The 110150-nt window shown below is 64.8% G+C and carries 110 protein-coding genes, 2 tRNA genes and 1 riboswitch (2 of these 113 cut by a window edge); of the genes, 63 read left to right on the plus strand and 49 right to left on the minus strand.

Annotation, left to right across the window (positions count from 1 at the left end):
* The 4 genes in view from KUW17_RS18185 to KUW17_RS18200 are tightly spaced (at most 6 nt apart) and all read right to left on the minus strand, a layout consistent with a single transcriptional unit that may run on beyond the window.
* On the minus strand, positions 1-271 hold the 5' portion of the coding sequence (locus tag KUW17_RS18185; RefSeq protein WP_222481722.1) for a GNAT family N-acetyltransferase. 242 nt of this gene lie to the left of the window's left edge; the window shows 271 of its 513 coding nt (coding positions 1-271); it begins with the start codon at positions 269-271; its stop codon lies beyond the left edge, outside the window.
* Between the two features lie 3 nt (positions 272-274).
* Positions 275-751, minus strand: a complete 477-nt coding sequence (locus tag KUW17_RS18190) for a DUF2948 family protein (RefSeq protein WP_222481723.1) — start codon at positions 749-751, stop codon at positions 275-277.
* A complete protein-coding gene (gene murA / locus KUW17_RS18195; RefSeq protein ID WP_222481724.1) occupies positions 748-2019 on the minus strand; it encodes a UDP-N-acetylglucosamine 1-carboxyvinyltransferase in 1272 nt (423 codons plus the stop codon). The genes KUW17_RS18190 and murA overlap by 4 nt, the downstream gene beginning before the upstream one ends.
* Before the next feature lie 6 nt (positions 2020-2025).
* Positions 2026-2181: a hypothetical protein gene (locus KUW17_RS18200; RefSeq protein ID WP_019295060.1), complete on the minus strand. Its 156-nt coding sequence runs from the start codon at positions 2179-2181 to the stop codon at positions 2026-2028.
* A gap of 85 nt (positions 2182-2266) precedes the next feature.
* Here KUW17_RS18200 and KUW17_RS18205 point away from each other — a divergent pair.
* A tRNA-Thr gene (locus tag KUW17_RS18205) sits at positions 2267-2341 on the plus strand.
* Positions 2342-2676: 335 nt separating this feature from the next.
* Here the strand turns inward: KUW17_RS18205 and KUW17_RS18210 are convergent.
* On the minus strand, positions 2677-3546 hold the full coding sequence (locus tag KUW17_RS18210) for a hypothetical protein (RefSeq protein ID WP_222481725.1): 870 nt from the start codon (positions 3544-3546) through the stop codon (positions 2677-2679).
* A gap of 127 nt (positions 3547-3673) precedes the next feature.
* Between KUW17_RS18210 and miaB the strand changes: the two genes are divergently transcribed.
* From miaB to KUW17_RS18270, 12 genes are all read left to right on the plus strand, one after another.
* Positions 3674-4996 carry a tRNA (N6-isopentenyl adenosine(37)-C2)-methylthiotransferase MiaB gene (gene miaB / locus KUW17_RS18215; RefSeq protein WP_222481726.1) on the plus strand — a complete coding sequence of 441 codons (1323 nt, stop codon included), beginning with the start codon at positions 3674-3676 and terminating at the stop codon, positions 4994-4996.
* A gap of 259 nt (positions 4997-5255) precedes the next feature.
* On the plus strand, positions 5256-5840 hold the full coding sequence (locus KUW17_RS18220) for an OmpA family protein (protein ID WP_222481872.1): 585 nt from the start codon (positions 5256-5258) through the stop codon (positions 5838-5840).
* Positions 5841-5849: 9 nt separating this feature from the next.
* On the plus strand, positions 5850-6158 hold the full coding sequence (locus tag KUW17_RS18225; protein ID WP_222481727.1) for a hypothetical protein: 309 nt from the start codon (positions 5850-5852) through the stop codon (positions 6156-6158).
* A gap of 140 nt (positions 6159-6298) precedes the next feature.
* Entirely contained in the window at positions 6299-7309 is a 1011-nt protein-coding gene (locus KUW17_RS18230; RefSeq protein WP_222481728.1) for a PhoH family protein, read from the plus strand.
* A 79-nt stretch (positions 7310-7388) separates the two neighbouring features.
* Complete coding sequence (gene ybeY, locus KUW17_RS18235; RefSeq protein WP_222481729.1) at positions 7389-7901, plus strand: rRNA maturation RNase YbeY; 513 nt, start codon at positions 7389-7391, stop codon at positions 7899-7901.
* Positions 7902-7923: 22 nt separating this feature from the next.
* Entirely contained in the window at positions 7924-8823 is a 900-nt protein-coding gene (locus KUW17_RS18240; protein WP_222481730.1) for a hemolysin family protein, read from the plus strand.
* On the plus strand, positions 8820-10319 hold the full coding sequence (gene lnt, locus KUW17_RS18245; protein ID WP_222481731.1) for an apolipoprotein N-acyltransferase: 1500 nt from the start codon (positions 8820-8822) through the stop codon (positions 10317-10319). The genes KUW17_RS18240 and lnt overlap by 4 nt, the downstream gene beginning before the upstream one ends.
* 61 nt (positions 10320-10380) lie before the next feature.
* Positions 10381-10429: riboswitch (SAM-SAH riboswitch) on the plus strand.
* A 6-nt stretch (positions 10430-10435) separates the two neighbouring features.
* On the plus strand, positions 10436-11617 hold the full coding sequence (gene metK / locus KUW17_RS18250) for a methionine adenosyltransferase (RefSeq protein ID WP_222481732.1): 1182 nt from the start codon (positions 10436-10438) through the stop codon (positions 11615-11617).
* A gap of 173 nt (positions 11618-11790) precedes the next feature.
* Positions 11791-12447, plus strand: a complete 657-nt coding sequence (locus KUW17_RS18255) for a hypothetical protein (protein WP_222481733.1) — start codon at positions 11791-11793, stop codon at positions 12445-12447.
* A gap of 88 nt (positions 12448-12535) precedes the next feature.
* Positions 12536-13312, plus strand: coding sequence for a tRNA (guanine(46)-N(7))-methyltransferase TrmB (locus tag KUW17_RS18260; protein ID WP_222481734.1), 777 nt, complete (start codon positions 12536-12538; stop codon positions 13310-13312).
* Between the two features lie 86 nt (positions 13313-13398).
* Positions 13399-14745, plus strand: a complete 1347-nt coding sequence (aroA, locus tag KUW17_RS18265) for a 3-phosphoshikimate 1-carboxyvinyltransferase (RefSeq protein ID WP_222481735.1) — start codon at positions 13399-13401, stop codon at positions 14743-14745.
* Positions 14742-15374, plus strand: a complete 633-nt coding sequence (locus KUW17_RS18270) for a (d)CMP kinase (protein ID WP_222481736.1) — start codon at positions 14742-14744, stop codon at positions 15372-15374. The genes aroA and KUW17_RS18270 overlap by 4 nt, the downstream gene beginning before the upstream one ends.
* 98 nt (positions 15375-15472) lie before the next feature.
* Here KUW17_RS18270 and KUW17_RS18275 read toward each other — a convergent pair whose 3' ends face one another.
* A complete protein-coding gene (locus KUW17_RS18275; RefSeq protein ID WP_222481737.1) occupies positions 15473-15952 on the minus strand; it encodes a YHS domain-containing (seleno)protein in 480 nt (159 codons plus the stop codon).
* 222 nt (positions 15953-16174) lie between these two features.
* Between KUW17_RS18275 and KUW17_RS18280 the strand changes: the two genes are divergently transcribed.
* The 10 genes from KUW17_RS18280 to KUW17_RS18325 all read left to right on the plus strand — a co-directional run bounded on the left by KUW17_RS18280 (position 16175) and on the right by KUW17_RS18325 (position 26660).
* A complete protein-coding gene (locus KUW17_RS18280) occupies positions 16175-16708 on the plus strand; it encodes a hypothetical protein (RefSeq protein ID WP_222481738.1) in 534 nt (177 codons plus the stop codon).
* Between the two features lie 141 nt (positions 16709-16849).
* Positions 16850-17995 (plus strand): amidohydrolase, encoded by a 1146-nt coding sequence (locus tag KUW17_RS18285; RefSeq protein WP_222481739.1) that lies wholly within the window; start codon positions 16850-16852, stop codon positions 17993-17995.
* A 2-nt stretch (positions 17996-17997) separates the two neighbouring features.
* The gene (locus KUW17_RS18290) at positions 17998-19188 is read left to right on the plus strand and encodes a diaminopropionate ammonia-lyase (RefSeq protein WP_222481740.1); all 1191 of its coding nucleotides are present in this window, start codon (positions 17998-18000) and stop codon (positions 19186-19188) included.
* Complete coding sequence (locus tag KUW17_RS18295) at positions 19181-20347, plus strand: M24 family metallopeptidase (RefSeq protein WP_222481741.1); 1167 nt, start codon at positions 19181-19183, stop codon at positions 20345-20347. The genes KUW17_RS18290 and KUW17_RS18295 overlap by 8 nt, the downstream gene beginning before the upstream one ends.
* A 15-nt stretch (positions 20348-20362) precedes the next feature.
* The gene (locus KUW17_RS18300; protein WP_222481742.1) at positions 20363-21118 is read left to right on the plus strand and encodes an aspartate/glutamate racemase family protein; all 756 of its coding nucleotides are present in this window, start codon (positions 20363-20365) and stop codon (positions 21116-21118) included.
* A 143-nt stretch (positions 21119-21261) separates the two neighbouring features.
* Positions 21262-22812 carry an alkaline phosphatase family protein gene (locus KUW17_RS18305; protein WP_222481743.1) on the plus strand — a complete coding sequence of 517 codons (1551 nt, stop codon included), beginning with the start codon at positions 21262-21264 and terminating at the stop codon, positions 22810-22812.
* A 190-nt stretch (positions 22813-23002) separates the two neighbouring features.
* Positions 23003-23905: a metal ABC transporter substrate-binding protein gene (locus KUW17_RS18310; protein WP_222481744.1), complete on the plus strand. Its 903-nt coding sequence runs from the start codon at positions 23003-23005 to the stop codon at positions 23903-23905.
* 99 nt (positions 23906-24004) lie between these two features.
* The gene (locus KUW17_RS18315) at positions 24005-24922 is read left to right on the plus strand and encodes a manganese/iron ABC transporter ATP-binding protein (protein ID WP_315899409.1); all 918 of its coding nucleotides are present in this window, start codon (positions 24005-24007) and stop codon (positions 24920-24922) included.
* Complete coding sequence (locus KUW17_RS18320) at positions 24922-25800, plus strand: metal ABC transporter permease (RefSeq protein ID WP_222481874.1); 879 nt, start codon at positions 24922-24924, stop codon at positions 25798-25800. The genes KUW17_RS18315 and KUW17_RS18320 overlap by 1 nt, the downstream gene beginning before the upstream one ends.
* The gene (locus KUW17_RS18325; RefSeq protein ID WP_222481875.1) at positions 25800-26660 is read left to right on the plus strand and encodes a metal ABC transporter permease; all 861 of its coding nucleotides are present in this window, start codon (positions 25800-25802) and stop codon (positions 26658-26660) included. Before KUW17_RS18320 ends, KUW17_RS18325 begins: the two co-directional genes overlap by 1 nt.
* 1 nt (position 26661) lies before the next feature.
* Here KUW17_RS18325 and KUW17_RS18330 read toward each other — a convergent pair whose 3' ends face one another.
* Positions 26662-27576, minus strand: a complete 915-nt coding sequence (locus KUW17_RS18330) for a LysR substrate-binding domain-containing protein (protein ID WP_222481745.1) — start codon at positions 27574-27576, stop codon at positions 26662-26664.
* Positions 27577-27670: 94 nt separating this feature from the next.
* Between KUW17_RS18330 and KUW17_RS18335 the strand changes: the two genes are divergently transcribed.
* The 3 genes from KUW17_RS18335 (at position 27671) to KUW17_RS18345 (ending at position 32825) form a co-directional block, all read left to right on the plus strand.
* Entirely contained in the window at positions 27671-29191 is a 1521-nt protein-coding gene (locus KUW17_RS18335; protein WP_222481746.1) for a trimethylamine methyltransferase family protein, read from the plus strand.
* A gap of 152 nt (positions 29192-29343) precedes the next feature.
* Entirely contained in the window at positions 29344-31818 is a 2475-nt protein-coding gene (locus tag KUW17_RS18340; protein ID WP_222481747.1) for an FAD-dependent oxidoreductase, read from the plus strand.
* Between the two features lie 23 nt (positions 31819-31841).
* The gene (locus KUW17_RS18345; RefSeq protein ID WP_222481748.1) at positions 31842-32825 is read left to right on the plus strand and encodes a GlxA family transcriptional regulator; all 984 of its coding nucleotides are present in this window, start codon (positions 31842-31844) and stop codon (positions 32823-32825) included.
* A gap of 138 nt (positions 32826-32963) precedes the next feature.
* On the opposite strand, the gene KUW17_RS18350 is transcribed toward KUW17_RS18345, so the two are convergent.
* The 3 genes from KUW17_RS18350 to paaZ all read right to left on the minus strand — a co-directional run bounded on the left by KUW17_RS18350 (position 32964) and on the right by paaZ (position 36148).
* Positions 32964-33040: transfer RNA gene (locus KUW17_RS18350), tRNA-Met, on the minus strand.
* A gap of 193 nt (positions 33041-33233) precedes the next feature.
* Positions 33234-34034 (minus strand): PaaX family transcriptional regulator C-terminal domain-containing protein, encoded by an 801-nt coding sequence (locus tag KUW17_RS18355; RefSeq protein ID WP_222481749.1) that lies wholly within the window; start codon positions 34032-34034, stop codon positions 33234-33236.
* Positions 34035-34117: 83 nt separating this feature from the next.
* Entirely contained in the window at positions 34118-36148 is a 2031-nt protein-coding gene (paaZ, locus tag KUW17_RS18360) for a phenylacetic acid degradation bifunctional protein PaaZ (RefSeq protein WP_222481750.1), read from the minus strand.
* A 127-nt stretch (positions 36149-36275) separates the two neighbouring features.
* Here paaZ and paaG point away from each other — a divergent pair, with 127 nt between their 5' ends.
* The 5 genes from paaG (at position 36276) to KUW17_RS18385 (ending at position 39700) form a co-directional block, all read left to right on the plus strand.
* Positions 36276-37061, plus strand: a complete 786-nt coding sequence (paaG, locus tag KUW17_RS18365) for a 2-(1,2-epoxy-1,2-dihydrophenyl)acetyl-CoA isomerase PaaG (RefSeq protein WP_222481751.1) — start codon at positions 36276-36278, stop codon at positions 37059-37061.
* Between the two features lie 2 nt (positions 37062-37063).
* Complete coding sequence (gene paaI, locus KUW17_RS18370) at positions 37064-37489, plus strand: hydroxyphenylacetyl-CoA thioesterase PaaI (protein ID WP_222481876.1); 426 nt, start codon at positions 37064-37066, stop codon at positions 37487-37489.
* Positions 37490-37504: 15 nt separating this feature from the next.
* Complete coding sequence (paaK, locus tag KUW17_RS18375) at positions 37505-38815, plus strand: phenylacetate--CoA ligase PaaK (protein WP_222481752.1); 1311 nt, start codon at positions 37505-37507, stop codon at positions 38813-38815.
* 16 nt (positions 38816-38831) lie between these two features.
* A complete protein-coding gene (locus KUW17_RS18380; protein WP_222481753.1) occupies positions 38832-39428 on the plus strand; it encodes a TetR/AcrR family transcriptional regulator in 597 nt (198 codons plus the stop codon).
* Between the two features lie 62 nt (positions 39429-39490).
* Positions 39491-39700 carry a hypothetical protein gene (locus KUW17_RS18385; RefSeq protein WP_222481754.1) on the plus strand — a complete coding sequence of 70 codons (210 nt, stop codon included), beginning with the start codon at positions 39491-39493 and terminating at the stop codon, positions 39698-39700.
* 69 nt (positions 39701-39769) lie between these two features.
* On the opposite strand, the gene KUW17_RS18390 is transcribed toward KUW17_RS18385, so the two are convergent.
* Positions 39770-41794, minus strand: coding sequence for an OmpA family protein (locus KUW17_RS18390; RefSeq protein ID WP_222481755.1), 2025 nt, complete (start codon positions 41792-41794; stop codon positions 39770-39772).
* A gap of 153 nt (positions 41795-41947) precedes the next feature.
* Positions 41948-42976, minus strand: coding sequence for a tryptophan--tRNA ligase (gene trpS, locus KUW17_RS18395; protein WP_222481756.1), 1029 nt, complete (start codon positions 42974-42976; stop codon positions 41948-41950).
* Between the two features lie 99 nt (positions 42977-43075).
* Here trpS and KUW17_RS18400 point away from each other — a divergent pair, with 99 nt between their 5' ends.
* The gene (locus KUW17_RS18400) at positions 43076-43762 is read left to right on the plus strand and encodes a rhomboid family intramembrane serine protease (RefSeq protein ID WP_222481757.1); all 687 of its coding nucleotides are present in this window, start codon (positions 43076-43078) and stop codon (positions 43760-43762) included.
* 229 nt (positions 43763-43991) lie between these two features.
* On the opposite strand, the gene KUW17_RS18405 is transcribed toward KUW17_RS18400, so the two are convergent.
* The 5 genes from KUW17_RS18405 to KUW17_RS18425 form a co-directional block, all read right to left on the minus strand.
* Positions 43992-44189 (minus strand): DUF2892 domain-containing protein, encoded by a 198-nt coding sequence (locus KUW17_RS18405; RefSeq protein WP_222481758.1) that lies wholly within the window; start codon positions 44187-44189, stop codon positions 43992-43994.
* Positions 44190-44282: 93 nt separating this feature from the next.
* Positions 44283-44864, minus strand: a complete 582-nt coding sequence (locus tag KUW17_RS18410) for a Crp/Fnr family transcriptional regulator (protein ID WP_222481759.1) — start codon at positions 44862-44864, stop codon at positions 44283-44285.
* Positions 44861-46411, minus strand: a complete 1551-nt coding sequence (murJ, locus tag KUW17_RS18415) for a murein biosynthesis integral membrane protein MurJ (RefSeq protein WP_222481760.1) — start codon at positions 46409-46411, stop codon at positions 44861-44863. The genes KUW17_RS18410 and murJ overlap by 4 nt, the downstream gene beginning before the upstream one ends.
* Positions 46408-49248 (minus strand): [protein-PII] uridylyltransferase, encoded by a 2841-nt coding sequence (locus KUW17_RS18420; protein ID WP_222481761.1) that lies wholly within the window; start codon positions 49246-49248, stop codon positions 46408-46410. The genes murJ and KUW17_RS18420 overlap by 4 nt, the downstream gene beginning before the upstream one ends.
* On the minus strand, positions 49208-50374 hold the full coding sequence (locus KUW17_RS18425) for a penicillin-binding protein activator (RefSeq protein WP_222481762.1): 1167 nt from the start codon (positions 50372-50374) through the stop codon (positions 49208-49210). Before KUW17_RS18425 ends, KUW17_RS18420 begins: the two co-directional genes overlap by 41 nt.
* Positions 50375-50461: 87 nt before the next feature.
* On the opposite strand from KUW17_RS18425, the gene rsmI reads away from it, so the two are divergent.
* The 4 genes from rsmI to KUW17_RS18445 all read left to right on the plus strand — a co-directional run bounded on the left by rsmI (position 50462) and on the right by KUW17_RS18445 (position 53609).
* Positions 50462-51319, plus strand: a complete 858-nt coding sequence (gene rsmI / locus KUW17_RS18430; RefSeq protein WP_222481763.1) for a 16S rRNA (cytidine(1402)-2'-O)-methyltransferase — start codon at positions 50462-50464, stop codon at positions 51317-51319.
* A 3-nt stretch (positions 51320-51322) separates the two neighbouring features.
* Positions 51323-51697: a YraN family protein gene (locus tag KUW17_RS18435; RefSeq protein ID WP_222481764.1), complete on the plus strand. Its 375-nt coding sequence runs from the start codon at positions 51323-51325 to the stop codon at positions 51695-51697.
* Positions 51698-51768: 71 nt separating this feature from the next.
* Positions 51769-52704 carry a glutathione synthase gene (gshB, locus tag KUW17_RS18440; RefSeq protein WP_222481765.1) on the plus strand — a complete coding sequence of 312 codons (936 nt, stop codon included), beginning with the start codon at positions 51769-51771 and terminating at the stop codon, positions 52702-52704.
* On the plus strand, positions 52704-53609 hold the full coding sequence (locus KUW17_RS18445; protein WP_222481766.1) for an alpha/beta hydrolase fold domain-containing protein: 906 nt from the start codon (positions 52704-52706) through the stop codon (positions 53607-53609). The genes gshB and KUW17_RS18445 overlap by 1 nt, the downstream gene beginning before the upstream one ends.
* Here KUW17_RS18445 and KUW17_RS18450 read toward each other — a convergent pair.
* The 4 genes from KUW17_RS18450 to cobU all read right to left on the minus strand — a co-directional run bounded on the left by KUW17_RS18450 (position 53601) and on the right by cobU (position 57063).
* Positions 53601-55109 (minus strand): YifB family Mg chelatase-like AAA ATPase, encoded by a 1509-nt coding sequence (locus tag KUW17_RS18450; RefSeq protein WP_222481767.1) that lies wholly within the window; start codon positions 55107-55109, stop codon positions 53601-53603. The genes KUW17_RS18445 and KUW17_RS18450 overlap by 9 nt on opposite strands.
* Before the next feature lie 115 nt (positions 55110-55224).
* Positions 55225-55908, minus strand: a complete 684-nt coding sequence (locus tag KUW17_RS18455) for a glutathione S-transferase (RefSeq protein ID WP_222481768.1) — start codon at positions 55906-55908, stop codon at positions 55225-55227.
* Between the two features lie 58 nt (positions 55909-55966).
* Complete coding sequence (locus KUW17_RS18460) at positions 55967-56548, minus strand: histidine phosphatase family protein (protein WP_222481769.1); 582 nt, start codon at positions 56546-56548, stop codon at positions 55967-55969.
* Positions 56545-57063 (minus strand): bifunctional adenosylcobinamide kinase/adenosylcobinamide-phosphate guanylyltransferase, encoded by a 519-nt coding sequence (gene cobU, locus KUW17_RS18465; protein WP_222481770.1) that lies wholly within the window; start codon positions 57061-57063, stop codon positions 56545-56547. The genes KUW17_RS18460 and cobU overlap by 4 nt, the downstream gene beginning before the upstream one ends.
* A gap of 274 nt (positions 57064-57337) precedes the next feature.
* On the opposite strand from cobU, the gene KUW17_RS18470 reads away from it, so the two are divergent.
* The 7 genes from KUW17_RS18470 (at position 57338) to KUW17_RS18500 (ending at position 64307) form a co-directional block, all read left to right on the plus strand.
* On the plus strand, positions 57338-58216 hold the full coding sequence (locus tag KUW17_RS18470) for an RNA polymerase factor sigma-32 (RefSeq protein ID WP_222481771.1): 879 nt from the start codon (positions 57338-57340) through the stop codon (positions 58214-58216).
* Between the two features lie 23 nt (positions 58217-58239).
* On the plus strand, positions 58240-59049 hold the full coding sequence (locus KUW17_RS18475) for a ChaN family lipoprotein (RefSeq protein WP_261397278.1): 810 nt from the start codon (positions 58240-58242) through the stop codon (positions 59047-59049).
* Between the two features lie 60 nt (positions 59050-59109).
* Positions 59110-60306 (plus strand): bifunctional phosphopantothenoylcysteine decarboxylase/phosphopantothenate--cysteine ligase CoaBC, encoded by a 1197-nt coding sequence (coaBC, locus tag KUW17_RS18480; RefSeq protein ID WP_222481773.1) that lies wholly within the window; start codon positions 59110-59112, stop codon positions 60304-60306.
* Positions 60307-60345: 39 nt separating this feature from the next.
* A complete protein-coding gene (gene dut / locus KUW17_RS18485) occupies positions 60346-60801 on the plus strand; it encodes a dUTP diphosphatase (RefSeq protein ID WP_222481774.1) in 456 nt (151 codons plus the stop codon).
* Entirely contained in the window at positions 60801-61850 is a 1050-nt protein-coding gene (locus KUW17_RS18490) for a HesA/MoeB/ThiF family protein (RefSeq protein ID WP_222481775.1), read from the plus strand. The genes dut and KUW17_RS18490 overlap by 1 nt, the downstream gene beginning before the upstream one ends.
* 9 nt (positions 61851-61859) lie before the next feature.
* Positions 61860-62210 (plus strand): hypothetical protein, encoded by a 351-nt coding sequence (locus tag KUW17_RS18495; protein WP_222481776.1) that lies wholly within the window; start codon positions 61860-61862, stop codon positions 62208-62210.
* Positions 62211-62291: 81 nt separating this feature from the next.
* Positions 62292-64307: a M3 family metallopeptidase gene (locus KUW17_RS18500; RefSeq protein ID WP_222481777.1), complete on the plus strand. Its 2016-nt coding sequence runs from the start codon at positions 62292-62294 to the stop codon at positions 64305-64307.
* 85 nt (positions 64308-64392) lie between these two features.
* Here the strand turns inward: KUW17_RS18500 and KUW17_RS18505 are convergent, their stop codons facing one another.
* The 7 genes from KUW17_RS18505 to KUW17_RS18535 form a co-directional block, all read right to left on the minus strand.
* Positions 64393-65325 (minus strand): 2-hydroxyacid dehydrogenase, encoded by a 933-nt coding sequence (locus KUW17_RS18505; RefSeq protein ID WP_222481778.1) that lies wholly within the window; start codon positions 65323-65325, stop codon positions 64393-64395.
* A gap of 17 nt (positions 65326-65342) precedes the next feature.
* A complete protein-coding gene (gene rodA / locus KUW17_RS18510; protein ID WP_222481779.1) occupies positions 65343-66494 on the minus strand; it encodes a rod shape-determining protein RodA in 1152 nt (383 codons plus the stop codon).
* On the minus strand, positions 66491-68437 hold the full coding sequence (gene mrdA / locus KUW17_RS18515) for a penicillin-binding protein 2 (RefSeq protein WP_222481780.1): 1947 nt from the start codon (positions 68435-68437) through the stop codon (positions 66491-66493). The genes rodA and mrdA overlap by 4 nt, the downstream gene beginning before the upstream one ends.
* Positions 68434-68973, minus strand: a complete 540-nt coding sequence (locus tag KUW17_RS18520; protein ID WP_222481781.1) for a rod shape-determining protein MreD — start codon at positions 68971-68973, stop codon at positions 68434-68436. The genes mrdA and KUW17_RS18520 overlap by 4 nt, the downstream gene beginning before the upstream one ends.
* Positions 68966-69907 carry a rod shape-determining protein MreC gene (gene mreC, locus KUW17_RS18525; protein ID WP_222481782.1) on the minus strand — a complete coding sequence of 314 codons (942 nt, stop codon included), beginning with the start codon at positions 69905-69907 and terminating at the stop codon, positions 68966-68968. Before mreC ends, KUW17_RS18520 begins: the two co-directional genes overlap by 8 nt.
* 65 nt (positions 69908-69972) lie before the next feature.
* Entirely contained in the window at positions 69973-71019 is a 1047-nt protein-coding gene (locus KUW17_RS18530; RefSeq protein ID WP_008554722.1) for a rod shape-determining protein, read from the minus strand.
* Positions 71020-71249: 230 nt separating this feature from the next.
* The gene (locus KUW17_RS18535; RefSeq protein WP_261397279.1) at positions 71250-72005 is read right to left on the minus strand and encodes a hypothetical protein; all 756 of its coding nucleotides are present in this window, start codon (positions 72003-72005) and stop codon (positions 71250-71252) included.
* Between the two features lie 153 nt (positions 72006-72158).
* Between KUW17_RS18535 and KUW17_RS18540 the strand changes: the two genes are divergently transcribed.
* Positions 72159-72953: a 23S rRNA (adenine(2030)-N(6))-methyltransferase RlmJ gene (locus KUW17_RS18540; protein ID WP_222481784.1), complete on the plus strand. Its 795-nt coding sequence runs from the start codon at positions 72159-72161 to the stop codon at positions 72951-72953.
* On the opposite strand, the gene KUW17_RS18545 is transcribed toward KUW17_RS18540, so the two are convergent.
* Positions 72890-73522, minus strand: coding sequence for a TetR/AcrR family transcriptional regulator (locus KUW17_RS18545; RefSeq protein ID WP_222481785.1), 633 nt, complete (start codon positions 73520-73522; stop codon positions 72890-72892). The genes KUW17_RS18540 and KUW17_RS18545 overlap by 64 nt on opposite strands.
* A gap of 91 nt (positions 73523-73613) precedes the next feature.
* Here KUW17_RS18545 and KUW17_RS18550 point away from each other — a divergent pair, with 91 nt between their 5' ends.
* From KUW17_RS18550 to KUW17_RS18560, 3 genes are all read left to right on the plus strand, one after another.
* Entirely contained in the window at positions 73614-73937 is a 324-nt protein-coding gene (locus KUW17_RS18550; RefSeq protein ID WP_222481786.1) for a darcynin family protein, read from the plus strand.
* Entirely contained in the window at positions 73927-74646 is a 720-nt protein-coding gene (locus KUW17_RS18555) for an SDR family NAD(P)-dependent oxidoreductase (RefSeq protein WP_222481787.1), read from the plus strand. The genes KUW17_RS18550 and KUW17_RS18555 overlap by 11 nt, the downstream gene beginning before the upstream one ends.
* Positions 74647-74711: 65 nt before the next feature.
* Complete coding sequence (locus tag KUW17_RS18560; protein ID WP_222481788.1) at positions 74712-76457, plus strand: adenylate/guanylate cyclase domain-containing protein; 1746 nt, start codon at positions 74712-74714, stop codon at positions 76455-76457.
* 66 nt (positions 76458-76523) lie between these two features.
* Here KUW17_RS18560 and KUW17_RS18565 read toward each other — a convergent pair whose 3' ends face one another.
* The gene (locus KUW17_RS18565; protein ID WP_222481789.1) at positions 76524-78110 is read right to left on the minus strand and encodes a 2-isopropylmalate synthase; all 1587 of its coding nucleotides are present in this window, start codon (positions 78108-78110) and stop codon (positions 76524-76526) included.
* Between the two features lie 486 nt (positions 78111-78596).
* Between KUW17_RS18565 and KUW17_RS18570 the strand changes: the two genes are divergently transcribed.
* Positions 78597-79031: a universal stress protein gene (locus KUW17_RS18570; protein WP_222481790.1), complete on the plus strand. Its 435-nt coding sequence runs from the start codon at positions 78597-78599 to the stop codon at positions 79029-79031.
* A gap of 21 nt (positions 79032-79052) precedes the next feature.
* Positions 79053-80597: an alanine/glycine:cation symporter family protein gene (locus KUW17_RS18575; RefSeq protein WP_222481791.1), complete on the plus strand. Its 1545-nt coding sequence runs from the start codon at positions 79053-79055 to the stop codon at positions 80595-80597.
* Positions 80598-80677: 80 nt separating this feature from the next.
* On the opposite strand, the gene KUW17_RS18580 is transcribed toward KUW17_RS18575, so the two are convergent.
* Positions 80678-82060 carry a PLP-dependent aminotransferase family protein gene (locus KUW17_RS18580; RefSeq protein ID WP_222481792.1) on the minus strand — a complete coding sequence of 461 codons (1383 nt, stop codon included), beginning with the start codon at positions 82058-82060 and terminating at the stop codon, positions 80678-80680.
* A gap of 95 nt (positions 82061-82155) precedes the next feature.
* Between KUW17_RS18580 and KUW17_RS18585 the strand changes: the two genes are divergently transcribed.
* The gene (locus tag KUW17_RS18585; RefSeq protein WP_222481793.1) at positions 82156-82821 is read left to right on the plus strand and encodes a pyridoxamine 5'-phosphate oxidase family protein; all 666 of its coding nucleotides are present in this window, start codon (positions 82156-82158) and stop codon (positions 82819-82821) included.
* A gap of 47 nt (positions 82822-82868) precedes the next feature.
* Here the strand turns inward: KUW17_RS18585 and KUW17_RS18590 are convergent, their stop codons facing one another.
* Positions 82869-84290, minus strand: a complete 1422-nt coding sequence (locus KUW17_RS18590) for an MORN repeat-containing protein (protein WP_222481794.1) — start codon at positions 84288-84290, stop codon at positions 82869-82871.
* Between the two features lie 182 nt (positions 84291-84472).
* On the opposite strand from KUW17_RS18590, the gene KUW17_RS18595 reads away from it, so the two are divergent.
* From KUW17_RS18595 to gltX, 4 genes are all read left to right on the plus strand, one after another.
* Positions 84473-86131: an NAD+ synthase gene (locus tag KUW17_RS18595; RefSeq protein WP_222481795.1), complete on the plus strand. Its 1659-nt coding sequence runs from the start codon at positions 84473-84475 to the stop codon at positions 86129-86131.
* 179 nt (positions 86132-86310) lie between these two features.
* Entirely contained in the window at positions 86311-87642 is a 1332-nt protein-coding gene (locus KUW17_RS18600) for an NAD(P)/FAD-dependent oxidoreductase (protein ID WP_222481796.1), read from the plus strand.
* Positions 87643-87796: 154 nt separating this feature from the next.
* Positions 87797-88225 (plus strand): DUF1801 domain-containing protein, encoded by a 429-nt coding sequence (locus tag KUW17_RS18605; RefSeq protein WP_222481797.1) that lies wholly within the window; start codon positions 87797-87799, stop codon positions 88223-88225.
* Between the two features lie 121 nt (positions 88226-88346).
* A complete protein-coding gene (gene gltX / locus KUW17_RS18610) occupies positions 88347-89672 on the plus strand; it encodes a glutamate--tRNA ligase (RefSeq protein ID WP_222481798.1) in 1326 nt (441 codons plus the stop codon).
* An 82-nt stretch (positions 89673-89754) separates the two neighbouring features.
* On the opposite strand, the gene KUW17_RS18615 is transcribed toward gltX, so the two are convergent.
* Complete coding sequence (locus KUW17_RS18615) at positions 89755-90948, minus strand: DUF2254 domain-containing protein (RefSeq protein ID WP_222481799.1); 1194 nt, start codon at positions 90946-90948, stop codon at positions 89755-89757.
* Positions 90945-91517: a gamma-glutamylcyclotransferase family protein gene (locus KUW17_RS18620; RefSeq protein WP_222481800.1), complete on the minus strand. Its 573-nt coding sequence runs from the start codon at positions 91515-91517 to the stop codon at positions 90945-90947. The genes KUW17_RS18615 and KUW17_RS18620 overlap by 4 nt, the downstream gene beginning before the upstream one ends.
* A 101-nt stretch (positions 91518-91618) precedes the next feature.
* Between KUW17_RS18620 and KUW17_RS18625 the strand changes: the two genes are divergently transcribed.
* Positions 91619-92068 carry an RrF2 family transcriptional regulator gene (locus KUW17_RS18625; RefSeq protein WP_222481801.1) on the plus strand — a complete coding sequence of 150 codons (450 nt, stop codon included), beginning with the start codon at positions 91619-91621 and terminating at the stop codon, positions 92066-92068.
* 19 nt (positions 92069-92087) lie between these two features.
* Here KUW17_RS18625 and KUW17_RS18630 read toward each other — a convergent pair whose 3' ends face one another.
* The gene (locus tag KUW17_RS18630; protein WP_222481802.1) at positions 92088-94613 is read right to left on the minus strand and encodes an ABC transporter permease; all 2526 of its coding nucleotides are present in this window, start codon (positions 94611-94613) and stop codon (positions 92088-92090) included.
* On the minus strand, positions 94610-95314 hold the full coding sequence (locus tag KUW17_RS18635) for an ABC transporter ATP-binding protein (protein WP_222481803.1): 705 nt from the start codon (positions 95312-95314) through the stop codon (positions 94610-94612). Before KUW17_RS18635 ends, KUW17_RS18630 begins: the two co-directional genes overlap by 4 nt.
* Positions 95315-95362: 48 nt before the next feature.
* Between KUW17_RS18635 and KUW17_RS18640 the strand changes: the two genes are divergently transcribed.
* Complete coding sequence (locus tag KUW17_RS18640) at positions 95363-96004, plus strand: arylesterase (RefSeq protein WP_222481804.1); 642 nt, start codon at positions 95363-95365, stop codon at positions 96002-96004.
* A gap of 52 nt (positions 96005-96056) precedes the next feature.
* On the opposite strand, the gene KUW17_RS18645 is transcribed toward KUW17_RS18640, so the two are convergent.
* Both KUW17_RS18645 and KUW17_RS18650 read right to left on the minus strand, forming a co-directional pair.
* On the minus strand, positions 96057-96266 hold the full coding sequence (locus KUW17_RS18645) for a cold-shock protein (RefSeq protein ID WP_222481805.1): 210 nt from the start codon (positions 96264-96266) through the stop codon (positions 96057-96059).
* 230 nt (positions 96267-96496) lie between these two features.
* Positions 96497-97069, minus strand: coding sequence for a L,D-transpeptidase (locus KUW17_RS18650; protein WP_222481806.1), 573 nt, complete (start codon positions 97067-97069; stop codon positions 96497-96499).
* Between the two features lie 168 nt (positions 97070-97237).
* On the opposite strand from KUW17_RS18650, the gene trxC reads away from it, so the two are divergent.
* Complete coding sequence (gene trxC / locus KUW17_RS18655) at positions 97238-97663, plus strand: thioredoxin TrxC (protein WP_222481807.1); 426 nt, start codon at positions 97238-97240, stop codon at positions 97661-97663.
* Positions 97664-97735: 72 nt separating this feature from the next.
* On the opposite strand, the gene KUW17_RS18660 is transcribed toward trxC, so the two are convergent.
* The 5 genes from KUW17_RS18660 to ettA form a co-directional block, all read right to left on the minus strand.
* Positions 97736-97954 carry a hypothetical protein gene (locus tag KUW17_RS18660; protein ID WP_222481808.1) on the minus strand — a complete coding sequence of 73 codons (219 nt, stop codon included), beginning with the start codon at positions 97952-97954 and terminating at the stop codon, positions 97736-97738.
* 162 nt (positions 97955-98116) lie between these two features.
* Positions 98117-98347, minus strand: a complete 231-nt coding sequence (locus KUW17_RS18665) for a hypothetical protein (protein ID WP_222481809.1) — start codon at positions 98345-98347, stop codon at positions 98117-98119.
* 134 nt (positions 98348-98481) lie between these two features.
* Positions 98482-98856 (minus strand): DUF4157 domain-containing protein, encoded by a 375-nt coding sequence (locus tag KUW17_RS18670; protein WP_222481810.1) that lies wholly within the window; start codon positions 98854-98856, stop codon positions 98482-98484.
* 261 nt (positions 98857-99117) lie between these two features.
* Entirely contained in the window at positions 99118-99498 is a 381-nt protein-coding gene (locus KUW17_RS18675; RefSeq protein ID WP_222481811.1) for a hypothetical protein, read from the minus strand.
* A gap of 32 nt (positions 99499-99530) precedes the next feature.
* Positions 99531-101186, minus strand: a complete 1656-nt coding sequence (ettA, locus tag KUW17_RS18680) for an energy-dependent translational throttle protein EttA (RefSeq protein WP_222481812.1) — start codon at positions 101184-101186, stop codon at positions 99531-99533.
* Between the two features lie 367 nt (positions 101187-101553).
* Here ettA and KUW17_RS18685 point away from each other — a divergent pair, with 367 nt between their 5' ends.
* A complete protein-coding gene (locus KUW17_RS18685) occupies positions 101554-101895 on the plus strand; it encodes a hypothetical protein (RefSeq protein WP_222481813.1) in 342 nt (113 codons plus the stop codon).
* A gap of 55 nt (positions 101896-101950) precedes the next feature.
* Positions 101951-102481, plus strand: coding sequence for a YcnI family protein (locus KUW17_RS18690; RefSeq protein WP_261397280.1), 531 nt, complete (start codon positions 101951-101953; stop codon positions 102479-102481).
* Positions 102482-102539: 58 nt separating this feature from the next.
* Here the strand turns inward: KUW17_RS18690 and KUW17_RS18695 are convergent, their stop codons facing one another.
* Positions 102540-103601 (minus strand): peptidoglycan-binding domain-containing protein, encoded by a 1062-nt coding sequence (locus tag KUW17_RS18695; RefSeq protein ID WP_222481814.1) that lies wholly within the window; start codon positions 103599-103601, stop codon positions 102540-102542.
* 139 nt (positions 103602-103740) lie between these two features.
* Between KUW17_RS18695 and KUW17_RS18700 the strand changes: the two genes are divergently transcribed.
* Positions 103741-104373, plus strand: coding sequence for a nicotinate-nucleotide adenylyltransferase (locus tag KUW17_RS18700; RefSeq protein ID WP_222481815.1), 633 nt, complete (start codon positions 103741-103743; stop codon positions 104371-104373).
* Here the strand turns inward: KUW17_RS18700 and KUW17_RS18705 are convergent.
* Positions 104353-105180 (minus strand): DMT family transporter, encoded by an 828-nt coding sequence (locus KUW17_RS18705; protein ID WP_222481816.1) that lies wholly within the window; start codon positions 105178-105180, stop codon positions 104353-104355. The two genes, KUW17_RS18700 and KUW17_RS18705, sit on opposite strands and share 21 nt — an antisense overlap.
* 111 nt (positions 105181-105291) lie before the next feature.
* Here KUW17_RS18705 and dacB point away from each other — a divergent pair, with 111 nt between their 5' ends.
* Positions 105292-106779 (plus strand): D-alanyl-D-alanine carboxypeptidase/D-alanyl-D-alanine-endopeptidase, encoded by a 1488-nt coding sequence (gene dacB / locus KUW17_RS18710; protein ID WP_222481878.1) that lies wholly within the window; start codon positions 105292-105294, stop codon positions 106777-106779.
* A gap of 110 nt (positions 106780-106889) precedes the next feature.
* Positions 106890-107609 (plus strand): GNAT family N-acetyltransferase, encoded by a 720-nt coding sequence (locus KUW17_RS18715; RefSeq protein ID WP_222481817.1) that lies wholly within the window; start codon positions 106890-106892, stop codon positions 107607-107609.
* Here KUW17_RS18715 and KUW17_RS18720 read toward each other — a convergent pair.
* Positions 107587-107976: a winged helix-turn-helix transcriptional regulator gene (locus KUW17_RS18720; RefSeq protein WP_222481818.1), complete on the minus strand. Its 390-nt coding sequence runs from the start codon at positions 107974-107976 to the stop codon at positions 107587-107589. The two genes, KUW17_RS18715 and KUW17_RS18720, sit on opposite strands and share 23 nt — an antisense overlap.
* A gap of 117 nt (positions 107977-108093) precedes the next feature.
* Between KUW17_RS18720 and KUW17_RS18725 the strand changes: the two genes are divergently transcribed.
* The gene (locus KUW17_RS18725; RefSeq protein ID WP_222481819.1) at positions 108094-109005 is read left to right on the plus strand and encodes a PLP-dependent cysteine synthase family protein; all 912 of its coding nucleotides are present in this window, start codon (positions 108094-108096) and stop codon (positions 109003-109005) included.
* Positions 109006-109076: 71 nt separating this feature from the next.
* Here KUW17_RS18725 and KUW17_RS18730 read toward each other — a convergent pair whose 3' ends face one another.
* The 3 genes from KUW17_RS18730 to KUW17_RS18740 form a co-directional block, all read right to left on the minus strand.
* Positions 109077-109484, minus strand: coding sequence for a DUF2513 domain-containing protein (locus tag KUW17_RS18730; protein WP_222481820.1), 408 nt, complete (start codon positions 109482-109484; stop codon positions 109077-109079).
* Between the two features lie 109 nt (positions 109485-109593).
* Entirely contained in the window at positions 109594-110016 is a 423-nt protein-coding gene (locus tag KUW17_RS18735) for a tellurite resistance TerB family protein (protein WP_222481821.1), read from the minus strand.
* Positions 110017-110120: 104 nt separating this feature from the next.
* On the minus strand, positions 110121-110150 hold the 3' end of the coding sequence (locus KUW17_RS18740; protein ID WP_222481822.1) for a cupin domain-containing protein. Its footprint extends 429 nt past the window's final position; 30 of the gene's 459 nt are visible here — the last part of the coding sequence; its start codon lies beyond the right edge, outside the window — the gene reads right to left on this strand; its stop codon occupies positions 110121-110123.

The following is a 110150-nucleotide window of genomic DNA, read 5'->3' on the forward strand; positions in this document are numbered from 1 at the left end:
GCCCGCCCACGGCAGCAGCCTCTCCACCCCGTTCCGCCAGCCAGTAGCGGCCGGGGCCTCCGATCCATTTGCGGATCTGGTCCGGCGTCTTGCCGGCGGTCCATTCGGCGATCCGGGCGGCATCACCTCCGTGGTCCGCGCCGCAAAGGTCGCGGATTGAGGCGTGCAGGACCCGGCTCATGGAGAAAACGTCAAAAACCGTGGCGCGGCGGATTTCCAGCGGTGCCGCCGGTGCAGCAAACGCCTGAGAGATCCCGCGCTTGTTCTGCACTGCTCAGGCGCCGTGGTCCGGGGCCTGGCCGGACGGCGCCAGGTAGGGGCGGGTGACATCGCGCAGGGACACTTCCAGCGCCTCCACAGACAGGCGCACGGCACCGTCGCCGGCCAAAGTGAGCAGCACATGGCCTGCGCCGTCTTCGCCCGGTTCAAAGGTGACGGAGAGCAGTGACAGAATCAGATCCTTGTCCTTGCGGTCCACGCCTTGCGAGGAGACGCCCAGCACATTGTCGACCACCAGCAGCGACTGCACCCGCTCGTAGGACCGGCCGCGGCGTTCGGCGGCGTCGCGGTCCTCCCAGCGGAACCGGTTCACCAGCAGCGCAAAGCGGCGTTCAGATGCGCGCCAGCTCATTTCAGTCACTGGAAACACGGCGTCCTGCAGCAACGTGGACAGAACCTTGAGGTCCTCCTCCTCCAGCGCGCCAAGGTTCAGCGGCGCTTCGCGGCCGTCCTCAAAGCTCGCGTCGGTCATGACTGTTCCTTGATCCGCTCGATTTTGGCGCCGACACCGGACAGCTTGCGCACAACATGCTCGTAGCCGCGGTCCAGGTGGTAGACCCGGCTGACCCGGGTTTCGCCTTCGGCCGCCATGCCCGCCAGAATCAGCGAGACGGAGGCGCGCAGGTCGGTGGCCATCACCGGGGCGCCTTTCAGCTTCTCGACGCCGGTCACCGTGGCATGGCCGCCGTGAACCTCTATCTGCGCGCCCATGCGGACCAGTTCCGGAGCATGCATAAAGCGGTTCTCAAAGATCTTCTCTTCCAGAACAGAGGTCCCTTCGGCCGTGCACATCAGCGCCATCATCTGCGCCTGCAGGTCGGTCGGGAAGCCGGGGAAGGGTTCGGTCACCACATCCACCGCGCGGACCCGGCCGTTCTTGCGGCTGACGGTCAGGCTGTTTTCGTTTTCGGTGATCTCGATGCCGGCCGCTTCCAGCTTGGCGCAGAAGCTTTCCAGCAGGCTGCGGCGGCCGCCCAGCAGTTCCACCTCGCCGCCGCAGATCGCGGGTGCCAGCATGTAGGTGCCCAGCTCGATCCGGTCGGTCACCACTTGATGAGTCGCGCCATGCAGGCGGTCAACGCCCTGAATGGTGATCTCTGGCGATCCGTCGCCCTCGATCTGCGCGCCCATCTTGCGCAGGCAGTCGGCCAGGTCGACAATTTCCGGCTCGCGCGCGGCGTTCTTGATGACGGTTGTGCCCTTGGCGAGCGTCGCCGCCATCATGATGTTCTCGGTCGCGCCGACAGAAGCGAAACTCAGCTCTACCACCGCGCCTTTCAGGCCGCCCGGCGCCTTGGCGTGCAGATAGCCGTCCTTCAGCTCGATCTCTGCCCCCAGCGCCTCAAGCCCATGAATATGCAGGTCCATCGGCCGGGCGCCGATGGCGCAGCCGCCGGGCAGAGACACCACCGCCTGGCCTAGCCGTGCCAGCATCGGGCCCAGCACCAGGTTGGACGCGCGCATCTTGCGGACGATATCATAGTCCGCGACGTGGCTGGTCAGGTCGTGGCTCGACATCGCCAGCACTTGGCCGTCCTGCAGGCTGGACACTTCGGCCCCCAAGGACTGCAGCAGCAGGGTCATGGTCTTGATGTCGCTCAGCCGCGGCGCGTTTGTGAGCGTCAGCGGCTCCTCGCTCAGCAGTGTCGCCGGCATCAGGGTGAGGCAGGCGTTCTTGGCGCCGGCGATCGGGATCTGCCCGTTCAGCGGGCCGTTGCCCGTTACCAGAATCGAATCCATCTGACGTTATTCTCCGCTCTTGCCCGTGTCCTGGTCCTGCTTATCCGCCCGTGCCTTGGCCTGTGCCTTGCGCCGGGCCATGTTTGCCTTGAGCGCCGCCTTCAGCCGGTCTTCGCGCGATGCTGCGGAACCGTCGTTTTTTGGTGATTTCTTCTCTGCCATAAGACTTCTGTAACTTAGTGCGAAAAAACCGTCCAGAATGCTCTTGCGCCCCCCCGCGTTTATGCCTAAAAGCCCCCTCACCGGCGCTGCTGTAGCTCAGAGGTAGAGCACTCCCTTGGTAAGGGAGAGGTCGAGAGTTCAATTCTCTCCAGCAGCACCATTATCCTGAAAATGAAAAAATACCGCACCGTTTCAACGGCTTGTTCCTGCGAGCCGCGGTTCAAAGAGCGCCGCGCCGGGTGTTCGGCCCATTCCGGGGCCTTTGCAGGCACTTTCTTGCTGCCAAGCCGGGGACAAAGCCGCCGGGCCGGGCAAGAGGTGATCTGCAGCACCCCGTTTCCGCATATCCGAGTGTGATTCGACCATCGCCGTCAGCGCCGGGGCGTCTCACGAGCCACTGCCGCGGCTGGACCTCGGCAGGTCAACTGCAGGCGAATCGGCTTGCAGGATTCAGCTGCGATTCAATCGGCCATCAGATACCGGACAATCAGGCCGCTAGAACCACTGCCCTGGCTCCATCAGCCCCAAGTCGAGGAGCTGGCGCGAATGCCATTCGAACGGTGCTGAATTGTGCCAGCGGAAGGTGTCTATATCAAATGTGGAACCAGGATTGCGCTTGAGCGCTTTGGCAGTGCGGAAGGAGCATACCGCGGCGGTCAGGTTGTGATGCCAGGGGCAGGCATAAGTATTGTATTCCTGATCATTGAAAGTGTGATCAGGCCGCAATTCCAGCCCCGGTTTGGCGCGGAACAGCGAAATCCGGTCGATCTTGCGGCTGCCTGCGGGAATATGTTCCTCGAACCGCCAGCGCACACCGCCGAAGAAGTCCAGCTGCCGCTCCCGCGGGTGTCCCGTTGCCGGGTCCTGGCGCGACTGGGCATAATACCCGGATTTGTCGAGATAGGCATCTTCGAGGGAAACAGCGCCGGGACAAGCCGCCAGATCGCCTGCGTAAAGGTCAATCACATAGGTGAGCATCGCATCGCGGCGCTCTTCGGTGTGAAAGGCCAGCATCTCGCCGACTCCGCGGGCTTCGCAGAACGGGTAGAACAGGTATTCCGCGTTGTAGCAGTAGTAGAGCCAGCAGCCCGGCTGCGCCGCCGCGGCCACGGCATTGACGGCGCCGGTCACTGCGCCTTGGGGGCCGCAATCGAAAGGCACCCGGTTGACCTTGGCGCGCACATCCTGCGGCAGATCGAACGCATCCGGCATCAGGGCGACGACTGTGTTGAAGCCGCATTGCAGGTGATGGCGCAGGGTGGTGGCGATTTCCACTTCGTCTTCGATGAAAACCAGTGCCACCGGCCCTTTGGCCAGCAGCGGTTTCCCGTCCTTCAGAAAATTCTGAAGCGAAGAATACATCATGCCTGCCTGCCTCCGCCTTTCTGGCCTTTGCAGTCAAAATCGGGTAAATCCGGCCTCATTGCAAGCAGCGGCAATTGCCTGTATTGCAGGCCGCTGTTTACCCACCCTGGCTGGAAGGCTGACCCGTATGAGCGCCCCGAAGAAGCTGTTTATCAAGACCTATGGCTGTCAGATGAATGTCTATGACAGCGAACGCATGGCAGAGGCGCTGGGCGGGGAGGGCTATGTCGAGACGAAGTCGCCTGATGATGCCGACATGATCCTGCTCAACACCTGCCACATCCGGGAGAAGGCGGCAGAAAAGGTCTATTCCGAACTGGGCCGCTTCAAGGGGCTGAAGGCAGAGAAGCCGGACCTCAAGATCGGTGTCGCAGGCTGCGTGGCCCAGGCCGAAGGCGAGGAAATTATGCGCCGCCAGCCGCTGGTTGACCTAGTGGTTGGACCGCAGAGCTACCACCGGTTGCCGGAGATGGAAGCCAAGGCGCGCGAAGGGGAGAAGGTGCTGGACACCGATTTCCCTGAAGAAGACAAATTCGAAAAACTGAAAAACCGTCCCAAGGCTAAGCGCGGCCCGACCGCTTTCCTGACGGTTCAGGAAGGGTGCGACAAGTTCTGCGCCTTCTGCGTCGTGCCGTATACCCGCGGAGCGGAGGTGTCGCGCCCGGCGGACCGCATCCTGCGCGAGGCGCAGGAACTGGTCGAGCGCGGCGTGCGCGAGATCACCCTCCTGGGCCAGAACGTGAATGCCTACCATGGCGCAGGCCCCAACGGCGACTTGACCCTGGCGCAGCTGATCTGGGAGCTGGACAAGATCGACGGGCTGGAGCGTATCCGCTTCACCACTTCGCATCCCAATGACATGCAGGACGACCTGATCGAGGCGCACGGCACCTGTGCCAAGCTGATGCCCTATCTGCACCTGCCGGTGCAGGCGGGCTCCGACAAGATCCTCAAGCGGATGAACCGCTCGCATACCGCTGAAAGCTATCTGCGCCTGATCGAGCGCATCCGCGCCGCGCGTCCGGACATCCTGATCTCCGGCGACTTCATTGTCGGTTTCCCGGAAGAGACCGAAGAAGATTTCCAGGCCACGATGGATCTGGTGGAAGAGGTGAAATACGGCACCGCTTATTCCTTTAAATACTCCACACGTCCCGGCACCCCGGCGGCTGAGCGTCCCCAGGTGGATCCGGCGGCAGCCGATGACCGGCTCCAGCGCCTGCAGGCTCTGCTGACCCGCCAGCAGCGCGAGGTGCAGGACAGCATGGTCGGCCGTGAGGTTGGCGTGCTGTTCGAAAAGACAGGCCGCCTGCCGGGCCAGATGGTTGGCAAGTCTGATTACCTGCACGCAGTGCATGTCGCCGACTGCAACCGCCAGGCGGGCGATCTGGCGCGGGTGCGTATCGTCTCTTCCGGTGCCAACTCCCTAGCGGGCGAGCTGATCGCTTAAGGGGAGGGGGCGCTGCCTCCGCGGTGGCCTGCATCCGGGCCGCCCCTCCGTCGGAGTGCAGGTGAGTCGCTATTGCATCAGTTTTCAGGACAATTTGCCTTAAATGCTGTGAGTGTTTGAGTGAGGCGGTTAATCTCTGCGGAAAATCAATATTTTTGGCGGGTGCACTTTATCTCTTGCAGGTAACTTGGCTTTTATTGCCTGAACGGTTGCCGCTTGCGGGCGGCGTACACCCCGGGGGAACTTAGGTGAAGGATTTCTGGTCGTGCCGATACTCAATTTGAACAAGGCGATTGCGCTGGCTGCCGCTGCCACGGCCGCGCTCGGCATCGCCGCAGCGCCAGCAAGCGCGCAAAGCCAGCAGCGGACCATCAAAGGCGAACGCTATGTGCCCACCATCTGGGTTGACCCTGATGGCTGCGAGCATTGGGTGATGGATGATGGCGCCGAAGGCTACATGACCCCGCATGTCAAGCCGGACGGCAAGCCGGTCTGCCGCCGCGGCAATATCTGCGGAGTAATGCCGACCGACCAGTTCTTTGCCACCGACAAGCATTACATCAACGCAGCCGGCAAACAGCGCCTGCGCCAGTTTTTCCGGCAGGCGCAGGGCAACGGCGCACGCTCTTTCATCGTTGCCGGCCACACCGACAGCAGGGCTTCGGATGAGTACAACATCCGGCTGTCCGAGCGCCGGGCAAAGGCCGTGGCCACGGTTGGCCGTTCGGCCGGGGCGAATATCGCTGGCGTCCGCGCCTATGGTGAGCGCGACCCGCGGGTGCCCAACACCAGCGCCGCGAACATGGCGCAGAACCGCCGCGTCGAAATCTACTGCCTGCGCTGAGGGGGAAACATGACACGTTTTTTGCACGCCGTTGCCGGCCTGGCCGCCGCCGCCGCCGTTTCCGCTTGTTCGCCGACTGTCGACAAAACCAGAGACCAGCATATCGCGGACGGGAAGTCGCTCGACTTGTCGAACCTGACGGCAGGCATCTGGATTGACCCGAATGGCTGCGAGCATTGGATTATCGACGACGGCCTGGAGGGTTATGCAGACCTGCGCCGCACACCGGACGGCAAGCCGGTCTGCAACAGCGACTTGCCTCCCACGCTGGCAACCGGCCCGTTCAAGGATGGTTCGACCTTCGGGGATCCGCTCTGATAACTGAGCTCAGCTTGGATTGCAGCCGCCCTCCGGGGCGGCTGTTTTGTTTCAACAAAGTGATTTTATGCAGCGACTGCTTGCGCAAACGGAACCGCGAAGGCAGACTGAAAGGGCAACGCCAGATTGAGGAGATCAGCTTGGCCATCAGCGCCCTGAATGACCCGCAGACCCAGACCGCAACCCACGAAGTGCTGCTGGAATTTCCTGACAACCGATTGCTGATCGACCTTTGCGGCGAATACGACCGTAACCTTGCTGACATCGAACAGAAACTGGGCGTGCAGATCGTCCGCCGCGGCAATCAGCTGTCCGTGATGGGCGAGGATTCGGCGCGCGAACAGGCGGCGGGCGTGCTGGCCGCGCTGTATGACCGGCTGGAAACCGGACGCAGTGTCGAAAGCGGCGACATCGACCGCGAGCTGCGGATGGGGCCGGACACCGATGACGCCGAACCCGACGGTCAGCTGCAAATGTTCCGCGGCGGCCGGGTGGAGATCAAGACCCGCAAGAAGCTGGTGGAACCGCGCACGGAGGCGCAGAAGGCCTATGTGCAGTCCCTGTTCGAGCACGAACTGGCTTTCGGCATTGGCCCGGCAGGCACCGGCAAGACCTATCTTGCCGTCGCCGTGGGGGTTTCCATGTTCATCACCGGCCATGTCGACCGCATCATCCTGTCCCGCCCGGCGGTGGAGGCCGGGGAAAAGCTTGGCTACTTGCCCGGCGACATGAAGGACAAGGTCGACCCCTACATGCAGCCGCTTTATGACGCGTTGAATGACTTCCTGCCTGGCAAGCAGCTGGCCAAGCTGATCGAAGACAAACGGATTGAGATCGCACCGCTGGCCTTCATGCGCGGCCGCACGCTGTCCAACGCCTTCGTGGTGCTGGACGAGGCGCAGAATGCCACCACCATGCAGATGAAGATGTTTCTGACCCGCCTGGGCGAGGGGTCGCGCATGGTGATCACCGGCGACCGGTCGCAGGTGGACCTGCCGCGCGGGGTGCAATCGGGCTTGGCAGATGCCGAACGGCTGCTGAAAACCATCCCCAAGATCAGCTTCAACTACTTCACTGCCCGCGATGTGGTGCGCCACCCGCTTGTGGCGGCGATCATCGAGGCTTATGACGCGGACACGCCACCCGCCTGACGGAAGGAACCGCCGGGCTTCATCTTTGTGAAAATACTCCGGGGGTGCGGGGGCAGGCCCCCGCATGTGCAGCCGTACCATGACGCTCGACATCACTATCGAAGACAGCCGCTGGCAGGATGCGGGGCTTGAGGCGCTGGCCGAAGAGGCCATTGCAATTGTTCTTGGGCACTTTGGCCTGGACACCGGGATGTGCGAAATTTCGCTCTTGGCCTGTGATGATGCGCGCATTGCGGATCTCAATGCCGAATTCCGCGAAAAGCCGGTCCCCACCAACGTTCTCAGCTGGCCGGCAGAAGAGCTGGCTGCCGATGAGGATGGCGGCACGCCGCTGCCGCCAGAGGCTGATTTTACTGGGGAAATTCCGCTTGGCGATATCGCCGTCTCCTTCGATACCTGCGCGCGGGAAGCCGCAGAGGCGGGAAAATCCCTAGCCGATCATACCCGCCATCTGGTCATTCACGGAATGTTGCATCTTCTGGGCTATGATCACATTCGTGACGGCGATGCCGCATTGATGGAAGGGATTGAGGTCCTGCTACTTGGCAAACTGGGTATCGCGAACCCATATATAAGTGAGGATGCCCCGTGACCGGGGTTTTTGGAATGGAAAGATGGGCGACATAGAAGGCAGTTCTAACGCGGCGCAAGGCGCGCTGCAGGACATAAACGGCACGGCTGCGGATGCGCCGGCCTCTGAAAGCACCGGATTGTGGACGCGGCTGCGCAGCGTGTTCAGCCCCGATCCGCAGGAGGAACAGGACGCCGGCAGCGAACAGCCTGTGCCGGGTTCAGGTCCGCGGGGCATGATCAACCTGCGCCGGATGCGGGTTGAGGATGTTGCCATCCCCTCTGCCGAAATAGCCGCTGTGCCTGTGACTGTCGCCAAGGACGATCTGGTCGGTATCTTCCGCCAAAGCGGCTTTACTCGTATCCCCGTTTACGAGGGCACGCTGGACACGCCGCTGGGCTTTGTCCACCTCAAGGATTTTTCGCTGACCCACGGCTTCAATGGCGGCATTTCTGAATTCGACCTGTCCAAGATGCTGCGCCCGCTGCTGTTCGTGCCGCCGTCGATGCCGATCGGCGTGCTGCTGACCAAGATGCAGGCTGAACGCCGCCACATGGCGCTGGTGATCGACGAATACGGCGGAGTCGACGGCCTCGTTACCATCGAGGACCTGATCGAACAGGTGGTGGGCGAGATCGAGGATGAGCACGACGCAGACGAACTGCAGACCTGGTTCGAGGAAAAACCCGGCTGCTACATCGCGCTGGCCCGCACCTCGCTGCCGGAGTTCGAGGCGGAGACCGGCCATTCGCTGACCAGCCACGATGACGTGGATGAAGAGGAGATCGACACGCTTGGCGGGCTGGTCTTCATGCTGTCCGGCCGCGTGCCTGCACGCGGCGAGGTGATCGAACACCCCGAAGGTGCCGAGTTCGAAGTCATGGATGCCGATCCGCGCCGGATCAAGCGTCTGCGGGTACGGCTGCCGGACGCCGCTGCATGATGTCAATTGGCCTGAGGCAGGCCGCGCGACAGCTTCGGCTGGCACCCGCAGGGCTGGCCATAGGCAGCGGAGCGCTGTTGTCGCTTTCGCTGGCGCCGTGGCACATGCTGTTCGGACTGCCGGTTGCGCTGGCGGCTGCCGGATGGCTGGTGCTGCAGGCGGCATCCGCCCGTGCTGCTGCGCTTGCGGGCTGGCTGTTCGGGCTAGGCTATTTCTCCTTTGGCCTGTCCTGGATCATTGAGCCGTTTCAGGTCGACCCCGACCGCCACGCTTGGATGGCGCCATTTGCACTGGTGTTCCTGGCCGCGGGTCTTGCCTTGTTCTGGGGGGGCGCTTTCGGCTTCTCTGCCCGTTTCAGCCGGGGAGGCATGCGGATCCTGGTGCTGGCGGCGTTGTGGTCGCTGGCGGAATTCGCCCGCGCTTATTTGCTCACCGGCTTTCCTTGGGCCGCCTTCGGCCAGTTCTGGATCGAGACGCCTGCCGCAAATCTGCTGCCTTGGGCCGGACCGCAGGGGCTCGCGCTGCTGACGCTTGCAGCATTCCTGCCTCTTGCCTTGCTGCGCACAAGCCTCGCCGCCGCATTGGTGCCGCTGGGCCTGACCGCAGCCGCAATCCTGGCCATCCCAGCGCCGTCTGCACCAGAGCTGACGGGCAAGACCGTGCGCATTGTCCAGCCCAACGCGCCGCAAAACCAGAAATGGCATCCGGATCTGCGGTGGGAGTTTGTCCGCCGTGCGCTTGCCTTCTCCGCCGAAGACCCACGGCCGGACCTGATCGTCTGGCCGGAAACCGCTGTGCCGCAGCTGATGAACTTTGCCGGTGACACGCTGCAGGCCATTTCCGAAGGGGCAGGCCGCGTGCCGGTTCTGCTTGGTATTCAGCGCGAAGAGGGAGGCGCCTACTACAATTCCGCTGTGCTTCTGGACGCAGACGGCCTGCCTTCTGCCACCTATGACAAGGCGCATCTGGTGCCGTTCGGGGAGTATGTGCCGTTTGGGGATTTTCTGGCCCGCTTCGGTATCTATGGCTTCGCCTCTCAGGCGGGGGCGGGGTACGCCGCCGGCCCCGGTGCCCAGGTAATGGATCTGCCGGTTGGCAGCGCCTTGCCGCTGATCTGTTATGAGGCCGTTTTCCCGCAGGATGTGAACGCTGCCGCCAGCCGCCCGGATATGCTGGTGCAGATCACCAACGACGCCTGGTTCGGCACCCGTTCCGGCCCCTATCAGCATCTGGTGCAGGCCCGGATGCGGGCGCTGGAGCAAGGGCTGCCAATGATCCGCGCAGCCAATACCGGCGTCTCCGCGATGATCGGCCCGGATGGGCAATTGCTCGACAGCCTGCCGCTGGGGGAGGCCGGCTTTATCGACGCAGCCTTGCCGGCACCGTTCGCGCCGACCCTCTACAGCCGGACCGGAGACTGGCCGGTTCTGTTGCTGTGTTTCTGCGTCGCAGGTGCGGCAATGTTTCTGCCCCGCGCTCTTGCGCCGCGGTCATAGCTGCTTAACTGTACCTGAATATACGTTGACCCGCGCGGATGAGCCGCGTACTGCGGCTTGATACCTGCCACAACGGCTTCCTGACGTGGCAAGGATAAACCAATGGAGCACTTTTCATGACCCGTATGAACTACACCTTCACTTCGGAATCGGTTTCTGAGGGCCACCCGGATAAGGTCTGCGACCGCATTTCCGACGCGGTTCTGGACGCTTTCCTGGCGGAGGAACCCGAAGCACGTGTGGCAGCCGAGACTTTTGCCACCACGAACCGTGTTGTCATCGGGGGTGAAGTCGGCCTGTCCGATCAGGACAAGCTGCACGATTACATGGGGAAGATCGACGAGATCGCCCGTGCCTGCATCAAGGACATCGGCTATGAGCAGGACAAGTTCCACCACGAAACCGTGGAAGTGACCAACCTGCTGCACGAGCAGTCCGCCCATATCGCTCAGGGCGTCAATGCCTCGGCTGACAAGGACGAAGGCGCCGGCGACCAGGGCATCATGTTCGGTTTTGCCACCAATGAAACCGACGCGCTGATGCCGGCACCGATCCAATTCAGCCATGCGATCCTGCGCCGTCTTGCCGAGGTCCGCAAAAACGGGACTGAGCCTGCGCTGGGCCCGGACGCGAAATCCCAGTTGTCGGTGGTCTATGAGAATGGCAAGCCTGTCGGCGTCAGCTCGCTGGTGCTGTCGACCCAGCATCTGGATGAAAGCCTGACCTCTAGCGACATTCGCGCCATTGTCGAACCCTACATCCGTGAGACTCTCCCCGAGGGCTGGCTGACCGAGGCCACCCAGTGGCATGTCAACCCGACCGGTAAATTCGTGATTGGCGGTCCGGATGGCGACGCGGGCCTTACTGGCCGCAAGATCATCGTCGACACCTATGGCGGCGCAGCGCCGCACGGCGGCGGCGCGTTTTCCGGCAAGGATCCGACCAAGGTGGACCGGTCGGCCGCCTATGCGGCACGGTATCTGGCCAAGAACGTGGTGGCCGCGGGCATGGCAGAGAAATGCACCATCCAGCTGTCCTATGCCATCGGTGTCTCCAAACCGCTGTCGATTTATGCGGAAACCCACGGCACCGGCGAGGTCGATCCTGCGGCGATCGAGCGCGCAATTGATCAGGTCATGGACCTGACGCCGCGCGGCATCCGCTCGCATCTGGGCCTGAACAAACCGATCTACCAGCGCACCGCAGCCTATGGCCACTTCGGCCGCGAGCCGGAGGCTGACGGCGGTTTCAGCTGGGAGCGCACGGATTTGGCCGAGGCGCTGAAGAAAGCTGTCTGAGACCAGAGCCATGTGATCAGGGAGCGGGCTGCAAAGCCCGCTCTTTTCCGTTTGCGGTGCGCTTCCCGCGCGTTTCTGCGCAATCGGAGAATGCACCTCTTCCGTTGGGGCTGGAGTGACGCTGCAGCCTGCGCCATAGTGCAGGCAGGGTTTGCTCAGTTGCCGGGACCGTGATGCTGCGCGTATTTTCTGTACTATTTGGCCTGCTTCTGGCGTCCGGCGCCACGGCCAGGGACCCCTTGCCGCAGAAATTCAACCTGCAAGGCCAGACGCTGGTTTACGACACGGAGACGGATGTTGAAGGTGAGCCTGCGGAGATTACCGATGAGGACGCCGCAAGGCTGCGGGACATTCTGAAGAAAAGCCCGGAGATCACGGAACTGCAGCTCAACAGCGTGGGCGGCAGTGTCTATGCCGGGCAGGAAATTGCCGGGCTGGTGCTGGAATACGGACTCGACACTCTGGTCGATGGCACTTGTATCAGCGCCTGCGTGGATGTGTTCCTGGCGGGCGGGCGCAGGCGGATGACAATCGGTTCCAGCATCGGATTTCACCAGCGCAACTGGCCTTCCGAGGCGGTGCACAAGTACTACCGCAGCGAGCGCAAGAGCCGCCGCTGGGCGACACCGTTCGAGTTTGGCTCCTGGATTTACGTGGACACCCAGCGGGAGGTCTACGACCACCTCAGCTATATGGTGGCGCGCGGGGTCGATCCGGGCTTTGCCATCGAGACGCTGCGCACCGATCCCGGAGGGGAATGGTTTCCCGGCCGTCTGCGCCTGATTGCGGCGGGTGTCCTGCGGGAGATCAGGCCGGGGCAAGAGCCCTAACCGGATACCGCCGGGTTGACCCGGCGGCCTGCATGCGGCAGAGGAGCGGCCAGCCTTTCAAAAGACGCCTGAACAGGAGCCCAGACGCATGTCCGGCGACCAAAAGCCCCGTGACGCACAGTCCAAGGATGCCCAGCCCGCAGCAACCAATGCTGCTGAAAAACACGCCAGCGGCGCGCCCTGGCGCAACTTCTATGGCCGCTTCAAGGGCAAGACGCTGAAGGACAGCCAGAAGCGATACCTGGACGAGGATCTGGCGAGCCTCAGCCCCGGCGCAGTTGGCTGGGACGAGAACCCGGACCGCACGCCGCTCGACCTCGACGGGTTGTTCGGCGGCAAGGATGTCTGGCTGGAAGTTGGCTTCGGCGGCGGCGAGCACCTAGTGCACCAGGCCGTCAGCAACCCGGGAATCGGCATCATCGGCGCCGAACCCTTCATCAACGGCGTGGCGATGCTCTTGGGCAAGATCCGCAACGCGGGCGCGGATAACATCGCCGTCCATCCGGGTGATGCGCGCGACCTTATGGACGTGCTGCCTGAGGCGTCCATTTCACGTGCCTTCCTGCTCTATCCCGACCCCTGGCCCAAGGCCCGCCACCACCGCCGCCGCTTTGTGACGCAAGAGCATCTGGAGCCGCTGGCCCGCTGCCTGAAGCCGGGCGCGATCTTCCGCGTGGCGACCGATATCCCCGACTATGTGCGCCAGACCCTTGAGGAAGTGCCGAAAGCGGGTTTCGAATGGCTGGCAGAAGGCCCCGAAGACTGGCGCCAGCCCTGGGAGGACTGGATTTCCACCCGCTACGAGCAGAAGGCCCTGCGCGAGGGGCGCACCCCGCATTACCTGACCTTCCGCCGCCTGGGATAAGGCCGATAGCGCTGGACCGGCCAGAACCAATCCGTTACCGATAGCGCAAACGAACAGACGAACGACCGACAGACGAAGGAAGCCCCATGTCCGGACACGGCACGCCCATCCCGATGACCTCCCACCGTGCTGACCCGCTCAAGGGCGTGGCAGAGGTGCCCGGCGACAAGTCGATCTCGCACCGCTCGCTGATCCTGGGCGCGCTGTCGGTTGGGGAGACGAAGATCTCCGGCCTGCTGGAGGGCGAGGATGTGCTGGACACCGCCAAGGCGATGCAGGCATTCGGCGCCGAGGTGGTGAACCATGGCGGCGGCAACTGGTCGGTATTCGGCGTTGGTGTCGGCGGCTTTGCAGAGCCTGACAATGTGATCGACTGCGGCAACTCCGGCACCGGGGTGCGGCTGATCATGGGGGTGATGGCCACCTCTCCGATCACCGCGACCTTCACCGGCGATGCCTCTCTGAACAAGCGCCCGATGGCCCGTGTGACCGATCCGCTGGCGCTGTTCGGCACCCAGTCGGTTGGCCGTTCCGGCGGCCGCCTTCCTATGACGATCGTCGGCGCCGCGGATCCGGTTCCGGCCCGTTACGTGGTGCCGGTGCCGTCGGCGCAGGTGAAATCCGCGGTGCTGTTTGCCGGTCTCAACGCGCCCGGCAAGACCGTGGTGATCGAGAAGGAAGCCACCCGCGACCACACCGAGCGGATGCTGGCAGGCTTTGGCGCAGAGATCACCACCGAGGAAACCGACGAGGGCCGCGTTATCACCCTGACGGGCCGCCCGGAGCTGAAACCGCAGGTTATCGCCGTGCCGCGCGATCCGTCCTCCGCCGCTTTCCCGGTCTGTGCGGCACTGATCGTCCCCGGCTCTGACGTGCTGGTGCCGAACATTGGCCTCAACCCGACCCGCGCGGGCCTCTACTACACCCTGCAGGACATGGGCGCCGACCTGACGTTCGAGAACATGCGCGAGGAGGGCGGCGAGCCGGTTGCCGATCTGCGCGCCAAGTACTCGCCTGATATGAAGGGCACCGAAGTGCCGCCGGAGCGCGCGGCCTCGATGATCGACGAATACCCGGTGCTGTCGGTGGTGGCTTCTTTTGCCGAAGGCAAGACCATGATGGCGGGCGTCAAGGAACTGCGCGTCAAGGAAAGCGACCGCATCGACGCGATGGCCAAGGGCCTGCGCGCCAATGGTGTTACCGTCGACGAAGGCGAGGACTGGTGGGAAGTCACCGGTCTCGGCATTGATGGCGTGCCGGGCGGCGGCACCTGCGAAAGCTTCCTGGACCACCGGATTGCCATGTCCTTCATGGTCATGGGCATGGGCGCGCAGAACCCGGTTTCTGTCGACGACGGCAGCCCGATCGCGACTTCGTTCCCGATCTTCGAAAGCCTGATGGGGGACCTCGGCGCCAAGCTGGAGCGCACATGAGCGAGAGCTTCACCATCGCTGTCGACGGCCCCGCTGCCGCGGGCAAGGGCACATTGTCCAAGGCGCTCGCGGCTCACTATGGTTTCGGCCATCTGGATACCGGCCTCTTGTACCGTGCTGTCGGGGCAAAAATGCTGGACGGCGCGGCGCCGGTTGAGGCTGCGCGAAACCTGACGCCTGAGGATCTGGCACGTGAAGACCTGCGCGGGCCGGAGGTGGCGCAGGCCGCATCCAAGGTTGCAGTGATCGCCGAAGTGCGCGCGGCACTGGTGGATTTCCAGCGGGCCTTTGCACGCCGCGCAGGCGGCGCGGTGCTGGACGGACGCGATATCGGCACCGTGATCTGCCCCTACGCGCAGGTGAAATTCTTTGTCACCGCCAGCGCCGAAGTGCGCGCCCGCCGCCGTTTCCTGGAACTGGCCGCTGCGGGCAAGGTGACGACCCTCGAGGAAGTGCTGGGCGACGTCAAGGCCCGGGACGACCGCGACATGAACCGGGCCGAGGCCCCGCTGCGCCCGGCGGCGGATGCGATCCTGATCGACACCAGCGATCTGAGCATCGAGGAGGCCCTGGCCAAGGCGATGGCAGTGATTGAGGCCCGCCGCGAGGCAGGCGAGAAGCTGCCCTGAGCACCACATGATCAGCAAAACCCGCAGCTGACGCACCAGCTGCGGGCCAAAGGCAGGCAAAACGGGACGAGCGCCTGTCTGCCGTCTGTTCGCCGGGATCAGAGCGCGCCAACGGCGGTGTGCTTGATCTCGGCCCACTGGCTATCGGCGGTCTTGGCGGTGCCGGCCACGTCTTCCAGGAACGCAGAACGGGTGGCAGCATTCAAAAACAGGAACAGCTTGCCGTCATGCACCAGGTACTGGTCCGGGTCGCCGTCAAATTTTTTGCCCACCGACACCCCGTAAGAGCAGAAGCCGCCGTGCTGGGGCAGGTATTTCGATGGATTGGCCTCGAACGCCGTCTTGTTTTCCTCTGACGCGAAGTAATAGGAGGCGCCGTCGATGGTTGCGGAATAGGTTGCGACGCCCTCAACCGGGTTGCGGCTGTCCAGCAGCGCCACCAGATCGACACCATGGGCTGCCAGCGGCGCGCCGCCAGCTGAAATGCCATTGGAGACATTGACCTCATCGGCGGCAAAGGCCGGGGCGGCCAGCGCAGCAGAAAGCGAAATCAGGGCGGTTGTCAAAAGTGTCTTCATGATTTTCCTCATCAGGTTCAGGTGTGCAATCAGGCTCTGCAGCCCGGTGCACTGAGGCTAGATCCGATGGGCTGGACGATTAATCTCCAGTCGTTCAGTTGGTTGTGCAGATCGTTCCATTTTGCTCCCGGTTTCCCACTTCTGCGGTTCACTCATCTGTGCATGGAGACTTGCGCGGGAGCGGATTAGCCTGAGGGAGCATGTCAGAAGGGAGGTGCTTTCATGGCCTGGCTGCGGATGATTATGACTGCCTGTGTTCTTGCCGCGCCGGCCTGGGCGCAGGATGCGCCCGAGGCTGCAGAACCGCCGATGACCTATGAGCGGCTGGGCCGGATCCTCTTTGCCCTGGACGGCAACACGCAGCCGGTCGGCCGCGGTTTCCAGCTGAGTATTTCCGGCGTGCCGATGCTAGTGGTCACCGACCCGGCTGCGGACCGGATGCGGGCGATGGTGCCGCTGCGCCCGTCCGAGGGGCTGACGGCGGAAGAGCTGATGCGGATGATGCAGGCGAATTTCGACACCGCTCTGGATGCGCGCTACGCGGTGGCTAAGGGTCAGCTGTGGGCGGTGTTCATCCACCCGCTGTCGCCGCTAAAGAAGGACCAGCTGATTTCTTCGCTGGGCCAGACGGTCAATATCGCCCGCACCTACGGCACGCTGTACACTGGCGGCGCCTTGCAATTCGGCGGCGGCGACAGCCCGGGCATTCAGCGTCAGCTGATTGAGGAGCTGCTGGAAAAGGGAGAGGAAATCTAACGGCAGTTGGCTCCGGCACGGTACGAGTTTCAGCCTGAAGAAGCGAAACAAGGATGAATTTCGTCACCTGCCGACGCGATTACTATGCGCCAAGTCGCAGTTCGCAGCCTAATGTTGCTGCAAACGGCTTGGAGAGCGCCCATGACCACATTTCTGGACCGCCTGACCGCGCTGCGCCGGGATTTTCACCGGCACCCTGAGCTTGGCTTTCAGGAGGAACGCACCAAGGCCAAAGTGGCGGAGCATCTGCGCGGCTTGGGGCTGGAGGTGCATGAAGGCGTCGGCGTCATAGGGCTGCTGCGCGCCGGCAGCGGAAATCGTGCCATCGGTTTGCGGGCGGACATGGATGCCCTTCCGATCACCGAAACCTCCACCCACGGCTATGTCTCGGAAACGCCGGGCAAGATGCACGCCTGCGGCCATGACGGTCATATGGCCATGCTCTTGGGCGCTGCTGAACGGCTGGTGCAGGAGCAGGGGTTTGACGGCACCGTCGTGTTCATCTTTCAGCCCAACGAGGAACATGGGCTGGGAGCCCAGGCAATGATTGCCGAGGGGGTGCTGGAGCGGTTCCCGATCGAAGAGGTCTATGCCATCCACAACCTGCCCGGTGCGCCGGTGGGGCAGGTCTCGACCCGGCCGGGACAGATCTGCAGCAGCGAGAGCCTGTTTGAAATTTCGATCCGGGGGCAGGGCGGCCATGCCTCGATGCCGCAGGCGGGGGTGGATGCCATTACCGTGGGGGCGGAGCTGGTGCTCGCGCTGCAGACCATCGTGTCGCGCAAGCTGGCTCCGGGCTCCGGCGCGGTGGTCTCGGTCACCGAATTCCTGACTGACGGCCAACGCAATGTGCTGCCGGGCCACGCGGTGCTGAAAGGCGACGTGCGTGCCCGGGTGCCTGAAGACCGCGAGGCGGTCGAGCGCTTCATGCGCCAGATCGCTGCCGGTGTGGCCGCGGCACATTCGGTCGAGGCCAAGGTGAGCTTCAACACCGAGTTCGTCGAGACGATCAACGCCGGTGGCCCGGTTGAGGCCGCCTGCCGTGCGGGCGAGGCTGCAGGCCGCGAAGTGGTCCGCAACCGCCCGCCCATGAGCTTCTCCGAGGATTTTGCCCATTTCGCCGCTGCGGTGCCGGGCTGCTTTTTGCTGTTGGGCAATGGCGAGGAAGGCCCCAGCGGCCAGCCGCTGCATTCGGCGGATTATGACTTCAACGACGCTCTGCTGCCTATTGGCGCGGAGTTCTGGGTGCAGCTGGTGCGTGACCGACTGCCCGTGGGAAAGGACTGACCATGCTTGAGAAATTTAACGCTGCCATCCGCCACACTGCGGGAAACCCGAAGACCGGCGAGGCCGCCTATTCGGTCCTGTCCGAACAGGATTTTGCGAATGCGCAGGCGGAAATCACCGCCTGGGACGGCTATAAGGCGACGCCGCTGGTGTCTCTGACGGGTCTGGCCGGCCAGATCGGCGTCGGGCGGATTGACTACAAGCACGAAGGCCCGCGGTTCGGCCTGGGCAGCTTCAAGGCGCTGGGCGGGTCTTATGCGGCGCTGCGGGTGCTGCAGCGCGAGTTGACCAAACAGCTGGGCCGGGACGTCAGCCTGGAGGAAATCCGCAACGGTGCCCACAAGGACGCCTGCGCCGGGATCACCCTGGTTTCCGCTACCGACGGCAACCATGGCCGCTCTCTGGCCTGGGGCTGCCAGCGGTTCGGCGCGCCTTGCCGCATCTACATCCACGCCGAGGTCAGCGAAGGCCGCGCCGTGGCGATGCGCGAACTGGGTGCCGAAGTGATCCGCATCACGGGCGACTATGACGAATCCGTCCTGCTGGCCAAGAAAGAGGCGGAGGAAAACGGCTGGTTCGTGGTCTCGGATACCTCCTGGGAAGGCTACACCGAGCCGCCGCGCGACGTGATGGCGGGCTACAGCGTGATGACCCGCGAGGCCTGCGAGGCGCTGGAGCAGGCGCCGACTCATGTGTTCCTGCAGGGCGGCGTCGGCGGGCTGGCGGCCTCGGTCGCGGCGGCGCTGCGGCAGTACTATGGCGAGGCTTCGCCGCGGGTGGTGATTGTCGAGCCGGAACTGGCAGCCTGCCTGTTCGACAGCGCCAAGGCCGGCAAGGCGACCAATTTCGCCATTCAGGAAGAAACCATCATGGCTGGCCTCTCCTGCGGCGAGCCGTCGGAAATGGCCTGGGAAATCCTGGCCGAGGAAGCCTCGGACTTTGTGACCATCCCTGACAGTATTGTTGCCCCCGCAGTGCGGCTTCTGGCAAATGCAGAAACCGGCGATCCGGTGGTAGAGGCAGGCGAAAGCGCAGTGGCGGGCCTGTCTGCCCTGATCGCCGCCTGCCAGTCGCCGGAGATGAAGGCCACCCTGGGTCTGGATGAAACCTCCCGCGTGCTGCTGATCGGCTCCGAAGGTGTCACCGACCCGGCGATCTTTGCCGCGATCATGGAAGGCAAGGACCATGTCTGAAGCCCCCGCGCGCGGTTTCCCCGAGACGGAATTCGCGGCCCGCACCGAGAAGGCTCAGGCGTTGATGGCGGCGCAGGGGCTTGACGGTCTGCTGCTGCTGACAGAGCCGGAGGTGCGCTATTTCAGCGGGTTCCACACGCTGTTCTGGCAAAGCCCGACCCGGCCCTGGTTCCTGTTCGTGCCGCCGGCGGGCAAGCCCATCGCCATCATACCGGAGATTGGCGCCGACCTGATGCGCCGCACCTGGATTGAGGACATCCGCACCTGGAGCGCGCCGGCGCCGCAGGACGACGGCATCAGCCTGCTGACAGAACTGTTGTCGCCGATTGCCGGGCGCGGCGGCTCCATCGGATTGATGAAGGGGCACGAAACCTCACTCAGAATGCCGCTGGGCGACTACGAACGCCTGATGGCGGGATTGCCGGGGCTGAAGGTGGCGGATGCCACGCCGCTGGTGCGCGGCTTGCGGATGGTAAAATCCGCAGCCGAGATTGAAAAGCTGGCGCATATCTGCGGCATTGGCTCGCGCACATTTGCGCAAGTGCCGCAGATTGCCCATGAGGGTCTGCCGTTTGAGGATCTGTTCCGCGCCTTCCGGCGCGAGGCGCTGGCACAGGGCGCCGACGATGTGCCCTATCTGGTCGGCGGTGCCGATCAGGGCGGCTACAGCGACGTGATCTCGCCACCGACCACGCGGCCGCTGCAGGCCGGCGACATCGTGATGCTGGATACGGGCGCGACTTGGGACGGGTATTTCTGCGACTTCGACCGGAACTTTGCCATTGGCCGTGCCGACGACCTGTCGCGCCGCGCCTATGATGTGCTGTGGCGCGCCACAGAGGCGGGGATCGCTGCAGCCAAACCCGGCGCCACCTGCCGGGATCTGTTCCAGGCGATGCAGTCCGTGATTGCCGAAATGGACGATCAGGGCGGTGACGTGGGGCGGCTCGGCCATGGGCTGGGGATGCAGCTGACCGAATGGCCCTCCCACGCCGCCTTTGACGAGACGGTGATCGAAGAGAACATGGTGCTGACGCTGGAACCCTCGCTGGGCTATGGCGATGGCCGTATCATGGTGCATGAAGAAAACATCGTGGTGCGTGCGGATGGTGCAGACCTGCTGACCGTCCGTGCCGCGCCGGAATTGCCGGTGATCTGAAGGAGGCCCCGGGCCATGAAGCTCCCCTATGACACGGACGCAGGCATCGGCAGCCGCGCCACCCTGGGTGTGATCGTGCTGGAGACCGACGAAACGCTGGAGCCAGAATTCTCCCGGATGATGGCGCAGGAGGGCGTGGCGCTCTATCACAGCCGCATCCCGATGGTGCCGGAGGTGCGGCCCGAGACGCTGGCGCAGATGCAGGCAGACCTACCTGCCTCGGCCCGGCTGTTTCCCTCCACGCCGGACTTCGACGTGATCGGCTATGGCTGCACCTCGGCCTCGACCGTGATCGGCTCCGCCAAGGTGGCTGAGGCCGTGCAGACCGTTCTGCCGAACGCCAAGGTGACCGATCCGCTGGCCGCCATCATTGCAGCAGGCAAGGCGCTGGGCGCTGCCAGGTTTGGATTCGTGACGCCATACCTGCCGGAGGTTTCGGCGCAGATGCGCGCCAAGCTGGAAGCGGCAGGTTTTGAGATTGCAGGCTTCGGATCGTTTGAGCAGATGGACGACCGTGTCGTGGCCCGGATAACCGAGGCGGCCATTACGGAAGCAGCTAGGCAGGTCGCCAGTCAGGGAGACTGCGATGCGATCGTGATCTCCTGCACCAACCTGCGCTGCCTGCGGATCATTCCGGAGATCGAGACGCAAACCGGGGTGCCGGTCATCTCCAGTAACCAGGCGCTGGGCTGGCACATGCTGCGGCTGGCAGGCGTGACAGATCCGCAACCGCAGTTCGGTAAGCTGTTCACTCTGCCGCTTGCGGACTGACCGCTAAAATTGTTCGGGAATTGCCAGCTGGCAACCTGCGGCAGGCTGCCCCACGGGAGCGGCACAGTCTGCGCTTGTAATCCGCGCGCAGGCTGCCACAGATTGTCCCCGGAAACCTGATTTGCTCCAGCGAGGAAGCCCGGATGCCTGCCGCACGCCCCGAAAACCGGAATGTCCTGTTCATCATCATTGACCAGCTGCGCGCAGACTGCCTGTCGGGCGCGCTGGCGGAGCATGTGGACCTGCCGAACATCCGCGCCTTCATGCAGGAGGCGGTATCGTTCAACCGGCATTTCTCTGTGACCAACCCCTGCGGACCATCGCGCGCGTCGATTCTGACCGGGCAATACGCGATGAACCACCGCTCGGTCCGCAATGGCACGCCCCTGCGCCACGACACGCCGAACATCGCCACCGAGATGCGCAAGGCAGGGTATCTGCCGATGCTGTTCGGCTATACCGACACCTCTCAGGATCCGCGCGCTTTTGACGCCAACGATCCCGCGCTTCGGACTTATGAATACCCGATGAACGGCTTCCATGAAGTGACTGAGATGCGGCTGGAAATGTCCTATCCCTGGCAATCGCATCTGATGAGCCGCGGCTATGAATTCGAGAACTACTGGGACGTCTACAAGCCGGTTTCACCGGATGGCGGCGCACCCCGGCTGAATGATCCGGCGCTGTACGCGGCGGAGGACAGCGATACCGCATTTCTCACCAACTCATTCCTCAACACGATGCCGGCCCACGGCAAGGACAGCTGGTTTGCGCATCTGACCTATATCCGCCCGCACCCGCCGCTGGTGGCGCCGGCGCCCTACAACAGCATGTATGACCCGGCCAGCCTGCCGCTGCCGCAGCGGCTGGCAAAGCCGGAAGAGGAAAGCGCACAGCACCCCTTCTTTGGCCCGCTGCTGCGCAAGAACACCGCCGCCAGCTTTGTCGAGGGCTTCCCGGACCTGGAGCCATCTGATGAGAACATTCAAACCCTGCGTGCGGTCTACCTGGGGCTGGCAACGGAAGTGGATCATCATGTCGGGCGGGTGATCCGGTTCCTGAAGGACAGCGGGCAGTATGACAACACCATGCTGGTGGTCACCGCCGACCATGGCGAAATGCTGGGCGACCGGCATTCCTGGGGCAAGATGACGGTCTATGACGCCGCCTATCACACGCCGCTGATCATCCGGATGCCGGGCAACGAACAGAACGCGGGCGCCTGCCTGTCTCAGATCACTGAATCCATTGATGTGACGCCGACCATTCTTGAGTGGGCGGGGCAGGAGGTGCCGAATTCCATGGACGGGCGGTCGCTGCTGCCGCTCCTGAGGGGGGAGGCGCCGCAGGACTGGCGGCAGTATTCCTTCTCGGAGCTGGATTTCTCGGAGCCGCTTGAGCCGACACTGTGGCAGCAGGAGCTTGGCACCACCGCCAGCGATTCCTGCCTTGGCATCCTGCGGGATGAGCGGTTCACGCTGGTCGAGTTCGCCGCCGATCTGCCGCCGATGCTGTTTGACAGCCAGGGACAGGGAGAACTGGAGAACGTGGCCGGGCAGGAGGCATATGCAGGCGATCTGAACCGGCTGACCCGGCTCATGCTGCGCCACCGGATGAAGAACATGGACCATACTCTTTCGCTGACGGCAATCACTGGCGATGGCCCCCGCAGCAAGCCCCGGTATCCGCAATAACGTTTGCAGCCGTTTCCGCCGTCACCCGCGCCGCTGTGGGCGACAGGTCCGGTCTCAAGGTTCAGGGTCGGGTCCTCCGGCGGCGCATGGCAGGAGATTGCTGCTGTTGCAAATCATTCGCAATTTCGTTGACAGTTGAGAATGATTTGCAATAACAGTGCCTCAGACACGCCTTCAAAGGGAGAATCGGATGTTTCCGAAGTTGCTCAAGACCGTATCCGCAGCTGCCATCGCAGCGGTTGCTGCCAGCACTGCCATGGCAGAAGACAAGATGAAGGTTGTTACCACCTTCACCGTTCTGGCCGATATGGCGGCCAATGTGGCAGGTGACGCGGCTGAGGTCGTCTCGGTCACCAAACCCGGCGCGGAGATCCACGGCTATGAGCCGACCCCGCGCGACATCGTCCGGGCGTCCGATGCCGACCTGATCCTGTGGAACGGCATGAACCTTGAGCTGTGGTTCGAGCAGTTCCTGTCTAACCTCGACGATGTGCCTTCCGTCACCCTGACCGACGGCATCGACCCGATCCCGATCGCGGCCGGCTCCTATGAGGGCAAGCCGAACCCGCACGCCTGGATGGGCCTGGATAACGCACTGATCTATATCGACAACATCGTCGAGGCCTTTGCTGAGCATGACCCGGAAAACGCCGCGGTCTATGTCAAGAACGCAGGTGAATACAAAGACAAGCTGCGCGCCACCATCGAGCCGCTGCGCCGTTCCATCTCGGAAATTCCTGAGGACAAGCGCTGGCTGGTGACCTGCGAAGGCGCCTTCAGCTACCTGGCCCGCGATTTCGGCATGAAGGAGCTGTACCTGTGGCCGATGAACGCCGATCAGGTCGGCACCCCGCAGCAGGTGCGCGCAGTCATCGACGGCGTCCGTGCCAATGACATCCCGGTGGTGTTCTGCGAAAGCACCGTGAACACTGCGCCGGCTGAACAGGTCGCCCGCGAAACCGGCGTGGCTTATGGCGGTGAGCTCTATGTCGACTCGCTCAGCGAGGCGGACGGCCCGGTGCCGACCTATCTGGATCTGCTCAAGGTCACTTCGCAGACGGTGGCCCGCGGGCTGACTGAAGTCACCAACTAAACCTGCCCTTGTTTCATATCCCGATGCCCCGCAGCAGATGTTGCGGGGCGTTTCATTTCACAAAGCACAATTTCTGTGTGTAACTCTGCAGGACAGCCCATGCTTGATGCCAGCGAGACCCACATCATGAATACAAGCACCGCGCCTGTGGATGGCGGGATTGCCGCAAAGAATGTCACGGTGACCTATCGCAACGGCCATACCGCGCTGTGGGATGCCAGCTTTGGCATTCCCCGCGGCACGGTGACGGCACTGGTCGGGGTGAACGGCGCCGGCAAATCGACCCTGTTCAAGGCGATCATGGGGTTTGTCCCTGCGGCACAGGGCGAGATCCGCATCCTTGGCATGACAGTGAAGGATGCGCTGCGCAAGAACCTCGTGGCCTACGTTCCGCAGTCGGAGGAGGTCGACTGGGCCTTCCCGGTGCTGGTCGAGGACGTGGTGATGATGGGCCGCTACGGCCACATGGGCTTTCTGCGCCGCCCCAAGGCGGCCGATCACGAGGCTGTCGATCAGGCGCTGCGCCGGGTCAACATGCAAGACTTCCGCCACCGCCAGATCGGCGAGCTGTCCGGCGGCCAGCGCAAGCGGGTGTTCCTGGCTCGGGCGTTGGCGCAGGACGGGCAGGTGATCCTGCTGGACGAACCCTTCACCGGCGTTGATGTGAAGACCGAGGAGCAGATCATCGCCCTCTTGCGCGAACTGCGCGACGAGGGCCGGGTGATGCTGGTTTCCACCCACAATCTCGGCAGCGTGCCGGAGTTCTGCGACCGAACCGTGCTGGTGAAAGGGACTGTGCTTGGGTATGGCCCGACCGAGACCACCTTTACCCGCGAAAACCTGGAACACGCCTTCGGCGGCGTGCTGCGCCACTTCACCCTGGGCGGCGATGCCCTGCATGACGACGGCGATACCCGCGAAGTTACCATCCTGACCGACGACGAGCGCCCGTTTGTCCAATACGGCGAAAAGACCCAGACAAGCGACAGCAAGGGCGAGGGCGGGGGCCAGCAATGATGGAATACCTGCTGGAACCGTTCACTTACGGCTACATGACAAACGCGATGTGGGTCTCGGCGCTGGTGGGCGGCGTCTGCGCCTTCCTGTCGGCTTATCTGATGCTCAAGGGCTGGTCGCTCATTGGCGATGCACTCTCCCATTCGGTGGTGCCCGGTGTGGCCGGCGCCTACATCCTGGGCCTGCCCTTTGCGCTGGGCGCCTTTATCGCGGGCGGGCTGGCGGCGGGGGCGATGCTGTTCCTGTCGGAACGATCCGGCCTCAAGGTCGATGTGATCATCGGTCTGATCTTCACCTCCTTCTTCGGGCTTGGCCTGTTCATCGTCTCGGTCAGTCCGATGTCCGTCTCGGTGCAGACCATCACCATGGGCAACATCCTGGCAATCACGCCGGAGGACACACTGCAGCTGGCCATCATCGGTTTTGTTTCGCTGGCGGTGCTGCTGGCGAAATGGAAAGACCTGATGGTCACCTTCTTTGACGAAAACCATGCCCGCACCATCGGGCTGCGGCCCGGCCTGCTGAAGGCCGTGTTCTTCGTGCTGCTGTCGGCCTCTGTGGTGGCGGCGATGCAAACCGTCGGCGCCTTTCTGGTAATTGCCATGGTGGTGACGCCCGGGGCGACCGCCTATCTGCTCTGCGACCGCTTCCCGCGGCTGATCATGGTCTCGGTGCTGATTGGCGCCCTCACCAGTTTCTTTGGCGCCTATGCCAGCTATTTTCTGGACGGTGCTACCGGCGGCATCATTGTGACGCTGCAGACTCTGATCTTCCTTTTGGTCTTTGTCTTTGCCCCGAAACACGGGCTACTGGCCGCCAAGCGCAAGGCCCGCGAAGCGCTGAAGCGCGGCCCCGTTGCACAAGGAAGGGCTGCGTGATGGATATCGATACGCTGCTGATGCCGTTCCAGTTTGCGTTCATGCAGAACGCTTTCCTGATCTCCTTGATCGTTTCTGTGCCAACGGCGCTCTTGTCCTGTTTCCTGGTGATGAAAGGCTGGGCGCTGATGGGGGATGCGGTCAGCCATGCGGTGCTGCCGGGAATTGTGCTGGCCTATATCGTGGGGTTGCCGCTGATCATCGGGGCCTTTGCCGCCGGTATGCTCTGCGCCGTTGCCACTGGCTTCCTGTCCGGCAATAGCCGGGTCAAGCAGGACACCGTAATGGGGGTGGTATTCTCTGGCATGTTCGGGCTCGGCATCGTGCTCTATGTTTCGGTGGAGACCAACGCCCACCTGGATCACATCCTGTTCGGCAACATGCTGGGGGTGGAGCCGGATGAACTGTGGACCGCGGGCATCATCTCACTGGCGGTCGGGGCAGCCCTGGTGCTGAAATGGAAGGACCTGCTGCTGCACAGCTTCGATCCTGCGCAGGCGCAGGCCTCGGGCCTGCCGGTCACGGCGCTGCACTACGGTCTGCTGGCGGCCTTGTCGCTGACCATCGTGGCAACCCTGTCGGCTGCTGGGCTGATCCTCGCCATCGGGTTGCTGATTGCGCCGGGGGCGATTGCCTTCCTGGTGGTGCGTAAGTTCAGCACCATGCTGTGGGTCTCGGTTCTGGTCTGTATGTTCTCGATGCTGGCGGGCACATATGCCAGCTTCTTCCTCGACAGCGCCCCGGCGCCGACCATCGTGCTGATCCTGACCGCGCTGTTCATCATCGCTTTCGTGCGCCGGCTGTACCTGACCCGCAAGACCTCGATGCAGCGGGCTCGCGGCACAACCGGCGCCGTGTGAATCACACGGTTCCGGGCTTCGCCATCTCCAGCAGCCACTGCCGCACCAGTTCCGCGTTGGGGACCAGATCCTGAGTCTTTGACCACACCAGATAGAACCCCGATCCGGTGGTCCAGGACCACTCCTTGCGCGCCGCCAGCAGCCCCTGTTTGATCAGTGGCTCCGTCACATGCTGCCAGCCGAATGCAAAGCCTTCACCCGCAATCGCCGCCTGCAGCACCAGCGCATAATCGTTTAGGCGCATGCCCGCGGCGGGCGGGCGGCCGGTGACCCCAAAGTGCTCGAACCACTGCTGCCACCTGGGGCGCTCCCGGATCGGTTCCTCCAGATGGATCAGCCGCTCGTGCAGCAGGTTCGGCACCGTCGCCAGATTGACTGCCGAGGCCATCACCCGCGGGCTGGCCACCGGAAAGATCACCTCCGGCGCAATCAGCACCGAATGGCAGTCCGGCCAGGTACCGTCGCCGCGTCGCACCGCCAGCGAAATGCCTTCTGTATTGATATCCGGTTCACGGTCGGAGCTTTGCAGCCGCAGGTCGATATCGGGGTGCGCCTCATGCAACTGGGCCAGTCTTGGCATCACCCAGTAGTATGCAAAAGCAGAGGAGCAGTTGAGCGTCACATGGTCATTGCGCCCGAACTGCCGCACGGCCTTGGCAGAGGACAGGATGTCCCCAAGCGCCTTGGAGACATCGGTGTAAAGCCGCATTCCAGCCCCGGTCAGTTCCACCTTGCGGTGGCCGCGGCGGAATAAAATAACGCCCAAAGACGCTTCCATCTGCTTGATCGCCGCACTGACGGCAGGCTGCTGAACGTTCAGTTCTTCTGATGCACGGGTGAAAGAGCCGTGCCTGGCGGCGGCTTCAAACACGATCAGGTGGCGGGGGCTGGTGAGGAGTTTCCACAGTTCTTGCATAACTGTGAATTATCCAAATCATCAGAATTTTCAACCGTCACAACGTCAGCGCCGGGTCTTATTGTTCCGCAACGCCTGAAGATTGGAGAGCCCAATGGCCCGACGTGCGCGCGCATCCCGCGACAGAAACACTGCCCCCGCCGGCGCTCCGGCTTCGCCCTGGATCCGGCGTTCGCTGCCGTTCTTTGACGTGCTGGACGAGGAAAAGCTGGTTCGGCTGGAGGCCCAGGTCGACTGGATTTTCGAGGAGGTTGGCATCGCCTTCCGCGACGATCCGGAGGCGCTGCGCATCTGGAAAGAGGCCGGGGCAAAGATTGATGGTGACACGATCCGCGCCGATGCGCAGTGGATCCGCGCCCTGTGCGCCAAGGCGCCGCGCGAGTTCACCCAACTGGCCCGCAACCCGGCGCGGTCGGTCACCATCGGCGGCACCAATCAGGTGTTCGCCCCGATCTACGGCGCGCCGTTTGTGCGTGATCTGGAAGGCGGGCGGCGTTATGGCGACATGGAGAGCTTCGAGAAGCTGGTGAAGCTCACCTACATGCATCCGAACCTGCATCACGGCGGGTTCGTGATCTGCGAGCCCTGCGATGTGCCGGTCTCCAAGCGCCATTTCGATATGCTCTATGCCCATATGACACTGAGCGACAAACCGCATTTGGGCGCCATCACCGAGATGAGCCGGGCGCAGGACAGCGTCGATATGGCTGAGATCGTCTTTGGCAAGGATGTCATGGACAATAACTGCGTGATCATGGGCAATGTGAACACCAATTCGCCGCTCTTGGTCGACAAGGTGGTGACCGAGGCGATCCGCACCTATTCCGCCCGCGGGCAGGGAATTATCGTTGTGCCGTTTATCCTTACGGGTGCGATGGGGCCGGTTTCCACCGCGGCATCAGTGGCACAGGCGATGGCGGAGGCGATGATGGTCTGCGCCTTTACCCAGATCGTCCGTCCGGGTGCGCCCTTTGTGCTGGGCAACTTCCTGTCGTCTATGTCGCTGAAGTCCGGCGCGCCGACATTCGGGATGCCGGAGCCGGTGATTTCCAACTACGCCATCGGCCAACTAGCCCGCCGGGCCGGGTTGCCCTTGCGCTGCGGCGGATCTCTGACCGCGTCCAAGATCGAGGATGCGCAGGCTGCCTATGAGAGTGCCGACTCGATGCATTCCACTATGCTGGCCGGCGCCAACTATGTGCTGCATTCGGCGGGCTGGCTGGAGGGCGGGCTGTGCACCGGGTTCGAGAAGCTGATCATGGATGCGGACCGGCTGGGCTCCTACCAGAAAGTGCTGAGCCAAGGGCTGGATACCAGCGACGAGGCCTTTGCCCGCGATGCCTATGGTGAGGTGGAGCCGGGTGGGCATTTCCTGGGCTCTGCCCACACCATGCGCAATTACCAGACCGCGTTTTATGAGCCCAAGCTGAGCGACAGCGAAAACGTCGAAAGCTGGGAAGAAGGCGGCTCCAAGGACATGCGCCAGCGCGCCTATGAACGCTGGAACCAGATGCTGAACGAGTATCAGGCGCCGCCGATGGATGAGGCGGTGAAGGAGGAACTGGCCGCCTATGTCGCCCGCCGCAAGGAGGAGATCCCGGATGCGTGGTACTGAGTTAACCCTTTCTTCACGCATAAGTTCAGCTGATGCAGGGAGGGGCGGTCTGACCCGGCACCGCCTGTGCACCCCCTGTACACCACTTGTGCACCCCCTGGGTGCCGTTTGCCGCAATTCCCGCCTTTTGCCCCAGATCTGAGGACAAACCCATGTCAGACAATTTTGCCCAATCGACGCTCAACATCCACAAGGAGGAGAGCACCGGAGACAAGAAGCTACCGAGCCACGCAAAGGCGGTTATCATCGGCGGCGGTGTGGTTGGCTGCTCGATCCTGTTCCACCTGGCCAAGTTCGGCTGGAAGGACGTGGTCCTGCTGGAGCGCGACGAGCTGACCTCCGGCTCCTCCTGGCACGCGGCGGGGCAGATCCATACGATCTCCTCGGACCCGAATATCTCGCGCCTGCAAAGCTATACCATCGACCTCTATAAGGAGATCGAGGAGACCTCGGGCCATTCGGTTGGCCTGCATATCACCGGCGGGTTCTATCTGGCGTCGAACAAGACCTGGTATGACTACCTGAAGCGGGAACGTTCGAAAGCGCGCTACATGGGGCTGAACCAGGAGTTCATCAGCCCCAAGGAAGTGGCCGAGCGCCACCCGCTGATCGATCCGAAACATTACCACGCGGCGCTGTGGGATGATCAGGACGGTGATCTGGACCCGTCGGGCGCGACTTATGCCTTTGCGAAGTCGGCCAAGGTGCACGGGGCGCAGTATTTCACCCATACGCCCGTAACCGCGACCACCCAGCGCCCGGACGGCAGCTGGGATGTGACCACCCCGCGCGGTGTGATCAATGCCGAGCATATCGTGAACTGCGGCGGGTTGTGGGCGCGGGAAGTCGGCCACATGCAGGGCATCAACCTGCCGGTGCAGCCGATGGAGCACCACTATCTGATCACCGACAAGATCGACGCGGTCGCCAACCACCCGACCCGTCTGCCGGCCGGCATCGACTATGAGGCCAACATCTATTTCCGGCAGGAACGGCAGGGGATGCTGCTGGGCACCTATGAGCCGAAGGGCACCCCGTGGAAGGTGGGCGGCACGCCTTGGGATTTCGGGCATGAGCTGCTGCAGCCTGATCTGGACCGGATTGCCGACCGTCTGGAGATGTCGTTTGAGCGTATCCCGGCCATCGGCGAGGCGGGCATCAAGGACATGATCAATGGGCCCTTCACCTTCGGCCCCGACGGCAACCCGATGATCGGCCCGGTGCCGGGCATGAAGAACTACTGGTGCGCCGTGGGCGTGATGGCGGGCTTCTGCCAGGGCGGCGGCGTGGGCCTGACCATGGCGGAGTGGATGATCGACGGTGAGCCGTCCATCGACGTCTGGGCGATGGATGTGGCGCGCTTTGGCGAGTTTGCGACCCCCGACTGGGGCACTGTGAAGTCGACCGAGAACTATGAGCGCCGGTTTGTGATGACCTTCCCGAACGAGACCTTGCCGAAGGGGAGGATGCAGAAGACCACCGCGCTCTATGACCGGCTGGTCGCCAAGGGCGCGCGCATGGGCCAGGGCTTTGGCCTGGAGAACGCGCTGTGGTTTGCCGACGGACCGGAAGACGCCCATGAAGAGCCGACCTTTGAGCGCAACCGTTCGCACGATTACGTGGCGCGTGAGGTCAAGGCCGTGCGCGAAGCCGTCGGCGGCATCGAAGTTGCCAACTTTGCCAAGCATGAGTTCAAGGGTGCGGGCGCGCGCGCCTATCTGGACCACGTGCTGGCGGGCTATGTGCCCAAACCGGGCCGCCTGACGCTGACGCCGATGCTGACGCCCAAGGGCAAGCTTTACGGCGATCTGACCGTGGCCTGCCTGGGGGAGGATCACTTTATGCTGTTTGGCTCCGGCGCGATGCAGGAGGCGCACCGCCGCTGGTTCGAAAAGGACCTGCCCGCGGATGTGTCATATCAGAACGTTTCCGACGACTGGCACGGGATTGCCCTGTCCGGCCCGAAATCGCGGCAGCTGCTGCAGCGGATCACCCGCGAGGATGTATCGGGCGAGGCGTTCAAGTTCCGCGACCTGCGCCAGACATTCGTGGGCGGCGTGCCGGTGATCCTGAACCGGATCAGCTTCTCGGGTGAGCTGGGATACGAGATCTACTGCAAGCCGCAGTACCTGCTGCGCCTGGCGGAGGCGATCGAGGAGGCGGGCGCCGATCTGGGCTACCGCTGGTACGGGGCACGGGCGCTGATGTCGATGCGGCTGGAAAAGGGCTGGGGTGTCTGGACGCTGGACTTCCGCCCCGATTTCGACGCGGCGGAAAGCGGCATGGATGTCTTCATCAACTGGAAGAAGGATTTCGTCGGCAAGGAAGCGGCGCTGCAGGCCCGCGAGGCCGGCCCGAGCCGCAAGCTGGTCACCATGACCATCGACGTGGACGGCATTGATGTCTCCAACGACGAGGCGATCCTGAAGGACGGCAAGGCCGTTGGCTACATCTCCTCCGGCGGCTATGCGCATCACGCACAGGCGTCGATGGCGATGGGCTATGTCTCGGCAGAGCACGCCGCGGCCGGCACCAGGCTGCAGGTCGAGATCCTGGGCGAGATGTATGATGCGGAAGTGCTGGGCGCGCCGATCTATGACGCCAACGGCGCCAACATGCGCGCCTGATCCAAGCCGGGGGAGTTGACATCATGACCAAACCCATGCGGACGCTCCCCGACGCGGTGCAGGCCGGACCGGCCTGCCGTTGCATCTTCCTGCTGCTGCCGACCTTCTCGCCGCTGGATCTGTCCAGTGCGGTGGCGGCGCTGGAGGCTGCCAACACACACGATGGGATCGTGCGCTATTACTGGCGCGTGGTCAGCGAGGACGGGCTGGCGGTTACCGCCCCCAACGGGCTGAGCGTGGCGGTGGACGGCGGCCTGCCGGAGCTGGCCCGCGGCAGCATGATCTTTGTCTGCGGCGGCTGCGGCCCGGAGCCGGGGATTTCGCTGAAGGTGCTGGGGTGGCTGCGCAAGGCGCAGCGCTCCGGGCTGGTGGTGGCCGCGCTGGGCGGCGGCATTATGGCGCTGGCCAGGGCGGGGCTCTTGTCCGGGCGCCGGGCCTCGGCCCATTGGGCGCAGCGCGCCACGCTGGCTGAGATGCACCCGGATGTGGAGGTGAAAAGCTCGCTTTTCACCATGGACGGGACGCTGATCACCTGCGCCGGCGGCACCGCCACGGTCGACATGATGCTGAACCTGATATCGGACCAGCACGGCGGGGATGTGGCGACGGCGGCGGCGGATCTGATGGTCTGCTCTGCGGCGCGCAAGGGCAGCCAGGACCAGACCGTGTCCGAGTTCGGGCGCACCGGTGTGCGGCACGAAAAACTGGCTGCGTCGCTCAGCCTGATGCGGAGCAATCTGGAGGAGCCGCTGACGCCGGGCCGCATCGCCGATCTGGTCGGCCTGTCGGTGCGGCAGCTGGAGCGGCTGTTCTCGAAATACCTGCAGACCACCCCCAAGGTCTATTACACCCGGTTGCGGCTGGACTTTGCCCGCAGCCTGCTCTTGCAGACCAACATGCGCATCATCGACGTGGCGCTGGCGGCGGGCTTCAACAGCCAAACCCATTTCGCCAAGGTCTACCGCCGCTATTTCGGCAAGTCCCCGCATCAGGAGCGGCCGTTCTGAAAGGGGGGCCGGCCTTGCGCCTTTCGGGTGCGTGAGGGGCGCGTTGAGGCGCATCAAGCTACAGAACTAACCGCAACACAAACGGCGTCTGCATCAGCGCAAGCCGTGCTGCCGTTCAACCTGTCATCTCGGGAAGGGTGGTAGCGGAGGAGGGACTTGAACCCCCGACACGCGGATTATGATTCCGCTGCTCTAACCAACTGAGCTACTCCGCCGCTCTGGTGGGGGCGATTTACGGAATGCCGCCAGCCGGGTCAAGCGGAAAAGCGGAAGAATCGCTGTTTCTGTTGAAATTTTTCTGAACCGCTGAGGGAGTGAAGCAAAATCAATGGCTTGCAGGGCGGCTCTGGTTGGGGCAGCCGGGCGGAGTGCGCCTCGCCGGAGCGGGCGTGCGGGCTGCGTCAGCGCCTAGTCCGGCAGGGTATCAAGGGCTGTCAGGCCGGGGCGCGGCAGCTGGTCCAGCAGGGCAAACACCAGTGCGCGGCAGGTCTCGCCGGACCAGTCGCCGGGGTGGAAGCCAGGCGGCAGATCCGGGTGACGCAGCACCACGCGGCGCCAGCGGTGCACGATCAGGGTTCGCAGTGTCCCCGTTTGTGCGGCTGTCAGGCCGGCGGGCGGGGCGGAAATCTGTTCCAGATCCTTCTGCAAAGCCGCGCAGGCCTCGCGCAGGTGGTCCGGGAACAGCCGCGTCTTCAGCCAGTCCGGCACCGCAATTGAGCTGACTTCCGCTGCCATCAGGTCGTCCAGGCTGCGGGGCACTGGCCCGTGGCCAAGGGCGGTGGTGCGGTTCACCGCAACGTAGCTTGGCAGCAGCAGAACCTCGTCCAGGGTCGCCTGGCCGGCGCCGTCTTCGGCAATCAGCAGGTGCCAGTTGCTTGGAGCTGCGGGGCAGCGCCCGTAGATTCGCGGGGTGACGGCGGCGGACTGGCTGCGGCCGTATTCGGTCAGGTAATGCACCGAGGCGCGGCCCGCGCGGGTGCTTTCGATCCAGCCGTCCTTGCGCAGCCGGTGCAGCGCCACACGGATTGCTTCTGGCTTGATTCCCATCGGGGTGATTATGCGGGTCAGGGCGCTGCCGCTGATCCGGGCGCCCTTTTCCTGGGCCAGATCGCCGAACAGGGAAACGATCACCGACCAGACCCGCTGGTTCTGCGGGTCGTTCAGCTGCTGGACAGTGGCGTCAAACCAGAGGTTATGCTGTTCGTTCATAGGGATAAACATAGTTCGCCCGGACCGGTAAAGCCAGTCCGGGCGCGGCGCAGCGGAGCCGCTGCCACCAATTTTGCGCAGCCTCAGAAGGCGTTCATTGTCAGCAGTTCATACTCCGCTGCGACCTCGTCGTCCTGGTTGGTCAGGGTGACATGCCAGCGGACTTCGCCGTATTCCTCGTTGCGGGGGGTCTTCTTCTTGACCGTCAGGCGGACCTTGATGCTTTCGCCTGCGGAAATGGGCTTCATGAAGCGCAGATTGTCGAGGCCGGTGTTGGCCAGAACCGGGCCTTCGTCCGGCTGCACGAACATGCCCGCGGCAAAGGACAGGAGCAGGTAGCCATGGGCGACGCGACCCGGGAAGAACGGGTTCCGTTTGGCGGCTTCGTCGTCCATGTGGGCATAGAAGGTGTCACCGGTGAAATGGGCGAAGGTCTCGATATCCTCCAGTGTCACCGTGCGCGGCGCGGTGTGCAGGGTCTCGCCGATCGCCAGGTCGCCGAATTTGCGGGTGAAGGGGTGCGCGGGGCCTTCGATCTCGGTTCCGCCCGGGACCCATTTGTCGCCAATTGCCGACAGGATGTCGGGCGAGCCCTGGATGGCGGTGCGCTGCATGTAGTGTTTGACGCCGCGCACGCCGCCCATCTCCTCGCCGCCGCCGGCGCGGCCCGGGCCGCCGTGCACCATGTGGGGCAGGGGGGAGCCGTGGCCGGTCGATTCTTTCATCGAGTCGCGGTTGTTGAAGTACAGGCGGCCATGATAGGCGCCGGCGCCGATGGCGACCTCGCGGGCTATGTCTGCGTCATGGGTGATGACAGAGGCCACCAGCGAGCCCTGGCCGCGGTTGGCGAGGTCAATTGCGTGGTCCAGATCGCGGTAGCCCATGACGGTAGAGACGGGGCCGAAGGCCTCTGTGTCATGGACCCGCTGTGCCTTGTCCGGGTCGGCGCAGTGGAACAGCATCGGCGGCACAAAGGCGCCTTTTTCTGCGTCGGCGCCATCGACGGTGAAGCTGTCCGGGTTGCCGAAGACGCGTTCTGCTTCCTGGCCGATGATCGCTGCCTTCTCCAGCACGTCGCGTTTCTGGCTGTTCGAGACCAGCGCGCCCATGCGGGTGGTTTCCAAGCGCGGGTCGCCGATTTGGGTTTTGGCCAGGCGGGCGGACAGTGCCTCGATCACCGCGTCCACCTGTGTTTGCGGCGCGATGATGCGGCGGATGGCGGTGCATTTCTGGCCCGCCTTGGTAGTCATCTCGCGGCTGACTTCCTTGATGAAGAGGTCAAACTCCGGCGTGCCGGGCTGCGCGTCGGGACCGAGGATCGAGGCGTTGAGGCTGTCCTGTTCGGCCACGAAACGGACCGAGTTTTCCAGGATCACCGGGTTCGCGCGCAGTTTCAGCGCGGTGCTGGCGGAGCCGGTGAAGCTGACCACGTCCTGCATGGTCAGATGGTCCAGCATGTCGCCGAGGCCGCCGGAGACCAGCTGCAGCGCGCCCTCGGGCAGGATGCCTGACTCCAGCATCAGTTTCACCGCCAGTTCCGTCACGTAGCAGCTGTTGGTGGCCGGTTTCACGATGGCCGGGACGCCGGCCAGCAGGGTGGGGGCGAGTTTTTCCAGCATGCCCCAGACCGGGAAGTTGAAGGCGTTGATGTGCACTGCGACGCCGCGCAGCGGGGTGCAGATGTGCTGGCCCAGGAAGGTGCCGTTGCGGCTGAGCTGCTCCACGTCGCCGTCGAGGTAGACATGGGCATCCGGCATTTCGCGGCGGCCCTTGGAGGCGAAGACAAACATGGTGCCGATGCCGCCGTCGATGTCGATCATGTGGTCAGACTGGGTGGCGCCGGTGTTGAACGACAGATCGTAAAGCGCCTGCTTGTGCTGGTTCAGGTGGCCTGCCAGCGCCTTCAGCATCCGGGCGCGGTCGTGGAAGGTCAGCTTGCGCAGGTTGGCGCCGCCCACCGTGCGGGCGTAGTCGAGCATTGCTTGCACGTCGAGCGCGTCGTTGCCGGCGCTGGCGATCACCTCGCCGGTGATGGCGCTGGCGATGTTGCGGGCGCCTGCGCCCGGTGCGACCCATTGACCTGCTGCAAAGCTGGAAATCTCTAGAAGGCTCATCATGTCGTCCTTTTCATCAGGCCGGCGCGGGGCCGGCTGGCTGGAATCCGATGCTGAGATATATTGACCGTCCGGTCGGTTTATGCAAGAAGTTTGTCAAATGCGCCGCTGACAGGGTGAGGGAGCGATGAGCGATACGATTCTGGTTGAGGACCACGGGACCTGGGTGGAGATCACCCTGAACCGCCCGGACCGGCTGAACAGTTTCAACGAGGACATGCACAACGCCTTGCGCGCCGCGCTGGAAGGCGCGCGCGACGGCGGCGCCCGCGCGGTGCTGCTGACCGGCGCCGGGCGCGGCTTCTGCGCCGGCCAGGATCTGGGCGACCGCGACCCGCGCAAAATGGACGGGCCGCCGGACCTGAGCCAGACCGTGCGCACCTTCTATGCGCCGCTGGTGCGGCTGATCCGTGAATTGAACTTCCCGGTGATCTGCGCGGTGAACGGCGTGGCGGCCGGGGCGGGCGCCAACCTGGCGCTGGCCTGCGACATGGTGCTGGCCGCTGAAAGCGCCAAGTTCATCCAGTCGTTCTCCAAGGTCGGCCTGATCCCGGACACCGGCGGCAGCTGGCATCTGCCGCGGCTGCTGGGCGAGGCCCGCGCCAAGGGGCTGGCGCTGACCGCTGAGCCGCTGCCTGCGAAGAAGGCCGAGGACTGGGGCCTGATCTGGAAGGCGCTGCCGGATGAGGAGCTGATGGCAGAGGCCCGCGCGATGGCCGAGAAGTTCGCCAACGGCCCGACGCTGGGCCTGGGGCTGACCAAACAGTGCATCCAGGCCGCAGCGGTCAACACGCTGTCCGACCAGCTGGAGATCGAGGCGGACGCGATGAAGACCTGCGGCGAAAGCGCGGATTACGCCGAAGGCGTGGCCAGCTTCCTGGAAAAGCGCGCCCCCGCGTTCAAGGGCAAATGACCATGACCCCGAAAGAACGCGCCCAGAAATCCGCGGCCGCTATGTGGGCGGACGACCACGCGTCCAAATGGGCGGGGATGGAGATCACCCATATGGACGAGGGCGAGGCCACGCTGGAGCTGACCATCGCCCAGCACCACTGCAACGGCCACGGCATCTGCCACGGCGGCGTGACCTTCATGCTGGCCGACAGCGCCTTTGCCTTTGCCTGCAACAGCCGCAACCAGTGCACGGTGGCGCAGCACAACGTGATCAGCTTCACCGCGCCGGGACGGCTGGGCGACAAGCTGATTGCCACGGCCCGGGAGATTTCCCTGACCGGGCGCAGCGGCATTTACGACGTGACAGTGACCAACCAGGACGGCCAGCAGATCGCCGAGTTCCGGGGCTTCTCCCGGGCGGTCAAAGGCCAGTTGTTTGACGAATAAGGTGTGGAGGACGCCATGGAAGACCTGAGCCCCAAGAAGGGTGAACTGGACCCGATCGAGATCGCCTCGATCGACGAAATCCGCAGCTTACAGCTGGAGCGGCTGAAGTGGTCGGTGCGCCACGCCTATGACAACGTGCCGATGTACAAGCAGCGGTTCGACGAGGCCGGCGTGCATCCGGACGACCTGCAGGAGCTGAAGGACCTAGCCAAGTTCCCCTTCACCTACAAGAACGACCTGCGGGACAATTATCCGTTCGGCCTGTTTGCTGTTCCGCGCAGTGAAATCATCCGCCTGCATGCGTCCTCCGGCACCACCGGCAAGCCGACGGTTGTGGGCTATACCGCCAATGACATTTCGAACTGGGCGGATCTGGTGGCGCGGTCCCTGCGTGCCTCGGGCCTGCGCAAGGGCGACATGGTGCATAACGCCTACGGCTACGGCCTGTTCACCGGCGGCCTTGGCGCGCATTACGGGATCGAGCGCCTGGGCGCGACCGTGGTGCCGATGTCGGGCGGCCAGACCGAGAAGCAGGTTGGCCTGATCACCGACTTCAAACCTGACGGCATCATGGTGACGCCCTCCTACATGCTCAACATCCTGGAGCAGTACCACAAGGTCGGCATGGACCCGCGTGAGTGCTCGCTGAAGGTAGGTGTCTTTGGCGCTGAGCCCTGGACCGATGCGATGCGCAAAGAGGTCGAGGAGGCCTTTGATATGCATGCGGTCGATATCTACGGCCTCAGCGAGATCATGGGGCCGGGCGTCGCCAATGAATGCGTCGAGACCAAGGACGGCCCGGTGATCTGGGAGGACCACTTCCTGCCGGAGATCATCGACCCGCAGACCGGCGAAGTGCTGCCGGATGGCGAGCTGGGCGAGCTGGTGTTCACCACGCTGACCAAGGAAGGCCTGCCGATGATCCGCTACCGCACCCGCGATCTGACGCGCCTGCTGCCGGGCACCGCGCGCTCGATGCGGCGGATGGAGAAGATCACCGGCCGCAGCGACGACATGATCATCCTGCGCGGCGTCAACGTGTTCCCCAGCCAGGTGGAGGAGCAGCTGCTGGCGACCGGCGGCCTCGCGCCCTACTACCAGATCGAGCTTTACAAATCCGGCCGCATGGACGCGATGCGGGTGTTTGTGGAGGCCAATCCGGATGCTACCGACGAGCTGAGCAAGACCGCCGCGGCGCGGATGCTGACCAAGCGGATCAAGGATATGGTTGGCGTTTCGACCGAGATCATTGTAGGCGACCCGGGATCCGTCGAGCGCAGCCAGGGCAAGGCCAAGCGCGTCGTCGACAACCGCAGCAAGTCCTGACCCGGGAGAGTGAGCCTTGGCCCGTACGATCGCAAAAGACCACGATGAGAAACGCGCGCAGATCCTGAAATCGGCAGCCAAGGTGTTTGCCGACTCCGGCTACGACCGTGCGTCGATGACCCAGCTGGCGCGGGAGTGCGGGATCTCCAAGGCAAACATCTACCACTACTATGACAGCAAGGATGCCGTGCTCTACGGCCTCCTTGATACCTACCTTTGCGAGCTGCGCGACCGGGTCTGCGGAGTGGACCTGGAGGGCCTTGGCACTGAGGACCGGCTGCGCCGCATCGTGTCCGAGATCATGCTGGCCTATCAGGGCGCGGATCATGAGCATCAGGTGCAGCTGGGCGCGATGGGGGCGCTGCCGGAGGAGCAGCAGAAGCATCTGCGCGGCTACCAGCGTGAGATGGTCCAGTTCATGAGCGATGCGCTGAAGAACGTGGCGCCGGAGATTTTCAACGGCGATGCAGCCAAGCTGCGCGGCGCCACGATGTCGGTCTTTGGCATGCTGAACTGGTATTACATGTGGAACTCCGGCGCCGGCTCAAAGGCGCGCGAGGATTACGCCGGGCTGGTGGCGGACCTGACGCTGAGCGGGGTCAAGGGGCTCTGACAGCGGCGCGGTTTTGCGTATCCGCCTTTCCGGGCTATCCTGCCTTGGGATCGGAGGATGCCATGCGGAAACCTGAGAGCTTCGAAAACTTCTATTACAGGAAGGTTGGACTGGGCGAGGCCTGCGGCTGCGCCGAGCGGGCCATCGACATGTATGAGTTCGATCGCACGGCGGGCAAGCCGAAGGCGGCGGCCGGCCGGAGGCGGTTTTCCTGGAAGCGGTTTGCGTTGAAGTACGGTCTGCTGTCACGCAAGAGGACTCCGGCAGAGTAACCGCGAAACACCCGGCGGAATGTCCCGCCGGGTGCTGTTTCTTCTCAGATCTGGCCGGTTTCAGGCCGGTCAGCCCGGATTGCCCAGCAGCTGGGTGATGCGGCGCACCGCGACGCGGCGGTTGGCGCGCTCGGCTGCCAGGGTGCTGACGGCCAGGTCGCTTTCGCCATAGCCCTGCACCACCATGTTTTCCGGCGCCACGCCGAAATACTCCGTCAGCGCCAGCGCCACGGTTTCGGCGCGCCGGTCCGACAGGGCCAGATTGTAGGTCGCGGCACCCACGGCGTCGGTATGGCCTTCGATCAGGAACACCTCGCCCGGGTTGCGGTCGATCAGCTCGCGCAGCGCGTTGCCCAAGGTTGCCAGTTCTTCAGCCTCCTGCGGGCGGATCACCGAGGAGCCGGTGTCGAAATTGACCGAATCCACGTTGATCACCGGCGTCAGGCGGCGCACCGCGTCGATGTTGCGGATCTGCGCCAGCGAGAAGCGGCGGTCCACGGTCTTGGCTTCCTGTGCGGCCAGCGCCGCGGCCAGGTCCTCAGCCGAGACCGCGCCGGTGCTGGAGAAGGCGCGGCGGTTGTCCTGCACCTGCGGCAGCTCATTGACCACCACGCGCTCGGCCTTCTGGGTGTCGTCGAACAGCACCACGCTGCGGCCGTCCGGCAGCAGTTTGGTGCGGCGCAGCACCCGGCCCTCGGCGGAGCGGATGGTTTTCACCTCAACGCCGTTTTCGCGCACCACCACGGTGCGGGTGGAGCCGTCCTGGAACCGGTAGGTGGTCACGTTGGAGCCCGGCTGGCGCAGCAGCGCATCATCGTCCTTCAGGACGCGGTACTGGCCGTCCTGCTCGACGATGGCGCGGTCGCCGGAGTTGGAAACCACCTTGCCGCCGTTGTTGAGCAGGGTGCCGATCGCCAGGGCGCCAAGGCCAAGCAGGGCGTTGCGCTGGCGGGTGGACAGGCCGCTGTCATCCTCAGTGGCGGCCTTGGCCTGCGGGGCAGGTGCCTGGGCTTCTGCTTGGGCGTTTTCATTAACCCCGGTTTCGAATTCCTCGTCAGAGCTGCGCGCGGTGTCCTCGGTGACCACTTCTTCGGTCACTTCGGCCTCGCCCTCGGCAACAGTTCCGTCCGCGGCTGCCGCGGCGGCGGCGGCAGGCTCGCTGCTCTCCTCGGCCAGGGCATCAGCCTGGGCCTGGCTGTCCTGTTCTACCAGCTCGGGATTGTCCGTTTCTTCAGCTGCTCCGCCTTGTGATTGGGCAAGGTCCGCTGCGATTTCCTCGGCGCTGGCGCCGGCGGATGCCTCGCCGCTGCCGTCAGCCTGAGGGTCGGTTTGCACCTCAGTCTCTGCCTGCGCTTCGGCTTCAGCCTGAGCCTCTGCCTGTGCTGCTGCAGCTTGTGCGGCTGCTTCCGCTTGAGCCTGTTCTGCTGCGGCTTGTTCTTCGGCTGCAGCCTGGGCTTCAGCCGCGACTTGTGCTTCTGCTGCAGCTTGGGCTTCAGCCTCCGCTTGCGCTTGTTGCTCAGCTGCGGCCTGCGCTTCGGCTTGCTCCTGTGCCAATGCCTCTGCCAGCGCCTGCGCTTCGGCTTCAGCCTGAGCTTCAGTTTCTACTTGCGCCTCGGCTTCTGCAGACTGTTCCTGTGTGTCCTGCTGCCCGGAGGATTCCGCGGTGACCTCAGCCTGGGTCTGCTCTTCGCTGCCGGTATCGGGCTGGGCCTCGGCTACAATTTCAGCCTGCGCCCCGGCTGCCTGATCAGCGGCCGCCGTCTCCTCTGCTTCCACAGCACCGATGCCTGCCAGCACGGCGGCGGACTGGAGGTCTGCGGGCAGGGCGGCGTCAAATGCGCCTTCGCCATAGGCTTGGCAGAACTTGGCAACCTTGCCGGTCTTCTCCTCTATGTCCTGGCCGGCTTCCAGTTTCTTCTGCCGCCGCTCGGCGCGCTTTCGGCAGCGCTCCACCAGATCGCCGATTTCAGCCGCGGACATCTGCGCGAGGTCAATCCGCTTGTTGCCCTTGTCCTGCGACAGGGCGGGCAGCGGGGTCGCCAGCGAGATCATCACTGCCAGCGCCGTGGATGATTTGAAAATTCCCGGTTTCATTTCGGTTCCTTTCTTGTTCCGGCACGTGGCCGCACAAGGATAACGGATAAACACCGGGTTAGTTGCGCATCGCGCGGCAAAAAGAAAAGCCGCCCCGGGCTGGGGCGGCTTGGGTCAGGCTGATTTCCGCTGGCCGGGCCAGGGCGCTAGGCGTCAGAGCGCCGGCGGCGGCACCATGCCGATGATGTCGTAGGTCTGGCGCAGGATCGGCGCGGTGATCGCGCGGGCGCGCTCGGCGCCGCGGGCCAGGATCTTGTCGATCTCGTCCTGCTGCTGCATCAGCCGTGCCATCTCGGTGGAGATCGGCGCCAGCTTGGAGACCGCCAGATCCGCCAGCATCGGCTTGAATTCGGAGAACTGGCGGCCGCCGACGTCGGCCAGCACCTGCTCCACGGTCTGCTCGTTCAGGGCCGCGTAGATATTGATCAGGTTGCGCGCTTCCGGGCGGTCCTCCAGGCCGTCCGCCTCGGAGGGCAGCGCCTCGGGGTCGGTCTTGGCCTTGCGGATTTTCTTTGCGATGGCGTCGGCGTCATCGGTCAGGTTGATGCGGCTGGCATCCGAGGGGTCGGATTTCGACATTTTCTTGGAGCCGTCGCGCAGGGACATCACCCGGGTGGCCGCGCCTTCGATCACCGGCTCGGTCTCCGGGAAGAAGTCCACGCCATAGTCGTGGTTGAATTTGATCGCGATGTCGCGGGTCAGCTCCAGGTGCTGCTTCTGGTCCTCGCCCACCGGCACATGGGTGGCGTGGTAGACCAGAATGTCGGCTGCCATCAGTGCCGGGTAGGCAAACAGGCCCAGCGAGGCGTTCTGCTGGTTCTTGCCCGCCTTGTCCTTCCACTGGGTCATCCGCTGCATCCAGCCCATGCGGGCGACGCAGTTGAACACCCAGGCCAGCTGCGCGTGTTCCGGCACCTGGGACTGGTTGATCAGGATGGATTTCTCCGGGTCGATGCCGGCGGCAATGAAGCCGGCGCAGAGCTCGCGGGTGGATTTCTTCAGATCCGCGGGGTCCTGCCAGACGGTGATCGCATGCAGGTCGACCATGCAATAGATGGTCTCGATATCCTTGGCCTGCCAGTCCACGAAGCGCTTCAGCGCACCGAGGTAATTCCCCAAGTGCAGGTTGCCCGAAGGCTGGATCCCCGAAAACACGCGCGGGGTGAAGCTGGTTTCGCTCATCGCGGAAACTCCCGTCTGGAATTATGCACCATCGTCGCTTACCCATGGGGCCAGGATAGGTCAACAGGCGCGGGGGATTCCGTGCCGCAAGGAGTCCGGATGAGCACCCAGCCCCATAATGCCCCCATCAACCCGCTGCCCGCCGCCGTGGTGGCGCTGGTGCTGGTCATCATCGGCATCGAGGCGGTGTTCTCGCTGGGGGCACGCGGCATCCTGGGCGGTCCGGAGGCGATCGGCTGGCGGCTGGAAGCGGTGCAATCCTATGCGTTTTCCAGCGATATTTTCTGGTGGATGCAGGAAAGCGGGCGCTGGCTGCCGGAGCATCTGATCCGGTTTGTCAGTTATATCTTCGTGCATGGCGCCTTTACCCACGCGCTGTTTGTCTGCGTGTTTGTGCTGGCGATGGGCAAGATGGTGGGCGAAGTGATGGGAGACCTGGCAATGGTCCTCATCTTCCTGCTGTCCGGGGCCGGCGGGGCGCTGGGCTATGCGCTGCTGGTCAATTCGCCGGTGCCGCTGGTGGGCGGCTTTCCGGCCGTATACGGGCTGATCGGCGCGTTCACCTTCCTGCTGTGGCGCTCGCTGGCCTCTGTCGGGGCGCAGCAAGGCCGGGCGTTCACGCTGATTGCCTTTCTGATGGGGGCGCAGCTGCTGTTCGGGCTGCTGTTTGGCGGCCAGAAGGACTGGGTGGCGGATCTGACGGGCTTTGCCACCGGCTTTGGCCTGTCGTTTTTTCTGGCGCCGGGCGGCTGGGCTCGGATCAGGAACCGCATCCGCCACGATTGAGGCAAGGGTCTCCCGCCCGCTGTCCAGGCCCCTGGCGGGGCATGTCCAGCCGTTGGGCCAGGCAGCGCGCGTTGCGCGCTGCGGAGTATTTGCCGAGAGGCGCTTCAGGGGCAGGCCTGCCCTGAAGGCGCCTTACCCAGTGTATTGCCGGCCAATCCCGCCTCAAGGGTGAACCGCGCGTGCCGCGCGGCGGCTGTGCCGCCCTTGACCCGGGATTTGCCGGGAGGTTTCAGCCCTGCTTCTTCAGCGGGCAGGTGCTGAGGCCGAGGATCTGATAGAGCGGGCAGTAGCCGATCAGGCCGGTCAGCAGCGGCACCAGGCCGATCAGCCCCCACAGGGTTTGCGGGCCGGTGAAGACCAGCGACAGCAGGATCAGGCCGAGGATGATGCGCAGGGCGCGGTCGAGAGTGCCTTCGTTGCGGGGCATTGTTCTGTCCTTTCGAACTCACTTGCGGAATTGCGAGTTCTTTCTAGGCCAGACGCGGAGCCCTGTCGGTGACAGTGTCACCAAAGCTCAAGCTTAATCTTCCGCAATCTGCTCCAGCCCGCGGCGGTCAAGGATGCGCAGCTGGCCGCGGCCGGTTTCCACCAGCCCCATCCGGGCGAATTCCCGCAGCCGCCGGGTGACAAAGGCGCGGCCGGAAGCGGTTTCGGCAGCCAGCGCGTCATGGGTGATGCGGAGGCTGCCGCCTTCCCCTGCAAGCCGCAGCAGCACCCGGGCAAGGCGGGCATCAAAGCCGGTGAGGGCGACATCCTCCACCAGCTGTTCGTAATCGGCAAAGCGGCGGGCAACGGCGGTCAGCACTTCGCTGCGGAATGCGCCGTCCTCCGACATCGACTGGCGGAAGGCGGGGTGCGGGATGATCTCGCCCTCCAGCGCGGTTTCTGCCACGCCCTCGGCCGCATAGCTGCGCCCGTCCGTGAGGCAGGCAAAGGTCTGCAGGCAGACGTCGCCGGGGCCGACGCGGTACAGCACGACTTCGCGGCCGTTGGCGGCGGTCAGGGTGACCTTGATGCTGCCGGAGGTGAGCCGGACAAAGCCGGGGCACTCCTGCCCGGGGCGGAACAGCACGGTGCCGGCGGGGCAGGAGAGGCGGCTCATGCCTGTTTCCGGCGGCTGAGGGCGCTGCGGAACTCCGACAGGCGGAAGGCGCCGAGGGCCTGACCGGCCGTGAAGTAGACCGTGCCGCCCAGCACCACCAGGCCAAGCAGCGACAGGTAGCGCCAGTAGTCCAGCGTGAACAGCCAGCCGGCGGCAGCGGTCACCGTGTAGAGCACCGCCCCCATGACGGCGGAGGCCGCCAGGATGCGCCAGGCGCGGCGGCGGAAGCGGGCGTCGAACCGGGCCTCCTCCCCCATGCCGCGGGTGCCGAGGGCCAGCAGCGCCACCATCGCCCAGCCTGCGGCAGAGGCGGCAATGGCGGGGGCGATCCAGCCCAGCGCCGGTTTCAGGCCAAAGGCCAGGCCTGCGTTCACCACCATGGCCACCAGCGCATAGCGGAACGGGGTCCTGGTGTCCTCGCGCGCGAAATACAGGGGCTGCAGCACCTTTTGCAGCATGAAGGCAGGCAGCCCTGCGCCATAAATGGCAACGGCAATGGCGATGGCGGCCACATCCTCCGGGCCGGTGGCGCCGCGTTCATAGAGAACCGAGACCAGCGGCACCGGAACCGTCATGAAGGCCACGGCCGAGGGCACCGCCAGCAGCAGCGAAAACTCCCCCGCGCGCGACAGGGCGTCCTGGGAGCCGGTGCTGTCGCCTGCGCGCAGGCGGCGGGACAGCGCGGGCAGCAGCACGATGCCGACGGCAATACCCACCACGCCCAGCGGCAGCTGGTAGAGGCGGTCGGCAATGAACAGCCAGCTGGCCGCCTTTTCGATGTCGGATGCCACATACTGGCCGACAACAAGGTTGATCTGGGTGACCCCCATGGCCAGGGCGGCGGGCACCGCCACCCGCACCAGATCGCGCATCTCGGCATTCCAGCGCGGCAGGCCGGGGCGAAGGACAAAGCCCGCGCGGGCCGCCGCGGCCCAGACCAGCGCCAGCTGGGCCACGCCGGCCACCGGGACGGTCCAGACCAGCCAGACAATCACATCGCCGCCCAGCACTGCGCCGGCCGTCATGGCCGCGCAGGTGAAGATGTTGAGCAGCACCGGCGCCGCTGCGGCGGCGGCAAACCGCCCGGTGGCGTTCAGCACCCCGGAGAAGAGGGCTGCCAGCGACATGAACAGGATGTAGGGAAAGACGATGTGGCCGTACCCCACAGCCATGTCGAAGCGCGCGTCGCCCACGAAACCGCCCGCCGTCAGCCAGACCAGCCCGGGCATGAACACCATGGCCAGCCCGACCAGCGCCAGCACTGCCGCCGCCAGCAGGTTGAAGGCCTGCTGGGCATAGTGTGCGGGGTCCTCGCCTGCCTCATAGCGTTTGGAGAAGGCCGGGACGAAGGCTGCGTTGAAGGCGCCTTCGGCAAAGAAGCGGCGGAACATGTTGGGCAGGCGGAAGGCTACGATGAAGGCGTCCAGAACCGGTCCGGGCCCGATGAAGGCGGCAATCAGGATCTCGCGGGCAAAGCCCAGAAGGCGGCTGGCCAGCGTCCAGAACCCGACGGTCAGGAAACCCGACAGCAATTTGATCGGTTTCATGTATCCGCCCGTTTTGCGCCCTCGGCAATGGCTGCCCGCAGCTTCTTCTCCAGCGTCCGCTGCTTGGACTCCGAGTAGTATTTCAAACCGAACATGTCCTTGACATAGAAGGCATCCACCACCTGCTCGCCATAGGTCGCGATCACCGCATTGGCAATATAGACATTGGCAGCCGCCAGGGTGCGGGCCAGATCGTACAGCAAGCCGGGCCGGTCGCGGGTATCGACCTCGATGATGGTGTAGATCTCCGAACCCTCGTTATCGAAGGTGATATGGGTCGGCACCTTGAAGGCGCGTTCCCGCTTCTTGATCTTGTCGCGGGATTTCAGCGCGTCGCGGGTGATGACCTCGCCCTTGAGGGTCTTTTCGATCATCTGCTTGAGCCGGTGCAGGCGGATCGGATCGAAGGGGTGGCCTTCGCTGTCCTGAATCCAGAAGGCATCGGTCACATAGCCGTCCTTGGTGGTGTAGGAACGCGCATCCACCACATTGGCGCCGACCAGAGCCAGGGCGCCCACGATGCGGGCAAAGATGCCCGGGTGGTCCTCCATCACGAAACAGGCGCGGGTCGCGTCGCGGTCCACATCCGGATAGAGCCGGATCATCACCTCGCCCGGATCCCCCTTGGCGGTGAAGTCGCGCAGCATTTCGGCAAAGTCCACATGCGCGGTCACATGCAGCCCGTGCCAGTAGGGCGGGTAGTGGCGGGCGGTCTCGGTCTTGAGGTCGGTCTTGGACCAGTCCGGCAGCGCCTCGCGCAGGGCCTTCTTGGCCGACGCGCCGCGGTGTTCGCGGTTCAGCGCCTCCATGCCGCCCTCCAGCGCAGCGCGGGTCTGGGCGTAGAGCGCCCGCAGCAGCGCGGCCTTCCAGTTGTTCCAGGTGTCCGGGCCGACGCCGCGGATATCGCAGACGGTCAGCAGCAGCAGAAGGTCCAGCCGTTTGACCGTCTGCACAGCCTTGGCGAAGTCGCGCACCGTGCGCGGGTCGGCGATATCGCGCTTCTGCGCCATGTCCGACATCAGCAGGTGATAGCGCACCAGCCATTCCACGGTTTCGCATTCCGAAGGCTTCAGCCCCAGCCTGGGCGCCACCTTGCGGGCGATCTGGGCGCCCAGGATCGAATGGTCCTGCTCGCGGCCCTTGCCGATGTCATGCAGCAGCATCGCCACCATCAGCACCTTGCGGTTCAAGCCCTTGCGCAGGATTTCAGAGGACAGCGGCAGTTCGTCCTCCAGCTCGCCGCGCTCGATGGCGGCATAATTGGCGATGACCTGAATGGTGTGCTCATCCACCGTGTAGGAGTGATACATGTTGAACTGCATCATCGCCACGATGGGTTCGAACTCCGGCAGGAAGGCCGACAGCACACCGAGTTCGTTCATCCGCCGGAGGGCGCGTTCGGAATTGCCGTGCTTCAGCAGAAGGTCGAGGAAAAGCTTCCGCGCCTCCTTGTCGTTGCGCATGTCCTCGTCGATCAGGTGCAGGTTGGCCGTCACCAGCCGCATCGCGTCCGGGTGGATCAGCATGCCGGTGCGCAGCGCTTCCTCGAACAGCCGCAGCAGGTTGACCCGGTCTTCCAGGAAGGCCTTGGGGTCGACCACATCCAGCCGGTTGTGCACCACTTTGTAGCCGGGCTTGATCCGCGGGCGGCGGCGGAAGATCCGCTCCAGGAGCGGCGCGTTCTTCTGCTGGCTGGCCTCCAGCTTGGTCAGGAAGATGCGGGTGAGGTCGCCGACCCGGGTGGCGTGGCGGAAATACTCCTGCATGAACACTTCCACGCCGCGGCGCCCGGCCTTGTCCTCGTAGCCCATGCGGCTGGCCACCTCGACCTGCAGGTCGAAAGTCAGCTGCTCGGTGGCGCGCCCGGTTGCCAGATGCAGATGCGCGCGCACCGCCCACAGGAACGTGGCGGCCTTGGCAAACAGCTCCATCTCCTCGGCGCGGAACAGCCCCAGCGGCACCAGCTCCTCGGCATCTTTCACCTGGTAGAGATACTTGGCGATCCAGAACAGCGACTGCAGGTCGCGCAGGCCGCCCTTGCCCTCCTTCACGTTGGGCTCGACCATATAGCGCTGGCCCTGCTTCAGGTGGCGGGCATCCCGTTCAGCCAGCTTGGCTTCGACAAATTCCTGCGCGTCCTGGGAAAACAGCTCCTTCTTGAGGCGCTTGTCCAGCTCCTTGGCCAAGGGGGCGTGGCCTGCCAGGAACCGGTGCTCCAGCATAGCCGTGCGGATGGTGTAGTCTTCGCTGCCCAGCCGGATGCAGTCCTTGATGGTGCGGCTGGCATGGCCCACCTTCAGCCGCAGGTCCCACAGGATGTAAAGCATGGATTCAATCACGCTCTCCGCCCAGGCGGTGATCTTGTAGGGGGTCAGGAACAGCAGGTCGACGTCCGAGGCCGGCGCCATTTCCCCCCGGCCGTAACCTCCCACCGCCAGTACCGCGATGCGCTCGCCCTGGGTCGGGGTGGCAAGCGGGTGCAGCAGCTCGCCGGCGACATAAAGCGCGGTGGTCACCAGCCCGTCGGTCAGGAAGGTGTAGGAGCGGGCCATCTCCCGCGCGGCAAAGGGCTGCGCAGCAAAGGCCTCGGCAATTGCTGCGCGGCCGGCCTTGTTGGCGGCCTTCAGGATTTTCACCGTCTCGCTGCGCAGGGCCGCGGCGGGCGTGTCCTCTGCCAGCGCCTTGATCTGCGCCCGGATGCTGCCGGCGTCAAAGATGTCCGGCGGGCTGCAGATCAGCGGTCCCAGCGGTTGCGGCAGGCCATTGGCAGAGGCTTTTGCAGGGCGGGCGGCAGGGTCAGAAACCGGCGCCTGCGAAGCTGCTTGGGGCTGGGTCAATGATCACGACTTTCTGTTCTTGGATGGAGGCAACCGCCAGACCGCGTTCATTGGTGCCGTCGGGCCGCAGACGGAAGATGCCGCCTGCGCCCTGGAAGCCTGCGCCCTGGGTCAGGGCGCCCGCGGTCAGGGCGTCGGACTTGCCGGCCGCAACCAGCGCGCCGATGGCGGCGATGCCGTCATAGGCCAGGCTGCCGATGGAATGCGGAGCGGCGCCATAGCTTGCCTGGTAGCGGGCGCTGAACTGCTGCACCTTGCTTTGATCCGGCAGGGCGAACCAGCCGCCCTGCACGCCGGGCAGGGACAGGGTCTGCGGCGGGATATCCCAGCGGGTCAGGCCGATGTACTGCTTTTCTGCCGGATCGACACCGGCTTCCGGCATCAACTGCGCCAGCAGCGGCAGCGCACCTGCGGTTGTCGACGTCAGGAACACGGCGTCTGCGCCGGCGGCTTCGCTGCGGATGGCGGGGATGGCGTTGATCACGCCTTGCTGGGACAGCTCATAGCCGACGCTGCCCGCGACGCTGGCGCCGGTTTCGCTGGCCGCGCGCTGGATCGCGTTGCGCCCTGCCACGCCCGCGGCATCATTGCCGCCGACGATCAGGATGTTGCGCTTGCCGTTGCGGGCGGCAAAGCTGGTCAGCCGCCGCGCGGTGTTGTCGAAGGTCGGCCCCAGGATAAAAACGTTGCCGCCGGCAATGGCCGGGTTGTTGGAAAAGGCCAGCACGTTCACGCCGCGCTGGCGGGCCGCGATGCCGGCCGCATTGGCGGCTTCGGCATAAACCGGGCCAAGTATGACCCGGGCGCCGTCGCTCAGCGCCTGCTGCGCGGCGCTGGAGGCCACCTCGGGGCTGCCTGCGGTATCATAGACCCGCAGGTCGATCTGCACACCGTCCAGATCGGCAATTGCCATGCGGGCGGCGTTTTCCAGGCTCTTTGCCAGCACGCTGTCGCCCTGCTGCGCAGAGCCGCGCGGCACCAGCAGCGCCACCGGAACGGGTTTGGAGGTGTTAATGGTCGGGCCGGTGCCAACGGCAATCGGGTCACAGGCAGTAAGGGCAATGGCGGAAACTGCCGCGGCGGCTGTCAGAGCCGCCTTGCGGGCGCGTTTGAAAACAGCAAACATAATGGCTTGAAACTCCGTTCTCCCGGCGCGGCAGCGCCGTGTGGGTTTTAGGGCGGATCATAAACGACCAAAAAGGCGGGTCCAGCGTTGAATCACCAGAATGTCATATTGTCCCCCGGGCTGTACTTTGTTGCCACGCCGATCGGCACCGCCCGCGACATTACCCTGCGGGCGCTGGATGTGCTGGCCTCGGCCGATGTGCTTGCGGCTGAGGATACACGCTCGCTGCGCAAGCTGATGGAGATTCACGGGGTGCCGCTGGGCGGGCGGCGGATCATCGCCTACCACGACCACAGCGGTACCGGCGCGCGGGCCAAACTGCTGGAAGCGATTGGCGAGGGGAAATCGGTTGCCTACGCGTCTGAGGCCGGGATGCCGCTGATTGCGGACCCCGGCTTTGACCTCAGCCGTGCGGCGGCGGAGGCGGGCCATACCGTCACGTGCGCCCCCGGGGCCTCTGCCGCGGCCACCGCGCTGACGCTGGCAGGGCTGCCGACAGATGCGTTCTTCTTTGCAGGCTTCCTGCCCAATGCCTCGGGTGCCCGGCGCAAGCGGCTGGAAGAACTGCGGGAAATTCCCGGCACGCTGATTTTTTATGAATCGCCGAAACGGGTGGCCGCCTCGGTTGCCGACATGGCGGCGGTGCTGGGCAACCGCCCTGCCGCGCTGTGCCGCGAACTGACCAAGAAATTCGAGGAGGTGCGCCGGGCGCCGCTGACCGATCTGGCAGCGGGTTTGGAGGAAAGCCCGGTCAAGGGCGAGATTGTGCTGCTGGTCGACCGCGCGCAGGAGGCGGAAGTCAGCGAGGGTGATCTGGAAAGCGACCTGCAGGCCGCGCTGCAGGGCAATTCGGTCAAGGATGCCGCCGGGATCGTCGCCGAGATGCACGGGCTGCCCCGGCGCAAGGTCTACCAGATGGCATTGCAGCTGGCGAAGGGCGGCTGAGGCATGACCCGCGCCCGCCAGCACCGCGGCGCCCGCGCGCATCTGGCCGGCGCGGCCGCGGAGGAAATCGTGGCGCGCCACTATGAAAACCGCGGCTACACCGTGGCCGAGCGCCGCTGGCGCGGGCCGGGCGGCGAGATCGACCTGATCCTGCGCGGCCCCGGGGAACTGGTGTTTGTCGAGGTGAAGCACAGTGCCACCAGCGCAAGCGCGGCCATGCGCATCACACCGCGGCAGGCGGAGCGCATCTATGCCAGTGCCGGGCAGTATCTGGAGAACGAGCCGCAGGGCCAGCTGACGCCGGTGCGGTTCGATGCGGCGCTAGTGGACGGCTCAGGCGCGGTGGAGATCATTGAAAACGCCTTCGGGATGGACTGAACTGCGCCTGACCCATTGAACCCGGGACAGCGCTGGGCCATGTATTTGGCCAGTTTACAAGGGATACTGCCATGAAGATCGCCTTTCAGATGGACCCGGTCATGGGCGTGGACATCAATGCGGACAGCAGCTTCCGCCTGGCCGAAGAAGCCCAGGCGCGCGGCCATGAGCTGTTTTTCTACACCCCGGACCACCTGGCCTATCAGGAGGGCCATGTCACCGCCCGCGGCCATGACATGACCGTTCAGCGGGTCGAGGGCGTTCCGGCGGTGCTGGGGCCGGAGCGGGAGGTGGACCTCGGCACATTCGATGTGGTCTGGCTGCGCCAGGACCCGCCCTTTGATATGCATTACATCACCTCGACGCACCTCCTGGACCGGCTCAAGGGGCAGACGCTGGTCGTGAATGATCCTTTCTGGGTGCGCAACTATCCGGAAAAGCTGCTGGTGCTGGATTTCCCGGATCTGACCCCGCCCACGGCGATTGCCCGCGACCTGCAAACCATCAAGGCGTTCAAGGAAAAGCACGGCGATATCATCCTGAAGCCGCTTTACGGAAACGGCGGGGCAGGGGTGTTCCGGCTCGACCACGGCGACCGCAACCTGACCGCATTGCACGAGTTGTTCACTGGCTTCAGCCGCGAGCCGCTGATCGTGCAGAAATTCCTGCCTGACGTCAGCAACGGTGACAAGCGGGTGATCCTGGTCGACGGCGAGCCGGTGGGGGCGATCAACCGGGTGCCTGCGGCAGGTGAAACCCGCTCGAACATGCATGCCGGCGGGCGCCCGGAAAAGACCGGCCTGACTGAGCGCGACCTGGAAATCTGCGCCGCCATCGGCCCGCTGCTGCGCGAAAAGGGCCAAATCTTTGTCGGCATCGACGTGATCGGCGACTACCTGACCGAGATCAACGTGACCTCGCCCACGGGCATTCAGGAGCTGGAGCGTTTTGACGGGGTGAACATCGCCGGGAAGGTCTGGCAGGCGATCGAAGCCAAGATCAGCTGATGAGCTGGCAGCGCCGCGCCATCAACGCATGGATGCGCTATGGCATGAAACCGGTGCTGCAACTGACCAGCAACCCGGAGCTGGCGCGCAGGGTATTTGAAGCCTTTGCTCCCCGGCTTTATCCGGCGTTGCCGTTTACCAGGCTGCAGCGGCGGCCTGCGCCTGTGCCGCTGAAGCTGGTGTCCTGCGGGCAGGTGCGGCGCGGGCAGATCATTCTTTTCCTGCATGGCGGCGCCTATCTGGCAGGCAGCGCGCGTGCCTATCAGGGGATGCTGTCCCGCCTGTCACGGGCGTCCGGGCTGGAGATTGCAGTGCCGGATTACCGGCTGCTGCAGCAGGCCCCCTTTCCGGCGGCTTACGAGGATGCCCGGGCGGCTTGGGCGTATCTGCGCCAAAGGGGGTATGCAGCCAGGGATATACTGCTGGCCGGTGACAGTGCCGGCGGCGGGCTGGCGCTGGCGCTTCTTGCGGGTCTTCTGGAGGAGGGAGAACGCCCCGCGGGCCTTGCCGCCTTCTCTCCCTGGTGCGACCTGACCCTGAGCGGGGCCAGCATTCAATCCAATCGGAACAGGGATGTGATCATTCCGGCTGGCCGAATGAAAGAGGTTGTGGATCAATACCTTGCGGGTGCGGACCCGGCGGATGTGCGGGCGTCGCCGCTGTTCGCCCGCTTCCCCGACCCGCCGCCGGTGCTGATTCAGGCTGGCGACAGCGAAGTGCTGCTGTCAGATTCGCAGCGCATGGCGCAGCTGCTGGAGGCCTCGGGCGGCGAGGTGCGCTTCAGCCTGTGGCAGGATGTTCCCCATGTCTGGCAGTTCATGGCGGGCCACTTGCCCGAAGGCCAGGCCGCATTGGAGGAGGCCGCAGCCTTTGCCGCGGATGTGCTCGGCAGCGCATCAGCGTGACGGCGGCAGCCGGAAGCTCAGCGCCTCGGCAAAATGCGGCCGCTGCACCTGTTCCTCGCAGGCCAGATCCGCAATCGTGCGCGCAACCCGCAGCACCCGGTGGTAGCCGCGTGCGCTGAGGCCGAAGCGTTCGGCGGCCCGGACCAGCAGGGCGCGGCTTTCGGCGTCCGGGGCGGCGATGTCCTCCAGCAGTGCGCCTTCGGCATCAGCGTTCTGGCGCAGGCCGGGGTGGGTGCGGAACCGGGCCGCCTGCATTTCGCGGGCAACTGCCACCCGCTGCGCGACTTCAGCCGAGCCCTCGGCGCTGGGCGGCAGCTCCAGATCGGCCACATCCACGGGCGGCACGTCCAGGTGCAGGTCGAAGCGGTCCAGCAGCGGGCCGGAAATCCGGCCCAGATAGTTTGCTCCGCAAATGGGGGCCTGGGAACAGGCGCGGTTGGCATCGGCCAGATAGCCGCATTTGCAGGGATTGGCGGCCGCCACCAGCATGAAGCGGCTGGGGTATTTCACGTGGGCGTTGGCGCGCGCCACCATCACCTCGCCGGTTTCCAGCGGCTGGCGCAGGGTTTCCAGCACCGGGCGGCCGAACTCCGGCAGCTCGTCCAGGAACAGCACGCCGTTGTGGGCCAGGCTGATCTCGCCCGGCTGCGCCCGCCGCCCGCCGCCGGCGATTGCGGCCATGGAGGCGGTGTGGTGCGGCTCGCGGAAGGGGCGGGCGCGGCTGATGCCGCCTTCGTCGATCAGCCCGCACAGGGAATGGATCATCGAGGTTTCCAGCGCCTCAGCCGGGGACAGCGGCGGCAGGATCGAGGGCAGCCGCGCTGCCAGCATCGACTTGCCCGACCCCGGCGGGCCGACCATCAGCATGTGATGGCGCCCGGCGGCAGCGATTTCCAGCGCGCGCTTGGCGGTCTCCTGGCCTTTGACGTCGCGCAGATCCTTGCCGCCCAGATCGAGGACAGCTTCGCCCGGCGTGGCAGGTTCGATGCGCCGCTGGCCTGTGAAATGCTGCACCGCCTCCGTCAGGGTGGCGGCGCCGATCACCTGCGCGGCGTCGACCCAAGCCGCCTCCGGTCCTGAGGGTTTCGGGCAAAGCAGCATCCGGCCTTCCTCTGCCGCTGTCACCGCTGCGGGCAGGGCGCCGGCCACGGGCATCAGCTGGCCGTCGAGCGAGAGTTCTCCAAGGGCAATGGTCTCCTCGGCTTTCTCCGCCGGGATAATGCCAATGGCGGCCAGCAAAGCGAGTGCAATCGGCAGGTCGAAATGGCTGCCCTCCTTGGGCAGGTCCGCGGGGGACAGATTTATGGTGATCCGGCGCGATGGCAGGGCGATGGACATTGCCGCAAAGGCGGCACGCACCCGCTCGCGTGCCTCCTGCACCGCCTTGTCCGGCAGGCCGACGACCGAAAATGCAGGCAAGCCGGGGGCAACCGCGCATTGCACCTCAACCTGGCGGGCTTCGACGCCCTGAAATGCCACCGTGTAAGAACGTGCCGTCATCTCTCCCCGCCTTCTGAAAGGTCAGGGAGAGATGCTTGGCAATCGTGGTTTCCGATTGGTTAACGTGCGTGGCGGCGAGCCGCGAATTCACGCAGAATTCGCGCAGGCCGCCGGTTCAGTCCAGGGACCAGGGCCGCTTCGGCAGGTCCATCGCATAGGGTTCCGGGTCATAGCTGACCTCATGCGCCTTCTCCTGCCATTGCAGGAAAACCGGGTCCGACAGCAACAGTTTGCAATAGGAGCGGGTTTCAGAGGAAACCGGCAGGCCGTACCCCACGATCCGGGCCGCAACCGGGGTGTAGAACACATCCGCCAGCGAATACGCCCCGAACAGGTAACCGCTGCCTTGGCCGGAAACCTTGCGGGTGTGGGCAAACAGCGCCTCGATCCGGTCAAGGTCGGCCTTTACGCCGCGCGACACCTCGAAGCCTTCATAGATATGGGCCAGCTGCATCGGGCATTCACCGCGCAAGGCAGAAAATCCGCCAACCATTTCCGCCGCCAGCCAGCGCGCTGTGGCGCGCTGTGCCGGATCTGCGGGCCAGAGGCCGGCGTCCGGGTGGCGTTCGGCCAGGGTCTCGGCAATGGCCAGGCTTTCGCCGACAACCATGCCTTCCGGCGTGCGCAGCGCGGGCACCAGCCGTGCCGGGGCCAGATGCGCCATTTCCTGCGCCATGGTTCCGGAATAGAGCCCCACCATACGCACCGTATGGGGCAAAGAGAATTTTTCGAGCATGAGCCAGCCGCGCAATGACCAGCTGGAATACATGCGGTCGCCAATATAGATTTCATAAGCCATGGCAGGAGGCTAGCGCCGGGCGGCGCATTTCAAAATGGAATGTTTGTGATGCCAACCGTCACGGCAGGTGATTGATCACACCCGCCCGCCAGCCATCAGGGCCATAGGAGACCTCGCTGACCGACAGGTTGTCGATCCGGTGGGCAAAGGCCTCTTCTGCCGTGAGCATTTCCGCCCGCTGGATCTGGGTCAGGATCTGGCCGAAATGGCCGACCACGACCAGGTCGCGGCCCCGGTGCGCTGCGATCAGACCGTCAATTTCCGCATTCACACGGTTGCAGACCTGGTGCCAGCTTTCACCGCCCGGCGGGGTGACATCGCCCGGCGTTTCCCAATAGGCGCGGATGCGCTCCGGGTCTTCGGCGTCCACCTCGGCCCAGGTGCGCAGCTCCCAGGCGCCGAAATGAATTTCTCTCAGGGCCCCGGCGTGGGGCAGGCGCTCCCGGCTGCCCTGTATGGCAGTGGCGGTTTCCACTGCCCGGGACAGGTCGGAGGACACCACCAGCGCCCCGGCAGGCAGATATTCCGACAGGCGGTTGAGGGCGGCTGTGTCTGACAGGTCCGCAGGCAGGTCGGACCAGCCGACCATGCATTTCGCATGGGTTGGTCCATGCCGCACCAGGAACAGCCGGGTGATCACAGCGCCCCCTTCAGAACCAGGGGCAGGCCGGCAGTCACCTGAACCACCGTATCCGCCCGCGCGGCCAATGCGATGTTGAGCCGCCCCTGGGCTTCGCGGAACCGTCGGGCCAGCTTGTTTTCCGGGACAATGCCAAGCCCGGTTTCATTGGAGACAATCACCAGGTCCGCCTTGCAATGATCGATCGCGGACAGCAGCTCAGCCTGAGCGGCCTCTAGTTCATGTTCCGCCAGCAGGTGATTGGTCAGCCACATCGTGGCGCAATCCATCAGGCAGACCTGACCCGGCGACAGCGGCGCCAAGACGTGCGCAGCTGTTTCCGGTTCTTCGATAGTGGCCCATCCAGCCCCTCTTTGTTCGAGGTGCCGGGACACTTTTTCGCGCATTTCACTGTCGAATATTTGTGCAGTCGCCCAGTAAACTTTATCTTTTCCGGTGTTTACGCACAGCTGCTCGGCAAATGCCGACTTGCCTGAGGCGGCGCCCCCCAGAATAAAAGTTACATTTGACGGCATTTTTTGCTAACCTATGAGTCCGAAGCCGTTCCTGTGGGTAACTGCAGGGCCCGGTGAAGACAAGAGACCGCAGCATCCCGGGGTTCCGCTTTTTATGGCCGGGAAAGCCTGCGCAGGGGCCAAGATACTATTTAACTTTTCCGTTTTGGCCTTTGGATGAGCCGAGAGACGCATCCCGCGCTGTTGCTGCCGGACTATTAAAAACCGGGCCCCCGATTGTTCCAAACACGCCCCCAGGCGGCAGTTTGTTAATTAGTTTCCGGGGGGAAATCACATGGCACTTGATCAAACAGTGGAAAATCCATTGCCGAGACAGGCAATGAAGGCGGAACTGCTGGACGCAGAGACCGAGCGGCGCCTGGCCTATGCCTGGCGCGACGACCGCGACGTGCAATCGCTGCACCGGCTCATCAACGCCTATATGCGCCTGGCCATTTCGATGGCGGCCAAGTTCAAGCGGTACGGGGCGCCGATGAACGATCTGATCCAGGAGGCCGGGCTGGGCCTGATGAAAGCGGCGGACAAGTTCGATCCGGACCGCGGCGTGCGCTTCTCGACCTATGCGGTCTGGTGGATCAAGGCGTCGATCCAGGACTATGTGATGCGCAACTGGTCGATGGTCCGCACCGGGTCCACCTCGTCGCAGAAATCGCTGTTCTTCAACATGCGCCGGGTTCAGGCGCAGTTCGAGCGCGAGGCGCGCGCGTCCGGGTTAAAGCTCGACCGGCACCAGCTGCACCAGAAGATTGCCAGCGAAATCGGTGTGCCGCTGCGCGATGTCGAGATGATGGAGGGGCGCCTGTCCGGCGCTGACTTCTCGCTCAATGCGATCCAGTCCGCGGACGAGGAAGGCCGCGAATGGATCGATGCGCTGGAAGATGAATCTTCTCAGGCTGAAGAGCTGGTGCAGGAGCGGCATGACCGCCGCCAGCTGCGCAAATGGCTGGTGTCGGCGCTGCAGGCGCTGAACGACCGCGAGCGTTTCATCATCACAGAGCGCAAACTGCGCGAACGCCCGCGCACGCTGGAAAGCCTGGGCACCGAGCTGGGCCTGTCCAAGGAGCGGGTGCGCCAGCTGGAGGCCGGAGCCTTCCAGAAAATGCGCAAATGCCTTGAAGGCCAGTCCCGCGAGGTGCACAGATTGCTTTCATGAGAAAGCGGATCAATGTCTTGAAAATGATTGCATGCGCCGCCGGATTGGCGGCGCTTTGCGTGTCTGGCGCCCGCGCGGATACGCTGTCCGGCGCCTTGGATGCCTTGCGCGGAGCCGATGTGGTGATTCTCGGCGAGGTGCACGACAACCCCGTGCATCACCAGCGGCAGGCGCAGCTTCTGTTGGAACTGCAGCCCAAGGCCGTGGTCTGGGAAATGATCACCGCAGAACAGGCGGGCGGGCTGGATCCGGACACGCTTGCCGATGCAGAGCAAACAGCAAAACGGCTCGACTGGGATGCAAGCGGCTGGCCGGAGTTCCGTCTGTACGCACCGGTTTTTGCTGCGGCGAAAGGCGCGAGGCAGTACGGCGCGCTGGTGCCGCGGGAGGAAGCGTCTGAAGCTTTGGAGCAAGGGGTTGCTGCCTATTTCGGAGTGGAAGCCTCTGCGCGCTTTGGCCTGGACCAGCCGCTGCCGGACGCGGAACAGGCCGCGCGGGAAGCGGACCAGCAGGCCAACCACTGCAATGCGATGCCACTTGAGATGCTGCCGGTGCTGGTGGATTTCCAGCGTTTGCGGGATGCCAGCCTGGCCGCTGCCGCAGACAGGGCGCTGGCAGACACCGGCGGTCCGGTTGCCGTTATCACCGGCAATGGCCATGCCCGCACCGACCGGGGGCTGGCCGTCTATCTGGCGAAGGCCCGTCCCGATGCAGAGATCCGCAGCCTTGGGCAGTCGGAGGACGGGCTGATCAGCGGGCAATTTGATCTGGTGCTGGATGCTCCATCGGTCGAGCGGCCTGATCCCTGCCTCGCATTCCGCAAGGACGGCTGACTGCTTCACTCTTGTGCCGCGCCGCAGTAAGGTCGCGGGAAACCGGGCGAGGACGCGCAAATGCTGGCTGGCAAACATATTCTACTGATCATCGGCGGCGGTATTGCAGCCTATAAGTCGCTGGAGCTGATCCGCCGTCTGCAGGATCAAGGCGCCCGGGTGACGCCGGTGCTGACCAGGGCCGGCGCGGAGTTCGTGACGCCCCTGTCGGTTTCGGCCCTGGCCGGGACAGCGGTGCATCAGGAGCTGTTCGACCTGACGGCCGAGGCGGAGATGGGCCACATCCAGCTGTCGCGCAGCGCTGATTTGCTGGTGGTGGCGCCGGCAACTGCCGATCTGATGGCGAAAATGGCGCAAGGCTTTGCAAATGACCTCGCCTCGACCCTGTTGCTGGCGACCGACACGCCGGTGCTGCTGGCGCCTGCGATGAACGTCCGCATGTGGGAGCATCCGGCGACGCAGCGCAACCTTGAAACCCTGAAAGAGGACGGCGTGTCCTTCGTCGGCCCCAACGACGGCAGCATGGCCTGCGGCGAGTTCGGTCCCGGCCGGATGGCGGAGCCGGAGGAAATTCTTGCGGCGATTGCGGCCAAACTCGCGGACGGTCCGCTGAAGGGCAAGCGCATCCTGGTGACCTCCGGCCCCACGCATGAGCCGATCGACCCGGTGCGCTACATTGCCAACCGTTCCTCCGGAGCGCAGGGGGCAGCGGTGGCCCGTGCTCTGCGCGATCTGGGAGCGGAAGTAGTGTTCATCACGGGCCCGGCAGCGGTCCGGCCCCCCGAGGGCGTGCAGGTTGTGCCGGTGGAAAGCGCCCGCGAGATGGAGGCGGCGGTGCAGGCGGCTTTGCCTGCGGATGCCGGCGTTTTTGCGGCCGCAGTGGCGGACTGGCGGGTGGCCAGCGCCTCCGACCGGAAGCTGAAAAAGTCCAAGGACGGGCTGCCGGTGCTGGAGTTCGCGGAAAACCCCGACATCCTGAAGACCGTCTCGCAGATGAAGAACGGCCGCCCCGGTCTGGTGGTCGGCTTTGCGGCCGAGACCAACGACGTGGTGGAAAACGCCACCGCCAAGCGCAAGCGCAAGGGCTGCGACTGGATCGTGGCCAATGACGTCTCCCCCGCGACCGGCATCATGGGCGGCAGCGAAAACGCGGTGATCCTGATCTCTGACGAAGGCGCCGAGGAGTGGCCGCGGATGGGAAAGGACGAAGTCGCCCGCAAGCTGGCGGAACGGATCGCGGCGGCGCTGGCCGGGTGAATTTGAGTATTTGAACAAAGATGAAGCAGGGGCGCTGTAATGGTGACTATCCGTGTGATCTACGATGAGGGTGCAGACCGGGATGTGCCGCTGCCGTCGTATGAAACCGCCGGCGCGGCGGGGGCCGACGTGCGCGCCAACCTGCCGGACCGCGGCTGCCTGGTGCTGCAGCCGGGGGCGCGCAAGCTGGTGCCGACCGGGCTGCGGATCGAGATCCCGGCAGGCTATGAGGTGCAGATCCGCCCCCGCTCCGGGCTGGCGCTGAAGCATGGCATCACCCTGCCCAATACGCCGGGCACCATCGACAGTGATTACCGCGGCCCGCTGGGGGTGATCCTGATGAATGCCGGGCAGGAGCCATTTCAGATCGCGCACGGCGACCGCATTGCGCAGATGGTGGTGGCGCCGGTTCTGCAGGCGCGGTTTGAAGTTGCAGATGCGCTTTCCGGAACCGAGCGGGGCGACGGCGGGTTCGGCTCCACCGGGCAGGCCTGATGCTGCGGATCCTGGTCCTGGCAGCGCTGATCTGGTGGGGCGGTCGGTTCCTTGGCCTGCCCCGCAATCTGCGCGTAACGCTGCTGGCGGTGCTGTTCATCGCTGTGCTGGCGGTGCAGCTGACCCTGCCGGACGGGCACCCCTTGCGCGAAGGCACAGGCGGCTCTGCGGCTCCCTGGCTGATGCTGGGCGGCTTTGCCCTTGTCGCCGGTTTTTATGCGCGTATCGTGACGGCTTTGAAAAACCGCGCCCAGCCTCAGGATACGCAGATGAGCCAGCCTGCCAGCACCTTTACCGAAAGCGAGCTTGACCGTTATGCCCGCCACATCGTTCTGCGGGAACTGGGCGGGCCGGGGCAGAAGAAATTGAAGAAAGCCAAGGTGCTGGTGATCGGCGCGGGCGGGCTGGGGGCGCCTGCACTGCAATACCTCGCGGCGGCCGGCGTCGGCACCATCGGGGTGATCGACGACGATGTGGTCGACAATGCCAACCTGCAGCGCCAGGTGATCCACCGGGACGAGGACATCGGCAAGCCCAAGGTGTTCTCGGCCCAGGCCGCGATGCAGGCGCAGAACCCCTATGCGGAGGTGCGCCCGTACAACCGCCGCCTGACCGAAGAGATCGCGGCAGAGCTGTTTGCCGAATATGACCTGATCCTCGACGGCACCGACAATTTTGAAACCCGCTACCTGGCCAACCGCACCGCGGTGGCGCTGGGCAAGCCGCTGATCTCCGGCGCGCTGTCGCAGTGGGAGGGGCAGCTGAGCGTGTTTCACCCGGCCAAAGACGGCCCCTGTTACCAGTGCATCTTCCCGGAGGCGCCCGCGGCCGGTCTTGCGCCCAGCTGTTCCGAGGCCGGGGTGATCGGCCCGCTGCCCGGAGTGGTCGGGTCGATGATGGCGGTGGAGGCGGTCAAGCAAATCACCGGCGCCGGAGCGGTGCTGCGGGGCGAGATGCTGATCTATGACGGGCTTTACGGTGAAACCCGCAAAATCCGCCTGTCCCGCCGGGCGGATTGCCCGGCCTGCGGCGGCAAGGCGGAAAGCTGATTCCTGCCAGTGAACGAAGCCTATTTCATCGCGCTCCTGTGCAGTGCCCTGTTCGGCGGCCAGCCGGAACGGGTGCATGATTTCACCTATCCCGGCGGCGCCGCCTCGATCCGCACCGATTGCGAGAACGAAAACCGGGTCATCGAGTTCGGGCTGGACAAGCGCAGCAGCCTCGACAGCCTCCAGCAGGCGCTGTTTGCGGCAGAGGTCACCGGCAAGGAGCCGGTGGTCGTGCTGATCGACACCGATGGCAAGATGGGCCGGTTCGAATGGCGCATCGCCCGGGCGGCCAATATCGCTGACGTGCCCATCCGCATCATTCCGGCAGAGCTGACGGAGGGTGACGGGGCGGGCGGCTGAGGTGCCGGTGCCGCGCAAGGAAAGGTCAATTGCAGCTCCCTGTCTTTGCCGCTAGCGTCGCCTGCAAAGGAGACCTCTCAAATGTCCAACCCGCTTCTGTCCCGCTGGGACACGCCGTTTGAAATTGCCCCGTTCAACAGCATTTCCGACGATGACTTTGCCCCCGCGCTGGAGCAGGCGCTGGAGGCGCACAAGGCGCAGATCGATACCATCGCGAACAGTTCCGAGCCGCCCGGCTTTGCCAATGTGATCGAGGCGCTGGAGACCCCCTGCCGCGAGCTGGAGCAGGTGCTGGGTGTGTTCTTCACCGTGGCCGGCGCCGACAGCAACCCCAGGCGGGAAGAGCTGCAGAGGGCGTTCTCTCCGAAACTTGCCGCGCATTTCTCCGCCATCACCGCCAACAAGGCGCTTTATGCGCGCATCAAGGCGGTGTGGGACCAGCGCGAGCAACTGGACCTGACGGCGGAGCAGCAGCGGGTGCTGATGCTGACCCACCGCGGCTTTGTCCGCGGCGGCGCGGCGCTGGAAGGTGACGCCGATACGCGGATGCAAGAGATCAAGGGACGGCTGGCCACCCTGGGCACCCAGTTCACCCAGAACCTGCTGGCGGATGAGCGCGAGTGGTACATGGAGCTCAGCGAGGAGGATCTGGAAGGCCTGCCGGATTTCGTGGTCAAAGCGGCCCGCGCGGCTGGCGAGGAAAAGGGCGCAGGCGGCCCGGTGGTCACCCTGTCGCGGTCGCTGATCACGCCATTCCTGCAGTTCTCGCCGCGCCGCGACCTGCGCGAGAAAGCCTTCAACGCCTGGGCCGCCCGCGGCGCCAATGGCGGCGAGACCGACAACCGCGCCATCGCGGCGGAGATCCTGCAGCTGCGTGAAGAACGCGCGCAGCTGTTGGGCTACGAAAACTTCGCAGCCTATAAACTGGAAACCGAAATGGCCAAGACGCCGGAGGCAGTCCGCGGGCTCTTGATGGAGGTCTGGGAGGCGGCCAAGTCGCGCGCTGATCAGGACGAGCGGATTCTGACTGAAATGATGCAGGCGGACGGCGTCAACGGCGATCTGGAACCCTGGGACTGGCGTTACTACGCCGAGAAACGCCGCAAGGCCGAGCATGACCTGGATGAGGCTGCGCTGAAGCCCTTCCTGCAGCTGGACCGGTTGATCGAGGCGAGTTTTGCCTGTGCCAGCCGCCTGTTCGGGCTGGAGTTCACGCCGCTGGACGTGCCGCTTTACCACCCCGACTGCCGTGCCTGGGAAGTGACCCGGAACGGGAGCCATGTGGCGGTGTTCATCGGCGACTATTTCGCGCGCGGCTCCAAACGCTCCGGCGCCTGGTGCTCGGCTATGCGGCAGCAGGCCAAGTTCCCGGACGTGCAGGCGCCGGTGGTGATCAACGTCTGCAATTTTGCAAAGGGCGATCCGGCGCTTCTGTCCTGGGACGACGCCCGCACATTGTTCCATGAGTTCGGCCACGCGCTGCATCAGATGCTGTCGGATGTGACTTACGAGAGCATCTCGGGCACCTCGGTGGCGCGCGACTTCGTGGAGCTGCCCAGCCAATTGTATGAGCACTGGCTGGAAGTGCCGGAGGTGCTGCAGGAGTTTGCCACCCACGCGGAAACCGGCGAGCCGATGCCGCAAGAGATGCTGGAGAAGGTGCTGGGGGCGGCCAATTTCGACATGGGCTTCCAGACGGTGGAATATGTTGCCTCCGCCCTGGTCGACCTCGCCTTCCACGACGGGGCGGCACCCTCCGACCCGATGGCCAGGCAGGCCGAGGTGCTGGAGGAAATCGGCATGCCGCGGGCGATCGTCATGCGCCACGCCACGCCGCATTTCGCGCATGTGTTTGCAGGCGACGGCTATTCCTCCGGCTACTACAGCTACATGTGGTCGGAGGTGATGGACGCGGATGCCTTTGCCGCTTTTGAGGAAGCGGGCGGGGCCTTTGACGCGGAGCGTGCCAAGGCGTTGGAGGAACATATCCTCTCCACCGGCGGCTCCGCCGACCCTGCGGAGCTATACACCGCGTTCCGCGGGCGGCTGCCGGGCGTCGAGGCGCTGCTGAAAGGCCGCGGCCTGGCCGCGGAATAAGGAAAGCTCCCTGACGGGCGCTGCCTGCGGATTGAGTATTTCAGGAAAGATGAAAGAGCGGGCGCGCCAGTCCGCTCTTTTGCGCTCAGTAGCCGAGGCTGCGGTCGACCAGATGCAGCAGCGGCTCGCCTGCCTCGGCGCGGCGGATGTTTTCGGCGATCACCTCCGCCGCGGTGCTTTCGCGGGTTTCCGAGGCGATATGCGGGGTCACCGTCACATTGGGATGCGCCCAATAGGGGTGTTCCGGCGGCAGCGGCTCGATGCGGAAAACGTCCAGCGTGGCATGGCCGACCCGGCCGCTGTCCAGTGCCGCCAGCAGTGCATCGTCATCAATCAGCGGGCCGCGGCCCGGGTTGATGATCCTGGCCCCCTTGGGCAGCAGCGCCAGGGTGTCCGCATTCAGGGTGTTTTCGGTGGCGGGCGTGTCGGGCAGCAGCAGAATGACGATCTCCGCCTGCGCCAGTGCCGCCTTCAGCCCGTCGGCGCCGGAGTGGCAAATCACACCAGCAATCTCTTTCTGTGTCCGGCTCCAGCCCGAAACCTGAAACCCGAGCGCAGCCAATGCCTGGGCTGAAGCGGTGCCGAGGGCGCCAAGGCCCAGCACGGTCACGCGGCGGTCCTTGGCCAGCGGCGGGGCCTTGGGTTCCCAGTGCCCGTTCTGGCCGAGGATATGCGCGTCCATGCCCAGGTGGTAGCGCAGCGTGTGGCCTACCACCCATTCGGTCATGCCCCGCTCCAGCCCGCTGTCCACCATCCGGGTGAGCGGCAATTCGGCGGGCACAACAGGCACAATTTTTTCAACGCCTGCCCACAGACTCAGCACCGCCTTCAGCCTGGAGAAGGGGGTGAAATTGCTGACCGGCCCGCTGGGGGCGTAGACAATGTAATCCACCTCCTCCGGCGCAAATTCATTGCGCAGATCGGCATCCACGCCAAGCCGGGCAAGCTCTGCCTTCAAAAGCGGCTCATAGGCGGGCCAGGCGTCGGGGTGGCCTGCAAACAGGACATTGGCGGTCATGGAAACTCCCTGAATATCTAACGTGACGCCTGGCGCGGGCGGTGGATATGGGCGCTTTGCACGATGCCGAAGGCGCCCAGCAGCACCAGCATCGCCGAGCCGCCGTAAGAGACCATCGGCAGCGGCACCCCTACCACCGGCGCCAGCCCCATCACCATCGACATGTTCACCGCAAAGAACAGGAAGAAAGTGATGGCGATGCCCATGATCACCAGCGAGGAGAACCGGTCCTTGGCGGCAATCGCTGAGGCGATGCAGAACACGATGATCAGCATGTAGATCGACAGCAGGGTGACGCCGCCGATGAAGCCGAATTCCTCCGCCAGAGTGGTGAAGATGAAGTCGGTGTGTTTTTCCGGCAGGAAGTTCAGCCGCGATTGGGTGCCTTGCATGAACCCCCGACCGGACCAGCCGCCGGATCCCAGTGCGATCTTGGACTGGGTGATGTGATAGCCCGCGCCCAAGGGGTCTTGCGAGGGATCCAGGAAGGTGTCGATGCGGCGGAACTGGTAGTCCTTCAGCAGCTGCCAGTCGGTGCCTCGGCTTTGGAATACCGCGCTGACCAGCCCGACGCCCGCTGCAATCACCGCCGCGAAATAGGCCCAATGCACGCCCGCCAGGAACATCACCCCGCCGCCTGCCGCCATCAGCAGGATCGAGGTGCCAAGGTCCGGCTGTTTCAGAACCAGCGCCGTCGGAATGAGGATCAGCGCCACCGGCAGCAGCACCCACAAGGGGCGCGAGGTTTTCTCGGCCGGCAGCCAGTCGTAATAGGCGGCCAGCAGCATCACGAGGGCGATCTTGGTCACCTCCGACGGCTGCAGCCGCATGAAGCCGATGTCGATCCAGCGCTGCGCGCCCATGCCGACGGTGCCGAACAGCTCCACCGCAACCAGCAGCGCCAGCGATCCCAGATAGGCCACCACCGAGATATTGCGCCAGAACCAGATGGGGATCATCGCCACCACGAACATCACGCCCAGCCCCAGGGCAAAGCGCTTGACCTGCGGTTCCACCCAGGGGCTGAACGACCCGCCAGCCACCGAATAGAGCATCAGGAAGCCGACGCTGGACACGGTGATCAAGAGCAGCGTCAGCCCCCAGTTCAGATGCAGGATCTTGCGCAGGCCGGCGGGGGTCGATTTGGCGTGGTACTCAAGATAACTCATGCCCGGCTGCTCCTGCTGCCCAGCGGGCGCTTGACGCGTTCGCGCTCCAGCCTCTCCTGCTGCGCCTTGATGCGGCTGCGGTCGGCCTTGGGATAGGCCTCCAGCGGCGGGGTGCCGTCATAAAGCGCCTGCAGCAGCACGTCGCGTGCCACCGGCGCCGCCGCCTTAGAGCCGCCGCCGCCATGTTCGACCACCACGGCAACCGCGTATTTCGGTTTGTCATAAGGCGCAAAGCAGACAAACAGCGCATGGTCGCGCCGTTCCCACGGCAGGTCTTCGTTGCGGATCACCCCCGCTGCGCGTTCGGCGGCGGTGATGTTGCGGACCTGGCTGGTGCCGGTCTTGCCGGCCATCTGCAGGCCGTCGCCGATGATGCGGGAGCGGTAGGCGGTGCCGCGGCGGTCATTGCTGACCGAATGCATGCCGCGCCGCACCATGCGCAGGCTGTTCTCGCTGATCCCCAGCGGCTCGCCGGCGCCGCTCGGCTGCTCCACGCCGTCCAGCGATTTCAGCAGCCGCGGCGTCACACTGCGGCCGGTGGCAATCCGCGCGGTCATGACCGCCAGCTGCAAGGGCGACGCCAGCATGTAGCCCTGGCCGATCGAGGCGTTTGCAGTGTCACCGATCAGCCAGTCCTTGCCATAGGAGCTTGCCTTCCACTCCTTGGTGGGGGTGATCCCCTGCGCAACCGCCGACATCGGCAGGTCGTGCTTGATGCCCAGGCCGAATTTGTTGGCAATTTCGGAAATCTTGTCGATGCCGGTCTTGATTGCCACGTCATAGTAATAGACGTCGCAGGAGCGCTTCAGTGAGGTGTTCAGATCCACATGCCCGTGGCCCGCGCGTTTCCAGCAGTGGAAGCGGCGGCCGGCGACCTTCAGGTGGCCGGGGCACCAGACGGTTTCCTCCGGTCCGACAACGCCGTTTTCCAGCGCCGCCAGCGCCGTGATCATCTTGAAGGTGGAGCCGGGCGGGTAGGTGCCCTGCACCGTCTTGTTTGACAAGGGCCGGTACTTGTCCTCTGTCAGCATCCGGTAGTCGGCGACCGAGATGCCGCGCACGAACAGGTTGGGGTCAAAGCTGGGCGAGGAGCAGATCGCGCGGATGTCGCCATCCTCGCAGTCGATCACCACCGCGGCGGCGCTTTCCCGGCCCAGCCGCGCCTGCACATAGTTCTGCAAGCCGGCGTCGATGGTCAGCTGCATGTCGGCGCCGGAAATCCCCTCGCGCCGGTCCAGCTCGCGCATCACCCGGCCGGTGGCGTTGACCTCGACCCGCTTGGCGCCGGCCTTGCCGCGCAGCACGTCCTCGCGCTTGGCCTCGAAGCCGACCTTGCCGATCTGGAAGCGCGGAATCATCAGCACCGGCTCCGGGTCTTCCATCTTGCTCAGGTCATAGTCGGAAACCGGTCCGACATAGCCCACCACATGGGCAAAATCGCCCAGCTGCGGATAGACCCGGGTCAGGCCCACTTCCGGGGTGACACCGGGCAGGGCGGGGGCGTTCACTGCCACCTTGGAGATGTCCTCCCAGCCGATCTGGTCCGCCAGAGTGATCGGCAGGAACGGCGGCGAGCGGCGCATCTCGGTGCGGGCGCGCTCCAGGTCCTCCGGGTCTAGCGGCACCAGGCTGGAGAGCTTGGCGATCACCTCCTCCACGTCGCCCGCATCCTCCGGCACCACGGTGATCCGGTAAGAGGGCGAGTTCTGCGCGATGATCAGCCCGTTGCGGTCAAAGATCTGCCCGCGGGCCGGCGGCAGCAGGCGGATGTTGATCCGGTTTTCCTCGGCCAGCAGGCGGAATTCATCAGCCTGATCCACCTGCAGATAGCGCATCCGGGCCGCCAGCCCGCCGGCAAAGGCCAACTGCAGCCCGCCCAGAAACAGCGCCCGCCGGGTCATCTTGCCGTGGGCGGCATCCAGATCCTTGGTATTGCGTTTCATCGGCGGCTCACCAGGGTTTCGGCCTCGGCAGGGGACAGTTTGCGCACGTTCAGAATAGACTGGCTGGCCCAGACTGCCAGCGGATAGGCGGCGATGGTCATCACAACCTGGATCACCGTCAGGCTCAGCTGCGCCTGCGCAACCCCGAACAGGCTCAGGGTCAGCCGGTTCAGCGTGGCAATCCCGGTCAGCACCAGGGCAACGGCCAGCCATTCGCTGGCAAAGGTGCTCTCGCGGTGCGGTGCGGCACGGGCCTTGAGGAAGCCGCAGCCCAGCACCGTCAGCAGCGCCAGCAGCCCAGGCGGGCGGTGGAACAGCAGATCCGCCAGCAGCATCACCAGGCCGATGGACAGCGCAGGCACGTAATCCGGGCGGCGCAAGCTCCAGGCCATGGCCAGCGCCATCAGCAGATCCGGCGGCGCCCAGAACCGCGGCTCGGTCTCCAGCGGCAGCAGGTGGAAGAACATGATCAAGAGCGAAACTGCGGGAAACGCCGCGCGCATGGTCCAGATCCGGGCGGGAGAGGTGTTAGCCATTGCCGGCCTCAGCCGTGCTTTCGGCGCTGTCCTCCCCCAGGGTTTCGGGCCGCGGCTGCGGCAGCGGGTCGCCGGGGGCGGCGCCGACCAGCCCGCCGGGGCCTTCGATCACCTGCGTGCCGTGATGGCGCAGCACCCGCAGGAATTCCAGCCGTCCATAGTCAGCGGACAGGCGCACCCGCATCCGCCCCGAGCGGTCCTTGGCCACCTGGCCGATCAGCAGCCCCGCCGGAAAGACGGCGCCGTCGCCGGAGGAAATCACCCGGTCGCCGGGGCGCACCAGGTCGGGGTTTTCGAGAAAGCTCAGCACCGGCGCGGCGCTGTTGTCGCCGGTGACCAGCGCGGTCTGGCCGGAGGGCTGGATGGTGGCTGGAACGGCACTGGCGGCATCGGTCAGCAGGATCACCCGCGCGGTGTTGCGCCCGGTGCCGGAGATCCGGCCCACCAGCCCGATTCCGTCCATTGCCGCCCAGCCGTCATGCACCCCGTCGCGGTTGCCGACGTTCAGCAGCACTGACTGGCGGAAGGGCGAGCCGCTGTCGGCCATCACCACCCCGGTGATATAGGTGAGCTGCGGATCCAGCCGCACGTTGTTAAGGTCCAGAAGCCGGGCGTTCTCCTGCTCCAGCTGCAGTGCGGCCTCTTTCCAGGCCCGCATCTGCCGCAGCTCGCTGCGCAGCTCGCGGTTCTGCTCGGCCAGCCGCTGGTAGCTTTGGAAATCGCGGACCAGGTTGACGGCCGCTGTCACAGGCACCATCGCCCAGTCCATATTGGGCACTACCGTGTCCACCACCTGCGCGCGGAACCGTTCCACCCGCGGGCTGTCGATCCGCCAGACAACAAAGATCGCGGCCAGGCACAGGCACAGCACCGCTGTCAGCAGACGCCGCAGCGGGGTTGCGTAATCGTCGCGCTGTGACTTGTCCTTTGCCACGTCTCTCCTTCCAGCCGCCACTCCAGCCTGAAATCAGCTGGCGCCGTTCCGGCGGGCAGGGGCTGTTAGCTGTCGTAGTCGATGGCGTGGGCCAGCTGCTTTTCGTATTCCAGCGCCTTGCCGGTGCCCAGGGCCACGCAGTTGAGGCTCTCGTCCGCAATTGACACGGCCAGGCCGGTCTGCTCGCGCAGGGCAAGGTCCAGATCGCCCAAGAGCGCGCCGCCGCCGGTCAGCATCACGCCGCGGTCGACGATGTCGGCCGCCAGATCCGGCGGGGTGGTCTCCAGCGCGGTCATCACCGCCTCGCAGATCTGCTGCACCGGCTCGGCCAGCGCTTCTGCCACCTGGGCCTGGGAAATCTCGATTTCCTTCGGCACGCCGTTCAACAGGTCGCGGCCTCGGATCTGCATCGACTGGCCGCGGCCGTCGTCGGGCATCCGGGCAGTGCCGATGGAGGTCTTGATGCGCTCGGCGGTGGATTCGCCGACCAGCAGGTTCTGCTGCCGGCGCAGGTAGCTGATGATCGCCTCGTCCATGCGGTCGCCGCCGACGCGGACAGAGCGGGCATAGACGATGTCGCCCAGCGACAGCACCGCCACTTCGGTGGTGCCGCCGCCGATGTCGACAACCATGTTGCCGGTCGGGTCGGTGATCGGCATGCCGGCGCCAATGGCGGCTGCAATTGGCTCGGCGATCAGCCCGGCGCGGCGGGCGCCTGCGGACAGCACCGACTGGCGGATCGCGCGTTTTTCAACCGGGGTGGCGCCATGCGGCACGCAGACGATGATCTTGGGCTTGGAGAAAGTCGAGCGCTTGTGCACCTTGCGGATGAAGTGCTTGATCATTTCCTCGGCGGTGTCGAAGTCGGCGATCACGCCTTCGCGCATCGGCCGGATCGCCTCGATCGAGCCGGGGGTGCGGCCCAGCATCAGCTTGGCGTCCTCGCCGACGGCCAGCACCTTCTTGACGCCGTCCTTGACGTGGTAGGCCACCACCGACGGCTCGGACAGGATCACCCCGCGGCCCTTGACATAGACCAGAGTGTTGGCTGTGCCGAGGTCGATGGCCATGTCCGAGGAGAACAGACCGCCCAAGTTTCCGAAAAGCGCCATATAGAAGGGATCCTGTGAGTGCTGCCATTATTCCTTAGGCGACTCCCGGTGGGGCCGCCTTCCCCAACCTTATAAGCGGCACGGGAGTGCCGCGAAAGGGCGTATTATGGTGAAACAGCGCGTTTCCGCCCAGTCCGCCGGGTCACCGGCGGCGGCGTTCACATGCTGTTCCGGCCCGTGCCCCCGGGCGCAGGCCGGCACCGAACGGGCTGGTGCGGAAGATCCGGCCGTCAGCTCGGGAATATGCGCTGCATCTCCGACTTGAAATGCGCCCAGGTCAGGCTGGCGCTGTTGCCCGCGTAGCCCTCGTAATAGGACTTGCCGGTGGAGACGGGCAGACCGGCCCAGATCTTGGCCAGGTTCAGCATGAAGGTCTTGCGCGGCATTGCCGATGCTAGGAAGGCGCTGTAGCCGGCCTCCTCGATCAGCTGATGCGCCAGCTGGTCCTGCAGCTCCGGCGAGAAGCGGGCCTGCGGCTTCACCCCCTGGTGCTTGACCAGCCGCCGCAGCGTCGCGGGGATCATCTGATACCGCCCGATGGCATGGGGCTGGCCGGGGGTGGCGTCGATCCAGGCGTTGATCTCTGCAATGGTCATGCTTGTCGGCTTCTTCGGCGGTTTGCGTGAGGCGCCATACTGCACCGCATCATATTGCGCCTTGCCGGCCTCGGCGCTGGCGATCAGGTCCAGCAAGCGCTTGACGCTGGGCGGCGCCTTCAGGACCGGGGCGAACAGCCCCCCGCCGCTGCGGCCGCGGAACAGGCTGGCCGCGCCGGGGTTGAGCGACACCGCCCCGCGGCCTTGGTCCGCACCGGGCAGGGTGTCGGGCAGCAGGCTGGCAATTGCCTGCGGGGCCGACGCTGCGGATGGCGCCGGGCCTGGCATCGGGGCAGAGGCCTTTTGCAGGAAGAACTGGTTGCCGACCAGAGAATAGCCTTGCGCGCTGACGGCGGCTGCGGTGCACAGCAGCAAGGCCAGAAACGTCATTATCAGGGCAAGGGCGCTCATTCTGAGGGGCATGTGAACCTGCATTCTGCGGTATCTCGTCAGCCGGCAGCCTGCCGCAGCGAAGTTGAGATTCCGTTTATCTCCCGTACGCCGCCTCTTCCGCCCCTTGGAAATAGCGGCTAGAGGAGGCCTATGCTCTCTTATCAGCACATCTATCACGCCGGAAACCTGGCCGACGTTCAGAAGCACGCGCTGCTTGCCTGGATGCTGGCGTATCTCACCCGCAAGGACAAACCGGTCAGCTATATTGAGACCCACGCGGGCCGGGGTCTCTATCAGCTGGACGCGCCCGAAGCGGTCAAGACAGGCGAGGCAGAACAGGGCATCACCAAGGTTCTGGCAGAGCAGGGGCTGGCGGCGGACCATCCGCTGCACCGCGCCCTGTCGGAGACCCGCAAGGCGCATGGCGCGGCCGCCTATCCCGGATCACCGCTGATTGCAGCCTCGCTGCTGCGCCCGGGTGACGCGCTTCATTTCGCCGAACTGCACCCGCAGGAAAACGCCGCATTGCGCGCCGCGCTGAAACCCTGGAAGGCCAAGGTGCACCAGCAGGACGGGTTTGAGCTGGCCATGTCGCTGGCACCGCCAACCCCGCGACGCGGCCTGTTGCTGATCGACCCCAGTTACGAGATCAAATCCGACTATGCCCGCATCCCCGGCATCATCGGCCAGCTGCACAAGAAGTGGAACGTCGGCGTCATCGCCCTGTGGTATCCGATCCTGAAGGACGGCAGCCACAAGCAGATGCTGAAGGCGCTGGAAAGCCAAGGGCTGCCTGATGCGCTGCGCCACGAGGTGTCCTTTCCGCCGGTGCGCGAAGGCCACCGGATGGTGGGCAGCGGCATGTTCGTGGTCAACGCGCCTTATGGCGCGGCCGAGGAAGCCGCGCGGATTTCGGCGCTGTTCGACGCGGTTTCGCGCAGGTAACCCCGGATCGCGCGCTCCACCCGCTGGACCAGCGCGGCACTGCCAGCCTCGCCGGCAAAGGCCGCGGCATTGATCATCCCCTTGGCAATGGCCACCACGTCGCCCGCCTCCTGCAGCCCGGCATCCGGGGCAAACCGGCGGATGGTGTCCAGAACGATCTGCGCCATCTCCTCTGCCAGCGCAGCGGTTTCCGGTGCCAGCTGCAAGTGCTGTTCGGCGTATTCCGCCTCCATCGCCAGCCGCGGCCGCTCGAACTGATGCCGCATCCCGGCGGCCAGCAGTTCCCGCAATGCCGCCTCCGGCGGCGCATCGCGGCAGCGCGCTGCGGCGTCCCGCATCCAGCCCAGCAGCTCTGCCCGCTTGCTGCGCAGCACGGCGGCCTGCACCGCCTCCTTGTTGGGGAAATACTGGTAGAGCGAGCCGATGCTGACGCCGGCCCGGTCGGCAATCGCATTTGTTGTCAAACCCTCGCGCCCCGACGTTTCCAGAATGCGAGCCGCCGCCTCCACGATCGCCTCCTGGGTGGCGCGGGAACGGGCCTGGCGCGCTTGTTTTCTTGGGCTGTGCATTGCGGGTGACTTCCTGCCGGGAACGCGAGTTGAGAATGCGAGCAATCCTTCACATTCTTTTAGGCGAAGGCAACATCCCGGAGGTTCCCCGATGAAAATGACCATCTTCCTGCTGCTCAACGCCTCCCCCGGCTGGCTGCGCCTCAGCCGCGCGGAACGCGGGCGCATCGCCGCTGCCGGGCTGGAGCCCTTCACCCGAAACGGGCTGTCGCTGCGCCATTTCGATGCCGAGGCGTTTCATGCGGACTGCAGCGATGTGGCGATGATCGAGGCGGAAACGCCGGAGGCCTACTATTTTGCCATTGAGCAGCTGCGGGACACCGATCTGATCGCCGAGGGCTACTTCACGATCACCGGGATCATCCCGTCTTTTGAAAACGGCTTCCGCACCTACGAGGCCGCCCATGCGGTTTGACGGCAAACGTATCCTGATCACAGGCGCCTCCCGCGGGATCGGGCGGGCGCTGGCATTGCAGCTGGCGGCAGAAGGCGCAGAGGTTCTGGCGCTGGCGCGCGGCAGCAAAGCGCTGGACGATCTGCCAGAGGGCATTGAGCGGCTGGCCTGCGACCTGACAGACAGCCGCGCGCGCACTGCGCTGATTGCCGGGCTGCAGGGGCAGCGGCTGGACGGGGTGATCAACAACGCGGGCATTCAGATCACCGCTGATTTTGCCAATGGCACTGCGGACGCGCAGGACATCGAGCAGGAGCTGGCGGTGAACCTGACAGCGCCCATGCATCTTGCCGCCGGGCTGCTTCCGGTTCTGGCGTGCTCGCCAGGCAGCTTCCTGGTCAATGTGACCTCCGGCCTTGCCCTGGCCCCGAAACGGCAGGCGCCGGTCTACTGCGCCTCCAAGGCGGGCCTGCGCAGCTTCACCCGGGCCCTTCGTTACCAAGCCGAAGACGCAGGGCTGCGCGTGCGCATCATCGACTGTGTTATGGTGCTGGCTGCGACGCAGATGACCGCCGGGCGCGGTCGCGGCAAGATCAGCCCCAACGCCGCCGCCGCCTTGCTGGACGGGGCCGCTGCAGGCAAAAGCGAAATCTGGGTTGGTCAGATGAAGCTGCTGCGGCTGATCCACCGCCTCTCACCGGCGCTGGCAGCCCGCATCCTGCGCGGCTGAGGTTTTGCAAACAGCTTTGAAATCCAGCGCTTTCCCGCTACGCTTTTCATCAGGGAGGGCGCGACATGGAACGCAGGCTGGCCGCCGTGCTGGCGGCGGATATGGTTGGCTACAGCCGCCTGATGGACGTGGACGAGCAGGGCACGCTGGCCCGCCTTCGCACCCACCGGATCGAATTGATCGATCCTGCGATCTCCAAGAACCGCGGTTCCATCATCAAGACCACCGGCGACGGGATGCTGGTCGAGTTTCCCAGCGTCTGCGACGCGGTGGCCTGCGCCGCCGAGGTGCAGGACAGGATGCGCCGCCGCAATGCCGATGTGGCGCCCGATAAACGCATCCAGTTCCGGGTCGGCGTGAATCTCGGCGATATCATCTTTGACGGCGGCGACATCTACGGCAGCGGCGTTAATGTGGCGGCAAGGCTGGAGCAGTTTGCCGGCACCGGGGACGTCTGCATCTCTGCCGCCGTTTACGATCAGGTCCGCCGCATGGGTCAGCTGCAGTTTGAGGATCTGGGGCCGCAGCACCTCAAGAACATTGCGGAACCGGTGCAGGTCTACCGGCTGCTTCTGGAGGAAGATGCTGCCGGTGCCGCACCGGACCCGGATCAAAGCACGGCGGAGCCGGTTGCCGTGGTCAAACCCTCCATCGCGGTGCTGCCCTTTGCCAATATGAGCGGCGACCCGGAGCAGGAGTTCTTCGCCGACGGGCTGACAGAGGACATCCTGACCGAACTCAGCCGCCGCCACGAGCTGTTCGTGATCTCCCGAAACTCCTCCTTTGTCTACAAGGGGCAGGCGGTGAACATCCGTGAAGTGGCGGAGAAACTCGGCGCCCGCTACATCGTTGAAGGCAGCGTGCGAAAAGGGGGCAACCGGCTGCGGATCACCGTGCAGCTGATCGACAGCTGCAACGATTCCCATATCTGGGCGGAAAAGTACGACCGCACGCTCGACGACATATTCGATATCCAGGACGAGGTGACATCGGCCATCGTCGCCACCCTGCCGGGGCGGATCGAAGCCGCCCAGCAGGATGAGGTCTCGCGCAAGAAACCCGCCAGCCTCGCGGCCTATGAATGCGTGCTGGCCGCCAAGGTGCTGCATCACCGCAGCACCCGCGAGGACAACATCAAAGCGATGGAGCTTATCGACCGCGCGGTGGAGCTGGACCCGGAGTTTGCCCACGCCCACGCCTGGCGCGGCTGCATCCGCGGCCAGGCCTGGGGGTATGGCTGGTGCGACGATCCCGAGGAAATGCTGCAGCTGGCGCTGGAGTCGATCCAGAAAGCCGCGTCGATGGACGACAATGATGCGGACGTGCACCGGCTGATGGCGGCGGTTTCCATCCTGCAGGACAATCTTGACCAGGCAAAGTACCACCAGGAACGCGCCCTGTCGCTGAACCCTAATTATGATCTGGTTGTTGTGCAGATGGGCGAGCTGCTGACCTGGCAGGGACGGCCGGAGGAGGGCGCGGAATGGATCGAGAAGGCGATGCGCCTCAACCCGCATTTCCCGGTCCGCTTCTGGAGCCATCTCGGCAAGGCGCATTTCACTGCCCGCCTGTACCAAGAGGCGCTGACAGATTTCAAACGCCTCCCGTCAATGGATGCGGTGCAGACTGCCTTGGTTGCCGCCTGCCACAGCTGGATGGGCGATGTGCAGCAGGCACAGGACTGCGTGGCGCAGATCCGGGTGTTGCAGCCGGACGCCACGGCGGAGGCTTTGCTGGCCGGTCTGCATTACGGCCGCAGCGAGGACAAGGAGCATTTCACTGAAGGGCTGCGCAAGGCCGGGCTGGAATAGGCCGCTGCCAGTGCAAAGCAAAAGGGCGCCGCAGCGGGCGCCCTTTCTCTTTCAATGGAGCCTGGCTCAGGCGAGATCCTTGTAGGAAATCTCCTTGGTGTCAGCACCTTCGCCCACCCGGCCGCGGCGCACGATCAGGCGGTTCAGCGCGTTCACATAGGCCTTGGCCGAGGCCACAACCGTGTCGGTGTTGGCGCTTTCGCCGGTGGCGATGTTGCCGTCCTCTTCCAGCCGCACAGAGACGGTTGCCTGCGCGTCGGTGCCCTCGGTGACCGCATGCACCTGATAAAGCTGCAGGCGGGCGGTGTTCGGATAGATCTTGCGGATCGCCTTAAAAGTTGCATCCACCGGCCCGTCGCCCTCGGCGGTCTCGGTGACGTCCTTGCCGTCGATCTCCATCTCAACGGTGGATTCCGCCGGGCCGCCGGTGCCGCAGACCACTTTCATCGAGACGATCTTGAGGTGGTCGTTCTCCGCGTCGGTGCCGATACGCATCAGCGCGATCAAGTCGTCGTCGAACACTTCTTTCTTGCGGTCGGCCAGCTCTTTGAAGCGGACAAAGACGTCCTTCAGCTGGTTGTCGCCCACCTCATAGCCGAGGTGCTCCAGCTTGTCGCGCAGCGCCGCGCGGCCGGAATGCTTGCCCAAGGGCAGCGAAGTGCCGGAGAGGCCGATGTCCTCGGGCCGCATGATTTCGAAGTTCTCGCGGTTCTTCAGCATGCCGTCCTGGTGGATGCCGCTTTCATGGGCAAAGGCGTTCTTGCCGACAATCGCCTTGTTCGGCTGCACCACGAAGCCGGACACGGTCGAGACCCGGCGCGAGATATGCATGATCTTGGTGGTGTCGATGCCGGTGTGCCAAGGCATGATGTCATTGCGCGTCTTCAGCGCCATCACAACTTCCTCAAGCGCGGTGTTGCCCGCCCGCTCGCCGAGGCCGTTGATGGTGCATTCGATCTGGCGCGCACCGCCGGCCACGGCTGCCAGCGCGTTGGCGGTCGCCATCCCGAGGTCGTTGTGGCAATGGGTGGCAAAGACCACCTCGTCGGCGCCCGGCACGGTCTCGATCAGGCGCTTGATCAGATCGGCGCTTTCCGCAGGCGCGGTATAGCCGACGGTGTCGGGGATGTTGATGGTGGTGGCGCCGGCCTTGATCGCGATCTCGATAACCCGGCACAGGTAATCCCACTCGGTCCGGGTCGCATCCATCGGCGACCACTGCACGTTATCGACCAGGTTGCGGGCATGGGTCACGGTCTCGTGGATCTTGTCCGCCATCTCATCCATGGTGAGGTTCGGGATGGCGCGGTGCAGCGGCGAGGTGCCGATGAAGGTGTGGATGCGCGGCTGCGCAGCCTTACGCACCGCTTCGGCGCAGCGGTCGATGTCCTTGAAGTTGGCGCGCGCCAGGCCGCAGATCACCGCGTTCTTGGAGCGTTCGGCAATCTCGGACACGGCGGCAAAGTCGCCTTCGGAGGCAATCGGGAAGCCGGCCTCGATGATGTCCACGCCCATCTCGTCCAGAAGCTCGGCAATCTCCAGCTTCTCGTCATGGGTCATGGTGGCGCCGGGGCTCTGTTCGCCGTCGCGCAGGGTGGTGTCGAAAATCAATACACGGGATTTGTCGCCGGAAATCGGGGATGCGTTGGTCATGATGGTATCTCTTGTCTCTGTCCTAGGCCCTTCCAGGGCATTCATAGCCTTCGATGGCGCGCGTGCGGCAATCCTCTGAGCGGGCGCGCCGGAAGGGCACGCTCAGAGGCGGGCTAGGATCAGTAGGGCGCGCAGAGCTGCACCGCGGGACGCGGCGGCGGCAAGGGTGATATCTGCGCAAATGGTCATGGCAGGGATTTATACAGAGGTGCCGCCGAATGGAAAGAGGATTCTGGCCCCGTTGCAGTGCCTGGCGGCCGCTGCCCGGCTCCGGTATGCGGCTGCATGCGGTAAGTTCAAGACAATGTTGAAAAAAGCGTATAATATAAGTAACAGCCGCAGGCAGTTTCAATGCGGCAGTTTGTCCGCACCGCGATATTTTTTGCGTGGAAACGGCTATTGGGGCTTGCGCTGGCAGAGATGATGGCGTTGACGGCCCGGATCCGGCGCTCCTGAAGAAGAAAGCGCCATCGATAGGAGGAAACAGTGTCAAACAAAATTGTCCTTGGATATGACGACAGCGAGGCCGCCAAATCGGCGCTTGCTTTTGCCGTCAGCCTTGCCAAAGCGCAAGGGGCGGAGCTGGTGATTGCGCATGTGCTGGATTGGTCGCCCTATTCCTTCCTGACCCCGGAAGAGATCGAACAGCGCCACAAGCGCCGCGCAGAAGAGCTGAAGCGCGCAGAGGATGCGCTGCTGGCTCCGGTGCGCAAAAGCCTGGCGGACAGCGGTGTCACCGTTTCCACAGAGCTGAAGTACGGCCACATCGCTGAGACTCTGATCGATGTGATCAAGGAAAGCGGCGCCAGCCATCTGATCATTGGCCGCACCGGCCATTCGGCGCTGTCGTCGCGGCTGTTCGGCTCGGTCGCGGGCACCCTGGCGCAGGCCGCGCCGGTCCCGGTCACCATTGTTCCGTAAAGATAAACTCAGAGGACAGTCATGAGTAAATCAATCAAGGCGGCAGCCCTGTCTGCACCGCTGCTGCTGGCGGCAACCGCTCCGGCGATGGCACAATCCGTCGACGAGCGGGTCAATGAGCTGTTTGCCAGCTCCACCGGCTGGTTCGTCAACCTGATCTTCAGCCCGTTTCCCGGCACCAGCTTCCCCTGGATCGTGGCCTGGCTGGTTGTCGCGGCCACCGTGTTCACCATCTACTTCGGCCTGATCCAGTTCCGCGCCTTCCCGCACTCGATTGCGCTGGTCAAAGGCGACTACGCCGACCCCAATGACGCGGGCGAGGTCAGCCACTTCCAGGCGCTGGCAACCGCGCTCTCCGGCACCGTCGGCCTCGGCAACATCGCCGGCGTTGCGGTGGCAGTCGGCATCGGCGGCCCGGGCGCAACCTTCTGGATGATCCTGGCCGGCCTGATGGGCATGGCCTCCAAGTTCACCGAATGCACGCTGGGCGTCAAATACCGCAATGAGTTCGAAGACGGCCACGTCTCCGGCGGCCCGATGTACTACATGACCAAGGGCTTTGCCGAACGCGGCCTGCCGATGGGCAAGTTCCTGGCGGTGCTGTTCTCGGTGTTCTGCATTCTCGGCGCCCTGGGCGGCGGCAACATGTTCCAGGCCAACCAGGCGCACGCGCAGATCACCAATGTGGTCGGCCAGTATCCGGGCTGGATCACCGGCGTCGTGTTCGCCGCGGTGGTGTTTGCGGTGATCGTGGGCGGCCTCAAGTCGATTGCCCGCGTGACCGAAAAAGTGGTTCCCTTCATGGGCATCATGTATGTGGCAGCCGCGATCGTCATCCTAGGCATGAACGCCGACAAGATCGGCTGGGCTTTCGGTCAGATCTTCGAAGGCGCCTTCACCGGCCTCGGCATCGCCGGCGGCATGGTTGGCGCGCTGATCCAGGGCTTCAAGCGGGCGGCGTTCTCCAACGAGGCCGGCGTCGGCTCCGCAGCCATCGCCCACTCCGCCGTGCGCACCAAGGAGCCGATCACCGAAGGTTTCGTGTCGCTGCTGGAACCTTTCATCGACACCGTGGTGATCTGCACCATGACCGCGCTGGTGATCATCATCACCGGCCAGCTGATCCAGGACCCGAACACCGGCCTCTACCTGCTGGATGAAGGCGCAAGCACCATTCAGACCATTGACGGCAACAAAGGCGTGGCGCTGACCTCGGCGGCCTTCTCCTCGGCCTTCGGCTGGTTCCAGTACGTGCTGGCGCTGGCGGTGATCCTGTTCGCCTTCTCCACCATGATCAGCTGGTCCTACTACGGCCTCAAGGCCTGGACCTTCCTGTTCGGCGAAGGCCAGACCACCGAACTGGTGTTCAAGGTGATCTTCTGCATCTTCGTGGTGATCGGCGCGGCGGCCAACCTCGGCCCGGTGATCGACTTCTCCGACGCGGCAATCTTTGCCATGGCGGTGGTCAACATCATCGCGCTCTACTTCCTGATGCCGATCGTCAAGAAAGAGCTGAACAGCTATCTGTCGCGCCTGAAGTCGGGTGAGATCAAGAAATTCGTCTGACAGGCCCCGGCCTGACCGCAGACGAAACTGAAAAAAAACAGGCCTCTCCGGATATCCGGGGAGGCCTTCTTCTTTTTCGCTTACAGCTTGACGCAGTCCTCCACGATCCGGCGCAGCCCGGCGATCTGGCCGGGCAGGGCATCGGCCTGTGACTGGCAGAACCCGATCAGCAGGCCCCGGCACTGCTTTTCCGGATCATGCGGCGACAGCGGCCGCACGCCATAGCCCGCCTCTGCCGCGCGACGGCAGATTTCGGTGTCGTCCCGCATCCCCTTCAGGTGAAAAGCGATCTGCATGCCGGCATTGTGGCGATGGAAATGCCCCAGGGGCTCCGGCCAGCCCGCCAGCGCATCAGCCGCCGCGGCATAGCGTTCCGCATACAGCCTGCGGGCGCGGCGGATGTGGCGGTCGTACTGGCCCGATGCCATGAACTCAGCCAGCGGCCGCTGCGCGGTGATGGCGGCGCCTGCGCTGGGATGGATGAACTGTGACCGGAATTGCGGCACCAGCGCCGGCGGCAGGATCGCATAGCCCAGTCGCAGCGCATGGGAAAACGTCTTGGAAAACGTGCCGACGTAGATGCACCGCCCCTCGCGGTCCAGCGCGGCCATCGCAGGCACCGGCTGGCCGCCATAGCGGAACTCGCTGTCGAAATTATCCTCGATGATCCAGCCGCCCCGGTCCTTGGCAGCCTGCAGAAAGGCCTGCCGCTGCGGCACCGGCAGGGTGCCCCCAAGCGGGAACTGATGCGAGGGCGTCAGCAGCGTCACCCTGGCCATCTGCCGCGGCACCTCAGCCCCGCGCGCGCCTGCCTGCAGCCAGCGCACCTGCCAGCCGCGGGCCTGGGCAAACCGCTGGGTGGGGGTAAAACCGGGGGCCTCCAGCGCGATATCCTCGCCGCCGACCAGAAACTCCATCGCCAGCTCAAGCGCCTCGCGCGCGCCGCTGGTCACCAGCACCTGTTCTGCGCTGCAGGCGATGCCCCGCCAGCGCGCCGCATAGGCTGCAATCTCGCGCCGCAGGTCCGGGTCGCCAAAGGCATCCTCCTGATGGCTCAGGCTCAGCGGGTCCATCCTTGCCACACGTGAAACACAGCGCGCCCAGGGGCGGGCCGGAAAAACCCCAGGATCCGGCACCCCGGGCAGCAGCATGCCGGGCGCTGGCGGCGGCACCGCCGCAACGGAGCTGGACGGAACCTCCGGCGGCCGGATCGGCGCCACATCGCAGACAAAGATCCCGGCGCCGCGCCGCGCCTCGGCGAAGCCCTCGGCCACCAACTGGTCATAGGCTGTCACCACGGTGGAGCGTGCCACCCCCAGATCCTGCGCCAGCGCCCGGGACGAGGGCAGGCGGGTGCCGATGCCCAGGCTGCCGCCGCTGATCTGACGGCGCAGCGCCGCAACGATCTGCAGATAGACAGGCTCTGCGCTGCGCTTGGACAGCAGACTGGAGAGGTCAATCATACTGGACTGCTCATTTTGTCAAAAACTGGAAGTTAATCACAATCCAGTTTGCGCATATCCGTCACCGGGAACAACAAGAAACATGAGGTGAGCCAATGCGCCAACCCGAAGAAGCAACAGCCCTGAAGTCCGGCCGCAGCCGTTTGCGCCGCGCCCACGAGCGCGGCCTTTATGACCGCGAGAGTGTCTACCAAGTGCTCGACGCCATGCCGCTGGCCCATATCGGTTACCAGATCGATGGCGCCACTTCGGTGCTGCCGACCCTGCAATGGCGCGAGGGCGATCATGTCTACTGGCACGGCTCCGCCGCCAGCCGCGCAATCCGGGCAATGGCGGGGGCGGAGGTCTGCCTGAGTGTCACCTGCATGGACGGCTACGTGCTGGCCCGCTCCGCCTTCCACCATTCCGTCAACTTCCGCTCCGCGATGCTGTTCGGGGTGGCGGAGCAGGTCGCGGATGAGGACGCCAAGGCTGCCAGCCTCAAGGCGATGGTGGACCGTATCTTCCCCGGCCGCTGGGAGACCCTGCGCCCGATGAACGCACAGGAGTTGAAGGCAACCGCGGTGCTCAGGATGCCGATCGAGGAAGGCGCCGCCAAGATCCGCTCCGGCCCGCCCAAGGATGATGAGGAGGACTACGCCCTGCCGATCTGGGCCGGCGTGGTGCCGATGGGGCTGGAGTTGAAGCCGCCGCAACCCGATCCGGCCAATCTGGAGGGCGTGGCGATGCCCGACCACCTGAGCCGCATCCGCATCGGCTGAAATGAAAAGGCGCGCCGTCCTGGCGCGCCTTTTTTGATCATTCCGGTTTACTCGGTCTGGGCGGTGTCCCCGGCTCCGCTGGTGACCAGCGCGCCGTTTTCCCAGGTGCCGTCCGCCTGCTGGCCGCTGGCGTATCTCATCGTGCCCGGTCCCTGGCGCTTGCCGTTGACAAAGCTGCCTTCGTAGACGTCGCCATTGGCATAGGTCGCCACGCCCTGGCCGTAAATCTTGCCTTCGCGCCATTCGCCCTCATAGGTGAAACCGTCAGGCATCACGATCTTGCCCTGCCCGTGGCGCTGGCTATCGGCGAATTCGCCGGTGTAGACCGACCCGTCCGCATAGGTCACCGTGGCCTCGCCGTGGCGCTGCCCGTCCTGCCAGCCGCCCTCGTAGCGGTAGCCGTCGGCATAGGTCATCACCCCTTGGCCGTCGTTTTTGGCGTTCTTGAAGCCGCCGGTGTAAATGATGCCGCTGGGGTAGGTGGCGGTGCCTTCGCCCTCGATCACCCCGGCCACCCAGTCGCCTTCGTAGGTGGAGCCGTCGGGATAGGTGATCTTGCCTTTGCCCTCTGCCAGGTCATCGCGGAAATCGCCTTCATAGACAGAGCCGTCGGGGTAGATCATCTTGCCCTTGCCCTCGATCTGCCCCTTCACCCATTGGCCGGTATAGCTGTATCCGTCTTTCTCGGTGATGGTGCCGGTGCCATGGCGCTGATCATTCAGAAAGTCACCGGCATAGATATCGCCATTGGCATAGGTCTGCTTGCCGGTGCCGTGGCGGCGGCCTTTCTGCAGTTCGCCCTCGTAGATGTCGCCATTGGGCTGCGACAGCCTGCCGGTGCCGTGCATCTGGCTGGCGGCCCATTCGCCCTCGTAGACCAGCCCGTCAGAGGTCTCCAGCTTGCCCTGGCCCTGCAGCTGGCCATCCGCGACGGAGCCCTCATAGACGGTGCCTTCGGCATAGGTGATCCTGGCTAGGCCTTCCTGGCGGCCCTCCACCCAGTCGCCGTCATAGGTATAGCCGTCGGGCGACGTCATCACGCCCTTGCCGTGCCGCTTGCCATTGGCAAAGCTGCCCTGATAGCGCACTCCGCTGGCATAGACCGAGGTGCCGTCGCCATGGATCTGCCCGTCCTGCCAGCCGCCCTCGTAGGTGCTGCCGTCGGCGCGGGTCAGCTTGCCCAGCCCGTGCGGTTTTCCCTGCGCGAACTCGCCCTCATAGACCGATCCGTCCGGGAACCGCGCCACGCCCTGGCCGCGCACCTCGCCGTCGACCCACTCGCCGGTGTATTCATAGCCGTTCGGCAGCTTGTAGGTGCCGGTGCCGTGCTGCAGCCCGTTGCGGAAGGTGCCCTCATAGACGCCGCCGATCTCGTCCTGGGTGGTGATGACCTCGCCTTCCTGCGCAATAGCCGGGGCGGCCAGTGCCAGGAGTGTGGAAAGCGCGAATGCGGTGCCGAAACGGGTCATTCAAAACCTCTGCCTGCCCAGGAATTACGGTGCTGCTGCCATTTAGGGTTGCTTGCCCGGAAACTAAGCTACCGCAGGCGGGGCCGCAATGTCTTTTCCCTGGCCTGCCGCCCTTGCCCTTTTCCTTGGCGGTCAATCTGGTAAATGGCTGAGGGAGGATATTTGCAAAGGGCCCAAGCAGCATGGCAGACCGTTTCCGCGTGACACTGGCGCAGCTGAACCCGACAGTGGGCGATCTGGCAGGCAACGCCGCCAAGGCCCGCGCCGCCTGGGAGGAAGGCCGCAAGGCCGGCGCCGATCTGGTGGCGCTGCCGGAAATGTTCATCACCGGCTACAATACCCAGGACCTGGTGATGAAACCGGCCTTTCACACCGCCGCCATTGCCCAGGTAGAGAAACTGGCAGCGGACTGCGCCGACGGCCCGGCGCTGGCCATCGGCAGCTCCTGGGTCGAGGGCGCCCAGCTTTACAACGCCTATTTGATTCTGAAAGGCGGCAAGATCGCCTCACGCAGCCTCAAGCACCACCTGCCCAATGAAACCGTGTTCGACGAGGTGCGGATCTTCAATGCAGGCCCGCTGGGCGGCCCCTATGCGGTCGGCAACACCCGCATCGGCTCCCCCATCTGCGAGGACGGCTGGCACGAGGATGTCGCGGAAACCCTTGCAGAGACCGGCGCAGAGTTCCTGCTGATCCCCAACGGTTCGCCCTATTTCCGCAACAAGATGGAAGTGCGCTTCAACCACATGGTGGCGCGCGCGGTCGAAACCCACCTGCCGGTGATCTATCTGAACATGGTGGGCGGCCAGGATGACCAGGTGTTCGACGGCGGCTCCTTCGTCCTCAACCCGGGCGGCGCACTGGCGCTGCAGATGCCGGTGTTCGACGAATGTTTTGCCCATCTCGACCTGGAACGCACCGATGAAGGCTGGCGCGCGGTCGAGGGCGAGAAGGCGCATCTGCCGGATGAGTGGGAGCAGGACTACCGGGTGATGGTGGAATCGCTGCGCGACTATCTGCGCAAGAGCGGTTTCAAAAAGGTGCTGCTGGGCCTGTCCGGCGGCGTGGACTCTGCCATTGTCGCCGCCATCGCCGTCGATGCCATCGGCGCCGAAAACGTCCGCTGCGTGATGCTGCCGTCCGAATACACCAGCCGGGAATCGCTCGACGATGCCGAAGCCGTCGCCAAGGCGCTGGGCGTGCATTACGACTATGTCCCGATCTCCGAGGGCCGCGCCGCCATCACCAACACGCTGGCGCCGCTGTTCGAAGGGATGGAGCCGGGTCTGACGGAGGAAAACATCCAGTCCCGCCTGCGCGGCCTCTTGCTGATGGCGATGTCCAACAAGTTCGGGGAAATGCTGCTGACAACCGGCAACAAGTCCGAGGTCGCAGTGGGCTATGCCACCATCTACGGCGACATGAACGGCGGCTACAACCCGATCAAGGATCTGTACAAGACCCGCGTGTTCGAAACCTGCCGCTGGCGCAATGCCAACCACCGCCCCTGGATGATGGGGCCGGCGGGCGAGGTGATCCGCCCCAACGTGATCGACAAGCCGCCCACTGCCGAGCTGCGCGAGGACCAGAAGGACAGCGACAGCCTGCCGGATTATCCTGAGCTTGATGCAATTCTGGACATTCTGGTCGATCAGGATGGCTCAATCGCAGATTGCGTTGCGGCGGGATATGACCGCGATACCGCCAAGCGGGTCGAGCATCTGGTTTACATCAGCGAATACAAGCGCTTCCAATCCGCCCCCGGTGCCCGGCTGACCCGGCGCGCGTTCTGGCTGGACCGCCGTTATCCGATCGTGAACCGCTGGCGCGACCCGTCCTGAGGATTGTTGTAACCATCTGATAGCGCTGGCGTTTTCGCGCAGTTCAAGATGGCGCTGTGCCGCTTCCGGCGGCGGCAATACCCTGATATGCGGCGCAAAAATCACAATGGCGTAATGCGGCGCAGTGCGTGTCGCATGCGCGCTGGACCGGCAGTCTGGGTCCGGGCATAGATGCCCTTATGCCCGGACCCAGACTGCCTCATTTCCAATCCGATCTGGCCTTGCCCAAGGCCGTCGACGCCGTGGTTATCGGCGGCGGCATCATTGGCTGCAGCACTGCGCTGGAGCTGGCTGAACGCGGCTATTCCGTGCTGCTGTGCGAAAAGGGGCAGATCGCGGGCGAGCAGAGCTCGCGCAACTGGGGGTGGGTGCGCATCGCCTGCCGCGACCCGCGCGAAATTCCCCTGATGGCGGAATCGCTGCGCCTGTGGGAGGGGCTGGCGGAACGCACCGGGCAGGAAACGGGTTTCACCCGCGCCGGCATTCTCTACACCGCGGAAACCGCCAAGCGGGAGGCCCAGCTGGAGCGCTGGCTGCGCAATCTCGACGGCTGGGGGCAGGGCGCCCGTATGGTCCGCGGCGATCAGCTGGCGCAGCTGATGCCCGGGCATCAGACCAAGGTGCACGCCGCGCTTCACACTCCGATGGATGGCCGCGCCGAGCCGCAGCTGGCAACCCATGCGATTGCCTCTGCGGCACAGGCCGCAGGCGCCAGGGTGATGAGCGAATGCGCAGTGCGCAGCGTGGAAACCGCTGCGGGCCGGATCAGCGGCGTGATGACAGAACGCGGCCGTGTTGCCTGCTCCGCTGTTGTCGTTGCCGGCGGCGCCTGGTCGCGGCTGTTCCTGGGCAATGCGGGCGTGAACCTGCCGCAGCTCAAGGTGCTGAACTCGGTGCTGCGCACCTCGCCGGTGCAGGGCGGGCCGGAAACCGCGGTGCGCAGCGGCAATCTCGGCCTGCGCAAACGGGCCGATGGCGGCTACACGGTGTCGGACGCGATGGAGAACGTGGTCGACATCGTTCCCGACAGTTTCCGCTTGGGGTGGAAATACCTGCCCAGCCTGCACCAGGAATGGCGGGCGCTGCAATTCCGCATCTCCGGCCGCTGGGCAGAGGAGGCCGCTCAGGCGCACCGCTGGGACCCGCAAAGCACCACGCCTTTTGAACAGTGCCGCGTTCTGGACCCGGCCCCTTCGCAGAAAGCGCTGAAGAGCGGCTGGGCCGCCGCGCAAAAGGCCTTCCCGGTGCTGCAGGGCGCCGACGTGGTGCAAAGCTGGGCCGGGCTGATGGATGTGACCCCGGATGCGATCCCGGTGATTTCGCAGGTGGACAGCCTGCCCGGGCTGTTTGTCTCCACCGGGTTCTCCGGCCACGGCTTCGGCATCGGCCCCGCCGCCGGGCGGCTGACTGCTGACCTTGTCACCGGCAGCACCCCGGTTGTCGACGCGCGCGAATTCCGCCTTTCCCGGTTCTTGGACGGCAGCAAATACGGGCCGCAAACCGGCTATTGATCAGCACAGGGTGCCCACTCAGCTGGCAGCCTGGCAGCACCTGCGGGCGCCGCCGCGGCGGGGCTTTGCGGAACCGGTCGCGCGCAAGAGCGGCGGCGCAAACCCTTATACATTTCCGCGCGCCGCGCTATCCTCACTGCAGGAGGGCGGGCAAATGAGCCAGAACAAGACAGCCCCGACGGGCGCCAGTGTTGAAGACTTCCTGCAATCGGTGGAGCCTGAGCGAAAGGCGGTCGAGGTGCAGGAGCTGGACCGGTTGTTCCGCAACGCGACCGGGTATCAGCCGCAAATGTGGGGACCGTCCATCGTCGGCTACGGCCGTTATCACTACCGCTACGCCAGCGGACGGGAAGGCGACTACCTGGCCACCGGATTTTCGCCGCGCAAGGCGCGCCATTCCATCTACATCATGCCAGGCTATCAGGACTACGGCAGCATCCTTGCCCGCCTGGGCAAGCTCAAGCTGGGCAAAAGCTGCCTCTATGTGAACAGGCTTGCCGATATCGACCTCGATGTGCTGGGTGAGCTGATCCGCGCGGGCCTCAAGGACCTCAATGCAATCTGGCCTGTGCAGCCGGAGTAACCTGGCATCATCTTTCCAAAAATACTTGCGCCGCAGGCCCCCGCCGAAGGGGCGTTAACCCTCGCGAAACTGGACAAACCGTGGCCCATGTGACAAGGGGCAGGGCAACAGGAGACTCGTGATGACCACCACCCGTTTTGCCCCGTCGCCGACCGGCTATATCCACGTTGGCAACCTGCGCACCGCGCTGATGAACTACCTGATCGCCCGCAAGGCCGGCGGCACCTTCATCCTGCGCATCGACGACACCGACCCGGAGCGGTCGAAGGAAGAGTACGTCGATGCGATCAAGCAGGATCTGGAGTGGCTGGGCCTGACCTGGGACAAGGTGGAGCGCCAGTCCGAGCGCCTCGACCGCTATGTCGCTGCGGCGGAAAAGCTGCGGGAGATCGGCCGTTTCTACGAGGCTTTCGAGACCCCGACCGAGCTGGACCTGAAGCGCAAGAAGCAGCTGAACATGGGCAAGCCGCCGGTCTATGACCGCGCCGCTCTGAACCTGTCCGATGACGAGAAAGCTGCGCTCCGCGCCGAGCGCGGCGACGGCGTCTGGCGCTTCAAGCTGGACCATCAGCGCATCGAATGGACCGACGGCATCCTGGGCGACATCTCCATCGACGCGGCCTCGGTCTCCGACCCGGTGCTGATCCGCGGCGACGGCCAGTTCCTTTACACCTTGGCCTCGGTGGTCGATGACACCGAAATGGGCGTGACCCATGTGGTGCGCGGCTCCGACCACGTCACCAACACAGCGACCCAGATCCAGATCATCGAGGCGCTGGGCGGCTCCGTGCCCTCCTTCGCCCACCACTCGCTGCTGACCGGCCCGCAGGGCGAGGCGCTGTCCAAGCGTCTGGGCACCCTGGCGCTGCGCGACCTGCGCGAGGCCGGCGTGCAGCCGATGGCGCTCCTCAGCCTGATGGCGCGCCTGGGCTCCTCCGACCCGGTGGAGCTGCGCTCGGAACTGGCAGAGCTGATCGACGGTTTCGACATCAACCGCTTTGGCGCTGCGCCGACCAAGTTCGATGTCGAGGATCTCTATCCGCTGACCGCCCGCCACCTGCAGTCGCTGCCGCTGGAGGCCGTGCAAGGCCATGTGGACGCGCTGGGCGTGCCGACTGAGAAACAGGCAGCCTTCTGGGACATGGCCAAGGAAAACATCACCACGCTCAAGGATCTCGCGGGCTGGTGGGAGCTCTGCCGCGACGGCGCCGAGCCGCTGGTCGCGGATGAGGACAAGGACTTCATCGCCGAGGCGATGGCGCTGCTGCCCGAAGGCCCCTACGACAGCGAAAGCTGGGGCAAATGGACCGCTGCGGTGAAAGAGGCGACGGGCCGCAAGGGCAAGGGCCTGTTCATGCCGCTGCGCAAAGCCGTCACCGGCATGGAGCGCGGCCCCGACATGTCCGCGCTGCTGGCGCTGATGGAAACCGTGCGCGCCCGCGGCTGATGCCTGACACATCCTGATGTAAAAAAGGCGGTGCCTGATGGCGCCGCCTTTTTTCTGTCCGGAAGGGCTGGGTGCGGGCGGGTCAGCCCCAGCGGCCGTCCCGGACCTCCTGGCACATTTCTTTGGCCGCCTTGGCCATGTCCGGATTCGGATGGCCGCCAAGCGCATCCAGCGACTTTTCCATCCAGCGCATCACCGAAGGCGAGTCGCTGCCGCAGCGGGCAATCGGCGGAAAGGCGCAGCGCAGCAGATGCTTGGCGGTGACCGGCGGGATGCTGACATTCGGATAATCCGCCTCGCGGGTATCGCTGGTCTCATCCGCAGGCATGTTCTCCCACAACAGCCGTTCCAGCCGCCCCATCACCTCGATTGCGGTGCCGGGATCATTGACGCCGGGCGACAGCGCCCGCTGCGCGGTCTCCGCCAGCAGGGTGAGGCCAAAGGACGGGTCCTGGTCGAAACTGCGCACGTCGCCGATGTCGATCGCGGCAGAGGCCGCCTTGCAGAAATCATTGTCCCCGGCCGTGGACCAGGCCACCGGCTGGCCGCGCAGGATGTATTCCCCCGGCGCCCGCGCCAGGGTGATCTGCGTGCCGGCCTCCTCCGCCAGCTCATTGAGCCGCGACAGCCCGGCATAGCGGACAAAGCCGCTTTCGGCGGCAGGGATGTCCACGGCGTCCGCGGGTCTGGCGTCTTCGCGCGCGCAAAGGCCGCCGAGGCAGGGCTTGTCCATCCGCGCTTTCAGGCTGGCGCGGGTGCGGTCCTCGATCAGCCGCAGGGTGTGGTCCATGCTGCCGAGGCCCGACAAATGATCGATCCAGCGCAGGATGGCGCCGACGATCAGCACCACCACGATGATGGTAAGTCCGAACACCACCAGCGCGCCTTCCGGTGTGAAATAGCGGGCGCGGAACAGGATTACCGCGCTCAGCGAATAGATGAAGCCGCTGACAAAGGTGGCCAGCACCCTGTGGGTGACGGTGTCCTCCAGCAGCAGCCGGTAGACCCGCGGCGTCGCCATCGCAGCGGCGGCGCGGTAGGCGCTGACCATGACGTTCAGCGAAAAGGTGGTGACCGCCAGCATGCCCGACGCCAGGATCGTCAGCACCGGCAGCACTGCCTCGCGCCCGAAATCCTTGCTCAGGTTGTCCGGCAGCAGCGGTTTCGCCAGCGGCGCCAGCAGCAGCGCCAGCACCGAAATCAGGGAAATCAGGACAACCCGGAACCAGAGCTGCCGCGCAATCCGGCCCAGGTGCAGCAATAGCTTTTCAATCATGGCCCCCAGACTATGCGGCGCGCCCCGGTGCTGTCGATCAGTTCATCGAACATTTTGCGCTCCGCCGGCGCAACCGCCTGGTGGCGGGGGTAGCGCGGTGCCGCACGGTCGTCCAGGATCGGCGCATCCCAGCCGTCGGTGGTCTCCACGAACCCCTTCAGCCCGGCCTCTCCGAACACCCGCAGATAGCCCTGCAGCACCACATCCAGATAGCTGAGCAGGACCGGGTGGCGCTCGGTGACGCCGTTCTGCCTGTCCGCCGCCACCGCATATACGGAAATCTCGGGGCTGCCGTTCAGCCCGTGCTGCACCCTGTCAGAGGCCGGCAGCCGCTCATAGGCAAACTCGCGCTCGTCCAGCGCCGCCCAGTCGCCGCCGGGCACCTCGGCGATCAGCCCGTCGATTTCGCTGTCCGCACAGGGCACAGCGGTCAGGAATGCCACCTCTCGCAAGGACGTATGCACCCAGGCCCGCCGCCAGCCGCGCAGCCGGGCGGGCGCCGCGCCGCCATAGGAATGGGTCGCTGTGTTCACCAGGCTGCCATAGCCAAAGAAGTAAGGAGCGGTCATTTCTAGCGCCTTTCAGCCGCATTTCCGGTTATTGATGTATGTCAAACTGCTTTTTCCGCTTTTGTGCAATAACCGATGCATCTTAGCTGCGGGAGCGACCCATGCGCATTACCAAAAGGACCAACATTGCCGTGCGGCTGCTGATGTACTGCGCCGCCCACGAAGACCGCCTGGTGACCAAGGCCGAGATTGCAGAGTGCTGTAATATCTCGGAAAACCATCTGGCGCAGGTGATCAACCAGCTCAGCCAGCTCGGCTACCTCGCCACCCAGCGCGGCCGCAACGGCGGCATGAACCTGGGCAAGCCCGCGGCAGAGATTCGCATCGGCGACGTGTTCCGCGATGTCGAGGGCAACCTGCCGATGGTGGAATGCTTTGCCGACGCGGACAATACCTGCCCGCTGTCCGATGCCTGCCGTCTCAAGGTGGCGCTGGCGGATGCGGCGCAGGCCTTCTATGCCTCGCTGGACGATATCTCGCTCGAGGCGCTGGTCTGCGACAACCACGACCTGATGCGGCTCCTGCAGCCGGTTTCCTGCGGCGCCCGCTAGGCGCGCACCGCAGATCCGGTCATTCGCGTGCACGCAGGATGCGGGCGGGCTTGGCGGCCAGCGGCCGCAGCGCAAAGGCCAGCCCGGCCAGCAGCGTCGTCAGCACCCCGCCTGAGATCACCATCAGCGCATTGGGCCAGATCACCGCATAGCCGGTTTCGAACACATAGGCATTGATCGCCCAGGCCCCGGCAATGCCCGCGGCCAAGGCAACCAGCCCCGCCGCCGCGCCCAACAGGGCTGCGCGCAGGGCAAAGCTTGCCAGGATCTGCTTGCGCGGCGCGCCCAGTGTTTTCAGCAGCGCCGCCTCATACCGCCTTGCAGGCTCCCCCGCAGCCGCGGTGCCCAGCAGCACCAGGAACCCGGTCAGCAGCGTCGCCGCCGCGCCATAGGCAGTGGCCGCCGCCAGCTGCCGCAGGATGTCCGACACCCGGTCGATGGCATCGCGCATCCGGATCGCGGTGATATTCGGCATTTCCCGCGCCAGATCGCGCAGGATCGCCGCCTCTGCCTGTTCCTCGGCATAGACGGTGGCAATGAAACTGTGCGGTGCGCCCGCCAGCGCGGCCTCGTTCAGCACCATCACAAACCCCATTCCGGCGGTGGAGAAATCCACGTTGCGGAAACTGGTGATGGTGCCGGTGATGTCGCGGCCCAGGATGTTCAGCGTCAGCGTGTCGCCCAGCTTGAGCCCCAGTTCCTCGGCCTCCTCGGCGGCAAAGCTGATCTGCGGCTCGCCGGAATAATCCTCCGGCCACCACTCGCCCGCTGTGACCTCTGTCGCCTCCGGCTGGGCGGCGGCATAGGTGATGCCGCGGTCGCCGCGCACCACCCAGTGATCGCCCGCAACCTCGGTGGCGGGCTGTCCGTTGATCCGGGTCAGCACCCCACGCAGCATCGGCGCATTTTCCACCCGCGTGACGGAGGGGTCGTTCTCCACCCGCTCGAGGAACGCGGGCATCTGGCTGCGCTGAATATCAACAAAGAAATAGCTCGGCGCCACATCCGGCAGATTGCCTGCAATCGCCCGGCGCATGTTGCCGTCGATCTGGCCGATGGCGGCCAGCACCGTCAGCCCCAGCCCTAGCGCCAGCACCGCGGGCACGGCACCATCACGCGCGCTGCCAATGGACGACAGCGCCCACCGCAGGGCAGGGCGCCCGCGCGACGCCCCGGTGCCGCGGCGCGCGAGGAATCCGATCCCCAGCGCTGCAACCAGCAGCACCATCAGCGCCCCCATCAGCCCGCCCGCGGTCCACAGCGTCAGCTGCGCCGAGCCGCTGAACCAGGCCGCCAGCCCCACCAGCGCCGCCAGCGCCACCCCGGTCGCCAGCAGATAGCGCGGTGCGGGCAGCCTTGTGCGGCTGGCAAAGGCATCCCGGAACAGGGAGGCCGCGCGGATGCGTTCCGCCCGCGCCAGCGGCCACAGGGCAAAGATGAAAGCGGTCAGCACGCCGTAAATCGCGGCCTCCGCCAGCGCCGAGGGATAGAGCGAAAACACCGCTGGAAAAGGCAGCTGCGCTGCGATCAGCGGCCCCAGCAGCAGCGGCAGCACGCCGCCCAGAACCAGCCCGATGCCGACCCCGACCAGCGTCAGCGCGCCGATCTGCAGGAAGTAGGTGAGGAAAATTGTCTGCCGCTCCGCCCCCAGTGTGCGCAGGGTGGCAATGGTGGCTGTCTTGGTTGCCAGATACGCGCGCACGGCAGCAGAGACGCCAACGCCGCCTACTGCAAGACCGGAAAGCCCCACCAGCACCAGGAACCCGCCCAGCCGCTCGACAAAGGAAGTGATCCCCGGCGCGCCGTTCCTGGCATCGCGCCAGCGCATGCCGGTGGTTTCAAAGAGGCCCTCTGCCTCTGCCTGCAGGGCGGTCAAATTGCTGCCCGCAGGCAGCTCCATCCGGTATTTTGTGTCAAATATGGTGCCGGGCTCCAGCAGGCCAGAGCCTCCCAGGTCTGCCGTCCGCACCATCGTGCGCGGCCCCAGCTCAAAGCCGGAGGCGGCTGCATCCGGTTCCAGTGCGATCATCGCCATCAGCCGGAAATCCTGGGTGCCAAGCCGGAAGATATCCCCGGGCTGCAGCCCCAAACGGTCCGCCAGCACCCGGTCCATCACCCCGCCGGGCAACCCGTCCGCACCCGCCAGCGCGGCGTCCAGCGGCATCTCCGGCGCCAGCTTGATCTCGCCTTTCAAGGGATAGAGACCATCCACCGCCTTCACCTGTGTCAGTCCGCGCTCCTCGCCCACGGTGGCCATGGAGCGGAACTCGGCAATCTCGGAATGGCGCAGCGCGGTCCGCTCCAGCCAGGCGCGCTCGTCTTCAGTGGCAAAGCGGTAGGTGAAATTCAGCTCGGCATCGCCGCCCAGGATGGTGGCGCCCTCGCGCTCCAGCCCGGTCTCGATCGACGCGCGGATCGAGCCGATGGCGGCAATCACCCCGACCCCCAGCGCCAGGCAGGCGAGGAAGATGCGGAACCCCTTCAGGCCGCCGCGCAGCTCGCGCAGGGCAAAGCGCCAGGCGAGGCGGAAGGCCGCAGCATTCATTCCGCAGCCTCGCGCGCCGCGGCGTCATCCACCCGTCCGTCGCGCAGCCGCACCACCCGGTCGCAGCGTGATGCCAATTCCGGCGCATGGGTCACCATCACCAGCGTCGCGCCATAGCGGTCGCGAAGCCCGAACAGCAGGTCCATCACCGCGGCGCCGTTTGCCTCATCCAGGTTGCCGGTGGGTTCATCCGCCAGCAGAATTGCAGGCCGCGGCGCCAAGGCGCGCGCCAGCGCCACCCGCTGCTGCTCGCCGCCCGACATCTGCGCCGGGAAGTGGCCCGCGCGGTGGCCCAATCCTACCGCTTCCAGCTCTGCCTGGGCGCGGGGAAAGGCATCCTTGACGCCTGCCAGCTCCAAGGGCGTCGCCACGTTTTCCAGCGCGGTCATGGTCGGGATCAGGTGAAAGCTCTGGAACACCACCCCCATGTTGTTGCGGCGGAACCGCGCCAGCGCGTCCTCGTCCATCGCGGTCAGGTCCTGGCCCAGGGCAGTGACCGCGCCGCCGGTCGCCTGTTCCAGCCCGCCCATTAGCATCAGGAGCGACGACTTGCCCGATCCGGACGGCCCCACCAGCCCCAATGTCTCCCCCTGCTGCACGTCCAGCGAGATGCCGTGCAAAATCTCCACCGGGCCGGTATTGCTATTCAGGGTCAAACTCGCATCTAAGAGATGCAGAACGGGGCTGTTTTGATCGGTCATCGGGCCTGCCTGTTGGATGCACCTAACGGATATGGAGTGTTTGCGGCGATGCGCAAGACATTGGCACTGCTGAGTTTGCTGCTTTTCACCACCCCCGCCTGGGCGGAACCGCTGCGGATCACCGCCCTGGGCGACAGCCTGGTGCAGGGCTACGGGCTGCCGCAGGGCCAGGGGCTGGTGCCGCAGCTGGAACGCTGGATGAACGAGAACGGAGCCGAGGTCGTGCTGCAGAATGCGGGGGTTTCAGGCGACACAACCGCCGGCGGCGCAGAGCGCGCTGAATGGACGCTGTCGGACAATCCTGACGGGCTGATCGTTCTGCTGGGCGGCAATGACATGCTGCGCGGGCTTGAGCCGCAGGAGGCACGCGCCAACCTGACCCGCATCCTGCAAACCGCGCAGGCCAAGGGAATCGAAACCCTGCTGATTGGAATGAAGGCGCCGCGCAATTACGGCCCGGACTACAAGCAGGCCTTTGACGCCATCTACCCGGAACTTGCAGCCGAGTACGGCGCGGTGCTGCACCCGGACGCCTTTGCCGGCATCGCGGCAGCAGCGGACAACGACCCGGCGGCGGCGCAAGCGTTCATGCAGGACGACGGCATCCACCCCAACGCCCAGGGCGTTGCGCTGAATGTGGCCGCGATCGGCCCGGCGGCCCTGCAGCTGACGGCGGCGATAGGCCAGTGAAAACAGCCCCGTCCGTCAGGGCTGTTTGATAATCTCGGTGCAGATCAGGGGATCAGGAAACCAGCGCGATATCCACTGCGGATTCACGGCCGTCGCGGCCTGCGCGCAGCTCATAGGTCACTTTCTGATTGTCCGCCAGGCCGGTCAGGCCGGAGCGCTCAACAGCGGAAATGTGGACAAATACGTCCTTGCCGCCATCTTCGGGTGCAATAAAGCCGTAGCCTTTGGTGGTGTTGAACCATTTGACGGTGCCAGTGGCCATCGTCGTCTTCTCCTAAGTCGTCTCAGTTCTCTGCCCGCTTATGCGGCAGTCCGGCAAGGTTTGCAGATGGTCATGACCGTGCCGTGAAGGGTACAGTGATGGCATTCGCGTAACATCGCCGTGACAGAATTGGGTGCGAATCCCCTCTGGTGCAAGAAAAATGCGCTGTGACGCGGGGTTCCGGGGCAGATTCCGGCGGCAGAGCGCCTAAGGGACTGTCACTTGTGCGGCTATAGCACAGTCACCACCGTCCCCAGCGGCACCCGCTCGTACAGGTCCACCACATGCTCGTTCATCATCCGGATGCAGCCGTTCGACACCGAATGGCCGATGGTTTGCGGCTGGTTGGTGCCGTGGATGCGGAAATAGGTGTCGATGCCGTTCTGGAACAGATAGAGCGCCCGCGCGCCCAGCGGGTTGTCCGGCCCGCCCGGCTGGATGTAGTCATTGTCGACGAATTTGGCATAGGCCCGCGGGTCGCGCTCGATCATCTCGTCGGTGGGGCGCCAGGTCGGCCATTCCTTCTTGCGTTCGATCACCGCCCGGCCGGTAAACTCCAGCCCGGCCTTGCCGACCCCCACGCCATAGCGGACCGCCTTGCGCTTGTCGGTCACGAAGTAGAGGTAGTAGGAGCGCGGCAGCACCAGGATCTGGCCGGGCGCAAAGTCCTTGCGGATGCGCACCTCCTGCGGGGTGGGATCAAACGGGGCAGGGTCCTTCTTGCGGGCCAGCGCGGGCAGCGGAAGCAGCGCCGCCGCAGCCGCTGCGGTGCCTGTGCTCAGCATTTTCCGGCGTGAAAACATGGCCAAACCTCCGAACGTCAATTGCAACTCCCCCTCATCTTCCGGCGGCGGCGCCGAGCGGTCAACGGGTTTCGGCAGATGCGAAATAAACTGTTGCACCGGCGGCGCCGCAGGCTTGCCCCGGCCCCTTTGGCGGCTATACCGGGGGAAACAGCCAAAGGAGCCGTCATGGGCGCCAAGACCCTTACCTGTCTCACCTGCGCCCAGCTGAACCGGGTGCCGGAGGAGAAACTTGGCCAGAAGCCGAAATGCGGCAGCTGCGGCGCTGCGCTGATGCCGGGCAAGCCGGTGGAGGTGGACCCGGCGACGCTGCAAAAGGCGGTGCAGAACGACGATCTGATGCTGGTGGCGGATTTCTGGGCGCCGTGGTGCGGGCCCTGCCGGATGATGGCGCCGGAATTTGCCAAGGCGGCGAAGGTGCTGGGCAGCACCGCGCGGCTGGTCAAGCTCAACACCCAGGACCATCCCTCCGCCGGCGCCCGCTACCGGATCCGCGGCATTCCGGCGCTGATCGCCTTTGAACGCGGCCGGGAAAGGAAGCGCCAGGCAGGCGCAATGCGGTCCGGGCAGATCGTGGCCTGGCTGCGCGGCTGAGCGCCGGCAGCGGCGTTTTCCGCAGAGGCTGGCAGGCAGTGGGTTTGCAGGCCGGGGGTTAGCGGGCAGGGGTCAGGGGGCCTCGCCGCTGTCCGGTTCCGCGCGCGCCCCCCGCGTGCCGGAACCGCCGGTGCGCCGCATCAGCCAGGCCAGGCCTGTGAGCGTCAGCATGCACGCCACAGCCGGATACATCAGAAGCAGTACCCACAGCGGCCAGCTGCCGGTCAAGGCAGCGGCAACGGTCAGCGTCAGGCTGGCCAGCATCGCCAATACCACACAGACCCAGGCCATCGTGCCGGTCCCCCTGTGTCCCCCTCCTCAGACAGGATACGGAGCGGCGCGGGGCGAAACAATTGTGCGAAGGGCTAGACGGGGGTGCTCTTTAGGGGTGATTGGCCCCAGGGCGGCTATTCCGAAGGTGGTATGCCGCGCGGCGGCGCGGCCGGGCGGTGATCAGGCAGTCCAGGCGTTGCTTTCGGACCGGCTGCGCGGATGCTCCTGCCCGTCGGATCCGTCCAGGAGGCTGCGCCAGACCAGGACGGCAATCACAGCCACTGCGACCGCGGTGCCGGCCGCCGGGTACATCAGCAGGCTCGCCCACAGCGGCAGGCCGCCGATGGCAAAACTCAGCACTGCCGCGGCCAGACCCGCAATCATTCCCAGGAAAATACCGGCCCAAGCCATGGGTCTCTCCAACACCTATACGTGCAAGGTGGCGTGCGTGCTCACCTGCGTCACGGATCATTGTCCGGTGAAATGCGTTAGGAAAGCGTTAAGAATGTGGCAGAAATGCGCGCTGTCCGTAAAATCCGCTGTACCTATTTGGAGGTCAGCGCCTGGCCGTCCTTGGCCTTGGGCATCCGTCCCTTGCCCTGCTGCAGCACATGCGCCAGTTCATGCACCAGCAGATCGGGTTTCTTTGCATCGCCCGGTTTCATGAAGTAGATGTCATTGCCCACGGTGAAGGCCTTGGCCTTCAGCTCCTTGCAGACGTCCTTGGCGTTGCCGCCCGTATGCACCTGCACCTTGGCGAGCTTGGCCTTGGAGAAATGCGCCTCCAGCCCCTTGCGCACATCGCCGGGCAGCTTCTTGCCCTTGGTGCCTTCCGGTTCGGTTTTCAGCTTCGTGCGCTTGGCCTTCTTGCCGCCGAGGGCTTCGACCTGCGCCTTCACGTCTTCCGGTTTCAGGGCCATGGGGAGATCCTTTGCAACGCTTCAATCAATACCAGGCGCGCCGGGCGCCTGAGGGGATGATAGCGCAGAGCGGGGAAAAGGCGAAGTCAGAGCGGGGCGGCGAGTGTTCTGCCTTCTTGGGACGTGAGGCGCCAGCCGCACGGCCCGCGCCTGACCTTGTGTCGTGCGTAATAAGCCTAGACGCGTTCCGAAAGAGGCTCACTGCAGCAGCATAACAACTGTGCTTAGGCGATGCGCCCCAAGTCTAAGGCCGGCATTTGTTCAGCCCGCGCATGCTAAACCATTTGGAAATCCGGCAGAGACCAGGCTTCCGGGATCCGGCGCCTTTTCAAAGGTGATTTTGACGGCAACAAGAGGGGTATTGGTGTCAATCAGCCGAACACCGGAATTGATCTGCGCAGCCGCCAGTTTGGCTTTGACGGAATTGAAATGCCTGGACCAAAATCTGCGGCAAAGGGACTGAGCGTCCCGCTGCAAAGAGTAGCCGGAGTCTGACACCGTATAAGTCAGCTCCAGCGCATTACCGGCTGCAGCCCCGCCATACTTCGAAGGAGCCGAAACCAGCGCCGAACTCGAAAGTTCAGCGCTGGTGCCGGACTTCAGGCGCACTTCTTCAGCATGAACAGGAAGGGCGGCCAACATGGCCGCCCCCCGAAGCCTTCGTTGCTGCACGGTTACCGCACAAACTTCTTGTGCTTCAACCGCTTGGGTTCCAGCGCGTCGGGACCCAGGCGGCGCTTCTTGTCCTCTTCGTAGTCCTCGAAGTTGCCTTCGAACCACTCCACATGTGCGTCGCCCTCAAAGGCCAGGATGTGGGTGCAGATCCGGTCGAGGAAGAAACGGTCGTGCGAGATCACCACGGCGCAGCCGGCGAAATCGACCAGCGCGTCTTCCAGCGCCCGCAGGGTTTCCACGTCCAGGTCGTTGGTCGGTTCGTCAAGCAGCAGCACGTTGCCGCCCTCTTTCAGAAGCCGCGCCATGTGCACGCGGTTGCGCTCACCACCCGACAGCAGCGACAGTTTCTTCTGCTGGTCGCCGCCCTTGAAGTTGAACGACGAGCAATAGGCGCGGGAATTGACCTGCGCGTCGCCCAGCTCGATGATCTCGGCCCCGCCGGAGATCGCCTCCCACACGGTGTCGTTGTCGTTCAGATCATCACGCGACTGGTCGACATAGCTGAGCTTGACTGTGTCGCCGTATTCCACCGAGCCCACATCGGGCTGCTCCTGGCCGGTCAGCATCTTGAACAGGGTCGATTTACCAGCGCCGTTGGGGCCGATCACACCGACAATGCCGCCCGGCGGCAGCGAGAAGTCGAGGCCCTCGATCAGCTGCTTGTCGCCGTAGTGTTTCGCAAGGCCAGTAACCTCGATCACCTTGGAGCCGAGGCGCGGGCCGTTCGGAATGACGATCTGGGCGCGGCCGACCTTCTCGCGTTCGCTCTGCGAGGCCATCTCGTTGTAGGCCTGGATACGCGCCTTGGATTTTGCCTGGCGGGCTTTCTGGCCCTGGCGCATCCACTCCAGTTCGCGCTCCAGCGTCTTCTGCTTGGCCTTGTCCTCGCGGGCTTCCTGCTCCAGGCGTTTCGCCTTCTGCTCCAGCCAGGCGGAATAGTTGCCCTCGTAGGGAATGCCGCGGCCGCGGTCCAGTTCCAGGATCCAGCCGGTGATGTCATCCAGGAAGTAACGGTCGTGGGTGACGCAGAGGATGGTGCCCTTGTAGTCGATCAGGTGCTGCTGCAGCCAGGCGATGGTCTCGGCGTCCAGGTGGTTGGTCGGTTCGTCGAGGAGCAGCATGTCGGGCGCTTCCAGCAGCAGCTTGCACAGTGCCACGCGGCGGCGCTCACCGCCCGACAGGTTGGCGGGCATCGCATCATCCGGCGGGCAGCGCAGCGCTTCCATCGACACGTCGACCTGGCTGTCCAGGTCCCACAGGTTCTGGGCGTCGATCTCGTCCTGCAACTTGGCCATCTCCTCGGCGGTCTCGTCCGAGTAGTTCATCGCCAGCTCGTTGTAGCGGTCCAGGATGTCCTTCTTGGCCTGCACGCCCAGCATGACGTTTTCGCGCACGGTCAGGCTCTCATCCAGCTGCGGCTCCTGCGGCAGGTAGCCGACCTTGGCGCCCTCAGCCGCCCAGGCCTCGCCGGTGAAATCCTTGTCGAGGCCGGCCATGATCTTCATCAGCGTGGACTTACCGGCGCCGTTGACGCCGACCACACCGATCTTCACGCCGGGCAGGAAGGAGAGGTGGATGTTTTCAAAGCATTTCTTGCCACCCGGGTAGGTCTTGGAGACACCCTGCATGTGGTAGACGTACTGGTAGGAGGCCATGTGCTCGCTCCGTTAAGGGGGAAATTCGCTGGCGGGAGTGATAGCGGATGGGCGGCGGCGGGGCAATGCGGGAAGCAGGCCTGCGCAAGGGGGTGCCAAGCGTGCACCCGCTGTGCACCCCCTGTGCACCGGTGGTGCTGTGTGGTTGTTTTCAGATCAGGTGCAACGAGTCCCCTGGGACGAGGCGCGCAGCGGCACGGCCCGCGCCTGACCTTCCCCCGGTTAGGCGCCTTCGCACCTTCCCAAGGTCAGTCCCGGGCCCTGGGGCGCACAGTTACTGCCCAGCACATTGATCAAGTGCAACAAATGCCCCAGGCCCGCGCCCTAAACAGGGGCCAGGAACAAGGCACCTGAAGGGCAGGCCCCAATGACGCAGTGGCACAGATACAGGACAGGGCTGGCGCTGGCGGCGGCGCTCTGTTTTGCGCTGCTGGCGGGGCTTCATGCTGCCCGTCCGGTTGCGGCTGATCAGGGGTTTGCCGCCTTTGGCTATGCTGCCTCCGACATCTGCGGTTTTGGCGAGGGCGGCGCGGAGACCCGCAGCTGCCCGAACTGCACCCTGGCCGCGGGGGCTGTACTGCCTCAGTCCAAGGCGCCCGAGCCGCTCTGCCTGTTCCGCCGCACCGCAGCTGCCGGGCGCGGCGGCTGGATCGCTGCGCCGGGCGTTGTGTCCACCTATCAGGCCCGGGCACCGCCGGTTTTCACATGACAGCAAGCCGCCGGAAACCCCGGCACCCCTGACATGTGAAAAACGGAACTGACTGATGAAACTCATGAACATCGCTTCGGCGGCGCTGCTGGCGGCTGCCCTTGGAACCTCGGCCCAGGCCCATGCCTCTCTGGAACAGCAGGAGGCGGCACCCGGCAGCTTCTACAAGGGCGTGATGCGGATCGGCCATGGCTGCAGCGGCGAGGCCACCCTGAAGCTGCGGATCGCCATCCCCGAGGGCGTGATCTCGGTGAAGCCGATGCCCAAGGCAGGCTGGACGCTGGAAACGGTTTCTGGCGATTACGCAAACAGCTACGACTACTACGGCAAGACGCTCACCTCCGGCGTCAAGGAGATCATCTGGACCGGCGAACTGCAGGACGCCTTCTATGATGAGTTCACTTTCCGCGCCAAGCTGGACGGTTCGCTGGAGCCGGAAAAGATGCTGTTCTTCCCCACCGTGCAGGAATGCGCCAGCGGCGAAAACAGTTGGAGCGAGATTCCGGCCGAGGGCCAGGATCCGCATGATCTGAAACACCCGGCGCCGGGGCTGCACCTGACCGTCCCCGTGGCGCACACCCACTGACGCGCCGGTTCGCGGATGGGGAAAAGGGGCAATCGGCTGCCCCTTTTTTCACGCCTCTTTACAGCTTCCACTTCTTCTTGACGCTGTCCGGCACCGGGTAGATCAGTTTGCGGTTGTCGAAGTGGTGGCACTTGATGCCTTCGCTGTTCCTTTCCGCCAGGTAGCGCAGGCAGGTGGACAGCGCCTTGATGATCTTGGGGTCGGTGCGGGTGGTCACATCCACCGCCTGGCCTGACAGGTGGCGCGAGATGTATTTCCAGTTTGCCTTCTTGAACATGCACTCGATGAAGCCCTTCTTGTCCTTGGCTTGCACGAACCCGTCCAGCTCCAGCCGCAGATCCTCGTTGTTCTTCAGGTAGGAATAGATTTTGCCGCGCTTCAGGTGGCTGTTCCAGCCGCCGTACATGGCGCTGGCCTGGCCCTTCTTGTCGCGCAGGCCGGAGACCACATGGATGGGCACGCCGTAAAATGATGAGACTTCGTACAGGACATCGAGGATCTTCTTCTTCACCCCTTGGGTCTTGCCGGTCAGCTTGCCGGGCTTGCGCAGCCCCTCGGACTCGACGGTCTTGACGACATTCTCCGCGGCTTTCTTCTGGGCTTCCTTGGCCGCCTTTTCCGCCGCCTGCTTGGCCGCCTTCTGGGCGTCCTCGCCCTTCTTCTCGCCCTTGGCGAAATAGCTGTCGTAGAGCGAGACCGCGTATTCCTCGATCTCGTCGAGCAGCGCCGCCCAGCCGCCCTTGTCCAGCGACTTGGACTTGGCCTCCTTCACCAGGGCGTCCTTGGCGGCCTTCACGGCCTTGGCCTTGGCTTCCTCCTTGGCCTTTTCGTCCTGTTTTTCCTGCGCCTTCTTCTCGGCCTTGGCCTTGCCGGGGCCTGCGTTCAGCTTTTTGATGGTGTTCTTGCCGGGATCGATGCGGTAGTCGGGCTTGAAGCCGCAGACCTCCTGCTGGAACTGGCCGATCATCTTCTCCAGCACCGGCGTCGGGGTGCCGTCGGGTTTGAGCTTCTTGATCCCGGACTGGCCTGCAAAGGCATTCAGCAATTCTTGTACGGCTTTGACGTCTTCGGGCAGGTTCTTGCCCTTGCGCCCGACGGAGGCGGAAAGCTTGGCAACCATGGCGAACTCGCAATTTGGAAACAGCGGGGCAGGAACAATGCCCGCGCAACAAAATTCTACACCCAAAGCGGTGTTTCAGGCAATCTGCGCAGGGTTGTGCGCCGCCGCCGCGGGTGGCGATTGATCTCAGCCGGAAACTATGCGCATCAAGGCGTTCATGGTTTGCAAGCTGCCGCATATCCGCCCGGGCCACAGTGTCGGGCTGTTGGGGGGATCCTTTGATCCGCCGCACCGCGGCCATGCGGCGATTTCCCATGCCGCGCTCAAGCGTTTCGGGCTTGACCACCTGTTCTGGCTGGTGTCGCCCGGCAACCCGCTGAAGGCGCGCCAGCCGGCGCCGCTGGAGCGGCGGATCGCAGCGGCAGAGGACCTGATCCGGCACCCGCGCATCCACATCACCGGCATCGAGGCTGCGCTGGGCACCCGCTACACCGCCCAGACCCTGCGCCACCTGCGCCGCCGCCATCCCGGCGTGCGCTTTGTCTGGCTGATGGGGGCCGACAATCTGACCCATTTCCACCGCTGGAAAGACTGGCAGCAGATCCTGGACACGGTGCCCGTCGGTGTGCTGGCCCGTCCCGGCGACCGGATCTCGTCCCGGTTTTCCCCGGCAGCCCGGATTTACCGCCATGCGATGCTGAAAGGCAGCGAAAGCCACCTGCTGGCGCGGGCGGAAAGCCCTGCCTGGTGCTTTGTGAACCTGCCGATGGTGGAGGCCAGCTCGACGGAAATCCGCGCCCGCGGCGGCTGGTCAGCGGCGCAGGAGGGCTGAGGCCAGCCCGGCCGACAGCACCACCGCCAGCCCACCCCAGGTCCAGGCGTCCGGCAGCTGGCTGAACACCGCCCAGCCCAGCCCCACAGCGGCCACCAGCTGGAAATAGACCATCGGCGCCAGCTTCACCGCCTGCACCCGGCCATAGGCAAACAGCAGCAAGAGGTTGCCCATCATCGAGAACGCCGCACTCCCCACCGTCAGCGCCGCGGTGGAGGGTGTGAAGTCCGGCAGGCTGGCCAGACCCAGCGGCAGCATCAGCAGGGCCGACAGCAGCAGCTGGGTCAGGCTCAGCTCCAGCGGCGTGCCGACATGCGCCAGCCAGCGCGAGCTGGTCAGGAAGCCGCCGTAGAAGCAGCCCGCCAGAACCGCCCACAGCAGATTGACCGAGCCGCCAAGCCCCGGCCGCACCACCATCAGCACGCCCAGGAACCCCAGTGCCATCAGCAGGCTGCGCAGGCCGGTTGCCTGCTCGCGCAACAGAAGCACCGACAGCACGTAGCTCACCGCCGGCCCGATGAAGAAGGCGGCAAAGACATTGGCCAGCGGTTCGGTCTGCAGGGCCAGCTGGATCGAGAAGATGCCGCCGGTCAGCAGCCCGGCGCGCAGCCACAGCCGCCAGTCGCCCAGCAGGGAGAACGCCCGGCGCGGCACAAAGGGCAGGATCAGCGCGGTGCCGATGGCAAACCGCGACCAGGCGACAAAGGCCGGCGTGGCCAGGCCGGCGCCGGTCAGCAGTTTCCCGCACAGGTCGCCTGCGGGGATCATTGACATGGCCGCGAACATGAGGAGTACTGCCTGGAACATGGCTGCCAGCGGTAGCAGGACTTGCCATGGCGAAAAAGCCCGGACCTTGCGGCGCAAAGCCACGGATCGGGGATTGAAGAAGAGCAGCTCCTGACCCTAAAAATGAATAAGATGACTTCACGCCGGACATTCCTCCTTTCCGGGCTTGCCGCATTGGCAGGCACCTCTGCGCTGGCCAATGCGCCGGCGGTCTCGTTGCGCCCGGTGGCGCGCCGGGCCAGTTCGCTGGCGGCAGGAACGGACGGGCTCAAGGCGCTGCTGGAGCGGGCCGGCCTGCCGGGGCACGCGGTCTGCGCGGTGGCGGATGTGAAATCCGGCAAGCTCTTGGAATCTTCCGGCGGGGGCGAGGCGCTGCCGCCGGCCAGTGTCGCCAAGGCGCTGACCGCGCTTTATGCGCTGGACGTTCTGGGCGCGGACCACCGGTTCGAGACCCGGGTGCTGGCCACCGGCGGCGTCGCGGGCGGTGTGGTGAACGGCGACCTGATCCTTGCGGGCGGCGGCGACCCGATGCTGAACACCGACCATCTGGCATTGCTGGCAAAAGCGCTGAAGACCGCCGGCGTGCGCGAGGTGCGGGGCAAGTTCCTGGTCTGGGACGGCGCGCTGCCCGGTGTTAAAACCATCGACCCGGACCAGCCCGACCATGTCGGCTACTCCCCGGCGGTGTCCGGCATCTCGCTGAACTTCAACCGGGTGCATTTCGAATGGAAACGCGCCGCCAGCGGCAACTGGGCGATCACCATGGACGCCCGCACCGAGAAATACCGCCCCGAGGTCGCCACCGCCCGGATGGCGATCCAGTCCCGCGCGGTGCCGGTTTACACCTATGCCGATAAGGGCGGGGTGGATCACTGGACCGTCGCCTCCAAGGCGCTGGGCAAGGGAGGCGCGCGCTGGCTGCCGGTGCGCAACCCTGCCGCCTATGCGGGCGATGTGTTCCGCACCCTGGTGCGGGCCAATGGCATCGCGCTGCCGCAGGCGCGCAGCGTCAGCGCCCTGCCTGCGGCCACGCTGCTGGCCCAGCACCACAGCCCGCCGCTGGATGTGATGCTGAAGGCGATGCTGAAATACTCCAACAACCTGATGGCAGAGATGATCGGCATGTCCGCCTCTGCCGCGCGTGCCGGGCGCCCGGCCTCGCTGCAGGCATCGGCGGCTGAGATGAGCGCCTGGGCGGCCGGCAAATACGGCATGTCCGGCACCCGTCTGGTGGATCATTCCGGCCTTGGCGAAGCCTCCCGGATGACGCCGGCGGATCTTACCCGCGCGCTGGTGGCGGCTTATAAATCCGGCCAGCTGAAGCCGCTCCTGAAGCCTTTCCAGATGCGCGACGCCAAGGGCCGCACGGTCAAGGGCCACCCGATCAAGGTTGCCGCCAAGACCGGCACGCTGAACTTCGTTTCCGGCCTTGGCGGGTTCATGACCGCGGCCGACGGCACAGAGCTGGCCTTTGCCATCTTCACCGCCGACCTGAAAACCCGCGGCCGCATTCCGCGTGCGCAGCGCGAACGCCCGCCCGGCGCCCGCAGCTGGAACCGCCGTGCCAAGAAGCTGCAGCAGCAGCTGATCGAACGCTGGGGCGCGGTCTACGGCAGTTAGGCCCTGACTGGTCTGGCCTGAATTCTTGTTTCTGGACGTTTCCCGCGGGCCAGTTCGCAGGCAGACCGGCACCGGCAGGGCTGCCTGCCCGGAGTGCAGAGGACCAGACCATGACTGAGCGTATCAACGACCACGGCCAGCCCATCGGCGCCCCGCTGCCGGACTGGCAGGGCGCGCGCCTTCCCGGCCACAGCGGCATGGCCGGCCGCTACTGCCGGGTGGAACCGCTGGACGCCGCGCGCCACACAGCGGATCTGTTTGCCGCCTTCAGTCAGGACCAGAGCGGCGCGATCTGGACCTATATCCCCTGGGGGCCGTTTGGCACCGAAGCCGAGTTGCGCACATGGGTCCAGGGCGCCAGCGGCGTTGATGCGCAGCCCTATTTCGCCATCGTCAACGGCGCCAGCGGCAAGGCCGAAGGCGTCGCCAGCTACATGCGGATCAAGCCCGAACATGGCGTGATCGAGGTCGGGGGCATCACCTATGCCCCGTCGCTGCAGCGGACGCCCGCCGCGACGGAGGCGATGTTCCTGATGATGGCGCGGGTGTTCAATGACCTTGGCTACCGCCGCTATGAATGGAAATGCGACGCCCTGAACGCGCCTTCCTGCCGGGCGGCGGAGCGGCTGGGCTTCACCTATGAGGGGCTGTTCCGCCAGGCCATTGTCTATAAGGGGCGCAACCGCGACACCGCTTGGTATTCAGTCATCGACAGTGAATGGCCGCGGCTGGAGGCGGCCTATGCTGAATGGCTCGACCCTGGAAATTTCGACGCGCAGGGGCAGCAAATGCAGAGCCTGGGACGGCTCATTGCGGCCCACCGAGGCTAGCTTCCGCCACCGTCCGCCCGGTTTGCGGATCAAACAGCCCGCCGCCCAGATGCGCGTGGCCCCAGCCCATGATCTGCAGCAGCAGCACCTCCAGGCTGCGGCCCTCATCGGTCAGCGCGTAGCGGTAGCGCACCGGCCTGTCCTGGTAGGCCTCCCGCGCCACCAGCCCCAGCGCCATCAGCCGCTTCAGCCTCTCTGACAACAGGTTGGCGGCAATATGCTCCTCGCTCGCCTGCAGCTCCTGGAACGTATGCTTGCCGTGCCACATCAGGTCGCGCACCACCAGCAGCGTCCATTTGTCCCCCAGCACATCCAGGGTGCGGGCAATCGAGCAGCGGGAGCGGAATTGGGTCTGCGGCTGGCTCATGGCGTGCCTCCAAAGGTGTTTTCATCCCGCACAATAAGAGACTTTCAAAATGAAAGCCACTGCCGCATAGTCACTTTAATTTTGAAAGTGAGTCGCGCAGCAAGGGAGACCCGCCACATGAACGCCATCGGAAACACGCCGCTTGTGCAGCTCAGGCATCTGACCACCCCGGACATGGCGGAGGTCTGGGTCAAATGGGAGGGCGCCAACCCGACCGGCAGCATGAAGGACCGGATGGCGCTGTCGATGATCGAAGGCGCCGAGCGGCGCGGCGATCTGAAACCCGGCGGCAAAGTTTTGGAATACACCGGCGGCAGCACCGGCAGTTCGCTGGCGATGGTCTGCGCCACCCGCGGTTACCAGGCGCATTTCGTCTCCTCCAACGCGTTCTCGGAGGAGAAGCTGCAGACCATGCGCGCCTATGGCGCCGAGGTGGAGATCATCCACGCCGAGGGCGGCATCCTGACCGCCAGCGTGATCGACCGCACCATCGCGCGGGCCAAACAGCTGGCGGCGGAACCCGGCGTCTTCTGGACCGACCAGGTCAACAACATGGACAACAAGCGCGGCTATCACGGCATGGCGCGGGAGATCCTGGCGCAGCTGGACGGGCCGGTGGATGAGTTTGTGATGGCCACCGGCGGCGGCGGCTGCATCTCCGGCAATGCAGAGGTGCTGAAGGAGGCCAACCCCGAAACCCGCATCATTGCCATCGAGCCCTATCACGTGCGCAACCTGTCGGGCGGCGACACCAGCGGCACCCACCAGCTGGAGGGGATCGGCCTCTCTTTCCTGCCCAAGATCCTGCGCCGCGACCTGATTGACGACGTGGTGCCGGTCAAGGATGAGGACGCCTTTGCCGGTGCCCGGATGCTGGCGCAGCAGGAAGGGCTCTTGGGCGGCATCACCTCAGGCGCCAACATCTGGGCGGCGCTGCAGCGGGCGCGGGCGCTGGGGCCGGGCAAGCGGGTGGTCACCGTGGTGATCGACACCGGCCTGCGCTACCTGAATTCCGCGCTCTACCGGTAAGGGGTCCGGGGCCGCCATTTGCGAAACGGGTGGCGCAGGCCATGCGCCGCCCGGGGGTCTAAACAATGCCTTCAGGCGTCTGAGCTTTCCAGGCTGCGGGCCTTGGCGCGCACCAGCTCCTTGGCCAGATCGCTGAGGATCTCCATGCTGAAGCCGCCAAGCTGCTGGTGGCGCTCCCGCACCGCGTTCCAGATGTCGCCGTCGCGAATATTGTCCAGCAGCTCATGACCGCTCCAGGTCAGGCCGCGCACATGCCAGTTGCCGTTCGACAGCCGGCTGAACCGGGCCAGCCCGGCGCTGTCCAACAGGCTCAGGTGATAAGCCAGCTTGCGCGCCTCGGCATCGGGCAGGCAATCCTCCACCGGCAGCATCATCGCCTCTGCGGCGGCGCGCGGCAGGGCGCAATAGGACTCCCTTCCTGCCTCTATCTCGAGGAGAAGCTTGCGGATTTCATCGATGTCTCTTCGCCATGCGGACATGACCCGGCTCCCGATACGGCACGAACTAGCGCCAAATGGGAGCGGGTCAAATGCGGCACAAGCCTGCGTTGTGCAACCCCGCCATGCACGGCAGGCAAGGGAAGCTGCCTCAGACCATGTGCCGCGCCCGGGCGCCGCGCTCGATCGCGGCGGCGTGCAGCCGGTCGATGTTCAGCTCGTAGCGGACCTCTGCCAGGAATTCCAATTCGGTCTCGCCCAGATACCCGTCGGCCGCCGCCACATCGCAGGACAGCGCATAGGCCGTCTCGAACAGCCGTTCCGGCAGATCGCCGCGGATGAGGCCGAACAGCGCCTCCAGCCCGTCCTCCTGCTCGAACAGGTCGAACACGGTGCGGGAAATCCGCGACACACGGTCGATGTCGTAATCGGCAAACACCGGCAGCATGTTGACCGCCGACTGGATCTTGACCAGCTCGGCGGTGCGGATGTTCTCGTCCGAGGCAGACACCGCCACCATCAGCGCCACCAGGCAGTCCTGCGGGGACATCGGGTGCGGGGTTTGCTCTGTCATCAAGGCATCCTTTTCATGCTGCATGCTGCCGCAATCAGGATAGGTACAGGGCGGGGCAGGTTCAACTGCTGCCCGCGCCAAAGCCGCAAAAAACCGCCTCGGATTCAAGCTTGTGCGGAAAACCGGTACTGGAT

The organism is Leisingera aquaemixtae, from assembly GCF_019801145.1.
Classification (GTDB): Bacteria; Pseudomonadota; Alphaproteobacteria; order Rhodobacterales; family Rhodobacteraceae; genus Leisingera; species Leisingera aquaemixtae_A.

Bases quoted from the DNA above. Each gene is read 5' to 3' on its own strand.
- KUW17_RS18190 (WP_222481723.1), bottom strand. From the start codon at position 751: ATGACCGACGCGAGCTTTGAGGACGGCCGCGAAGCGCCGCTGAACCTT.
- murA (WP_222481724.1), bottom strand. From the start codon at position 2,019: ATGGATTCGATTCTGGTAACGGGCAACGGCCCGCTGAACGGGCAGATC.
- KUW17_RS18200 (WP_019295060.1), bottom strand. From the start codon at position 2,181: ATGGCAGAGAAGAAATCACCAAAAAACGACGGTTCCGCAGCATCGCGC.
- KUW17_RS18210 (WP_222481725.1), bottom strand. From the start codon at position 3,546: ATGATGTATTCTTCGCTTCAGAATTTTCTGAAGGACGGGAAACCGCTG.
- miaB (WP_222481726.1), top strand. From the start codon at position 3,674: ATGAGCGCCCCGAAGAAGCTGTTTATCAAGACCTATGGCTGTCAGATG.
- KUW17_RS18225 (WP_222481727.1), top strand. From the start codon at position 5,850: ATGACACGTTTTTTGCACGCCGTTGCCGGCCTGGCCGCCGCCGCCGCC.
- ybeY (WP_222481729.1), top strand. From the start codon at position 7,389: ATGACGCTCGACATCACTATCGAAGACAGCCGCTGGCAGGATGCGGGG.
- KUW17_RS18240 (WP_222481730.1), top strand. From the start codon at position 7,924: ATGGGCGACATAGAAGGCAGTTCTAACGCGGCGCAAGGCGCGCTGCAG.
- lnt (WP_222481731.1), top strand. From the start codon at position 8,820: ATGATGTCAATTGGCCTGAGGCAGGCCGCGCGACAGCTTCGGCTGGCA.
- metK (WP_222481732.1), top strand. From the start codon at position 10,436: ATGACCCGTATGAACTACACCTTCACTTCGGAATCGGTTTCTGAGGGC.
- KUW17_RS18255 (WP_222481733.1), top strand. From the start codon at position 11,791: ATGCTGCGCGTATTTTCTGTACTATTTGGCCTGCTTCTGGCGTCCGGC.
- KUW17_RS18260 (WP_222481734.1), top strand. From the start codon at position 12,536: ATGTCCGGCGACCAAAAGCCCCGTGACGCACAGTCCAAGGATGCCCAG.
- aroA (WP_222481735.1), top strand. From the start codon at position 13,399: ATGTCCGGACACGGCACGCCCATCCCGATGACCTCCCACCGTGCTGAC.
- KUW17_RS18270 (WP_222481736.1), top strand. From the start codon at position 14,742: ATGAGCGAGAGCTTCACCATCGCTGTCGACGGCCCCGCTGCCGCGGGC.
- KUW17_RS18275 (WP_222481737.1), bottom strand. From the start codon at position 15,952: ATGAAGACACTTTTGACAACCGCCCTGATTTCGCTTTCTGCTGCGCTG.
- KUW17_RS18280 (WP_222481738.1), top strand. From the start codon at position 16,175: ATGGCCTGGCTGCGGATGATTATGACTGCCTGTGTTCTTGCCGCGCCG.
- KUW17_RS18285 (WP_222481739.1), top strand. From the start codon at position 16,850: ATGACCACATTTCTGGACCGCCTGACCGCGCTGCGCCGGGATTTTCAC.
- KUW17_RS18290 (WP_222481740.1), top strand. From the start codon at position 17,998: ATGCTTGAGAAATTTAACGCTGCCATCCGCCACACTGCGGGAAACCCG.
- KUW17_RS18295 (WP_222481741.1), top strand. From the start codon at position 19,181: ATGTCTGAAGCCCCCGCGCGCGGTTTCCCCGAGACGGAATTCGCGGCC.
- KUW17_RS18300 (WP_222481742.1), top strand. From the start codon at position 20,363: ATGAAGCTCCCCTATGACACGGACGCAGGCATCGGCAGCCGCGCCACC.
- KUW17_RS18305 (WP_222481743.1), top strand. From the start codon at position 21,262: ATGCCTGCCGCACGCCCCGAAAACCGGAATGTCCTGTTCATCATCATT.
- KUW17_RS18310 (WP_222481744.1), top strand. From the start codon at position 23,003: ATGTTTCCGAAGTTGCTCAAGACCGTATCCGCAGCTGCCATCGCAGCG.
- KUW17_RS18315 (WP_315899409.1), top strand. From the start codon at position 24,005: ATGCTTGATGCCAGCGAGACCCACATCATGAATACAAGCACCGCGCCT.
- KUW17_RS18320 (WP_222481874.1), top strand. From the start codon at position 24,922: ATGGAATACCTGCTGGAACCGTTCACTTACGGCTACATGACAAACGCG.
- KUW17_RS18325 (WP_222481875.1), top strand. From the start codon at position 25,800: ATGGATATCGATACGCTGCTGATGCCGTTCCAGTTTGCGTTCATGCAG.
- KUW17_RS18330 (WP_222481745.1), bottom strand. From the start codon at position 27,576: ATGCAAGAACTGTGGAAACTCCTCACCAGCCCCCGCCACCTGATCGTG.
- KUW17_RS18335 (WP_222481746.1), top strand. From the start codon at position 27,671: ATGGCCCGACGTGCGCGCGCATCCCGCGACAGAAACACTGCCCCCGCC.
- KUW17_RS18340 (WP_222481747.1), top strand. From the start codon at position 29,344: ATGTCAGACAATTTTGCCCAATCGACGCTCAACATCCACAAGGAGGAG.
- KUW17_RS18345 (WP_222481748.1), top strand. From the start codon at position 31,842: ATGACCAAACCCATGCGGACGCTCCCCGACGCGGTGCAGGCCGGACCG.
- KUW17_RS18355 (WP_222481749.1), bottom strand. From the start codon at position 34,034: ATGAACGAACAGCATAACCTCTGGTTTGACGCCACTGTCCAGCAGCTG.
- paaZ (WP_222481750.1), bottom strand. From the start codon at position 36,148: ATGAGCCTTCTAGAGATTTCCAGCTTTGCAGCAGGTCAATGGGTCGCA.
- paaG (WP_222481751.1), top strand. From the start codon at position 36,276: ATGAGCGATACGATTCTGGTTGAGGACCACGGGACCTGGGTGGAGATC.
- paaI (WP_222481876.1), top strand. From the start codon at position 37,064: ATGACCCCGAAAGAACGCGCCCAGAAATCCGCGGCCGCTATGTGGGCG.
- paaK (WP_222481752.1), top strand. From the start codon at position 37,505: ATGGAAGACCTGAGCCCCAAGAAGGGTGAACTGGACCCGATCGAGATC.
- KUW17_RS18385 (WP_222481754.1), top strand. From the start codon at position 39,491: ATGCGGAAACCTGAGAGCTTCGAAAACTTCTATTACAGGAAGGTTGGA.
- KUW17_RS18390 (WP_222481755.1), bottom strand. From the start codon at position 41,794: ATGAAACCGGGAATTTTCAAATCATCCACGGCGCTGGCAGTGATGATC.
- trpS (WP_222481756.1), bottom strand. From the start codon at position 42,976: ATGAGCGAAACCAGCTTCACCCCGCGCGTGTTTTCGGGGATCCAGCCT.
- KUW17_RS18400 (WP_222481757.1), top strand. From the start codon at position 43,076: ATGAGCACCCAGCCCCATAATGCCCCCATCAACCCGCTGCCCGCCGCC.
- KUW17_RS18405 (WP_222481758.1), bottom strand. From the start codon at position 44,189: ATGCCCCGCAACGAAGGCACTCTCGACCGCGCCCTGCGCATCATCCTC.
- KUW17_RS18410 (WP_222481759.1), bottom strand. From the start codon at position 44,864: ATGAGCCGCCTCTCCTGCCCCGCCGGCACCGTGCTGTTCCGCCCCGGG.
- murJ (WP_222481760.1), bottom strand. From the start codon at position 46,411: ATGAAACCGATCAAATTGCTGTCGGGTTTCCTGACCGTCGGGTTCTGG.
- KUW17_RS18425 (WP_222481762.1), bottom strand. From the start codon at position 50,374: ATGTTTGCTGTTTTCAAACGCGCCCGCAAGGCGGCTCTGACAGCCGCC.
- KUW17_RS18435 (WP_222481764.1), top strand. From the start codon at position 51,323: ATGACCCGCGCCCGCCAGCACCGCGGCGCCCGCGCGCATCTGGCCGGC.
- gshB (WP_222481765.1), top strand. From the start codon at position 51,769: ATGAAGATCGCCTTTCAGATGGACCCGGTCATGGGCGTGGACATCAAT.
- KUW17_RS18445 (WP_222481766.1), top strand. From the start codon at position 52,704: ATGAGCTGGCAGCGCCGCGCCATCAACGCATGGATGCGCTATGGCATG.
- KUW17_RS18450 (WP_222481767.1), bottom strand. From the start codon at position 55,109: ATGACGGCACGTTCTTACACGGTGGCATTTCAGGGCGTCGAAGCCCGC.
- KUW17_RS18455 (WP_222481768.1), bottom strand. From the start codon at position 55,908: ATGGCTTATGAAATCTATATTGGCGACCGCATGTATTCCAGCTGGTCA.
- cobU (WP_222481770.1), bottom strand. From the start codon at position 57,063: ATGCCGTCAAATGTAACTTTTATTCTGGGGGGCGCCGCCTCAGGCAAG.
- KUW17_RS18470 (WP_222481771.1), top strand. From the start codon at position 57,338: ATGGCACTTGATCAAACAGTGGAAAATCCATTGCCGAGACAGGCAATG.
- KUW17_RS18475 (WP_261397278.1), top strand. From the start codon at position 58,240: ATGATTGCATGCGCCGCCGGATTGGCGGCGCTTTGCGTGTCTGGCGCC.
- coaBC (WP_222481773.1), top strand. From the start codon at position 59,110: ATGCTGGCTGGCAAACATATTCTACTGATCATCGGCGGCGGTATTGCA.
- dut (WP_222481774.1), top strand. From the start codon at position 60,346: ATGGTGACTATCCGTGTGATCTACGATGAGGGTGCAGACCGGGATGTG.
- KUW17_RS18490 (WP_222481775.1), top strand. From the start codon at position 60,801: ATGCTGCGGATCCTGGTCCTGGCAGCGCTGATCTGGTGGGGCGGTCGG.
- KUW17_RS18500 (WP_222481777.1), top strand. From the start codon at position 62,292: ATGTCCAACCCGCTTCTGTCCCGCTGGGACACGCCGTTTGAAATTGCC.
- KUW17_RS18505 (WP_222481778.1), bottom strand. From the start codon at position 65,325: ATGACCGCCAATGTCCTGTTTGCAGGCCACCCCGACGCCTGGCCCGCC.
- rodA (WP_222481779.1), bottom strand. From the start codon at position 66,494: ATGAGTTATCTTGAGTACCACGCCAAATCGACCCCCGCCGGCCTGCGC.
- mrdA (WP_222481780.1), bottom strand. From the start codon at position 68,437: ATGAAACGCAATACCAAGGATCTGGATGCCGCCCACGGCAAGATGACC.
- KUW17_RS18520 (WP_222481781.1), bottom strand. From the start codon at position 68,973: ATGGCTAACACCTCTCCCGCCCGGATCTGGACCATGCGCGCGGCGTTT.
- KUW17_RS18530 (WP_008554722.1), bottom strand. From the start codon at position 71,019: ATGGCGCTTTTCGGAAACTTGGGCGGTCTGTTCTCCTCGGACATGGCC.
- KUW17_RS18535 (WP_261397279.1), bottom strand. From the start codon at position 72,005: ATGACGTTTCTGGCCTTGCTGCTGTGCACCGCAGCCGCCGTCAGCGCG.
- KUW17_RS18540 (WP_222481784.1), top strand. From the start codon at position 72,159: ATGCTCTCTTATCAGCACATCTATCACGCCGGAAACCTGGCCGACGTT.
- KUW17_RS18545 (WP_222481785.1), bottom strand. From the start codon at position 73,522: ATGCACAGCCCAAGAAAACAAGCGCGCCAGGCCCGTTCCCGCGCCACC.
- KUW17_RS18550 (WP_222481786.1), top strand. From the start codon at position 73,614: ATGAAAATGACCATCTTCCTGCTGCTCAACGCCTCCCCCGGCTGGCTG.
- KUW17_RS18555 (WP_222481787.1), top strand. From the start codon at position 73,927: ATGCGGTTTGACGGCAAACGTATCCTGATCACAGGCGCCTCCCGCGGG.
- KUW17_RS18560 (WP_222481788.1), top strand. From the start codon at position 74,712: ATGGAACGCAGGCTGGCCGCCGTGCTGGCGGCGGATATGGTTGGCTAC.
- KUW17_RS18565 (WP_222481789.1), bottom strand. From the start codon at position 78,110: ATGACCAACGCATCCCCGATTTCCGGCGACAAATCCCGTGTATTGATT.
- KUW17_RS18575 (WP_222481791.1), top strand. From the start codon at position 79,053: ATGAGTAAATCAATCAAGGCGGCAGCCCTGTCTGCACCGCTGCTGCTG.
- KUW17_RS18580 (WP_222481792.1), bottom strand. From the start codon at position 82,060: ATGATTGACCTCTCCAGTCTGCTGTCCAAGCGCAGCGCAGAGCCTGTC.
- KUW17_RS18585 (WP_222481793.1), top strand. From the start codon at position 82,156: ATGCGCCAACCCGAAGAAGCAACAGCCCTGAAGTCCGGCCGCAGCCGT.
- KUW17_RS18590 (WP_222481794.1), bottom strand. From the start codon at position 84,290: ATGACCCGTTTCGGCACCGCATTCGCGCTTTCCACACTCCTGGCACTG.
- KUW17_RS18595 (WP_222481795.1), top strand. From the start codon at position 84,473: ATGGCAGACCGTTTCCGCGTGACACTGGCGCAGCTGAACCCGACAGTG.
- KUW17_RS18600 (WP_222481796.1), top strand. From the start codon at position 86,311: ATGCCCGGACCCAGACTGCCTCATTTCCAATCCGATCTGGCCTTGCCC.
- KUW17_RS18605 (WP_222481797.1), top strand. From the start codon at position 87,797: ATGAGCCAGAACAAGACAGCCCCGACGGGCGCCAGTGTTGAAGACTTC.
- gltX (WP_222481798.1), top strand. From the start codon at position 88,347: ATGACCACCACCCGTTTTGCCCCGTCGCCGACCGGCTATATCCACGTT.
- KUW17_RS18615 (WP_222481799.1), bottom strand. From the start codon at position 90,948: ATGATTGAAAAGCTATTGCTGCACCTGGGCCGGATTGCGCGGCAGCTC.
- KUW17_RS18620 (WP_222481800.1), bottom strand. From the start codon at position 91,517: ATGACCGCTCCTTACTTCTTTGGCTATGGCAGCCTGGTGAACACAGCG.
- KUW17_RS18625 (WP_222481801.1), top strand. From the start codon at position 91,619: ATGCGCATTACCAAAAGGACCAACATTGCCGTGCGGCTGCTGATGTAC.
- KUW17_RS18630 (WP_222481802.1), bottom strand. From the start codon at position 94,613: ATGAATGCTGCGGCCTTCCGCCTCGCCTGGCGCTTTGCCCTGCGCGAG.
- KUW17_RS18635 (WP_222481803.1), bottom strand. From the start codon at position 95,314: ATGACCGATCAAAACAGCCCCGTTCTGCATCTCTTAGATGCGAGTTTG.
- KUW17_RS18640 (WP_222481804.1), top strand. From the start codon at position 95,363: ATGCGCAAGACATTGGCACTGCTGAGTTTGCTGCTTTTCACCACCCCC.
- KUW17_RS18645 (WP_222481805.1), bottom strand. From the start codon at position 96,266: ATGGCCACTGGCACCGTCAAATGGTTCAACACCACCAAAGGCTACGGC.
- KUW17_RS18650 (WP_222481806.1), bottom strand. From the start codon at position 97,069: ATGTTTTCACGCCGGAAAATGCTGAGCACAGGCACCGCAGCGGCTGCG.
- trxC (WP_222481807.1), top strand. From the start codon at position 97,238: ATGGGCGCCAAGACCCTTACCTGTCTCACCTGCGCCCAGCTGAACCGG.
- KUW17_RS18660 (WP_222481808.1), bottom strand. From the start codon at position 97,954: ATGGCCTGGGTCTGTGTGGTATTGGCGATGCTGGCCAGCCTGACGCTG.
- KUW17_RS18665 (WP_222481809.1), bottom strand. From the start codon at position 98,347: ATGGCTTGGGCCGGTATTTTCCTGGGAATGATTGCGGGTCTGGCCGCG.
- KUW17_RS18670 (WP_222481810.1), bottom strand. From the start codon at position 98,856: ATGGCCCTGAAACCGGAAGACGTGAAGGCGCAGGTCGAAGCCCTCGGC.
- KUW17_RS18675 (WP_222481811.1), bottom strand. From the start codon at position 99,498: ATGTTGGCCGCCCTTCCTGTTCATGCTGAAGAAGTGCGCCTGAAGTCC.
- ettA (WP_222481812.1), bottom strand. From the start codon at position 101,186: ATGGCCTCCTACCAGTACGTCTACCACATGCAGGGTGTCTCCAAGACC.
- KUW17_RS18685 (WP_222481813.1), top strand. From the start codon at position 101,554: ATGACGCAGTGGCACAGATACAGGACAGGGCTGGCGCTGGCGGCGGCG.
- KUW17_RS18690 (WP_261397280.1), top strand. From the start codon at position 101,951: ATGAAACTCATGAACATCGCTTCGGCGGCGCTGCTGGCGGCTGCCCTT.
- KUW17_RS18695 (WP_222481814.1), bottom strand. From the start codon at position 103,601: ATGGTTGCCAAGCTTTCCGCCTCCGTCGGGCGCAAGGGCAAGAACCTG.
- KUW17_RS18700 (WP_222481815.1), top strand. From the start codon at position 103,741: ATGCGCATCAAGGCGTTCATGGTTTGCAAGCTGCCGCATATCCGCCCG.
- KUW17_RS18705 (WP_222481816.1), bottom strand. From the start codon at position 105,180: ATGTTCCAGGCAGTACTCCTCATGTTCGCGGCCATGTCAATGATCCCC.
- dacB (WP_222481878.1), top strand. From the start codon at position 105,292: ATGACTTCACGCCGGACATTCCTCCTTTCCGGGCTTGCCGCATTGGCA.
- KUW17_RS18715 (WP_222481817.1), top strand. From the start codon at position 106,890: ATGACTGAGCGTATCAACGACCACGGCCAGCCCATCGGCGCCCCGCTG.
- KUW17_RS18720 (WP_222481818.1), bottom strand. From the start codon at position 107,976: ATGAGCCAGCCGCAGACCCAATTCCGCTCCCGCTGCTCGATTGCCCGC.
- KUW17_RS18725 (WP_222481819.1), top strand. From the start codon at position 108,094: ATGAACGCCATCGGAAACACGCCGCTTGTGCAGCTCAGGCATCTGACC.
- KUW17_RS18730 (WP_222481820.1), bottom strand. From the start codon at position 109,484: ATGTCCGCATGGCGAAGAGACATCGATGAAATCCGCAAGCTTCTCCTC.
- KUW17_RS18735 (WP_222481821.1), bottom strand. From the start codon at position 110,016: ATGACAGAGCAAACCCCGCACCCGATGTCCCCGCAGGACTGCCTGGTG.